The sequence below is a fragment of the Candidatus Chloroploca asiatica genome (assembly GCF_002532075.1).
In the GTDB taxonomy this organism is placed as follows: Bacteria; Chloroflexota; Chloroflexia; order Chloroflexales; family Chloroflexaceae; genus Chloroploca; species Chloroploca asiatica.
Genome location: NZ_LYXE01000063.1, coordinates 1 through 115,343, shown reverse-complemented (window position 1 = coordinate 115,343; position 115,343 = coordinate 1). Strand labels below are relative to the sequence as shown.

86 protein-coding genes, 1 rRNA gene and 1 pseudogene (1 of these 88 running past the window's edge) are annotated in these 115,343 nt (G+C 57.2%); 44 read left to right on the top strand and 44 right to left on the bottom strand.

The genetic code is table 11. From position 1 onward, the window contains the following. The 9 genes from malQ to A9Q02_RS06210 form a co-directional block, all read right to left on the bottom strand. On the bottom strand, positions 1–1,470 hold the 5' portion of the coding sequence (malQ, locus tag A9Q02_RS06250; RefSeq protein WP_097651487.1) for a 4-alpha-glucanotransferase. The gene continues 120 nt to the left of window position 1, outside the view; 1,470 of the gene's 1,590 nt are visible here — the first part of the coding sequence; its start codon is at positions 1,468–1,470; its stop codon lies beyond the left edge, outside the window. A gap of 138 nt (positions 1,471–1,608) precedes the next feature. Further along, positions 1,609–2,760: a carbohydrate ABC transporter permease gene (locus A9Q02_RS24835; protein ID WP_245860408.1), complete on the bottom strand. Its 1,152-nt coding sequence runs from the start codon at positions 2,758–2,760 to the stop codon at positions 1,609–1,611. Next, positions 2,761–3,894: a carbohydrate ABC transporter permease gene (locus A9Q02_RS06240; RefSeq protein ID WP_216361458.1), complete on the bottom strand. Its 1,134-nt coding sequence runs from the start codon at positions 3,892–3,894 to the stop codon at positions 2,761–2,763. 112 nt (positions 3,895–4,006) lie between these two features. After that, positions 4,007–5,500, bottom strand: coding sequence for an ABC transporter substrate-binding protein (locus A9Q02_RS06235; protein ID WP_216361457.1), 1,494 nt, complete (start codon positions 5,498–5,500; stop codon positions 4,007–4,009). Between the two features lie 206 nt (positions 5,501–5,706). Beyond that, positions 5,707–6,720 carry a LacI family DNA-binding transcriptional regulator gene (locus tag A9Q02_RS06230; RefSeq protein WP_097651486.1) on the bottom strand — a complete coding sequence of 338 codons (1,014 nt, stop codon included), beginning with the start codon at positions 6,718–6,720 and terminating at the stop codon, positions 5,707–5,709. A gap of 161 nt (positions 6,721–6,881) precedes the next feature. Beyond that, positions 6,882–8,192, bottom strand: coding sequence for a hemolysin family protein (locus A9Q02_RS06225; RefSeq protein WP_097651485.1), 1,311 nt, complete (start codon positions 8,190–8,192; stop codon positions 6,882–6,884). An 87-nt stretch (positions 8,193–8,279) separates the two neighbouring features. Further along, the gene (tpiA, locus tag A9Q02_RS06220) at positions 8,280–9,032 is read right to left on the bottom strand and encodes a triose-phosphate isomerase (RefSeq protein WP_097651484.1); all 753 of its coding nucleotides are present in this window, start codon (positions 9,030–9,032) and stop codon (positions 8,280–8,282) included. A 47-nt stretch (positions 9,033–9,079) separates the two neighbouring features. Next, positions 9,080–9,712, bottom strand: coding sequence for a zinc metalloprotease (locus tag A9Q02_RS06215; RefSeq protein ID WP_245860407.1), 633 nt, complete (start codon positions 9,710–9,712; stop codon positions 9,080–9,082). Positions 9,713–9,839: 127 nt separating this feature from the next. Beyond that, positions 9,840–11,720 carry an LpqB family beta-propeller domain-containing protein gene (locus A9Q02_RS06210; protein WP_097651483.1) on the bottom strand — a complete coding sequence of 627 codons (1,881 nt, stop codon included), beginning with the start codon at positions 11,718–11,720 and terminating at the stop codon, positions 9,840–9,842. Positions 11,721–12,074: 354 nt separating this feature from the next. Here A9Q02_RS06210 and A9Q02_RS06205 point away from each other — a divergent pair, with 354 nt between their 5' ends. Next, on the top strand, positions 12,075–13,166 hold the full coding sequence (locus A9Q02_RS06205; protein ID WP_097651482.1) for an AI-2E family transporter: 1,092 nt from the start codon (positions 12,075–12,077) through the stop codon (positions 13,164–13,166). Positions 13,167–13,178: 12 nt separating this feature from the next. Here A9Q02_RS06205 and A9Q02_RS06200 read toward each other — a convergent pair whose 3' ends face one another. Continuing rightward, positions 13,179–14,834, bottom strand: a complete 1,656-nt coding sequence (locus A9Q02_RS06200) for a peptide ABC transporter substrate-binding protein (RefSeq protein ID WP_097651481.1) — start codon at positions 14,832–14,834, stop codon at positions 13,179–13,181. Between the two features lie 4 nt (positions 14,835–14,838). Next, on the bottom strand, positions 14,839–15,054 hold the full coding sequence (gene secG / locus A9Q02_RS06195; protein WP_097651480.1) for a preprotein translocase subunit SecG: 216 nt from the start codon (positions 15,052–15,054) through the stop codon (positions 14,839–14,841). 121 nt (positions 15,055–15,175) lie between these two features. Between secG and A9Q02_RS06190 the strand changes: the two genes are divergently transcribed. Next, the gene (locus A9Q02_RS06190) at positions 15,176–16,333 is read left to right on the top strand and encodes an NAD(P)/FAD-dependent oxidoreductase (RefSeq protein WP_097651479.1); all 1,158 of its coding nucleotides are present in this window, start codon (positions 15,176–15,178) and stop codon (positions 16,331–16,333) included. Between the two features lie 300 nt (positions 16,334–16,633). Further along, positions 16,634–18,823 carry a spermidine synthase gene (locus tag A9Q02_RS06185; RefSeq protein ID WP_097651478.1) on the top strand — a complete coding sequence of 730 codons (2,190 nt, stop codon included), beginning with the start codon at positions 16,634–16,636 and terminating at the stop codon, positions 18,821–18,823. On the opposite strand, the gene A9Q02_RS06180 is transcribed toward A9Q02_RS06185, so the two are convergent. Continuing rightward, positions 18,813–20,795 (bottom strand): sensor histidine kinase, encoded by a 1,983-nt coding sequence (locus A9Q02_RS06180; RefSeq protein ID WP_097651477.1) that lies wholly within the window; start codon positions 20,793–20,795, stop codon positions 18,813–18,815. The genes A9Q02_RS06185 and A9Q02_RS06180 overlap by 11 nt on opposite strands. A 216-nt stretch (positions 20,796–21,011) precedes the next feature. Here A9Q02_RS06180 and A9Q02_RS06175 point away from each other — a divergent pair, with 216 nt between their 5' ends. The 4 genes from A9Q02_RS06175 to A9Q02_RS06160 all read left to right on the top strand — a co-directional run bounded on the left by A9Q02_RS06175 (position 21,012) and on the right by A9Q02_RS06160 (position 26,608). Beyond that, positions 21,012–21,404: a CBS domain-containing protein gene (locus tag A9Q02_RS06175; protein ID WP_172450714.1), complete on the top strand. Its 393-nt coding sequence runs from the start codon at positions 21,012–21,014 to the stop codon at positions 21,402–21,404. Positions 21,405–21,613: 209 nt separating this feature from the next. Then, positions 21,614–22,666, top strand: a complete 1,053-nt coding sequence (ruvB, locus tag A9Q02_RS06170) for a Holliday junction branch migration DNA helicase RuvB (RefSeq protein ID WP_097651475.1) — start codon at positions 21,614–21,616, stop codon at positions 22,664–22,666. Between the two features lie 51 nt (positions 22,667–22,717). Next, positions 22,718–23,548, top strand: a complete 831-nt coding sequence (locus A9Q02_RS06165; RefSeq protein WP_097651474.1) for an ABC transporter substrate-binding protein — start codon at positions 22,718–22,720, stop codon at positions 23,546–23,548. 78 nt (positions 23,549–23,626) lie between these two features. Then, positions 23,627–26,608 carry a hypothetical protein gene (locus A9Q02_RS06160; protein ID WP_097651473.1) on the top strand — a complete coding sequence of 994 codons (2,982 nt, stop codon included), beginning with the start codon at positions 23,627–23,629 and terminating at the stop codon, positions 26,606–26,608. Positions 26,609–26,612: 4 nt separating this feature from the next. On the opposite strand, the gene rraA is transcribed toward A9Q02_RS06160, so the two are convergent. From rraA to A9Q02_RS06145, 3 genes are all read right to left on the bottom strand, one after another. After that, the gene (gene rraA, locus A9Q02_RS06155; protein WP_097651472.1) at positions 26,613–27,086 is read right to left on the bottom strand and encodes a ribonuclease E activity regulator RraA; all 474 of its coding nucleotides are present in this window, start codon (positions 27,084–27,086) and stop codon (positions 26,613–26,615) included. 23 nt (positions 27,087–27,109) lie between these two features. Beyond that, positions 27,110–27,964, bottom strand: a complete 855-nt coding sequence (locus A9Q02_RS06150; protein WP_216361456.1) for an AAC(3) family N-acetyltransferase — start codon at positions 27,962–27,964, stop codon at positions 27,110–27,112. A gap of 149 nt (positions 27,965–28,113) precedes the next feature. After that, positions 28,114–29,538, bottom strand: coding sequence for an amidase (locus A9Q02_RS06145; protein WP_097651471.1), 1,425 nt, complete (start codon positions 29,536–29,538; stop codon positions 28,114–28,116). A gap of 76 nt (positions 29,539–29,614) precedes the next feature. On the opposite strand from A9Q02_RS06145, the gene A9Q02_RS06140 reads away from it, so the two are divergent. Then, positions 29,615–30,586 carry an SCP2 sterol-binding domain-containing protein gene (locus A9Q02_RS06140; protein ID WP_097651470.1) on the top strand — a complete coding sequence of 324 codons (972 nt, stop codon included), beginning with the start codon at positions 29,615–29,617 and terminating at the stop codon, positions 30,584–30,586. A gap of 14 nt (positions 30,587–30,600) precedes the next feature. Here A9Q02_RS06140 and A9Q02_RS06135 read toward each other — a convergent pair whose 3' ends face one another. The 3 genes from A9Q02_RS06135 to A9Q02_RS06125 all read right to left on the bottom strand — a co-directional run bounded on the left by A9Q02_RS06135 (position 30,601) and on the right by A9Q02_RS06125 (position 33,047). Beyond that, positions 30,601–31,125, bottom strand: a complete 525-nt coding sequence (locus tag A9Q02_RS06135) for a hypothetical protein (protein ID WP_097651469.1) — start codon at positions 31,123–31,125, stop codon at positions 30,601–30,603. 128 nt (positions 31,126–31,253) lie between these two features. Further along, complete coding sequence (locus A9Q02_RS06130; protein WP_097651468.1) at positions 31,254–32,213, bottom strand: glycosyltransferase family 2 protein; 960 nt, start codon at positions 32,211–32,213, stop codon at positions 31,254–31,256. A 135-nt stretch (positions 32,214–32,348) separates the two neighbouring features. After that, positions 32,349–33,047, bottom strand: a complete 699-nt coding sequence (locus A9Q02_RS06125; RefSeq protein WP_097651467.1) for a ComF family protein — start codon at positions 33,045–33,047, stop codon at positions 32,349–32,351. A gap of 114 nt (positions 33,048–33,161) precedes the next feature. Between A9Q02_RS06125 and A9Q02_RS06120 the strand changes: the two genes are divergently transcribed. From A9Q02_RS06120 to A9Q02_RS06105, 4 genes are all read left to right on the top strand, one after another. Then, the gene (locus tag A9Q02_RS06120) at positions 33,162–34,835 is read left to right on the top strand and encodes a methylmalonyl-CoA mutase family protein (RefSeq protein ID WP_097651466.1); all 1,674 of its coding nucleotides are present in this window, start codon (positions 33,162–33,164) and stop codon (positions 34,833–34,835) included. A 156-nt stretch (positions 34,836–34,991) separates the two neighbouring features. Beyond that, positions 34,992–37,472, top strand: coding sequence for an ATP-dependent Clp protease ATP-binding subunit (locus A9Q02_RS06115; protein ID WP_097651465.1), 2,481 nt, complete (start codon positions 34,992–34,994; stop codon positions 37,470–37,472). Positions 37,473–37,689: 217 nt separating this feature from the next. Continuing rightward, positions 37,690–38,724 carry a GAF domain-containing protein gene (locus A9Q02_RS06110; protein ID WP_097651464.1) on the top strand — a complete coding sequence of 345 codons (1,035 nt, stop codon included), beginning with the start codon at positions 37,690–37,692 and terminating at the stop codon, positions 38,722–38,724. Between the two features lie 74 nt (positions 38,725–38,798). Beyond that, positions 38,799–41,030: a right-handed parallel beta-helix repeat-containing protein gene (locus A9Q02_RS06105; protein WP_141508745.1), complete on the top strand. Its 2,232-nt coding sequence runs from the start codon at positions 38,799–38,801 to the stop codon at positions 41,028–41,030. Between the two features lie 83 nt (positions 41,031–41,113). Here A9Q02_RS06105 and A9Q02_RS06100 read toward each other — a convergent pair whose 3' ends face one another. Continuing rightward, the gene (locus tag A9Q02_RS06100) at positions 41,114–42,457 is read right to left on the bottom strand and encodes an aminotransferase family protein (protein ID WP_245860405.1); all 1,344 of its coding nucleotides are present in this window, start codon (positions 42,455–42,457) and stop codon (positions 41,114–41,116) included. Positions 42,458–42,775: 318 nt separating this feature from the next. Here A9Q02_RS06100 and A9Q02_RS06095 point away from each other — a divergent pair, with 318 nt between their 5' ends. The 4 genes from A9Q02_RS06095 to A9Q02_RS06080 all read left to right on the top strand — a co-directional run bounded on the left by A9Q02_RS06095 (position 42,776) and on the right by A9Q02_RS06080 (position 45,613). Next, positions 42,776–43,474, top strand: a complete 699-nt coding sequence (locus tag A9Q02_RS06095) for a 3-keto-alpha-glucoside-1,2-lyase-like domain-containing protein (RefSeq protein WP_172450712.1) — start codon at positions 42,776–42,778, stop codon at positions 43,472–43,474. A gap of 24 nt (positions 43,475–43,498) precedes the next feature. Further along, complete coding sequence (locus A9Q02_RS06090; RefSeq protein ID WP_097651461.1) at positions 43,499–43,936, top strand: carboxypeptidase-like regulatory domain-containing protein; 438 nt, start codon at positions 43,499–43,501, stop codon at positions 43,934–43,936. Between the two features lie 22 nt (positions 43,937–43,958). Continuing rightward, on the top strand, positions 43,959–44,714 hold the full coding sequence (locus A9Q02_RS06085; RefSeq protein WP_097651460.1) for a hypothetical protein: 756 nt from the start codon (positions 43,959–43,961) through the stop codon (positions 44,712–44,714). A 158-nt stretch (positions 44,715–44,872) separates the two neighbouring features. Further along, positions 44,873–45,613, top strand: coding sequence for a 3-keto-alpha-glucoside-1,2-lyase-like domain-containing protein (locus A9Q02_RS06080; protein WP_097651459.1), 741 nt, complete (start codon positions 44,873–44,875; stop codon positions 45,611–45,613). A gap of 166 nt (positions 45,614–45,779) precedes the next feature. On the opposite strand, the gene A9Q02_RS06075 is transcribed toward A9Q02_RS06080, so the two are convergent. The 14 genes from A9Q02_RS06075 to A9Q02_RS06010 all read right to left on the bottom strand — a co-directional run bounded on the left by A9Q02_RS06075 (position 45,780) and on the right by A9Q02_RS06010 (position 70,649). Further along, the gene (locus tag A9Q02_RS06075; protein ID WP_172450709.1) at positions 45,780–46,517 is read right to left on the bottom strand and encodes a sulfite exporter TauE/SafE family protein; all 738 of its coding nucleotides are present in this window, start codon (positions 46,515–46,517) and stop codon (positions 45,780–45,782) included. Between the two features lie 131 nt (positions 46,518–46,648). Next, on the bottom strand, positions 46,649–48,760 hold the full coding sequence (fusA, locus tag A9Q02_RS06070) for an elongation factor G (protein ID WP_097651457.1): 2,112 nt from the start codon (positions 48,758–48,760) through the stop codon (positions 46,649–46,651). Positions 48,761–48,987: 227 nt separating this feature from the next. Next, a complete protein-coding gene (locus A9Q02_RS06065) occupies positions 48,988–49,470 on the bottom strand; it encodes a peptidylprolyl isomerase (protein ID WP_216361455.1) in 483 nt (160 codons plus the stop codon). A 160-nt stretch (positions 49,471–49,630) separates the two neighbouring features. Further along, entirely contained in the window at positions 49,631–50,545 is a 915-nt protein-coding gene (locus tag A9Q02_RS06060; RefSeq protein WP_097651456.1) for a phosphoribulokinase, read from the bottom strand. Between the two features lie 240 nt (positions 50,546–50,785). Next, entirely contained in the window at positions 50,786–51,604 is an 819-nt protein-coding gene (locus A9Q02_RS06055; RefSeq protein ID WP_097651455.1) for a sugar phosphate isomerase/epimerase family protein, read from the bottom strand. 21 nt (positions 51,605–51,625) lie between these two features. Next, positions 51,626–52,258, bottom strand: a complete 633-nt coding sequence (locus A9Q02_RS06050) for a 2Fe-2S iron-sulfur cluster-binding protein (protein WP_097651454.1) — start codon at positions 52,256–52,258, stop codon at positions 51,626–51,628. A gap of 146 nt (positions 52,259–52,404) precedes the next feature. After that, positions 52,405–61,305, bottom strand: a complete 8,901-nt coding sequence (locus tag A9Q02_RS06045) for a carboxypeptidase regulatory-like domain-containing protein (RefSeq protein ID WP_097651453.1) — start codon at positions 61,303–61,305, stop codon at positions 52,405–52,407. Between the two features lie 300 nt (positions 61,306–61,605). Next, positions 61,606–62,454 (bottom strand): SirB1 family protein, encoded by an 849-nt coding sequence (locus A9Q02_RS06040; RefSeq protein ID WP_097651452.1) that lies wholly within the window; start codon positions 62,452–62,454, stop codon positions 61,606–61,608. Between the two features lie 30 nt (positions 62,455–62,484). Continuing rightward, positions 62,485–63,468 carry a glucokinase gene (gene glk / locus A9Q02_RS06035; RefSeq protein ID WP_097651451.1) on the bottom strand — a complete coding sequence of 328 codons (984 nt, stop codon included), beginning with the start codon at positions 63,466–63,468 and terminating at the stop codon, positions 62,485–62,487. A gap of 48 nt (positions 63,469–63,516) precedes the next feature. Next, a complete protein-coding gene (gene rpe / locus A9Q02_RS06030; protein ID WP_097651450.1) occupies positions 63,517–64,188 on the bottom strand; it encodes a ribulose-phosphate 3-epimerase in 672 nt (223 codons plus the stop codon). Continuing rightward, the gene (gene rpiA / locus A9Q02_RS06025; RefSeq protein WP_097651449.1) at positions 64,189–64,944 is read right to left on the bottom strand and encodes a ribose-5-phosphate isomerase RpiA; all 756 of its coding nucleotides are present in this window, start codon (positions 64,942–64,944) and stop codon (positions 64,189–64,191) included. Between the two features lie 147 nt (positions 64,945–65,091). Further along, the gene (locus A9Q02_RS06020) at positions 65,092–68,193 is read right to left on the bottom strand and encodes a transglycosylase domain-containing protein (protein WP_097651448.1); all 3,102 of its coding nucleotides are present in this window, start codon (positions 68,191–68,193) and stop codon (positions 65,092–65,094) included. A gap of 160 nt (positions 68,194–68,353) precedes the next feature. Then, the gene (locus A9Q02_RS06015) at positions 68,354–69,580 is read right to left on the bottom strand and encodes a YeeE/YedE family protein (RefSeq protein ID WP_097651447.1); all 1,227 of its coding nucleotides are present in this window, start codon (positions 69,578–69,580) and stop codon (positions 68,354–68,356) included. 61 nt (positions 69,581–69,641) lie between these two features. After that, positions 69,642–70,649 carry a sulfurtransferase gene (locus A9Q02_RS06010; protein WP_216361454.1) on the bottom strand — a complete coding sequence of 336 codons (1,008 nt, stop codon included), beginning with the start codon at positions 70,647–70,649 and terminating at the stop codon, positions 69,642–69,644. Positions 70,650–70,898: 249 nt separating this feature from the next. Here A9Q02_RS06010 and A9Q02_RS06005 point away from each other — a divergent pair, with 249 nt between their 5' ends. The 4 genes from A9Q02_RS06005 to A9Q02_RS05990 all read left to right on the top strand — a co-directional run bounded on the left by A9Q02_RS06005 (position 70,899) and on the right by A9Q02_RS05990 (position 74,804). Next, complete coding sequence (locus A9Q02_RS06005; protein WP_097651446.1) at positions 70,899–71,264, top strand: response regulator; 366 nt, start codon at positions 70,899–70,901, stop codon at positions 71,262–71,264. A 48-nt stretch (positions 71,265–71,312) separates the two neighbouring features. After that, a complete protein-coding gene (locus tag A9Q02_RS06000) occupies positions 71,313–73,514 on the top strand; it encodes a GAF domain-containing protein (RefSeq protein ID WP_172450706.1) in 2,202 nt (733 codons plus the stop codon). An 11-nt stretch (positions 73,515–73,525) separates the two neighbouring features. Further along, complete coding sequence (locus tag A9Q02_RS05995) at positions 73,526–74,158, top strand: response regulator (protein ID WP_216361453.1); 633 nt, start codon at positions 73,526–73,528, stop codon at positions 74,156–74,158. 223 nt (positions 74,159–74,381) lie between these two features. Then, the gene (locus A9Q02_RS05990; RefSeq protein ID WP_172450702.1) at positions 74,382–74,804 is read left to right on the top strand and encodes a universal stress protein; all 423 of its coding nucleotides are present in this window, start codon (positions 74,382–74,384) and stop codon (positions 74,802–74,804) included. Between the two features lie 101 nt (positions 74,805–74,905). Here A9Q02_RS05990 and A9Q02_RS05985 read toward each other — a convergent pair whose 3' ends face one another. Next, positions 74,906–76,090: a YbfB/YjiJ family MFS transporter gene (locus A9Q02_RS05985; RefSeq protein ID WP_172450699.1), complete on the bottom strand. Its 1,185-nt coding sequence runs from the start codon at positions 76,088–76,090 to the stop codon at positions 74,906–74,908. A gap of 229 nt (positions 76,091–76,319) precedes the next feature. On the opposite strand from A9Q02_RS05985, the gene A9Q02_RS05980 reads away from it, so the two are divergent. The 7 genes from A9Q02_RS05980 (at position 76,320) to A9Q02_RS05955 (ending at position 83,440) form a co-directional block, all read left to right on the top strand. Next, entirely contained in the window at positions 76,320–78,530 is a 2,211-nt protein-coding gene (locus tag A9Q02_RS05980) for a DUF5107 domain-containing protein (protein WP_097651442.1), read from the top strand. Then, positions 78,530–79,468: a formimidoylglutamase gene (locus A9Q02_RS05975; protein ID WP_097651441.1), complete on the top strand. Its 939-nt coding sequence runs from the start codon at positions 78,530–78,532 to the stop codon at positions 79,466–79,468. The genes A9Q02_RS05980 and A9Q02_RS05975 overlap by 1 nt, the downstream gene beginning before the upstream one ends. 876 nt (positions 79,469–80,344) lie before the next feature. Beyond that, positions 80,345–80,545 (top strand): AlbA family DNA-binding domain-containing protein, encoded by a 201-nt coding sequence (locus A9Q02_RS05970; RefSeq protein WP_097651440.1) that lies wholly within the window; start codon positions 80,345–80,347, stop codon positions 80,543–80,545. After that, on the top strand, positions 80,526–80,696 hold the full coding sequence (locus A9Q02_RS23605; RefSeq protein WP_172450696.1) for a hypothetical protein: 171 nt from the start codon (positions 80,526–80,528) through the stop codon (positions 80,694–80,696). Before A9Q02_RS05970 ends, A9Q02_RS23605 begins: the two co-directional genes overlap by 20 nt. 74 nt (positions 80,697–80,770) lie before the next feature. Continuing rightward, a complete protein-coding gene (gene hutU, locus A9Q02_RS05965) occupies positions 80,771–82,420 on the top strand; it encodes a urocanate hydratase (protein ID WP_097651439.1) in 1,650 nt (549 codons plus the stop codon). A gap of 9 nt (positions 82,421–82,429) precedes the next feature. Next, positions 82,430–83,047, top strand: a complete 618-nt coding sequence (locus A9Q02_RS05960; RefSeq protein WP_097651438.1) for a hypothetical protein — start codon at positions 82,430–82,432, stop codon at positions 83,045–83,047. A 105-nt stretch (positions 83,048–83,152) separates the two neighbouring features. Then, positions 83,153–83,440 (top strand): hypothetical protein, encoded by a 288-nt coding sequence (locus A9Q02_RS05955; RefSeq protein WP_097651437.1) that lies wholly within the window; start codon positions 83,153–83,155, stop codon positions 83,438–83,440. 316 nt (positions 83,441–83,756) lie between these two features. On the opposite strand, the gene A9Q02_RS05950 is transcribed toward A9Q02_RS05955, so the two are convergent. Genes A9Q02_RS05950 through A9Q02_RS05935 form a run of 4 tightly spaced genes read right to left on the bottom strand, consistent with a single transcriptional unit; the run spans position 83,757 to position 87,216 of the window. Then, positions 83,757–84,416, bottom strand: coding sequence for a YIP1 family protein (locus A9Q02_RS05950; RefSeq protein WP_097651436.1), 660 nt, complete (start codon positions 84,414–84,416; stop codon positions 83,757–83,759). 15 nt (positions 84,417–84,431) lie between these two features. Beyond that, positions 84,432–85,499, bottom strand: a complete 1,068-nt coding sequence (locus tag A9Q02_RS05945; RefSeq protein WP_097651435.1) for a hypothetical protein — start codon at positions 85,497–85,499, stop codon at positions 84,432–84,434. Further along, positions 85,496–86,185, bottom strand: coding sequence for a hypothetical protein (locus A9Q02_RS05940; protein ID WP_097651434.1), 690 nt, complete (start codon positions 86,183–86,185; stop codon positions 85,496–85,498). The genes A9Q02_RS05945 and A9Q02_RS05940 overlap by 4 nt, the downstream gene beginning before the upstream one ends. A gap of 23 nt (positions 86,186–86,208) precedes the next feature. Continuing rightward, positions 86,209–87,216, bottom strand: a complete 1,008-nt coding sequence (locus A9Q02_RS05935; protein WP_097651433.1) for an alpha/beta hydrolase — start codon at positions 87,214–87,216, stop codon at positions 86,209–86,211. Positions 87,217–87,434: 218 nt separating this feature from the next. On the opposite strand from A9Q02_RS05935, the gene A9Q02_RS05930 reads away from it, so the two are divergent. Beyond that, on the top strand, positions 87,435–88,052 hold the full coding sequence (locus A9Q02_RS05930) for a Uma2 family endonuclease (RefSeq protein WP_097651432.1): 618 nt from the start codon (positions 87,435–87,437) through the stop codon (positions 88,050–88,052). 169 nt (positions 88,053–88,221) lie between these two features. Next, positions 88,222–89,520, top strand: a complete 1,299-nt coding sequence (gene hutI, locus A9Q02_RS05925; RefSeq protein WP_097651431.1) for an imidazolonepropionase — start codon at positions 88,222–88,224, stop codon at positions 89,518–89,520. Between the two features lie 89 nt (positions 89,521–89,609). Here hutI and A9Q02_RS05920 read toward each other — a convergent pair whose 3' ends face one another. After that, positions 89,610–94,574, bottom strand: a complete 4,965-nt coding sequence (locus A9Q02_RS05920) for a PAS domain S-box protein (protein ID WP_172450693.1) — start codon at positions 94,572–94,574, stop codon at positions 89,610–89,612. Between the two features lie 259 nt (positions 94,575–94,833). Between A9Q02_RS05920 and hutH the strand changes: the two genes are divergently transcribed. Then, a complete protein-coding gene (hutH, locus tag A9Q02_RS05915; RefSeq protein WP_097651429.1) occupies positions 94,834–96,387 on the top strand; it encodes a histidine ammonia-lyase in 1,554 nt (517 codons plus the stop codon). A gap of 62 nt (positions 96,388–96,449) precedes the next feature. Here the strand turns inward: hutH and A9Q02_RS05910 are convergent, their stop codons facing one another. The 5 genes from A9Q02_RS05910 to A9Q02_RS05890 form a co-directional block, all read right to left on the bottom strand. Further along, positions 96,450–97,118, bottom strand: a complete 669-nt coding sequence (locus A9Q02_RS05910) for an NAD(P)H-dependent oxidoreductase (protein WP_097651428.1) — start codon at positions 97,116–97,118, stop codon at positions 96,450–96,452. Between the two features lie 204 nt (positions 97,119–97,322). Beyond that, on the bottom strand, positions 97,323–98,294 hold the full coding sequence (locus A9Q02_RS05905; protein ID WP_245860403.1) for a hypothetical protein: 972 nt from the start codon (positions 98,292–98,294) through the stop codon (positions 97,323–97,325). After that, positions 98,291–99,250: an FAD:protein FMN transferase gene (locus A9Q02_RS05900; RefSeq protein WP_097651427.1), complete on the bottom strand. Its 960-nt coding sequence runs from the start codon at positions 99,248–99,250 to the stop codon at positions 98,291–98,293. The genes A9Q02_RS05905 and A9Q02_RS05900 overlap by 4 nt, the downstream gene beginning before the upstream one ends. Before the next feature lie 58 nt (positions 99,251–99,308). Next, positions 99,309–99,647 (bottom strand): hypothetical protein, encoded by a 339-nt coding sequence (locus tag A9Q02_RS05895; RefSeq protein ID WP_097651426.1) that lies wholly within the window; start codon positions 99,645–99,647, stop codon positions 99,309–99,311. Between the two features lie 5 nt (positions 99,648–99,652). Continuing rightward, on the bottom strand, positions 99,653–100,387 hold the full coding sequence (locus A9Q02_RS05890; protein ID WP_097651425.1) for a PepSY domain-containing protein: 735 nt from the start codon (positions 100,385–100,387) through the stop codon (positions 99,653–99,655). 273 nt (positions 100,388–100,660) lie between these two features. Here A9Q02_RS05890 and A9Q02_RS05885 point away from each other — a divergent pair, with 273 nt between their 5' ends. The 14 genes and pseudogenes from A9Q02_RS05885 to A9Q02_RS05810 all read left to right on the top strand — a co-directional run. Continuing rightward, the gene (locus tag A9Q02_RS05885; protein ID WP_097651424.1) at positions 100,661–101,344 is read left to right on the top strand and encodes a response regulator transcription factor; all 684 of its coding nucleotides are present in this window, start codon (positions 100,661–100,663) and stop codon (positions 101,342–101,344) included. Further along, positions 101,337–102,896, top strand: a complete 1,560-nt coding sequence (locus tag A9Q02_RS05880) for an ATP-binding protein (RefSeq protein ID WP_245860394.1) — start codon at positions 101,337–101,339, stop codon at positions 102,894–102,896. The genes A9Q02_RS05885 and A9Q02_RS05880 overlap by 8 nt, the downstream gene beginning before the upstream one ends. A 317-nt stretch (positions 102,897–103,213) precedes the next feature. Continuing rightward, positions 103,214–104,719, top strand: a complete 1,506-nt coding sequence (locus A9Q02_RS05875; RefSeq protein ID WP_097651423.1) for a hypothetical protein — start codon at positions 103,214–103,216, stop codon at positions 104,717–104,719. A 148-nt stretch (positions 104,720–104,867) separates the two neighbouring features. Further along, complete coding sequence (gene acnA / locus A9Q02_RS05870) at positions 104,868–107,594, top strand: aconitate hydratase AcnA (RefSeq protein ID WP_097651422.1); 2,727 nt, start codon at positions 104,868–104,870, stop codon at positions 107,592–107,594. A 288-nt stretch (positions 107,595–107,882) separates the two neighbouring features. Continuing rightward, entirely contained in the window at positions 107,883–108,395 is a 513-nt protein-coding gene (locus tag A9Q02_RS05865; protein WP_097651421.1) for a 2-amino-4-hydroxy-6-hydroxymethyldihydropteridine diphosphokinase, read from the top strand. Positions 108,396–108,498: 103 nt separating this feature from the next. After that, the gene (locus A9Q02_RS05860; protein WP_097651420.1) at positions 108,499–109,272 is read left to right on the top strand and encodes an SDR family oxidoreductase; all 774 of its coding nucleotides are present in this window, start codon (positions 108,499–108,501) and stop codon (positions 109,270–109,272) included. Further along, positions 109,269–110,672, top strand: a complete 1,404-nt coding sequence (locus tag A9Q02_RS05855; protein ID WP_097651419.1) for a glycosyltransferase family 4 protein — start codon at positions 109,269–109,271, stop codon at positions 110,670–110,672. The genes A9Q02_RS05860 and A9Q02_RS05855 overlap by 4 nt, the downstream gene beginning before the upstream one ends. Before the next feature lie 10 nt (positions 110,673–110,682). Then, a complete protein-coding gene (locus A9Q02_RS05850; protein WP_172450690.1) occupies positions 110,683–111,390 on the top strand; it encodes a glycosyltransferase family 2 protein in 708 nt (235 codons plus the stop codon). Between the two features lie 254 nt (positions 111,391–111,644). Continuing rightward, entirely contained in the window at positions 111,645–112,004 is a 360-nt protein-coding gene (locus A9Q02_RS05840) for a hypothetical protein (protein WP_097651416.1), read from the top strand. Positions 112,005–112,295: 291 nt separating this feature from the next. Continuing rightward, positions 112,296–112,652 carry a nucleotidyltransferase domain-containing protein gene (locus A9Q02_RS05835; protein WP_216361452.1) on the top strand — a complete coding sequence of 119 codons (357 nt, stop codon included), beginning with the start codon at positions 112,296–112,298 and terminating at the stop codon, positions 112,650–112,652. 43 nt (positions 112,653–112,695) lie between these two features. Then, positions 112,696–113,373 (top strand): annotated as a pseudogene (locus A9Q02_RS25325) (IS91 family transposase); the annotation flags it as partial. Positions 113,374–113,727: 354 nt separating this feature from the next. Continuing rightward, positions 113,728–114,141, top strand: coding sequence for a dihydrofolate reductase family protein (locus tag A9Q02_RS05820; RefSeq protein ID WP_172450687.1), 414 nt, complete (start codon positions 113,728–113,730; stop codon positions 114,139–114,141). A 40-nt stretch (positions 114,142–114,181) separates the two neighbouring features. Continuing rightward, positions 114,182–114,784, top strand: a complete 603-nt coding sequence (locus tag A9Q02_RS05815; RefSeq protein WP_097651412.1) for a Uma2 family endonuclease — start codon at positions 114,182–114,184, stop codon at positions 114,782–114,784. Positions 114,785–115,268: 484 nt separating this feature from the next. After that, positions 115,269–115,343: ribosomal RNA gene (locus A9Q02_RS05810) — 16S ribosomal RNA — on the top strand; the annotation flags it as partial.

Below are 115,343 nucleotides of genomic sequence, written 5' to 3'. Positions count from 1 at the left end.
ATGGAGGCCGTGGGCCAGGCCAGCGTTGAGCACATCGTCACGGAAGCGCCAGCCCCAGTTGCCCCCAAGGCGTCCAGGTGTATTGATCCGCGCCTTGGCATCGAGGCGAAGTACATCTTGCAAGGGCACGACCGCCATATCAGCGACTGACATCATCGCCAGGCGCAAGAAATCCCAGGCGATATCGCTGCCACTACGACCAAGATAGCCACGAATAACTTCACGTTCTTCTTCGGTCAAATCTTCAAACCAGCCAACCGTGGTATTGTTATCATGGGTACCGCTATAGATCACGCAGTTAGGCACGTGATGGTGGGGCAGATAGATATTTGACGAACCGCCACCAAAGGCAAACTGCAGCACCTTCATCCCGGGCAGGTCAAACTGATCACGCAGCGCAATCACATCAGGGGTAATCAGGCCCAGATCCTCGGCGATAATCGGCAACGCACCGAACTCCTCTTCGAGGCGTTTGAAAAGGGCGGCCCCTGGCCCCTTGACCCAGCGCCCATTGATCGCGGTCTCTTCACCAGCCGGTACTTCCCAGTAAGCGGCAAAGCCACGGAAATGGTCGAGGCGCAGAATGTCCATCTGCATAAACGCCGCCCGCAAGCGCTTGATCCACCAGGCATAACCGTCCTGGGCCATACGTTGCCAATTATAGAGGGGATTACCCCAGAGTTGCCCGGTTGTGCTGAAGTAATCGGGTGGAACGCCCGCAACCACGGTTGGCTTGCCTTCTGGATCGAGGAAAAAGAGCTCAGGATTGGCCCAGACATCAGCGCTATCATAAGCCACGAAGATCGGAGCATCACCAATAATACGGATCTGATGCTCGTTGGCATAGGCCTTGAGGGGCAGCCACTGCTGGAAAAAGAGGAACTGGAAAAACTGTTGCAGCGTGAAGGCCTCGGCATACTGGGTACGCGCCTCGGCCAGCGCTTTGGGATCACGTGTACGCAACTCGGGTTCCCACTCGTGCCATGAACGACCGTCGTGAACCTCTTTCAGGGTCATAAAGAGGGCGTAGTCATCAAGCCAAGCGTGCTGGTCACGACAAAACTGCGTAAAAGCAGCTGCCATGTCTGGTGCCCCGCCCTCATGGAGGCGCTCGTAACAATGGCGTAACAAAGGCAACTTGAAAGCCAGCACCTCGCCATAATGAACCTGGTCAGCGTTCAAATCATAGCGACGTGAGGCCTCTACGACCTCGTCATAGCTGAGCAACCCGCGCTGGATCAATTGATCGAGGCTAATCAACACCGGATTGCCTGCAAACGCCGAAAAGCACTGATACGGTGAGTCACCATAGCCGGTCGGGCCGAGGGGCAGAATCTGCCAGAGACTCTGCCCGGCGGCGGCAAGGAAATCAACAAACTGATAGGCGGTTGGCCCAAGATCACCAACCCCCCATGGACTCGGCAAAGCCGTTGGATGAAGTAAAAGACCACTGCTTCGTGGAAAATGCATGCAAAACCTCACAGGTACGTTTGGATACCGAGCGGTATTGTAGCATGAAAAACGCACCTTTTGCCTCAGGCCCAAGCAATCCCCCGGGCACAGAAAAGAGACCAGCAAAGCTGGTCTCTTTCGTCTGAGCCAAACAAATTACCCTTTGACTGAGCCAGCGAGCAGACCGCGCACAAAGTAGCGCTGCAGCGAGAAGAAGACGATGAGCGGGATCAGCATCGAAATAAAAGCTCCTGCCGTGAGCACGTGCCAATCCTGGCCTCGTGAACCGACCATGTCGGCCAGTCGCATCGTGAGCACCTGGACATTCGGCTGGCTACCGATAAAGACCAGGGCAATCAGGTAGTCATTCCAGACCCAGAGGAACTGGAAGATGGCGAATGAGGCGAGGGCGGGCACCGAAAGGGGTAGAATCAAACGGGTAAAGATCGTAAAATGGGAAGCCCCGTCAATGAAGGCTGACTCAAGGATATCGCGGGGCAACTGACTGATATAGTTATAGAGCAGATAGGTTGCCAGGGGCAACCCAAAGCCGGTGTGGGCCAACCAGACCGCCATATAGGTTCCATTGAGATCAAGGCTCACAAAATCGCGCAAAATTGGGATCAACGCCACCTGGAGCGGTACGACCAGGAGGGCGACGACAATCGTAAAGAGCAGAAAACGCCCTGGGAAGCGCATCCAGGCAAACCCATAGGCAGCGAAGGCGGCAATGAGGATCGGGATGACCGTTGCGGGAACAACGACCGCGATATTATTGATCAAGACACCCCAGAGATCTTCACCCGATTCAACGACTTCATTGCCATTTGCGTCGATATACGTAAACTCACGCCCACCAGTCACGGCACGATAATTATCCATCGTGAAGTTGGCATTGATTGTCCAGTTCTGTTCCTGGATCGCCAGGGTCCGGGCGCGTCGATTTTCCCAAGTGACAAATTCCCCACCTGGAACAACCACCCCTGCATTGAGTTGTTCAGACGTATAGGTTCCTCCACCTAATTCGGCAGGCAACGTAATCGGTGCCCGCAGATCAGTATCAAGAGGTAACTGCACTGTCTCAACCGTCTCGAAGGCCCGGTGGGGCAGCACTGTCCACCAACCCGTGGTACGGATATCATCACGGGGGCGGAACGAGGAGATGAACAACCCGACGGTTGGAATTGTCCAGAGCAAACAGATCAAGCCAAGGATGGTATTGACAATAATCTTGCCGATCAATTGCTGGCGCTTCTGGCTCATGGCGCGGCGCGAGACTTTGACAGGTTTTGCAGTAACAGCAGTCATTTAGAAAACCTCCTGCTTTCTGATCTGGCGCAGATTGTAGACCATCACCGGAATGACCGCGATGAGCAAGACAATCGCAACAGCCGAGCCATAGCCAAAGTTACGGTTCGAGAAATACTGTCGGTAGAACTCAACCGCAATCACATTGGTGCCGTACTGCCCCCCTGTCATCACGATAACAATATCAAAAATCTTGAGGGTGACAATCAGAATCGTCGTCGTTACGGTGACAACCGTGCCCTGAATCGCCGGGAGCATAATGCGCCAGAAGATCTGGATCTCGTTGGCCCCATCAACCCGAGCGGCTTCAAGTACATCTTCGGGGATCCCCTTGATTGCTGCCGAGAAGATCACCATCGCGAACCCGGTCTGCATCCAGATAAGAATGATCACGAGGAAAAAGTTATTTTGAGGTTGTAAGAGTGTTGTCCAGGCTTGCGGTGGAAAGCCCATGTCGGTGACAAGCGCATTGAGCAAGCCAATCTGTGGTTGTCCAGGTGGTGAGTAGTAGTAGATAAAACGCCAGATCACGCCAGCACCGACAAATGAAATTGCCATGGGCATAAAGATCAGCGATTTAGCCAGGGTCTCAAAACTACTGCGATCGGCGAGTACCGCGATAATCAAGCCTGCGACGACACAACCAGCGGTACCAAAGATCATCCAGAAGAAGATATTGTTCCGAAAGGCCGTCTGCATTGAGCGTTCGGTAAAGACCGCAAGATAGTTGTCGATACCGACAAAGTTGGTTGAACTGGCGTCCAGGAAACTCAGATAGAAGGTACGGATGGTGGGAAAGAAGAGTGCCCATCCAAGAAACAGGATCGCCGGGCCAACAAAGACGTAGGGAAGCAAGATTCGTCGCACATTGCCGGGCATCTGTTCGACGATCATGTTCAGCGTATAAAAGGTACCGGCGGCACCACCAACACCCCAGATGATGGCTATCGCTGCGGTCAGTAGTTTTGGCAGCGTGTCACCGCGCTGTGCATCGCGCAGAAAGACAAAGCCTCCCCAGATGAAGAGGACGAGCAGGGCGAACAGGCCGAGCGCGATCACAAGCCGCCCAGGATTGAAATCCTCGCTGGACGGTGACGTAGCGCGTCCCGGTGTCATCTCAGTTGTACCTTGCATGAGCGACGCTCCATTGCGTTACATGTGAAGGGCTGCCGCCCTCCAATCTCCTGCCGAGAGGCTGAACCTCAGCGTGGATGGCAGGTACTAACCTGCCATCCACGGTAACCTCTTAACGCGGCCAGGCCGCATCAATTTCGCGCATGGCGGTGTCGAGATCGACGGTGCCAGCAACGAAGTCGGTCATGCCGGTCCAGAACGAGCCAGCCCCAACCTGACCAGGCATCAGGTCAGAGGCATCGAAGCGCAGACTGGTCGCATTGAGGATGATTTCACCCACGCCACGCTCGATGTCGTTGGCGTACCAGCTCAGGTCAGAGTCATTGTGGGGCGAAATCGCGCCACCGCTCTGGAGCCAGTTCTGCAGCGAGGCCCCACTTGAGAAGTAGGACATCACGGCCCGTACTTCGGGGCGGTCGTTGAACATCGCCATCAGGTCACCAGCTACCAGCACGGGATCGCCATAAGCAGGATCAATGCTGGGCAGGTAGAAGAAGTCGAAGTCAACGCCAGCCTCAGCCGTGCTCGGGAAGAAACTGGTGATGAAGTTGCCCTGCTTGTGCAGCCAGCATCCCGGAGGGGTCTGGAACATGGGCAGCGGGGAATCGCCGAAGCCGGTGGTCACGATGGCCGCACGACCACCATAGACATACTCGTCGTTGAACCAGATCTCGGCCATCTTCTCGGCGGCAGCTTTGACCTCAGGCGAACTGAAGGTCAAGTCACCGGTCACCCAGCGATCATAGTTCTCGAGCGAGGTGGTGCGCAGCATGATCTCTTCCATCCAGTCGGTGGCGGGCCAACCGGTGGCCGTGCCTGACTCGATGCCAACACACCAGGCCGGATCGCCATCAGCCGCGATCTCGTCGGTTAGCGCCAGCAATTCGTCCCAGGTGGTCGGAATGGTGTAGTCGGCAGCCTCAAATTGGGCTCTTGGATACCAGACCAGGCTCTTGCCATTCACACGCTGCCAGATCCCAGCGGTAATCGGCCCGCTGGGGCTCTCCATCGTTGCCATATCAAGCCAGCTCTGGTTGTAGTTCTGGCTCAACCAGTCAGCACTGACAAACTGACCAACGTCAATGACCTTGCCGTCACGGACAAAGTTGGCAAGCAGGCCAGGCTGCGGGAAGTCGGCGATATCAGGTGGGTTGCCACCGTCAACGCGGATCGAGATGCTGGTCTCGAACTCTTTCGAGCCTTCGTACTGAATGTCAATCCCGGTCAGTTCTTCAAACTCGCGGATTGCATTGTTGAAGTTGACCGCGTCCTGATCGGTGAAGGGGCCGGTCATGGTGACCGATGTGCCACTGTATTCGCCAGCAAATGCAGCAACGAGTTCTTCGCTGATTTCGGCAGCGCGATCGGCAAGCGCGGCGGTTGCTGATCCACTCGGAGCGGGCGCTTCAGTTGGGGCGGGCTCAGCTACCTCTTCAGTCGGGGCGGGCGCAGCTACCTCTTCAGTCGGCGCTGGTTGCGCTACTTCTTCGGTCGGAGCGGGTTCGGCCGGTGGGACAGTTGGCGTAACAGCTTGTCCACCGCCACAGGCAGCGATCATTGCCGTGAACAGTGCGATGAGCACAAAAAGCGAGAATTTGCGAAGCATAGATTCCTTCCTTCATTGGTACGGATGGCATACATTGCCATGACAGAGCATGCGTGATCGGTGCAACTGGTGATCGAAACCACCTCCTTTCTGAAACATCGCGTATCGTGACGTCGACTGCCCGCCGCCCATACGTTACTCAGGGTGAGGGATGTTTGGCTTGCTGATGCGTCATACGAACAGCATTTTGTTGTTACACAACGTCTTCATCTAGCGATGCGTCGCGTGGTACCACGCGCAATTAATTCAATGGGTAGATATTCGCGTTCAAGCTTGGTCGCCGGGTTCGCTATCCGTTTCAGCAGTAACTCGACCCCGCGTTCGCCACTCTCGAAGAGTAACTGACGAATTGTCGTCAACCCCAGATACTCGGCCACATCAATATCATCAAAGCCGATGACGGAAAGCTGATCAGGTACCGCAAGATTGAGATCCCGCGCTGCTTCGAGCACCCCCATAGCCTGGGTATCACTAGCGGCAAAAAGAGCCGTGGGTGGTTCAGGAAGTTCCAGCAAGTCACGGGCAAGCACGCGCGCCTCATAACGCCCGTGCAAGCCGTGGCGTTGATATTCGTCACGAGGGGGAATGCCTGCGGCTACCAGGGCTTGCTGATAACCCTCCAGTCGATGACGGCTACTGGTAAAGTTAAAACTCATTTCATCAGCAATCAGATCCCCGATAAAACCAATGCGCCGATGGCCCAGGGCAATCAGGTATTCGGTAGCCAGCGCTCCCCCGGCTACATCATCAATGGTCACCCCTGGTAAACTATCGGCATAGGCGTCGATCAAGACTACTGGGAGGCGCGTTTCCTGGAGGGCAAGAACCTCATCGGGTTGGGGGGCAAGCGAGATAATCAACAATCCATCGGCACGCTGGCTGCGTGGCACATCACGCAGGCAGTTATCACGGCGCGCTCGCGTCTCGACATTGAACACAACCAGGGCATAGCCACCGCTTGCCAGGGCTGCCTCGATCCCACGTAAGCGCTCAACGACCGAAGGGCGCGTAAAAAAGGGGGCAATGGTTGCAACCGTTAGGGTTTTGCCAAGGGAGAAGCTACGCGCAATCTGGCTGGGGTTATAGCGCAATTCAGCGATCACATCAAGCACACGCTGGCGGGTTGCCTGGCTTACGAGTGGGCTATTGTTGATCACTCGTGAAACTGTACCAAGCCCAACCCCAGCAACTCGTGCAACATCGCGAATAGTGGCAGCCATGACACCCCCGGTCAATCGTGTCGTCAATGACAGAATGAACCAGTTCTATAATTGGAACTGGTTCCAGTATAGCACGCTTCTTGTGACTGTCAAGCGTTGTTACAGGGCTTACTTGTGGCTGGCGCACAGGTTCATTGCGGGAAATATAGCGCAGACAAGGGTTAGGCCTCGCCTTGGGATTCCTGGCTGATCAAGACTTTGTCAATGCGTAAGCCATCCATGTCAACCACTTCGAAGCGCCATACGTCCCATGTGACATAATTGCCCGTCTTTGGCAACTGGCCGAGCAGGGCGATCACAAGGCCCGCCAGTGTGTCGTAGCGAAACGTCGCTTCGCCAGGCAGTTCTTCGACATCGAGCAAGCTCTTGACTTCATCAATCGCCAGCCCGCCATCAACCAGCCACGAGCCATCTTCACGGCGGACGATCGGTTCCTCTGAAGCTTCATCGAATTCATCATCGATTTCGCCAACGATCTCTTCGAGGACATCTTCGAGGGTCACGACGCCTTCAATGCCGCCCAGTTCACTCACGACGACCGCCATATGGCGGCGATTTTTGCGAAAGGTTGCGAGCAAGATCGAGGCCAGACTATTTTCCGAGACGTAGAGAGGTGGGGCGATGACTTCACGTACCTGTGATGCTTCGCCCTTCCGACGATAGAGCATCAGCAGATCACGGACATGCACGAGACCAACGACCTGATCAGGTGTTTCTTCATACACGGGAAAGCGTGAGTAGCCACTTTCGAGCAACTCATCCAGGACGTCACCGAGCAGCGCATCGGCCTCGACCATTTCGACATCGCGTCGCGGGGTCATAATGTGACGTACTTCGCAGTCACTAAACTTGAAGATGCTCTCGATAAAGAGTTGTTCTTGCAATGCAACTTCGCCGTCCTCAGCACCTTCACGCACCAACGCTTTGATATCTTCCTCGGTGACTCGTTCTTCGGGGGCATTGCGGAGCCCAAAGATCATGAGGATAATACGTGCGATCAGATTGATGCCACCCACGACAGGTGCACTGACCCGCGCAAAGAAGGCAATTGGGCGTGCCATCAACAGCGCATAGCGCTCGGTCTTGATCTCGGCTAGCCGCTGTGGGATCAACTCCCCAAAAATGAGTGTCAAGAGCAGCGCACTTGCGACGACAAGCCCAGTCGCTACCAGCGGGATGCTTGTTTCATCAAGTGATGACCAGGTGTAGACCAGGGGCAGCGCGAGGGTTGCGATCGTGGTGGCACTGAACGCACCGATGAGGATCCCCACGGTTGCGATGCCCACCCGTACAGCTGGGAGAAACTGTTCGGGTTCATCTTGCAACTTCAAGACAAGGTTGGCTGCCTCATCGCCATCTTCGTCGAGTTCCTCAAGTCGAGCCCGACTTGCCGAGAAAATCGCCCATTCTGCACCGACCAGGAGCCCGCGAGCAAGAATGAAACCAACTAACAATGCGACCTCAACGGTCATACCACCTTCCCCTCCGGGGGAACGTTTGGAGAGACACCTGTCTCTCCAAACACAGTCGGATACGGTTCACGTACCCGATTCAGGGCGCTACTGATACTTCACAATCCGCAGAAAACTGCTTGCGGTCAACGATGCCCCACCAACGAGGGCTCCATCAATATCAGCCTGGGACATCAACACATCAATATTATCAGGCTTGACGCTTCCGCCGTACTGAATGCGTACGCCACTGGCGGTCTCACCGCCAAACTGATCCGCGAGCATCGCCCGAATCGCAGCATGCATTGCCTGGGCATCCTCGGGGGTTGCGGTATCACCGGTGCCAATCGCCCAGACGGGCTCATAGGCGACGATGCATTTTGCCATTTCAGTTGGCGTGAGCCCCCCCAGGCTGCCCTGAATTTGGCTACCGACCACAGCTTCGGCCTGCCCGGCGTCACGTTCGGTTTTGGTCTCACCGACACACACAATAGGCGTCAACCCGGCGGTCAGCGCAGCCCGCAGTTTGCGATTCACGCTTGCATCAGTTTCGCCAAAATACTGACGGCGCTCGCTATGCCCCAAGATGACATACTGACACCCCACGTCAACCAGCATGCCAGGTGCAATTTCGCCGGTATAGGCTCCCTGCGTTTCATGATAGACATTTTGTCCGCCAAGGCCAAGGCGGGTACCTACGAGCAACGGACGCAGAGCGTAGAGCGTCGTAAAGGGCGGACAGATCACCACCTCACGACCCTCCAGGCTACTTACCTCGGCCAGCAGAGCTTTGACCAGTTCTACGGCCTCGCCCACCGTCTTGAACATCTTCCAGTTACCAGCAATGATCGGAGTACGCATACTAATCCTTTGTCCACTTGCCGACGACAGCCCAGTGCTGTCGATCGTTAGACTCGAATCCCGAAGGTTAAGAGCAGGGCTATCCCGACGGTTACCGCAAAGACGCGCCAATCCCAGGCGAGAACTTTGGCCCCATCAAAGGGACCGGCAGGAATCATATTGAAGAGCCCGAGCCAGGCATTAATGCGATAGCCAATACGAGCGAGATCAAGGAGGCGCACGCCAAAGATTGCATCACCCGGGGCAACAACCATGCTCATCAGCAGGAACCCAACGGCAAGCACGAGGTTGGTCACCGGCCCTGCCAGCGCAATCAAGCCGCCCTGCCGAGGCGTCAAATAGCCGCGATGCCAGACGGCCCCAGGGGCAGCAATGAAGATGCCGAGAAAAGCAATCCCTATCGAGATCAAGAGCCATCCATTATGTGCAACAAAGTGGGCCTCGGCTCCAAAATTGCGGGCCACTACGCGATGGGCGAGTTCGTGCAGCAAAAAGCCAATGCCACAGGTGAGCGCTGCGATCGCCAGAAAATAGAAAAAGCGACTATTGAAGATTTGCCCCTGCAAAATATAAATTGCAAAGGCCAGCGAGGTGCCAGCCCAGGCTTTGAGCAATTCAAGGTTGTCATTGCGCCCGTACATGCTCATTTCATCGGGCGGCCCGGCAAATATATCACGCACACGTTACTCCTGGATTGCTAAGAACGTGTTTGCATTGTAGCATATTGTGTGTAGAATGTGCTTCTTCCTACGCCAAAACGCCAGCATAGCTGGCGTTTTGGCGTAGGAAGAAGCGCGTCTATTGAGGTTATTGCGCCCAGAGCGGCCAGCGATTCTGTGCCCCATTCGCGGTGAGGCGGGTCAGGTTCTGGCCGTCGACGCCGATGGTGTAGATTTCATAGTTGCCGGTGCGGTCACTTGCAAAGGCCAAGGTGCGGCTATCGGCCGACCATGTTGGTGCTTCGTTGTTGCCTGGCTCGGCAAAGATCCGTGTGCGTCCCGTCGCAAGTTCATAGAGCGCCAGTTGCCAACGACCTTCTTGCTTGATCGAATAGGCCAGGGTGCGACCATCAGGTGCAAGCCGGACATACCGGTTGTCGGTGCCATTGTCGGTGAGCCGTCGAGCGTTCACGAACCGGGCATAAATATAATCCTGCGCATCGTGCCCATAACTGAGTTCAGCTTGATAGAGGTTAAAGCTCCCGTCACAGTTGGCTGTCCAGTAGATCCGTCGTCCATCAGGTGACCACGAAGGTGATTCGTTGACACATCCATCACTGGTCAATTGCACTGGATTATTGCCAGTGATGGATGCGATCATCAACTCTTGACTGCCATTGCCCATCCGATCCGAGACAAAGACCAGCTTGGTTCCATCGGGTGACGCAGCAGCGTTATAGTCGTTCGCTGTGTTGTTGGGCAAATACCCTGGGAAGGGGCCGGGCTCGGGCCAGCCTTTGCCATCACTGTAACTGAGCCGTTTGACCCGGGCATTCCAGGCACGGTCGCCGTCATAGACCGTCACGATATCGAATTCATAGAGTTGACGGAACCCAGTGCCGGCACGCCGCGAGTCACCAAGCAGGCTTTGCTGGCCAGGATCCCAGCTGCGGCGCCACGAGAAGGCCACCGTTTCATGGTCGTTAAAGGTGATCCGCTGGCTTTGCCCATTGCCGTCGTAACGATAGACTTCCCAATGGCTACCGGTGTCAACATTCGAGGCATACACCAAGATCTCACGTGGTTCGGGCGAGACCCAGGGCGTGCCAAGGTGGGGATAGCGCCACTGGAAGTAGTGCTGCCCAACATTGCCCATTTCGACTTTGTACCCAGCCGGGTTCGAGGGGACGTAGGTCAACACGCGGCGCTCGAAGAGTTGCACCAGGACATCCTGTTCAGCATTGCCAATGCGGGCACGTGTCCAGTAGGCATCGGTGATCGGCAAGCCCATCGCAAAGAGCCAGTCGACCACGGGGCCGCGTACGATGCGACCATCAATGACGATCGGTCCTTGCTGGCCCATAAAATCCCAGAAGATCCGGGGGATGTTGTGGCCGGTGACGCTGTTGTACTGCACGATCTCGGTTTCGGGAAGGGCCAGGTCGGGGCGTTGCCCCAGGTTGCCCGCTCGGTCAATGGTCAGGCTGATCCGTTCACCAATTCGCTGGGGGTCACGATAGCCATTGTCAATGGTCGCGACGCCGGCAAAAGAGCCATAGCCTGGCGAGGTAGGGTTGGCGTTGCGCGGATTGCCCGCAACGGGGACATCACTTGGCCCACGCATATCAACATCATACGGGTCATCGCCACGCTGCAACCGACCACTGACCAGTTCTTTGACCAGCAGGCCATTGGTCACACCCTGGGCTTGGCCACCAAAATCACTGGGGTTGTTCAGTTCCATCCGGGCTTTGTCAAAATACTGCACGGTTCTGAGGCCGTTTGTGCCCTGGCGATAGAATTCGGCATAGTCGAACCAGGGTCCTGGCCCCCAATACCACGTTCGCCCTGACCGTACCGCTTCGCTGTCAGTTCGTGTCCAAACCTGCTCGAACCGTGGATCGGCGAAGCGCGTCCGCCCACCGTCGAACGGCGCTGCCCAGGCTGGCACAACGGTAAAGAGCAACACAACAATCAAAGGAGCCGTCAGCAGGGCCATCATACGCTGCGTCAATCGTCTCGTATTCATGGTCTCCTCCTTGTAGCTACATGCGCACAAGTTGCGCTTGCGATCTTGCGATGGGAACACCCATCGCATCCTCACCCGAACATCTTCTTGTGTGTCCTACACAAGAACAGGGTTTGGGGCCTGTGTCGCCTCCGAGTCTCCCCGTAGGTGCTTATCCAGGCGTCTCATCTCTAGTATAGTGAGAAACCTGCGTAAACTGAATGAAGGTTGGTTTTACAAGGGCTTGTACAGACCTGAACATGCGCTGAAGAATGTATCAGGTTCTAGCTAGACATGGGAGCAATGGTATAATGCCCATGAACTTCATTTCCCATTGGCGTAAACCGTATAAGCGCATAGCTCAAGGATCAGGGTATGGCTTTCAAACTGGATATACGTACCTGGTTTGCCTTTGTTGCATTGGGTCCAGCCATCTATGTCGCAATTCAGATCCTGCCCATTTTTCGGAATCTCCTGACCCTTATGATTGTTGCGGCTCTGTTGACGCTCTTGATCAGCCCTGTTGCTGATCGGCTTGAGCGTCGTGGCTTCTCACGAGGGTTTACGGCGGGTGCGACACTTGGTGGGGTGATTGCCATTCTTGCGGCCCTGGTGCTGATGTTGCTGCCCATCCTGTTTGAGAGTCTGCGCCTTCTTTCGGGGGCGTTGACCCGGCTGGCCAATGATCTGCCGGCCCAGCTGGAAACCACCTTTGGCCTCTCTGAGTTTGGGGCCTTTGGCGAACGCCTGGTTGGTGATGCTGCGGCAGCGATTCAGTGGGGGCTTGGGCAGATTGGCGGTACGGTGGGGCAGGTGGGCGCGGTGGGCTTTGCCCTTTTTGTGCTCTTTGTCGTTGTTTTTACGCTGGTCAGCAGCAAAAGCAGTGCCGTCTGGGTCATGCGGCTCTTTTTGCCCGTACGGTATCATCAGCGGACGACCCAACTGACGCATGCAGTCAGTCATGGGCTATCACGCTGGTTTGTGGCCCAGTTGGCGATTTGTGGGTACTACACGATCGCCTATACGATTACGAATCTGATTCTTGGGGTGCCCTATGGGGTGCAGATCGCAGTAGTGAGCGGCTTGCTCGAGTTTATCCCCTATCTGGGGGGCATTGTTGGGATGGTTCTCGGTGCGCTTGCGGCGGCAACGGTCAGTCCAACGCTCGCGGTGCTGACCTTGATCGTGAATGTGATCATCGGAGCCATCGCGGTCTATGTTGTGGCTCCATATGCCTTCTCGAAAGCAGTGGAAGTTCCGGTCGCTTTGATTTTGCTGGGCCTCTTTATTGGCGGTCAGATCGGTGGTTTTTTTGCGGCCTTGCTAACCGTACCAATCATCACGGCTGCTATGGTCATTTTGCGCGAACTGCGCCCCGATCTTCGCCCGAAATCCTCCCCAACTCAGCCATCGTCCGATGTGCCCGTTATACCGGTGGGCCAACCGCGTGATGTGCCAGGTAATTAAGCGGCTATGTGCCTAACGTAGATCGCCCTGGATTTCACGGTAGCTGTCGGTATACCACCGGATCACGGTACGATAACGATCTTCGGTGCCAAAGAGTTGGCGACTGACGGCACTATCAGGGTCGTCAAGCCCTGAGCCGCCTAACTGAGTCTCAGTGGTAAAACGATAGAGGGGTTGATAAAGCGTAATGGCAGGAACAAGCTCGATCCAGCGTTGCTGAAACGTGACATAATCGGCAATGCGAGCGGCTAGCTCCTGCTCGGTGCGTGCTCGCCGCAGGAGAATATCAATCTCGCGGTTTTCGAGCCCAGTCACATTCAGTTCACTGCTCGAATGCCAGAGCAGATAGGGATCGGGATCAGGCCCAAGCCGTGCCCAGCTATGGAGCGCAAGCGTGAAATCGCCTGTGCGCAGTCGCCGTTGGAGGGTTGCGCTCTCTAGTTCAACCACTTCAATCGTCAACCCTAGTTCGGCCCATTGACGTGCTATCTCATTGGCGGCCGCAATTCGGCGTGGTTCGCTGTCCACCAGCAGACTCGCCGTCACAGGAACGTCATTATCCGTCAGCAAGCCCTGGTCATTGAGCGCATACCCAAGGTCGCTGAGCATAGTTGCCGTGCGTGCAGGATCGGCGTCATACCAGGTGAGCTCGGGGGCGGCCGCCCATGATCCGTTCAAGATGGGTGTATCGAGCCGCACAACACTGCTGTTGAGGGCCTCTTCAATCAGGAGATCTTTGTCGAGGCCATGGGCAAGCGCTTGCCGAAAGCCGATATCATTAAAGGGGTAGGTACGAAGATTAAAGCTGAGTACCGTATAATCATCAAGCGGAACGACGTTACTGCGGAGGTTGCTTGCAGACGTAACGCCTGGCTGCCCAAGGGCCGTCCGTTCGCCGTACGCAGTCACCGTACCGCGCGATAGCGCTGCCTGGGCTGCGGCAGGGGCGGCAAGAAAGCGCAGTTCAATCCGGTCGAGGTAGGGGCGCCCGTTCGCATAGGCCTCATTTGCTTCGAGCAAGGCGTGCTCTTCATTGAGCTCGATCAGCCGATACGGCCCGCTACCGACGAGTTGTTCAGCAAAAGCCGAACTGGCCCACTGGTCAGGCGGTAGGCCAAAGAGCAAGTGGGCTGGGAGGATCGGCACGCGCGCAAAACTCAAAAACGAGGCGAACGGTTCAACAAGGGTAACCCGCACCGTATAATCGTCAAGGCGATCCACGAGTAAGGAACGCCACGCCTCGGCCACCCCTGGTTCACCTGGCTCTTCGAGGATCTGCAGGGTACGCAGGGTGAAGACGACATCATCAGCGGTGACTGGCTGCCCATCGTGCCAGGTGGCATTGCGCTGGAGCCTGAAGAGATAGGTTGTTCCCGTGGCATCAAGCTCATAGGACGCGAGGCCTGGTTCGAGCAGTCCATCGGCCCCAATCCGTACCAGAGTATCAAAAATCAGCGCAATGAGGTCACGTCCTACGGGATCAGTCAGCGGGTTGTTGAGCAGTGGAATGGGCAGTTGTGGGCTGCCTACTACTGCCTCGATATGCGCCCCCCCCTCGAGTGGGCTTGCCACCGAGGTGGTCGTGAGGGCAAGCCGCCCGAGTAGGCCCGTCACAAGCAGAATGCTCAGGGTCGCAATAACGAGTTGCCAGCGAATGCGACGCGCCATAGCTTTAGAAGATCGGTAGGCTGGTGAGCAGCGCGAGCATCAAAAAGACGACGCTCAACACAATCGTAGCCTGATGCATGGTCTTCTCTAGCCCGCGACGGGTGCGATAGATCGAACTCGTATCGCGATTTGCCATCCCAAGCGAGCGTGCCTGCAACACCACCAGCGTAATAAGCACGATGCTGACGATAATCATGGAAAAATAGAGCGCAAGCTCCACGTTTCTTTTCTCCATACTAGACGATGAACCAAACTTTTCTTAGTATACCACATGCACCGTGTATAATATTTCAGCGGGTGTGTCCTGCTTATGTGTCCTGGGAAAGGCGGGGTGTGACACTATGGCAAGAGGTGCGCAGGTTGTGATCATCGGCGCCGGCGTGATCGGGTCGAGCATTGCCTATCATCTGGCAATACGGGGCTGTACTGATGTGTTGATCCTGGAGAAGGAGGAAGCAGAAATTAGTGGCAGTACGGCCCGTTCGGCGGCGGGGGTGCGACATCAGTTTTCGAATACGACCAATATTTTGCTCTCGCGCCATAGTATTGAGAAGTTGCGCGTTTTTGATGAGGAGGTGGGCGGCCATGCCGAGTTACATCAGGTGGGGTATCTCTTCCTTGTCAATGATCCGGTTACCTGGCAAGAGTATCAACGCAATGTTGCCCTGCAGCGTGAGCTTGGTGTCCGCGTTGAAATTCTGACTCCCGATGAGGCAGCCCGGTTTGTGCCACGGATGCGCACTGACGATCTGCTCGGGGCGACGTTTGGCCCTGATGATGGTTATTGCGATCCATACGGAATCGCCCTCGGCTACTTACGGGCGGCCCAGCGTCTGGGGGTACGTTTGCAGCGTGCGACTCAGGTGACTGGTTTCGACTGTGTCGAGGGGCGCGTCGTTGGTGTACAGACGACGCAAGGCCCGATTGCCTGCGATATGGTCGTCAATGCGGCCGGCCCCTGGGCCGGTGAAGTAGCTGCACTCGCCGGCCTCGATGTACCGGTGCGTCCCTATCGGCGCAATATCTATATGACGACGCCCTTCCCGCAGATTCCTGGGCCTATTCCACTGATCATTGACGTTGGCTCTGGTTTCTATATGCGCCACGAGGGTGCCGGGATCTTGATGGGCAAATCGAATCTCGAAGAGCCGAGTAGCTTTAATCAGACCGTTGATTGGGACTGGCTTGATCATGTGCTCGAAGTCGGTCTCGCTCGTTTCCCTGTGCTTGAAGAGGCTGGCCTGGCTGAAAGCCAGTGCTGGGCGGGCCTCTATGAAATTACGCCTGACCATAATCCGATCCTTGGCTATCATCCCGATCTGCAAGGCTATCTTGATGCCAGTGGCTTTAGCGGGCATGGTATTATGCATGCGCCGGCTACCGGGATGCTGATTGCTGAGGAAATTCTTGATGGGCGAGCTCAGACGATCAACATTGATGAGTTGCGGATCAGTCGTTTTCGCGATGGCGCGGCACGGATTGAACGCAATGTGATTTGACGTTGTTCTCAGGCTGCATGGGGGCACAGCCCCCATGCAGCCTGACTGTTCGGGTGCCAGCATATGGGGTTACGCCATCGCCATGTTTGGCGCAGGATGGCCCAGAACTGGGTTCCCGCGTGCGCGGGAACGACACGGTGGGCCGTACCCATGTCATGCCCGCAGAAGCGGGCATCCAGCGGATGGTCGCGGTTGTCCAGGCCGTGCCGTGGGTGGACGTGGGGGTGAAATCCTTTGGGGCTGCAGGCATCCCAAACCCCCAGCCGGAAGCGTACGTTCGGCTAGTGAGGAGTAGCCTCGATGCGCGTGGTCTATACTATTACGATTTTTGTTAGCGCGCTGCTGCTGTTTCTGCTTCAGCCGATGTTCGCCCGGATGATATTACCTCTGCTTGGCGGTACGCCAGCCGTCTGGAATACCGCGATGGTCTTTTATCAGAGCATGCTGCTCGTCGGCTATGCCTATGCGCATCTGACGATCCGTTGGCTCGGGGCACGCCGTCAGGCAATGGTGCATCTGGTGGTGATGGTGTTGCCTCTGGTGACGCTGCCGATTGCTGTTCCTGCGGGTTGGTTGCCGCCCACCGAGGCAAATCCGGCGTTCTGGGTGCTGGCGCTGCTGGCGGCTGCGGTTGGCTTACCCTATTTTGTTGTGTCGACGAGCAGTCCCCTCTTGCAGGCCTGGTTTGCCACCGCTGGCCCGCGGGTGGGCAGTCCTTATACGCTCTATGCTGCCAGCAACCTCGGCAGTATGCTGGCTTTGCTCAGTTACCCCGTGCTGCTTGAGCCATATGTACGCCTTGATCAACAGAGTTTGCTCTGGTCGATTGGGTATGGCGTGCTCGTCTTGCTCGCCCTCGCCTGTGCGCTGGTGCTCTGGCGATTACCGGTTGTGGTGCCCCCATCGGGTGATCTTGCTGCGCCCTCGGTTGAGCAAGGGCCAACCTGGCGGCAACGTGGCCGTTGGGTCTTGCTCGCGAGTGTGCCTTCGAGTCTGCTTTTGAGTCTGACGACCTATGTGACGACTGATCTGGCGGCAATTCCATTGCTCTGGGTCTGGCCGTTAGCGCTCTACCTCTTGACCTTTACGTTGGTGTTTGCCGCTCGCCCACCGCTTCCACACTGGCTGATGGTGCGGGCGATGCCGATTCTTGTGTTGCCCCTTTTTGTGACGATTGTGGCACAGGCGACGCAGCCCTTTGGTCTCTTGCTGGCGCTGCATCTCGGGGTCTTTTTTGTGGTTGCGATGGTCTGTCATGGTGAACTGGCTGCGGATCGCCCTGCTCCGCGGTACCTGACTGAATTTTATCTCCTGATGTCGGTTGGTGGGGCGCTTGGTGGCATCTTCAATGCGCTCATCGCGCCGACGATTTTTGTGACGATTCTGGAATACCCGCTGGCGCTGATCCTGGCGGCCCTGTTGTTGCCCGTGATGACGGATGAGGCTACTACGTCGATGATTCCGCGCCAGCAACGTCTCAACGATGTCGCGATGCCGCTTGGTCTTGGTCTGCTTACGTCCGTCTTGATCATCGCTGGTCAGCGGTTTGGCATCGTTGGTTCAACCGGGTTGATGGTAATGCTTGGTATTCCCGCGTTGATTGGTTTCAGTTTCTCACGGCGTCCCCTCCGCTTTGGACTTGGGTTGCTTGCTCTGCTTGTGGCTGGTGCGCTCTTCAATCCTGGCAACGGCGACCAGATCTATGCCCAACGTACCTTCTTTGGGGTTCACCGGGTGTTGTTAGAGCCAGGGGGGGGCTACCATGTGCTCGTGCATGGCAATACCAAACATGGGTTGCAGAGTCTCGATCCAGCACGTCAGGCTGAGCCATTGAGCTACTATACAACGAGTGGCCCACTTGGGCAGATTTTTGCGGAACGGCAGGATCGGTCTGATCTGCGGGTGGGCGGGGTAGGTATGGGAACCGCCTCGATGGCCTGTTATGCGCGGCCCGGGCAGACCTGGACTTTTTACGAGATCGATCCGGAAGTGATTGCCATTGCCCGTGACACCGATCTTTTCACCTTTCTTAGCACATGTTTGCCCGATGCTCTGATTGTCCCTGGTGACGCTCGGCTCTCGCTCCAGCAGACCGATCGCATTTATGATCTGCTGGTACTTGATGCCTATTCATCTGATGCGATTCCGATCCATTTGATCACCCGTGAAGCCCTGCAGCTCTACCGTGACCGGCTTGCCGACGATGGCTTGCTGGCTTTTCATATTTCCAATCGCTTTTTTGATCTTGAACCGGTACTGGCCAAGCTTGCTGACGACGCAGGGATGATCGCGATGATTCGCCACGATCTGACGGTGACGCCCGAACAGTATGCATCAGGACACTGGCCGTCGAGTTGGGCCGTGCTCGCCGCCTCCGAGGCTGACCTTGGTCGCCTGCGTGATGATCCGCGCTGGCGACGTGCGGTTGCTTCGCCGCAGACCCCCCTCTGGACCGACGATTTTGCCAGTGTACTCAGTGTCATGAAGTAGGTTTGCAGCGTTGATACGGCAGCATAACGGTAAAACAACTGCCCTGACCAAACATACTCTCTACCGTGACGGTGCCACCATGCAATTCTGCCAGACGGCGTACGAGGGTAAGCCCGAGGCCGGTGCCATCGTGTTGCCGCCTCAGTCCGCCATCGAGTTGGGTAAAGGGTTGGAAGAGGCGTTGCATATCCTCAGGCTGGATGCCCATACCAGTATCACGCACGGCAAAATAAAAGCCGGTCTGGTCAGCGGAGACACCAGCTTTGAGGGTGACTTGGCCACCGCTGGGTGTGAATTTCACCGCATTCGAGAGCAGGTTGACCAGAACCTGTTTGAGGCGCTTGGGGTCAGCGGCCAGTTGAATTTTGCCATCCTCTTCACGTACCTCAATGTGCAACGTCAGTTGCTTCTTGCGGGCCGTCTCTTTGACAAACTGCATGCTTGCCTGGCACAATTCGATGACCGGGAAAGGGCTGATCTGCAAATCGAGGCGCCCGGCCTCAACCTTTGAGAGATCGAGGATATCATTGATCAACGTGAGCAGATGCTTGCCACTGACTTCAATATGATGGATCGCCTCTTGCTGGCGTTCATTGAGCGACCCTCGTAGCCCTTCGAGCATGCTCTCGCTCAGGGCCAGGATCGCGTTCAACGGCGTGCGCAATTCGTGACTCATCGTGGCGAGAAACTCATCTTTGGTACGCAGAGCGCGCGCCATTTCGGCGTTGGCGAGCAATTGAGCCTGCTCGGCCTTTTTGCGCTCAGTATTATCGAAAATCGTTGTCCGGCTCATCACAAAATTACCGGCCTCATCTGGAATCGCAATGGCACTCACAAGCACGGGAAACGTGGTTCCATCTTTACGGAGCAAATCGAATTCGAGATCTTTGATCCAGCCCTGAGCTTTCAAGATCGGAAAGGACTGTTGGAAGGTGGGTACGCTGTGTGGGGCGATGATTTTGCTCATATGCTGCCCAAGCAGTTCTTCGTGGGTATAGCCGAGCCATGCCAGTTCCGTCTGATTGACCATCAAAATATTGCCCTCGGCATCAAGGGAATGGTAGCCATTCGGGGCGCGATCATAGAGATCTTGCACCTCGGCGGTGCGCTTGCGTACCAGTGCTTCGAGGTTTTGATTCAGATTGCGCAGCTCTTCCTCGCTTGCGCGTAGTGCGAACTCGGCCACTTTGCGTTCGGTAATATTCTCAAAAGTGGCGTATACCTGATAGGCGGTGCTGTTGCCTGGTTTGAAGAGCGGGATGGCATTGATCCTGATCCAGTTGGTTTTGTCGATGAGGGGATTATAGATCCCCATCACGATATTGTAGACGGGTTGGCCGGTACGTAAGGCAATGCTGACCGGATGCGTCTCACCCGGAAAGGGCGTACCATTTTCATAGATCGCCTTCCAGCGCGGATCACGTGGGGTTCTTCCGCGTAGTTGGTCGAGGGTCAGGCCAAGGATGCGCTGTGCGGCTGGATTCGCGTCAATAATGTAGCCATCGGGGTGGAGGTAGACAACTCCTTGCACCATTGTCTCGAAGAGCAGGCGATGACGTTCTTCACTCTCACGTAAAGAGAGTTCCGACTGCTTCCGTGCGGTGATATCAACAAGCTGTAAAATCAGGAAGCGCTCATGCTTCAAGACCAGGTACTCGCCAGAGATCAGGGCATGACATTGCCCGCCCCCCTTTTGGCGTAGCACGGCCTCAAACCCATCAATTTTCCCCTGTGCATCGAGGTGATCCATGAGGCGCTGGCGCTGGTCTGGTTCCTCCCAGAGGTCGAGTTCCATCGCAGTTCGCCCAAGTGCCTCTTCGCGGGTATACCCAATGATTTTCATCCAGGCAGCATTCACTTCGACAATCACGCTATCCTGGATGCGGGTGATGACAATGCCAATTGGACTATGATAAAATATGGCTGCAAAGCGGGTCGTGGCATCAGCGTCATACTCTTGTTGCTCATTCATAGTCTATGCTTTTCTCTTCTTTGCCTGGATAGTTGCTTAATGATAACACTACCTTAATGCTTCTTATCACCGAAATGGCCAATACCGGTCTACGATATTTAGTAGACCTGGAGTAATCATGTAGATATGCAAACAAGAGGCGGAGACTTCGCGTTTGATTCTGTTCGGATGGTGATATCTGTAGCGTTGTGCCCGCTGCCAGAAAGGAACGAGACCATGCTGGTCCGCGATCGTATGAGTGCCCATCCCGTTACGATTGAGCCCGAGTCGAGCGCATTGTCAGCGCTTGGCATTATGCAGTACCATCACCTTCGCCATTTGCCCGTTGTCGACCCGACCGGTCGTTTGGTCGGCATCCTGGCCGAGCGTGACCTGCTGCTTGCGGCATCACGTCATCTGCACGCCGGAATGGAAGTCTCAGAAGTGATGTCACGCGACGTTGTTGTTGTCCGTCCCGAGACACCGCTGGCCGAGGCTGCTTTGTTGATGGCCAATCATCACTTTGGAAGTTTGCCCGTAACTGATGCTGAGCAAACCATTGTGGGTATTGTAACCGAGAGTGATATTTTCCGGGCCTTCGCTGATCTTGATGCTCGCGTCAAAGCATAGCTCTGTTGGGAAACAACAAGATGGGGTAAATGAGTCGTTGCGAGTACCAATTCGTTTGGCGCTTCGCAATGTCTTGCTTGCCCTATCTTTTTGCGTTACGGTGCCTTCAAGTGTTATTGGGATGAGCGCCCGCTGATGGTAGAGATTGTGGTATGCTAAGACTCTCCTGGCGATGATAGTCGTCAACAGCAGATCGCAGCGAGGTTCGGATGGAGCAGCAAGATCGACTCGTTAGCCCCAGGTCTGATGGGGACGATCCGCAGGTTGAAAAGAGTCTGCGCCCGCGCAGTCTGGCCGAATTTATTGGTCAGGAGAAGGTTGTTGCGCAACTGCGTATTGCGATTATGGCGGCGCGTGCGCGTGGCGAGCCCCTGGATCACACTCTCTTTTATGGGCCTCCTGGCCTTGGTAAAACGTCGCTCTCGAATGTGATTGCGCACGAGATGGGGGTCAAGATCAAGGTGACGAGTGGCCCGGCCATCGAACGGGCCGGTGATCTCGCTGCGTTGCTCACCAATCTCCAGAAAAATGATATCCTCTTCATTGATGAGGTACACCGCCTTAATCGGGTTGTTGAAGAGGTACTCTATCCGGCGATGGAGGATTTTGCCCTCGATCTGATCGTCGGTAAAGGGCCAAGTGCGCGTAGTTTGCGCCTCAAATTGCCTCGTTTCACCGTGATTGGGGCCACGACGCGACTTGCCTTGCTGACTTCGCCGCTCCGCGATCGTTTTGTTGCGCCCCATCGCCTTGAGTTTTATACCGATACGGCGATGTGCGAGATCGTCGTTCGTTCGGCGCGCATTCTTGAGGTTCCGATCACGGCTGAGGCTGCGCTGGAAGTGGGCCGTCGGGCTCGTGGTACGCCCCGTATTGCCAATCGTCTGTTGCGTCGCTTGCGCGACTATGCCCAGGTTGTCGCCGAGGGGCAGATCGATCTTGAGGTGGCACGAGCGGCCCTTGCTCAGCTTGAAGTCGATGATCTTGGCCTTGATGAAAATGATCGCCGCTTGCTGCGGGCGATTATTGAACTCTTCAATGGTGGTCCCGTCGGGCTCTCGACGCTCGCCGCTGCCCTTGCCGAAGAGGTTGATGCCATTGAGGATGTCTACGAGCCTTTTTTGCTTCAGCTTGGTTTCCTCCAGCGCACTCCCCGTGGCCGCATTGCGACGCGCCGTGCCTTTGAGCACCTCGGTTTGCCGTTCCCCGAGAAGACGCTTTCGTCGCCTGATGACAATGATTTGCAGCCCCGCCTCTGGTAAAAGCCCCCTGCCTGAGGCTTCGCACCAGAGGCCAGCAGCGATGAGGATGCGATGATACGAGCGGGCGTTGTTCGTCATTGGATGGTTGATCTCTTGGCCCTGGCGGTGTTGTGTGGGTATGGCGGGCTCGTCTGGCTTGTTGCTGGGGGCGCACAGGGAACGGCGTCGGTTGCGCTTGACCCTGTGATGGCGGCAGCCCGGGAACGTGGCACGCTTCGCATTGCCGTAGATGTCGGGGTGTTACCCTTTGCTGATCAGCAGGGCGAGCGTCTGGTCGGCTACGATATTGAACTGGTCGAGATCGTTGCTGCGCGGATGGGGCTTGCCACCGAGTTTGTGCCAACCGGCTTTGATGGCCTCTATGATACGCTGACAAGTGGTCGCGCTGATCTGGTTGCTTCGGCGCTTGTCTATGCCCCTGAACAGGGTTTTCGCGCACGCTTTTCTTCCTTCTATTTTGACGCCGGGCAGATGCTCCTTGTCCCTGAGGCGGGGCCAGTGCGCAAGCGACGCGATCTTGCCGGGCGCACCGTGGGGGTTGCGCTGGGAAGCGATGCTGATGCCTTGGCCCGAGGCCTGGTGCGCGATGGGCTCACGATGCACCTTGTTTCAGCGTATGACGAGCCAGCCGATGCAGTCGCAGCGTTGCAGGCAGGCTATCTTGAGGCCGTGATGGTTGATCATATGACGGCGCTTGCGGCCATCCATGCGCATCCAGAGCTTCGCATTGCCGAAGCATTGAGCTTTGAGCCTCTGGTGCTGGCGATGCCGCGCTCGGCGTTTCAGCTTGAAGCCGATATCAACCGCATCCTCGCCGACCTCCGCCGGGAAGGTATTTTGATGACCCTTGAGCAACGCTGGTTTGGCTCGGATCGTCCGTAGGGGCGCGGGTGCTGCGCCCCTGCGTTGCTGCTCTGTGCTACAATAGAAAAAGGGGATCTATAGGCATAGTGTAGATGCATGGATAGCAATTCGCAATCAGGTGGTCGACATGGTGGGGGCGATCTTGTTACCGCCCTGCAACAGATTGCCCGCCAACGCACGCGCAACGAGTCGCCGTTGCTTGCCGTGCAAACCTTTGCGAAACGTGCAGGGGTGCGCATTTCCCACTTGCCGATTCACCAGCATCTGGAACAGGCCTGGATCCGTGTTGTTGGTGAACCGTTTCATCAGCATCAGGCGCTGGCGCTCGCGTCCTTGCGTCGTGGTGAACCGTTGGCTCTTATGGGCGGCGCTTCTGCCGAGCAAACGCTCTCGCTGCTGCTGACCGAGTATGTGCGTGACACTTCCCCTTCGACTGCGCTGGTGCTGGTTCCCGATGATCTAAGCGCAACCCATTATGCTGCCGATCTCGTCCGGTTGACCGCAGCGTTACCCGAGCCGTTGCGTGTGGGTATCGCCGCCGGAGCCGGTGTGCGCAACGCGATGGCGGCTCAGGTGATCGTGGCGACGCCTGCAATGCTGCATCAGCGCCTCTTGCGTCACCATGATCGCGCCTGGATGGCCTTCTGGTCGCGGTTACGCACGGTGGTTTTACTCAGCGCTCATGCCTATACCGGTGTTGCTGCTGCCCACCTTGAGGCTCTGTTGCTCCGTGTGCGCCGTTTGAGCCCTGCAGGTTCTAACCTCCAGTATATGGCCACGATGGCGCCTGTTACCGGGGCAGAAGAGGCGCTCGCTACGATGAGTCGGGTCGCCTGGCGTGTTATTTCCGCCCACGATACCCTCTCACCAGAGGTGACGCTCGCGGTCTGGCGCACGGGTGCCGAACGGATGCGCGATCTCGTGGCGCTCACCCTTGGGCTCGCTCGTACTGGAACTTCGCTTCATGTGACCTGCCCTGCGTTTGAATTGGCGCTTGTGCAGTCTGTTGTTGGTCAGGATGAACCAGCGGTGAGTATCGGCTTGCATGCTGTGCCTGCCGAGGTGCAGATCTTTCCTAGTCTGAGTGGTGTTGCTGCCTCACTCCGTGCAGCGCTGGATCGCACGCGGCTGATTGTCTTGATGCTCGGTGATGATCCTGCGGAACATATGCTCGTACGGATGGCAATGCAGAATCAGTTTCCCTTGCTCGATGGTCAGCCTCCTGTATGGATTGTTGCCCCTGGCAATAGCTATATCGAAGCCCAGCATCTGTTGTGTGCCGCCAGCGAGCAGCCGTTGCATGCCGCTGAAGTGGCGGAAGAGTGGCAGTCAATGCCTATGGTGCAGCGTTTGCAACAGCAGGGTCGGCTCCGTATATTGCCAGGCTCTGCCCAGATGTGGCAACCTGCTGCTGGGCCGCAAGATCCCTATGCTGCCTTCACTGTGCAGAGCGTTGAGGGTGAAGTCGCCCATCTTGTGAGCTCCCAGGGTACGGATCTCGGTTCGGTCACGATGGCGCTGTTTGACCGCTGGGGTGCGGTCAATGCGGTCTTGCCCCCCTTTGGCCGTGGCTATCGTGTGCTCGAGCGCGATGAAGTGAACCTTGTGCTGACGCTGAGTACGGCCTACGAGTCGCGCCGTACGATGCCGCTGCGCCGGTGTAGTGTGCATGTGCGCGAGCGCCGTGAACAGCGTGTGATCCGGGGCCTCGATATCGCCTGGGGGCGGGTGACTGTTGATGAGGAGATCTATGCCCTACGCGAAGCCAATGCCAGCAATGTGATCACACAGGTGCCGTTGGCCGAGCCAATTATGGGGAAGTGGACCGCCCCGGCGCTCTGGATTGATCTGGTAAATGGGATCAAGGCCGAGGGTCAGGTGATGGGTTGGTCGCTCGTGCTGGCGCTGCCGCTTGCTACCCTTGCTTCGATCTACGATCTTGTGCCTGCATATGATGAAGAAGCCCGCAGGCTCTATTTTGTTGATACCGAAGCAGGTGGCAATGGGGTCGCTTACTGGCTCTATCAGGCGCTTGAAACGCTCTTGCCGCTTGCCTATGATATTGTGAATCAGCGTGGCCTTGATCCGCTCTTCGAGCCGGTGGCTCGTGCCGATAAGGATTGGTTGCTTGCCTTGCTTGCCGGTGGTCAGGCAGTTGCGCTGCCCCAGCCACGTTCTGGCGTGCGTCCTCAGTCGGTGCCCCCGTTCCCTGCTCAGTCTTCGCCCCCTGCCCGTTCGCCGCATCGTCCAGCCGCGATCCCCCCGACCGATGTGCGGCGCACTGCCGCCTCATCCGTGCCCCCCCCGGGTGGCGGGGCGTCCGGCGAGTCGCTCGCGCCGGTGCATGAGGAGTTGACCGGGCCGTCGGGTGGCGGGGCGTCCGGCGAGTCGCCCGCGCCGGTGCATGAGGAGTTGACCGGGCCGTCGGGGGGCGTAAGTGAGCCGGGTAGCGAAGCGTCGGTTCTCATCTCGCCGCAAACACCTGCTGACGAACCGGATCGGGCACGTGAGTCGCCGCCGCCGTCCCGGACACGTTCATCAGGCAAAGCCCGGACCTCGCCGCCTTCATCCTCCTCGCCAGCACGTAAACAGCCGAAGTCAGATGCGAATGCGGCTACGCCAGAAGGAGAAGGCACGGCCCCGCGTATGCCACGCAGTCGCCGTGCCCAGGCTGATGCACCTTCTAAAGCGGCTCCTCCAGCGAGTCCGCCTACGCGACCTGCGCCACCACAAGAACCGCCTGTGCCACCACCGCCCAAACCATTGTCTGAACCACCACCTGTTATGCCTGACGCGGCCGCGATGGTGGAACGGCTACGGCGTATGCGTCAGCAACAGGAAGCTCAGAAGCAGAAGCAGACAACACCATCTCTGCCATCTTCGTCGAGCTTCGAGCCAATTGAACCGCGGTTTCTCCCTGGTGACCAGGTGCTCTGCAATCCTTATGGGGAAGGCGAGGTTCTTGCCAGCCGGATCGAGGATAATCGTGAAATCCTTGTTGTCGCCTTTCCCATCTATGGACATCTCACGATTGATGCCATCGTGAGTGCGGTACGGCTTGTTCAGGCACGCAGCTAACGTGTCATAACTTATAATCGCTGACAATGACCCCATCGGCATCAGCATAGAGATACGCCCCTGGCTTGAGGGTAAGACCGGCGAGGTGCAGCGTTCCGCTGCGGGTACCCTGACCTCGTTTGATACTGCGTCGTGGATGTGGAGCGAGAGCCAGGATGCCCAGGGGCATATGTGCAAGGTCTTTGGTATCACGGACACAACCGTGAATCACCACACCGACCCATCCATTTTTTATACCCAGGGCCGCTAACTGGTCACCGAGCAACGCACAACGTAGCGACCCGCCGCCATCAACAACGAGCACATGCCCTTCGCCGGGTTCTTCGAGGATCGTCCGCACCAGCGCATTATCTTCAAAGACCTGCAGCGTTTCGATTGGCCCGCTAAAGACGGTTACGCCACCAAAATGACGCCACATTGGTTCACCGACCTGCACCTCGGGATTGGTGTCGGAAAGATCAGTCGTCTTGAACGTCATTGACTCCTCCTTACTTCTATATTCTATTGCGCCTCTGCGTTAAAACCGTCTCTCTCGTCAATCCGCAACCGTTCCATCCAGGCTACCGCATAATCAACGAGAGGCCGCTGTGGTACCAGGATACCCGTCCCTACTCCCACGGCACCGCGCCGTTCGAGGCCAGTCGCTTGGGCAAAATCAGCCCCGATCTGGGCAAAATCGTGGTCATTCCAATCAAGATCAGTCCAGGTCACCCATTGTCGTTGCCCATCCACCAGAATGGGCGCACCGGTTATGATCTTTTGTTTCTGCGGAAAATTAGCGCGGTACTCGGCCAGATGGAGCGACGTATTGTTGGCGTGGCCGACACCGAGCAGCAACACAAATCCAGCGCACTCGTACAGGCGCGCTAAGGGCGAGCCTTCGCCGAGATTGACCTGATACGTATGATCGGCCACAATCCACTCGGCGTGGCGACCCCATGCAGCGAAAGAGACCTGAGGATGCTGACTCCGTACGACGCCTGGTTGGCGACGAAAGGTTTCGGCGATCGTCCCCATCCGACGTGACGGAGTGAGCGCCGGATCATAGGCGGGCATATGGTCACGGATCACCGGCCACCAGGGTTCGGGGACGGGTGGAGCCACCCAGGCCGCAGGATCGGAAAGATCGGCGCTATGGGTTGGCATCACCAGGGTGCCCGTGTTGCCCAGAACCTCTTCGAGGGCCAGGATGACCGCAACCGGTCCCCCACAGACCCACCCCAAGCGACTCAAACTTGCATGCACCAGCACGGTCATACCGGCTTGCAGGCCGAGTCTACGCAGATCGTCACAGAGTCTTGCAACTGTAACCGGCATACCAACTGACTGACGTATTGCTTCTTCCTCGCGCATCATGTGTGTGCTATCCTGGTTATTGGTCTGCCAACGAAGTTTCCCGCCTAGTTAGGCCAATTCCTGTTGACAATGCTGGATGTACGTTGCTGGGCATCCTACACGGTGATGAGGAGCGGCGCAAGCCAAAGGCCACCATATCCGTAACGGGCTTAGACCATGGCTGGTTGGTGACGATAGTAGCCAGTTGCCTGTTCAAATGCATACCCGAGCCGGAGCAGGAGGCGTTCATCGCGGGGCCGCCCAACAATTTGCAGGCCTACAGGCAAGCCAGTGGAAGTAAAGCCACCGGGGACTGCCAGGGCGGGTTGCCCGGTCACGCTGATCCAGTAGCACGAGCGCATCCACTCGATATAGTTTTGCATTGGCACCCCATTGATCTCAGTCACATAGGGTTGTTCGATCGGAAATGGCGGCACCTGGCTCACTGGCAAGACCATCGCATCATAGCGGTTGAAGAAAGCCCGCATATGGGCGAGCAATTGACTATGCTTGCGCAGGGCTTGACCGATCGCTGGCCCCCGCAACTGCTGACCAGCCTCGATATTCCAGATCACCGTGTCCTTCATCTGGGCACGATGCTCTTCAAGCAAGTTTCCCAGGCTCAACTCAAAGTGCATGGCACGGAGAGTGAGAAAGATCTCATCGGCATCGCTCAGGTCAGGATGCGCATCTTCAACCAAACATCCGAGGCTTTCGAAGATCGGTCGTTGGGCTGCAAAGACCGTGGCGACCTCGTGATCCACCGGTAACCCACCGAGATCCGGTGCCCATGCAATGCGCAGACCGTGAAGATCGCTTGCCAGCGGTTCGCGGAAGGATGCACCGGGTTCATCGAGCGACAGCGGTGCCCGTGGATCTGGCCCTGCGATCGCCGAGAGCATCAGGGCGACATCGCTGACGGTGCGTGCCATCGGTCCAACCACCGACAGTGGCATATACGGAGCGAGGTCAGGCCACACGGGGACTCGTCCTGGGGTTGTACGAAACCCGACAATATTGCAAAAACTCGCCGGATTGCGCAGACTCCCACCCATATCTGAGCCATCGGCCAGGGGTAACATTCTGCAAGCTAAGGCGACGGCAGACCCTCCACTGCTCCCGCCACATGTTTTATCCAGATCATAGGGGTTGCGCGTGACGCCAAAGACGGCATTGAACGTCTGGGAACCAGCCCCAAACTCGGGGGTATTCGTTTTGCCAACCGTAATCGCACCGGCCCGCTTCAGGCGATCAACAATCAAGGCATCAAAAGCCGGGACATAATCGGCAAAGATGGGGGACCCGTAGGTTGTGCGTAGCCCTCGCGTTTCTGTCAGATCCTTGTGCGCCACAGGGAGTCCGTACAATGGTGCCTCTTTTAACGAGGGTGCTGTCCCGTGAGCGAGGGCTTCATCGTACGAGCGGGCAATGGTCAATGCACGTTCAGGGATACATGTCACGAGCGCATTGACCTGAGCATTCAGCCGATCAATGCGCTCGATGTGCGCTTGCATGACCTCAGTGCAACTCAGACGTCGTGCGCGTATATGTGTCGCGAGTTCGGCTGCCGTCATCAAGCAGAGTTCTTCTGACATAGAGTCTTCCTACAGTGTTATACTACCCAGGTTATAGTATACAATCTGTAGAGACAGACGAAACACGATAGAACCTATGCCCAAGCCAGAACAAAATGTCCTTGCATCAGCCGCAACACCAGAGGTACCAGAGCCAGAACTTACCCCCGAGCAAATTGAAGCAGCGGCTGCCTTGGCCCGCCTAGAAGATCGGAGCGGTGCCTTTACCTCGGTGACGCTCGCCGCTGATCTGCTCGAGTTACGTGATATTTATCATGGAACTTTCGAGCGTACCCGTGACGAGGATTGGCTACGGCGTTTGGGACGAAACGCAGAGGGTTGGACACGTCGTGAAGCCTTGGCATATGTCGAAGCGATGACGCATACGTATCATTTGGCGATCCTCGCGACCCTTGGTGGTGCCCCGTTGATTATTCCAGGTCTCAACCACCTTGATGAATTGCCAACCTTTGCCCGCCAACAGATCGAGGTGCGGGCTGAGGCTACCGAAGCGGAACTGATCGGTTCACTTGAGACAGCCTTCAGCGAGATTGCACGTATTGTTGGTCAACTTGGCCCTGAAGAGTTAGGGCGCACGCAAGCTGTGCCGTGGATGACGTCAGTTCCGACGGTAGCTGAACTTGCTGGGGCTGTGCTGGCAAATGCGGGCGTACTCTATGGGTTGCATCTGGCGTTGGCCCGCTCACGTCCAATCTGGCTCTATTTTTCACCTGGCATGATGCGCCGCCAGTTGACGCGGCTGATCCATCTGATGGGACTGAGCTACCGCATCAAGCAGGGGGGCGAGCTGTATGCTACGATTGGGCTCAATATTGCTGGTCAGGGTGGTGGAAGCTGGTTCGTCCGTATCAGTCCCGAAGGTGGTATGGGTAAAATTGGGATCGTACGTACGACTGATGTGACGCTGGAGATCGCGAGTGCTGATCTCTTTTGCCGCCTCGTGTTGGGCCAAGCTTCGCCGTGGCAGCATTGGTTGCGCCGTACATTGCGGATCAAAGGCAACCTGCGCCTGGCTCGCAGGTTGCCGACTTTGCTTATCCCTGGATGAGTCATGTCTGTGGGCTAACGTTCGCCCTGTTGTTGGAGCAGGTGTTGACGCTCTTCAGCGGTGAGCAGCGTGAAGCTCTGTTCACGGTTGACATAGACCATCTCTTCATTCTTGATCCGTACAATCAAATCATTGGCACCGTCACCGTTGATGTCTGCCAGGCGCATGGTGACTGGTGTTAGGTCTTCGCCTGCTCCGAATAGGTATGGCCCGGGCATGGTGCGTACCTGATTAACGTCCCCACCAGGAATTTCAATAATCATGACCTGCCGATCAAGATTTAGGGCAATCAAGTGGGTGGGTGCCCCAGTCTCCTCGGGCCGTCCAACATGTGCGGTCAGATGATAGGTGCGTGGACGCCCATACTGGATGTCGTCTATGGCAATGCGTACCCGGCTGACGATGCTGCTCAGCAAGACATAACTGGCAAGCAGAACGAGAATGCCTGTAATCAGATAGGCAAGATTGCCCGCATACCCGTTGGGCATGCTGAGCGGCCAACGCCGCTCAGCGCGTAATTCACGACTCTGGACAGCCATCGTAGACCCCTCCTCCAGGAATTGACACGGCACCATAACGGTCGTGTTTGGCTTTTGCGCTCTTCTGTGCTAAAGTATAGCAGAGGGAGGGGGTTGCGTCAAGAACGAATTTTCTGATTTCACGAAATCTATTGAGGACGAAAGGTGCAAGTTCTGCGATCAACCGGGGTCTTCAACCCTTTAAGAAAGCCTTGTGCAAACGCGATGGTGCGATTCAAGACCGGGGGCCGTTGGAAGCGTCTGAGTGAACTCAGGGTTGGCCCAATGATGACGCGCCACAGTTCGCATCCGCAGACGAGCAGCATCGCGGGGTGCCCACATTTCAACAGCTTGGCATAGATCGCGGCCATGCCAAAGATATAACGCTTCATCAGGGTGCGCCCATCGGCATGATTCCGAAAGCCGTAATGCTCAACTGCGATATCCTTTGTGCGATAGATGGTGAAGCCACGCAGGATCGAGCGCAGCGCTGCATCGGTCTCCCATGCACTTCGAAACATCGAGCCTGATCCGAGGTGTTTATCAATGCCGCCGATCGCCAGCATCATCGAACGCCGCATTGCGACGCCCGCTCCGATGCCCGTATTGCCGCCTCCTGCCGCGCACCAATCACGAATGCTGCTGATCGTGCGATTATGATCGGCAATGCTGACTGTAATCCAGCCAAGCGTGCTATCGTGGGGGGCAGCGACAACATCGCAAAAGACCATGGCGGCTTTGGGATGCGCCTCAAGCGCTTGCACCATCTCGTGAACCCAGGTGGGCGAGACGACGCAGTCGTCATCGGTCATCACGAGGTATTCGCCACGCGCTGCATTGACCCCAATGTTCCGCGCCAGGCCAACCCCTACCCCTGCGGTGCGGACATAGCGCAGGCGCGAGTCGTGACTCAGGGGCTGCATAATGTGTTCCGAGGCATCACTGTCACTCTGATCAATGACCAATAATTCGAAGTTGGTGTGGGTGCTGGCTAGAACCGACTCGGTTGCACGGAGGAGATCCGCGGCCCGGTTTCGTGTGCAGATAACGACCGAGACTTGGGTCACTGGATCGATTGTTGGAGTGGATGAGGAAGATTGTGTGAGCATGGCATGGTTCCAGTCTCGTGCCACACCATTGTGGTGAGTCACGTCATAGTGGACGTGGGGCTACGTCCCGGCTTCCGTGTGCCGTTAGCTCAATTATACGGTATCGTGCAACCATGACGTTACTGCTCACATGATTTATGCTTGCCTACGCCGTCGCTGGGCAAAATGCCGTCGGACTGCCGATCCACTCGAGCCACGTACGAGCGAACGTGCCAGCGCAATCGCATGAACCTCCTTTGCTCCGGCGGCTAGCAATGCTTCGGCGCATGCCGAGAGGGTGGCCCCGGTGGTAACAACATCATCAATCAGGATGACGCGGGCCGGTGGTCGACCCGGGCCATGCCAGAAGAAGGCTCCGGCGACATTGCCCTGACGTGCTTCGCGATTCAGACGGGCCTGATGCCCTGTGTCACGTTCGCGTTCGAGCCCCCGGTTGCAGACTCGTATGCCCCAGCATAAGCCGAGACTGTTGGCGAGTTCTTCGGCCTGGTTGAAGCCACGCTCGTTCAGGCGATCAGGGTGCAGAGGAACCGGGATCAGGGCGTCAGCCGCAGGTGGGGTGAGCGTGGTCGCTAAGGCCTCGGCCAGTACGCCACCCATCCGCCGTCGTCCGCGGTATTTCAGGCAGTGAATTGCCCGACGTGCGGGTTCGTCGTAGATCCAGCCGACCTGGATGCTCACGAGATCGGTTGGTACCGCCATCGTTGGGTACGCCTGCAAGGTTGCGCGACAGTTGCCACACAGTAAGGTGCCCCTCTGTCGGCACACCGCACAATGATCGGGGAAAAAGAGGGCGAAAAGATGTTGATAGATCTGCTTGAGCCACTGTTTCATACTCTTTGTACCGCCTGGATCGCAAAAAAGATGCGCGACTCAGCCGCAGGCCGATTGGACGTGTTACAATAAGAAAAAGCATCTTGGCCTGGCTCTAGTCTGGAGGATCAACGCATGGTAGAGGAAAAAGAAGCAGTGCAAGCAGCACAGGCGCGCTGGGAACAAGAGACACTCTGGCCGACGCTCGAGCGTACGCCCGAGCGAGATGTGCGGTTTATGACGACGAGTAGTGCGCCCATCGAGCGCCTCTATACGCCACTCGATCTGCAGGATAATGACTATCTGCGTGAGCTTGCCCATCCTGGTGAGTATCCCTATACACGCGGGGTGCATCCCACCGGATATCGTGGCAAGGTCTGGACGATGCGCATGTTCGCCGGCTTTGGTACGGCCGAAGAGACGAATGCGCGTTTCAAGTATTTGCTCAGCCAGGGCCAGACCGGGTTGTCGATCGCGTTTGATATGCCGACCCTCTATGGACGCGATACCGATCATCCGCTGGTAGAGGGTGAGTTTGGCAAGTGTGGGGTGGCGATCTCGTCACTCGCCGATATGGAACTGCTGCTCGATGGTTTGCCCCTCGATCAGGTCTCGACCTCGATGACGATCAATTCGCCCGCCGCAATGATCTGGGCAATGTATCTTGTCGTGGCCGAGCAGCGCGGCATTCCATGGTCGAGGCTCCGTGGGACGACCCAGAATGATATCCTCAAAGAGTATATCGCTCAGAATGAGTATATCTTTCCGCCTGAACCTAGTATGCGGCTGGTGGTGGATACCATTGAGTTTGGGAGCACGTATGTCCCGCAGTGGAATCCGGTCAGTGTGAGTGGGTATCACATCCGTGAGGCCGGCAGTACGTCGGTGCAAGAACTTGCTTTTACGCTGGCTGATGGACGGGCTTATGTCGAGGCCTGCCTTGAGCGTGGGCTCGATATTGATGATTTTGCGCCCCGGATTTCTTTCTTCTTCAATGCCCATAATGACTTTTTTGAAGAGATCGCTAAGTATCGCGCCGCCCGCCGGATCTGGGCGCGGTTGATGCGTGAGACCTATGGGGCCAAAAAAGAACGCTCCTGGTGGCTCCGTTTCCATACGCAGACCGCCGGTTGCTCGTTGACGGCGCAGCAGCCTGAGGTCAATATCGTTCGCACGGCGATCCAGGCCCTCGCTGCTGTCCTCGGTGGTACCCAGAGCCTGCATACGAATTCGATGGATGAAGCCCTGGCGTTGCCCAGCGAGAAGGCCGTGACGATTGCCTTGCGTACCCAGCAGGTCATTGCCGCCGAGAGTGGCGTGACCAATACGGTTGATCCGCTCGGGGGAAGCTATTTTGTTGAGGCGCTGACCGACCGGATGGAACGCGAGACAAATGAGTATTTCAAGGCGATCTATGCTCAGGGTGGCGTGATTGCCGCTATTCGCAATGGCTATTTCCAGCAGGCTATTGCCGATGCGGCCTACCGCTATCAGCAAGAAATTGACGATGGTGAGCGTGAGGTGATCGCGGTCAATGCGCATACTGTCAAAGCGCCGATCGAGGTGCCGATCCTCGAAATGGATCCCGAAGGTGAGCGCAAGCACCTTGAACGCCTCAATCGCGTGCGCCGTGAGCGTGATCAGGCGCTGGTTGCCCAACGCCTTGCCGAGCTACGGGCTGCTGCTGAAGGCACCGACAATACTATGCCGGCCATCCTCAATTGTGTGCGTGCCTACTGCACCGTCGGCGAGATGTGCGATGTGCTCCGCGAGACCTTCGGCGTCTACCAGGAGACGCTCGTTGTCTAGGGTTTGCTCCGCTGGTTGCCCAGGTTCGTTATGCTGGCCTGGGCAACCGCGTAGTAGAGATTTATAAGAACCCCACTCCCCAACCCTCCAATCCAAGAGCCTCTGTGCTACAATAGAAATGTCCGTTCATAAAAGAAGATAGATGAGGAAAATCCTATGCGATTAGAGCGCTTCACCGAAAAGGCGCAAGATGCATTTCAGACTGCTCAGGAAATCATGCAAGAGCAGCACCATACTCAGCTAGATGTCGAACACGTTTTTTTGGCGATGTTGCGCCAGAAGGATGGCCTTGCTCAACGTACTATGGTGCGTTTGCAGGTTGAGCCTGAGGTCATTTCACAGCGTGTTGAGCGTGAACTTGAGAAATCCCCCAAGGTTTATGGTCAATATGGTTTTGATAATCGCGTCTATGTTACCCCGCGAACCCAGCGCTTGGTGAAGCGTGCCGAAGAAGAGGCCGCTCGCCTTGGTGATAAGTATGTCGGCATTGATCATTTGCTGATTGCGCTCAGTGGTGAACGTGAAGGTGCGTCGGCGCGGATTCTGAATAGTTTTAATATCGATCAGGAACGGATCTATCAGGCGCTGATGGAGATCCGAGGTTCCCAGCGTTCCGATGATCCTACCGCCGAGAGTCGCTATGAGGTGCTGGAGAAGTACAGTACGGATCTTACCCAGATGGCGCGCGAAGGTAAACTCGATCCGGTCATTGGCCGTGAGTCAGAGATTATCCGCGTGATCCGCATTCTTTCGCGGCGCACCAAGAATAATCCTGTCCTGGTCGGCGAAACCGGGGTTGGCAAGACGGCTATTGCCGAAGGTCTGGCGCAACGCCTTGTCAGTGGTGATGTTCCGCCAACCCTGCGCGATCGCAAGCTCCTCGCGCTTGATCTCGCCGGGATGGTAGCTGGCTCGAAGTTCCGTGGTGAGTTCGAAGAGCGTCTCAAGGCGGTGATGGAAGAGGTGCGGAGTGCGCAAGGCAAAGTGCTGCTCTTTATTGATGAATTGCATACCGTCGTTGGTGCTGGTGCCGCCGCCGGTAGCATTGATGCCAGCAATATGCTCAAGCCAGCCCTGAGCCGCGGTGAGATCCAGGTGGTCGGGGCGACGACGATTGATGAGTATCGCAAGCATATCGAAAAAGAAGCCGCCCTCGAGCGCCGCTTCAGTCCCGTTTTTGTTGAAGAACCGGATCTCGAAACGACCTTGTTGATGCTGCGTGGTTTGCGCAAGCGCTATGAAGATCATCATCAGTTGACGATTAGCGATGATGCGCTCAATGCGGCTGTTCATCTCTCTAGTCGCTATATCAATGATCGCTTTTTGCCCGATAAGGCGATTGATTTGATTGATGAAGCTAGTGCCAAGTTGCGCATTGATATCTTTGCGATGCCTACTCCGCTGAAGGAGAAAGAAGCTGAGTTGCACCGCTTGCAACAGGAAGAGGAGGAGTCTGGCGCACGGCGTGAGTATGAAAAGGCTGCGTTGCTGCGTGCGCAATTCCTCGCCTTGCAGAATGAGTTTGATCAAGAGCGCGACGCCTGGCTCAAGTCGGCGAACCTTGATGAAGTTGTTGATGATGAGGATGTTGCGCAGATTGTTTCGAGTTGGACAGGGGTGCCCGTCAGTCGGATGCTCGAAACCGAACGCGAAAAGCTTGTCCATATGGAGGAACGCCTCCACGAGCGTGTGATTGGTCAGCACGAAGCAATTGTTGCGCTCTCTGATGCGATCCGTCGTGCCCGCAGTGGCTTGCGTGATCATCGTCGCCCGATCGGTAGTTTTATCTTTGTCGGCCCAACTGGTGTCGGCAAGACTGAGCTCGCCAAGGCGCTCGCTGAGTTTCTGTTTGATAGCGATGATGCGCTGACTCGGGTTGATATGAGTGAGTTCCAAGAGCGCCATACGGTCAGTCGGTTGATCGGAGCCCCTCCTGGTTATGTTGGCTATGATGAGGGTGGGCAGTTGACCGAGAGCATCAGGCGGCGTCCGTATCAGGTGGTGCTCTTTGATGAGATTGAGAAGGCGCACCCCGATGTCTTCAATGCTTTGCTCCAGGTGCTTGATGATGGCCGCCTTACCGATGGGCAGGGGCGTACGGTTGACTTCCGCAATACCGTCATTATCATGACGAGCAACGCTGGCACCGAGCATCTGCAGGGTGGTAGCATCGGTTTTTCGGCGGGAAGTCGGTCGTCGAAAACAGTTGATCTGAACGAGGCCCGCAAGAAGGTTTTTGATGCGATGCGCCAGACCTTCCGGCCCGAGTTCCTCAATCGTATTGATGACACGATCCTCTTCCATCCGTTGACGATGGAGGATCTGACCTGTATCGTTGATCTCCAGATTGCCGAACTCGTTGAGCGTCTCCGCGAACAGAAGATTGCTTTGAGTCTTACCAACGCTGCCAAGGAATTTCTGGTCGTCGAGGGCTTTAATCCGGTCTATGGTGCTCGTCCGTTGCGCCGGACGATTCAGCGCCTCGTTGAGACTCCCATCTCGCGTGAGTTGCTGCGTGGCATCTTCAAGGAAGGTGACGCGATTGAGGTTGACCTTGAACATGGGCAACTCGTCTTCCATCGCGGCGACGTGCTCACGATCGAGACGACACGCTCGACGGAACCGATGGGTGCGTGACCCGTGAGGGTGCGTATGTAGAAACGGCCAGCTTAGCTGGCCGTTTCTACATACGCACCTTCACGCTTTTTTATGGATTACAAATTTGTCATAAAACAACAAGGCATTTTGCGGTACAATTATCGTTATAAATCACTTGACGCATATCTTCTACGTTTTGTTATGGCAATGAAGCCTCAGTGAGGTATATGTGCATACGGTTCCTACCACCAGGCCTATGTCAAAGCGCAAGAGTCGTACGATCCGTCTGCAACAAGCCCTTGAAGGCTATGGGCTTTTCCTCGCCGCAGCCCGTGATCTTGATCCTCTGCCCAGACTCCACGATCTCGCATGCGATTGGATGTATGCGGAAGAAGTTGTGATCCATATCCCCGCTGGCTTGGCTCCCCTCCATTGCAACGATAACAACAAAATATGTGGTTCGATTCAGATCGGAAGACAGGTTGTTGGTGCGATTGAAGTCTATCGTTCACATCCGTTTGATGAGGATGATCGCGCCTTACTTGCCACGCTTGGCAAGATGATTGGCGCTGCGCTTGAACACCATTCATTGCAAAGCCAGATCGCATCGCACGCGCTTGAAGCTCGGGCGTATAGTGATACGCTTGATCGTTTGCTCGATTTTGGCCGTCAGGTCGTGCGTGGGGCGGCAACTCCTCTTGAGTTGGCAAGCCTTATTGTTGCCCAGATCCCTGTCATGGTCAGTGGCGAACGTGCTTCCCTCTTGTTGTTACCTGATGAAACGGGCGATGAACCGATCCTGGTGCTGAGTGATGGTACCCTGACGACAACCGAACGTGCGGTTCAGGTGAGCGAGCAGGGTCTTGTTGCTATGGTGCTCCGCGATTGTTTGCCGATCATTATTGATGAGACTGATACTGACCGCCGCTGGCTCAGTCTGCCTATGCAGCAAACCAATACGCCGACCCGTTGTGCGATGGCGGTTCCGTTGCTCTGGGGAAGTTACGTCGTTGGTGTGCTGACGGTGACAACTTCGCAGAGTCGCCTCTTTAGTCCGACCCACCTTAATCTCCTCGAACTTGTGGCATGTCATGTCTCACTTGCGGTTCACGCGGCGCTTCTCGATGCGCGCATCGCCGCGAACGCTGCAACGATGGGGGCCATGGCAACCTATCTCGAAACGGCTCTGCGGGCTATCCAGGCTGGTGATGTGACCGCCCTGGCAACGGTTGTTGCCGTCGCCGAACGGTTGCGCCACGAACAGCAGAGTCTGCTCGCCAAAGCTTCGTGACCCCTGGCTTTGTCGCTGTGTTGTAATTTCTGTTCCCCAGCTGATACTTGCAGAACGGTGCCCATTGTCCTATCATGACAATGATCCGCTTTAACGCGGTCATGTTGATGAAGGGACGTTGGACACCGATGCAAAGCGCGCTCAGCGGACAGCCGCTTCTCCTTAGCCTTGCCTTTGTTGTAATCATTCTTGTAGTGGTTGCCGTCGTTTTTGTTGTCCTCCGCTTGCGTAGACCATCAGTTGAAGCTATCGATCCTACGACCCTTGATGCGAGTACTACGCTTGAGGATACGCTTGATTTTGACGCGCTGGTTGCTCAGGATCAGCCGGATTTTGAGGCGGATGGTTACCCTTCCCTCGCTTTTGATGCTGACGGTGACGAGTATCCTTCGATTGCGCCCGACGAAGAACCAGAGGGTTGGCGTGAGCGCTTCGCTCGTTTGCCGCTTACATCCAGGCTGCTCTTGATTCTGGCCCCCCTCTTGATGCTGCTTGGGCTCTTTGGACTATTGCTCCTGTTGCCGACGGCTGACGAACCCGAGCTTATTATTGTCGAGCCGACGCCCATTCCGGTGACGTTGCTCGTGCAGAGTGCTTCGGTTGCGCGGGCCGATCCCTTGACCGTGACGATTGCTGGCGCAAGTATCGGTTTGCCTGATGGTACCGTTGTTCGCGCCGAGATGTTTGAAGATGACTTTCCTTTTTCCTGGTTTGATACTGAGTTGGCCACCGCACGGGTGCGGAATAATCGCCTCGAGTTTCAGATTCCACGGGCCGCTGATGCGCCCCAGCCAGTTGAAACGCGTCAGTATACGGTCAGGCTCTTTGGCCCTGATGATGAGGTGGCGAGTGTTCCGGCGGAACTGATTGTTCCATCAATTGCTGGGATTGCCGATAGCTTCTTTGATCGTCCGGTCGCGCAGGTTCCGACGCCAACGCCAACCGCGACGCCAACCGCGACGCCGTTCCCTGAACCCGAGCTAGGGGTGCCGACTGAGGATCCGGTGCCTGGAGGCCCGGCAACGGCTACGCCTACGGTTGATGGGCCGATTGGTGAAGGTACCCCGCCGCCAATGCCAACGCTGGCCTTGACGACGGTGCCGCCTACCGCGGTTCCTCAGCCTATTCAACCAACCCTGGTGCGACCAACAGCACTTCCTCCACCGACGGCATTGCCGCAACCAACGCCAACCGATGATCCGTCGGTCGTTGCTCCAACCACGCCGCCGCTCCCGCCTGTTGATCCGGTACCACCCCCGACGGCGACGCCAGCGCCACGACCAACCCTACCGCCGCCACCGACGGTGCCGCCACCGCCGCCTGCGGATGTGCTCAGTGGCGATATCCGCTGGTCCCGCGATCAGGGCCCACTCCGCATTGAACGTGATGTCCAAATTGCTCCCGGTAGTGAGTTGATCATCGAGCCGGGGGTTGAGGTGCAGCTTGCTCCTGGAGTCGCGATCTTTGTGGATGGTGGCCGGTTGCTTGCCCTTGGGCAGCCTGATCAGCCTGTCCGTTTCGTTAGCGCAACTGGTGAGCGCTGGAACGGGATTTTTGTGCGCCCCAATAGCTTTGTCGTGCTGGAACATGCCGAGGTGCGTGGGGCCGGGCTTGGTGGCACCCTCCTGGCGAGTGAGCGTAGCGAGTTGATCGTGCGTTCGACCCGCTTTACCGATAATGGCGGGGCGATTTTGCTCAACGATACACGCCTCGAGATGCGTGATAGCGAAGTGACTGGCAATGATATGCCGTTTGGCCCCGCGTTGGAGGCGACGTATGGGCGTGGCAATTTCATCACGCTCACCAATAATCGCTTTGGCGGCAATCGGTTAAGCGAGGGTGCGCCGCAAGTACGGATCAGCAACCGCAGCACCTTTGAGACCCTGAATCTGACCGTTGAAGGCAATTTGATCCGTGGGGGCGCACCTAATCTGCAACTCACTACGAATGGGCCGTTGCAGGGAACAGTCGGTTGCAATGCGCTGGTTGGCGATGCGCAGGGCTTTGGTCTTCGTACCCAGACGCCTCAGGTCAATCCCAATGGGGTGCCGCCGATGGCCTTGCGGATCGAAAACAACCTGATTGACGAGCATCTCCCGCCGATTATTCCGGTCTATCTGCGGTATGGCCTGGGTCGTGGTGCGACGAGCGAGATTCTGCTTGACATGCGCAACAACTGGTGGGGAGAAGCCTCGGGCCCCTATGAGCCAGAAACCAATCCATTGGGCCGCGGCGACTCGGTAGGCAACAATATCATCTATGCCCCGTGGCTCACAGCCCCACCCTCTTGCCTACCGCCTCAATAAACGGCACTACGGTGGTTTGTGTGAGCGAAAACGGCCAGTGAAACTGGCCGTTTTCACTCACACAAGGGAAATTCTTGTTGTCGCTACTGGCAGACAGCGGTGATCGACTCGCCGATAATCGTCACCATGCGATCAATGGTTTCAACGGGTGTTACCAGTGGTGGCGCAATGCAGATCGTATCGCCAACGACACGGGTAAAGAGCCCGCGGCTCGTCATCTCTTTCTGCACACGCCCGCCAACGTTCTCGGCTGGCGGGAAGGGGGCTTTGGTTGCCTTATCAGCGACCAGTTCAACGGCGGCCATCATGCCTTTGCCGCGCACATTGCCGACACCTGCGAGCGTGCCGAGTTCGTTGAGGGCGTTGTTCATATGCGCTCCGACCTCGGCGGCGCGGGCAACCAGGCCTTCACGTTCAATCAGGTCAAGATTCGCGAGGGCGACTGCGCATGATGTGGGGTGGCCCGAATAGGTAAAGGCGTGCATCCAGCGCTTCTCACCCGGCACCGTCTCGATCACATCACGGATGGTATCATTGACCCCGATGCCGCCGAGGGGGACATAGCCCGAGGTAATGCCTTTGGCAAACTGGATAATATCCGGCTCGATGCCGTAGTCTTCTAGGCCAAACCAGCGCCCCGTGCGGCCAAAGCCAGTAATCACCTCATCGGCGATCAGCAGCACCTCGTACGTATCGCAGATCTCACGGATGCGCTGGAAATAGTCGTCCTGGGGCACAATGACGCCGCCGGCACCCTGAATCGGCTCGGCAATGAACCCGGCGACTGTCTCGGGGCCTTCGCGCAGAAGCGCCGCTTCGAGCAGATTCGCCGCAGCGATACCGTCACTCACCTCGGGGTTTGGATTGACAAACCGATAGGGATAGGGCGAGTCGATATGAACAAACCCGGGGACACGCGGCTCGAACATCGGCCAGTAGGCCGGTAACCCGGTGGCGCTCATTGCGGCCATTGTGACGCCGTGGTAGCCCTTGATCCGTGAAATGAACTTGACCTTGTCGGGCTTGCCGACGGCCTTCCAATAGAAACGGGCCGTCTTGAAGCTACTCTCGGTGCTTTCGGCCCCGCCACTCGTAAAGAAGAAGGTGTTGATCGAGGGGTACATCAACTCGGCCAACTTCTCGCCCAGTTTGATCGTCGGCAGATTGGAACTACCAACATACGACGAATAGTAGGCGAGTTGCTGCATCTGCTCGTACGCAGCGCGGGCCAATTCCTCACGCCCGTGGCCCACATTGACGTTCCACAAGCCACTGAGCCCGTCAATAAATTCTTGCCCGTGCATATCTGTGACGATGGCCCCCTGGCCCCGTACCCAGAGTTTCATTGCCTGGTGCGCACTGGGATGGTAGAGCGGGTGCAAGACGTGGGCGTGATCACTCTCAATCAGGTCATGATCGATCAACACAACTCCTCCTTGCCAACAATAAGCGATTCCGCCCGATCGGCGAAACCGCTGCGCTGCGTGTATTCTGACAGATGTAGGCTTGATTCTACTCGATATCAGGATGCTCTGCAAGGTGAACGCCTGTGGTTCCAAGGCTTGAGGAACGGCGCCGCTGGGGCGCGGATGTGGCGAGGCGTGCGTTGGCGTGATGGGTGGTGGTTGCGCCACCACCCATCACGCCATAGCGGAGTGGTAATAACCCCGTTCGAGGCGTTTGATATAATTAAGATAAGCACACAACTAGGATTGCATTCTGTTACCGGAGCTTAGGATATGGCTATGCGACTTTCATCTTCACAATCAGGCCAATCGCTCGTTGAAATCGGGGCACTGCTTGCGCTGGTCTCGCTGACCGCAATCCTTGGTCTCAGCATACTTGGCAAGAACATCGAGACCGTCTTTTGCCAAGTTGCCTCGACGCTGGGCGGTGACGACGTTTGCGAAGCCGGCCCGCTCTTTCATGACTCCTTCGATAACCTCGATGCCTGGTACAAAGAGTATGGCAATTGGCAACTCAAGGATGGGCAGCTCTGCATCAAGGATGGTGGGCGGATCTTTCGTCCTGTTGAACCCAATGATTATCGGATCCGCGTTGACCAGTCGATGCTTGTCAATGGGCCTGGCCATGGGGTCTTTTTCCGGGCGACTAATTTTGATACGAAAACGAAAGTCAATGGCTATACGTTTCAGTATGATAAAGGTTTGAATCAATTTGTGATGCGCAAGTGGACGGATGGAAGTGAAGCTGGGCCTTTTGCTCGTGTTAATGTGCCGGCGAATTATGATTGGTATAACACGAACCGCCAAATCGAACTCGAGGTGAAAGGCAATACCTTTACGGCCTATATTGATGGAGTTCAAGTGCTAACGGGAAGTGATACTAGTGCAACGCCATATACGACTGGTGGTGTTGGCTTTCGTACCTGGTATGGTAGCGAAGCCTGTTTCGACAATCTGAGTGTTAGCGCACTTCCATAGGCTATGAAAAGAAGAGACAAAGCTATGACGTTCCAGGACTCATTCAAGGATCTTGTGCCAGGATCCACCCCACCACCGCCGCCGCCACGCTGGCAAAAGCCCGTGCGGATCGCACTGATTGTGTTGAGCATCACCACCGGGTTGTTGCTTGTCATCCGTCTGGTGCAGATGATGGATGTTGTGCCGTCGGTTGCCGGTACAGGCAGTGGCACGGTGGCCGGCCAGGTGGTTGATCAGGCCGGACGCCCTCAACCTGCCGAAGTGATTATTCAGAAGACCGATCTGATTGTGCAGACAGCCCCCGATGGTCGCTTCCAGATTGCTGGCGTCCCGACAGGTGCCCAGGTACTTGTCGTCGCCCGTGACGGGGTTGCGGTTGAGTATCCGATCAATGTCCGCAATGGTCAGACCATCAATGTCGGGACAGTCAAGTCCGAAACAACGACTCAACCTGTGCGTTAGCTTTGGTCAAGGGAGACCAACGATGCATACAACAACTCAGGACAAAAGAGCAGGACAGTCAATCGTCGAAATCAGTCTCCTCCTGGCGCTTGTCTCCATCACCGCCCTGGTGGGCTTGAACCTGGTGGGGGTCAATCTCAATGCCGTCTTGTGCCGGATTGCCACGGGCCTGGATGCCGGTGCGAACTGTGCGCCGATCATTGCATCAGCCGAACCACCCGCCGCACCACCGGCGTCGGGTGGACCCATCAAGATGGAGGATTTTTGCCAGGGCCGAGACGCCAAAAGTGATCAACGCTTTCAGTCAGTGGGGGCTAACGATTACACGATCTCCTTTAAGCAAACGATCGACACCAAGAGTCAGGGTGCCGGAGCAAGCGCTGGTAGTGGTCACAATGTCTTTTTTCGCGCTACAGATACCGGCTCAGGTAAGTCAAACGGCGTCGGTTCGCTCAATGGTTATTCGCTGCGTTACACTCCATCTAAGACAATTGGCCAGACTACTACACCAGCATCGCTTGCGATCGTGAAATGGACGGGCGGCAATATGGTTACGCCTGATCTGAGAACGGTGCCGATCCCGAAAGGTTACGGTGCTAGCAACAACGTTGAGCTTACTGTCAGCGGCGATACCTTTCGTGTCATGATTGATGGCACAGAGGTTATGCAAGTGAAGGACGCAACATATGCGACAGGGGGCATCGGCTTTCATTCGCCTACCCCGACAGGTTCCACCCAGACCTGCTTTAACAATGTTTTGATCCAGCCGCTCGATTGAGTAGTCTGTAACGTAAGTTTTTTGATACCAAGCGGGAGCTTCGATAGGCTCAGCCTCCGTCCGTTCGCAACGCCCATTGTCCGCCGTTGGCTGAGCTTGTCGAAGCCAATACCGAGAGCAGAAAACTTTTGTTACGAACTACTAATTGGAGCATTCCTATGCATCAGCAGCCTCTCCATCGCCGTTCAGGGCAATCGCTCGTGGAAATTGGAGCTCTGCTTGCCCTGGTTTCACTCACCGCGATCCTCGGGTTGAGCATGATCGGCGTGAACCTTCGCACCGTTATGTGCCAGATTGCCAATGGTCTGGGTGCCGATGAGCAGTGCGAAGAGCTCAGCAATCTGCTCTTTCGTGATTCCTTTGATAATCTCAATGCGTGGCCGACAAAATATGGCAACTGGAACGTAGAAGGTGGCAAACTCTGCGGAGGCCCTGGTGCCGGGTCGATCTATCGTCCAGTCGAAGCCGACAATTACCGCATCAAAGTTGATCAGAGTATGCTCGTTTCGGGGGATGGCTACGGGGTCTTTTTCCGTGCAAGCAATTTTGACGTGCCAGGTACTTCAGGTAGTGCTAGATTTGTCGGGCAACTTAATGGTTACTCGTTTCAGTACGATCCGGGGTATGCGAAGGGGGAATTCATTATTCGCAAATGGACGAATGGCACTGAAGCTTCACCAATTAAACGAGTCCAAGCACCACCAGACTATCTCTGGCGTGGTGCAGACCGCCAGATTGAGCTTGAAGTGGTTGGGGATACTTTTGCTGTTTCTATTGATGGCGAGGAGATCTTACGAGTCACGGATCAAAATCCCTATATGAGTGGCGGCATGGGTTTTCGCACTTGGGCGAATTCCAAGGCCTGTTTTGATGATCTGGGGGTCGAGGCTTTGCCATAAGACCAATTTCGGCTGAAGGTACCGGATTGTGTACGTGTTCACATTTGGGGTAAGACAAAGCCTGGGAGCGAGGGCGTCTCGCCCTCGAAGGCATTCCGAGGGCGAGACGCCCTCGCTCCCAGGACAAGTGTGAACCCTTACCGGATTGTCATACTGAGCGCAGCGATCATGCTGTCAAGATCGTCATGACCCCGGCAAGGAACGCGAGGCTCATCGCGAGATAGCGGAACCGCGCGGCTGGTAGTTTGCCGCCCAGTTGTGTGCCCAGGTGGTTGGCGACCAGGGCGACACTGAGCCACAGCAGACCCAGCGGCAGCACACTTACGCCTGGCAACCTCCCCTGCGTCGCCAAAAGGAACAGGGTTGCCGTATTCGTCAGCACAAAAAAAAGCGCCAGTTCGCCCTGAAAGCGACGTGGTGCTGTCTGTTCGCGGGCGAGCAGCAGCACGGCCGGGATGCCATTCAATGACGTCGTAGCGCCGAGGAACCCCCCGAGCACCCCGGCAAGGGCTGGTGCGCCCGGCACAAGGCGTGCTGGTGGTCGTCGTGAAGCTTGCCAGATCAGCGCCGTTGCGATGATCACCACAACCCCTGTGACCAGTTTGATGGTTGATGAAGCAACTAACCCCAGGGTCACCAAGCCAAGCCCGATCCCCGGCACACTCGCACCAGCCATGATCAACACCCGTTGATAGCGAATATGCTCGCGGAGATGATACGCGACGGCAATGCGCGTGAGCAGCGCAATGCTCAAGTTGAGGGGCACCAGCAGGGCTAGGGGAAAGCCCAGGACGAGCAAAAAAGGCATACTGACTAGGGCGAACCCAAACCCACTGATCCCCCCGAGAAGGGCTGCCCCAAAGACCACGAGCAAAGCGAGGAGTGAAACGCCAACGTCAACCACACATTTACCCTTCTCACTGCGTGAGAGTGGCGAAGCAACCATCACGTGTAAGGGCCATTATCCGCTCATTTGTATCTGAACGGGACAAAAAAGCCGGCGTCGCCGGCTTTTTTGTCCCGTTCAGACCAGGGTTAATGAGTGTTATTGGCTTCGGCTTCTTTCTTATGGGCCGCAATCACAGTCTCAACCAGATGGGCCGGCACTTCTTCATAGGCGGCAAACGCGATCGCAAAGCGCCCACGAGCCTGGGTCATCGCCCGCAGATCCGTCGCATAGCGTTGAATCTCGGCCAGCGGTGCCTGCGCCGAAATCGCCGTCTTGCCGGTACCGGTTGGCAACATGCCCATCACCCGCCCGCGGCGCGTACTCATATCGCTCATAATATCACCGGCGAACTGATCAGGAACCACAATCTCCATCGTGTAGATCGGCTCCATAATCACCACACCCGCCTTATGCGCGGCGAGCTTGAAGGCCTCTTTGCCGGCTGACTTAAACGCAATTTCCTTCGAGTCAACCGGATGCTCTTTGCCATCAAAGACCTCAACGCGCACATCACTGATCGGGCTCCCCGAGAGCAAGCCTTCGGCCATTGCTTCACGGATACCCTTCTCGATGGCGGGCATAAAGCCACGCGAGATCACGCCCCCGACGACCGCATTAATAAACTCGAGGCCATCTTCACGGTTAGGATCTGGCTCAAGTGGTTCAACCCTGAGGGTGACATCGGCAAACTGCCCAGCGCCGCCGGTCTGCTTCTTGTGGCGATACTGCGCTTCCGCTTTGCCCCGGATTGCTTCGCGGTAAGGAATGCGGGGCAAATCAACGTCAATACTGACATCGAACTTGCGTTTCATCCGCTCGCCCACAAACTGGAGGTGGCTCTCACTGAGGCCAGCGAGCAACGTTTCGCCAGTCTGCATATCGCGTGACGTCTGAAGGCTCGGGTCTTCTTCAATCATCCGTCCGAGGGCCGTTCCGAGCTTATCGAGATCCGCGCGGCTATGCGGTTTGACGGTCGCAATGAACGCCGGGGCGGGGAAACTGATCGGATCGAGTTGTACCGGGCTCGCGGCGGCACAGAGCGTATCATTGGTCATCGTTTCGGCGAGCTTGGTCAGCACCCCGATATCACCTGCGCCGACACGTTCCAGATCACGCTGCTCTTTGCCAAAGACACTATAGACGTGGTTGATCCGTTCTTCTTTGCGGGTGCGACTATTCAGCAGGCTACTATTAGCGTGCACTTCACCCGAAAAGACGCGGAAGAGACTCACCTTGCCATAGGTATCCGAGACCGTCTTGAAAACCAGCGCACTGGCCTGCTCATCATCAGCGGCCCGCAGGGTAAGCGGCTCACCGGTATTGAGATCGGTCGCACTGACCGACTTGCGTGCAGCTGAGGGAATCGAGTCGACAATTGCATTGAGCAGTTGTTGGATTCCGGCAACTTCGAGGGCCGAGCCACAGAAGACGGGGACAATCGAGCCATCGGAAATGCCAGCCCGCAGACCGACCAGCAACTCATCACGGGTCAGCGCATCTTCGCCGCCCTCCAGATAGCGCTCGATCAGATCGTCATTGGTGGCGGCAATCTTATCAATCAACGCCGTACGCCATTCGTGCATCACCTCATTGAGTTCGGCAGGGACATCATTCTCGATGAATCCGCCATCGTGGTCAGGTGAGACAAGCCAGGCGCGCTGCTGACGAAGGGAAATAATGCCCTTAAAATCCTTGCCAGACCCAATCGGGATCTGCATAGGGATCACCGCCGCATCAAGCACCTCGCGGGCGTGCTCAACGGTGCGATAGAAATTTGCGTTCTCGCGATCCAGTTTATTGACAAAGAGGATCCGCGGCACCTTATGCTGAACGGCCATTTCCCAGACGAGTTCTGTGCCAACCTCAACGCCGGCCGAGGCATCCAGCACAAGCACTGCACCATCAAGGATGCGCATCGCCGCTGCCACATCAGCCACAAAATCGGCAGAGCCGGGCGTATCAATCAGATTAATCTTATCATCGTGCCATTCAAGAGGAAGGACAGAGAGGGAAACAGACATCCCGCGGCGGTGCTCATCGGGGTCGTAGTCGCTCACCGTCGACCCGTCCTCGACGCGCCCCATACGCGGGATAGCGTGGGCGGTCAGTAGCATTGCCTCGGCCAGCGTTGTCTTGCCGCTGCCGAGGTGACCAAATATGCCGATGTTGTGAATCCTTTCGGGGCCATACGCTCGCATCACAGTCCTCCTTGACCTATCCGACGTGCCGCCCGAGGGGTTGGGCGGTGAAAAAAGAAGAGGTTCATTAAGGACATATTATAGAATGTTAAAGGGCCGCGTCAAGGAATGACTTCGTAACACAGCTTTTGCGTCATAAATGCACACACGATTCAGTGCACCCACAAAGAGCCTGCCAGTTTTACTGGCAGGCTCTTTGTGCATACGCTGGTTGATGGTCAGGGTCGCTATGGTTGTACGGTGACTTTGACGATCTTGTCGCCCTGGCGGATCGTATCAACGACCTCTAGCCCGGCGGTGACTTTCCCAAAGACTGTATGCTTGCCATTGAGGTGGGGCTGGGGCGCGTGCGTAATAAAAAACTGGCTCCCGTTCGTATTAGGGCCGGCATTGGCCATCGAGATGACCCCGCGCTCGTGTTTGAGCGGATTGCCATAGAGCTCATCTTTGAAACGATAGCCTGGGCCGCCGGTGCCGGTACCGGTAGGATCGCCGCCCTGGATCATAAAATTGGCAATGACGCGATGAAAGATCACCCCATCATAAAAACCCTCAGAGGCCAAAAACACAAAGTTATTGACCGTGGCCGGGGCATGCTGCGGATACAGCTCTAACTCCATGGTTCCCGCGGTGGTCTCCATGGTCACGGCATAGTTCTTGGTCGGATCGATCTGCATCGTGGGCGGATTGCTCCACTTCTTGACACTCATATGTATTCCTTTCACCTGGACATGCATCGATGCTTCAAGCACACTTGAAACTTACCAAGGGATTATAGCATAGAGCTTCCTGGGGGCCGTAGGCCCCCAGGAAGCTTGGAGGGCTGTTGCAACGTCCGCTTTCGGCGGTGGGGTGTGAGCGGCGAAGCTGCTATGATTGTTGCAGGGTTTCGGCTTTGAGCAGCAGTTGATAGGCGATCAGCAATTGAACGAGACCGAGCACATGGCTTTGCCGGCAATCGGTGCCATCGAGGTAAGTGCCGATCTGCTCGGGGCGCAGATGGCTGAGGCCGGGCAAATGTTCCCAGATCACATCTTCAACGGCTTCGGCCTGCAGCGTACTGAGGCGTCCATCAATTTCAAGAATTTCGGTTAGCCGCCCATCATCGCGGCCGACGCGCAAGCGCATCACCGGCGGATCGCCCTGTGACGCAATGACCTCACTGAGATCGGGATAACTGAGCGTAGGGCGTAAAATGAGGCGCACACTCAACTGTTCGGCACCAGGTTCAGCGGGAAAAAAGCGCACGATAAGATCAGCCCAGCCGCGCTGGGGCTGAATAAATTCAATCGCATCACCCCGTCGCCGGGCCATCTCTTCACGCACCTGTTCAGGCGTATAGCCGCGGCGCACCGAGTCACGGCGGATCTTCCACCGCTCACGCAAATCTTCAGGTGGATCAAGAAAGACCCGCATATGGCAAGGCTCACGCAGGCGAGGGGTTGCCAGGGCGAGCAACCCTTCGGTCATCACGAAGGGGGCGGCTTCAAGGCGCTGGCGTGCATCAAAATCACCCGTCTTGTGGTTATAGACTGGCTTGATAATCGACCTACCCATCGACAACTGGAACAGGTGGTCTTCCATCATCTCAAGATAGTTGCAATCAGGATGCAATGGTGTCAGCCCAAAGCATTCGCGTTCGGCGCGATTGTACCGATGATAGTCATCAAGCCGCAGCGTAACAACCTGGCTCGGGCCAAGGATGGTGGCAACACCGGTGGTCAGGGTTGTTTTGCCCGCTGCACTGTCGCCCACGACTGCCAGAATGACCGGCGGTTGTTCCATAGTCTATGGCACCACAGACACACAGCGCGATACAGCCGAAGAGTGCTTCATCACAGCATCGCACTGGACTGAAGCTCTATCGTTCTGTTGGTGACCATGCTCGTGGCATGATCCATCGCTCTGGTGAACAGGCAGGGATTTCATAGTCTCAGTATACGGTCAAACATCCCTCAGAGCGACGGCAGGGGTGACAGTTTTAACCTACCCGACTGGGTAGGGAACGAAGAAATCCACCTAGGCTTAGCGGAGTTGGACAGCGTGAGCGTAGTCAAGCACAAAGCGTCTGGCTGCCGCGGCCTGATCCAGGGGCGTATGACTGATGAACATCGGGACACTCAACTCGCTGGCCTGGATAGCCTGGACAAAAGCGCGATAATCAAGGACTCCGTGGCCTGGGGGGGCATCTTCGAACGCGCCGTGCTTCAGGCGCATATCGCGAAACTGGATCATCCCGACATAGGGGGTCAACGCCCTGACGCCTAGCGGGATCAGTTCGGCTTGATGATCCCAGTTCTCAGGGGGGAGCATGCCGGGCGGATCGAGCATCACGCGGACATAGGGCGAATTGATTTCGGCGCAGAAGCGCGCCACTTCGTTGGGATGGCTGAGCACATGGGTATAGTAGGGATCAAGCACGAGAATCGCCTCGGCATCATCAAGCACGGGAAAGAGATCCTCCACGCTTTGCTGCAACGCTTGCCACCCGAGCTCGCCGTGGTTATCGGGGTGCTCATCAAACAGCCCCGGCCCAAAACTACCACTCCAACTCACAATTCGTCGCGCATCAAGCAAGGGCAAGAGGTCAATCAGATCCAAGAGTTGCTCAAACGTACTGCCCATGGGGGCCTCATCAGGGCGCAGGGGGTTCGCATACCCCGAAATGGCATCAACCGAGAGCCCATGGTGGGCACAGGCGCGTCCAAGGCGACGGGCCAGCGAGCGGTCACAACCTTCGGGGAAATGGGCGTGCAACGCACCAAAGCCCCTGGAGGCGATCATATCAGCCACACGACTTAGATCGTCTCCAGGGTGAATCTCAAGCCTGATACCAAGCTGCATACGCGTATCTTACTGGTCTTACTATGAAAGACGTTTTACTTCTGCTTCGGCACGACGAACGTCACGGGCTGCATTGTCTAGGGCCGCTTCGGCGCGTCCCTGTCCGGGAACCCTGGGTGCGGCGGCACTTCCGGTGAGCATCATACTGCCCACGCGGAAGGTGTCATCAACCCACTGGGCAACATCATCAGATGGATTCGTAAAACGTACTGGCCCGGCATGGCGTACGGCATTGATCAAGTTAAAGGGATAGCGCGAGAGCTGATCAACCCACAGCTTAAGCACATTATCGACCAGGGGATTGAGCTGATCGACCCATTGCTCATTGGCGGGGGGTTGCACCACATGCACCGCCTGACGACGCAATTCTTCGGCCTTGCTCAGGATCTCGATGGGTCCCTGGCCGCGGATTGAAGCTTGGCACGCCAGACGATGGCCTTCAGCGAGGCGTCGTTCGGGCATCCAGGCCAGTTCCACTGCGGTAGGCGGGTTCAACTGATCGGCCCCGGCAAGCACGCGACACTGGCAGGTCTGGCAAACGCCATTACCGCCACAGACAAACCCGATATGGGCGGCATTGCGTCGTGCGACACTCACAAGGCGTTCACCAGGTTTCGCTTCCATCTCCACATCATTGATAATCACTTTGGGCATAGGATCTACTCCCTTCGCAATCTGCTTCGCCTGGGTCTGATTATACCACGTTGCCCCTTAGGGACAATAGGCTGAGGGCACGAGCCTTGGCAACACCACCTGGGTTGCGGCAGGAGGGTGCCCCTCCTGCCGCAACCCAGGCATCTTTACCGTCGTACGAGCGGTAACAAGACCCGGAAGGCATCCCCTTGAGGTTCCAACGTCTGCTCGATTGGATCGACTGGTGTGCCAACCGTGACCGTAAGGGGGTCAGTGACACTTGACCGCAAGCCGCTGCCAAGGGGTGGGACAAATTCCACACGATAGGTGCCACTGTTGAGGCCAGGCGAGGTGGTGAACTCACCATTTGCATTCGTGGTGGCCCCTGCAACAGTGGCCCCGGCGTCGTTCAGGACATTGACCTGCACATCGGCCACGCCAACCTGAGCCAGACTGGCCGGACTGGCCCGCAATGCACGACCAGTGAATTGCACGCCCCGCACAAGGGCCGCATTGATATTCTCGACCGTGCTCAGACCGACGGTAACGACATCGGCAGTGGCGAGGTCAGGCTTGTTATCGTAGTAGATCGGCAGATAGGCGCTGGTTGTTGCTTGTGGTTCAAAGAAGACGCGGTAGGCGCCACTGCTTAATGCTGGCGTTGTATAGGTACCAGTGGCCGTGGTTGTGGTGCTGACGACTTCGGTGCCACTGGCATCGAAGATCCGTACGTGTACACCTGCTAGCCCCGCACCACCGCTGGCAGCCGTGACGCGCCCGGCGATCTGGCCCCCGCTCGCGAGGCTCGCGTTGATGTTGGAGGTGGTCTGGGAGGCGATGACCGTGACGGGATCGGCGCTCGCGAGATCGGGTTTGTTGTTGTAATACTCGGGGAAGTACCCGCTTGAAGCACCGGCAGGCTCGAAGAAGACGCGGTACGTCCCTGGACGCAAGTTGGTGATTGTATAGGTGCCAGTGGCATCAGTGGTTGCCGTTGCCCCAGCTTGGTTGCCGTCGGCATCGAAGGCCTGCACCTGGACATCCGGTAGCCCTGCCCCACCACTGGTGGCCGTAACGCGCCCGGTGATCTGACCCCCGCTTGCGAGGCTGGCATTGATGTTGGGGGTGGTCTGTGCGGCGGTGACGGTGACGGGATCGGCGCTCGCGAGGTCGGGCTTGTTATCGTAATACTCCGCAAAGTATTGGCTTGAAACACCGACGGGTTGGAAGAAGATGTAATACGTTCCCGTGGGGAGCCCCGTCATCGTATAAACACCAGTGATATCGGTCATTGCCATTGAGCCTACCTGCTCGCCAGCGCTATTGAAGGCACGTACCTGAACACTTGGTAGGCCTGCGCCATTGCTTGCATCGGTCACCTGCCCAGCGATCTGCCCGGCCATCTGGAGGCTGGCGTCAATGTTGGCAGTTGGATCTGGTGCAGTCACACTGACGGGATCGGCACTGGCTTGATCTGGTTTGCCATTGTAATACTCAGCCAGATACCCACTGGAACTACCAAACGGTTCAAAGAAGACCTTATAGCTTCCTGTTGGCAAGCCAACGATGGTATAGTCGCCGGTTGCGTTGGTACGCGCCGTTGAGCCAACCGGATTGCCATTGCCATCCATTGCCGTCACCTGGACAGAGCTCAGGCCATCACCACTGGTTGCATCGGTGACGCGCCCACTGATCTGCCCGCCTGTTTGCAAATCGGCATTGATGCCGCGTGTCGCAACCCCAGCGGTCGTCGCTACGGGATCGGCCGTTTCACGGGTCGTTTTGCCGTTATAGAACTCACCAATAAACGTATTCGCCGGGAAGTTGCTATTGGTAGTAGAAAACTCAACGTGATAGTTGCCAGCAGGTAAGGCAAAGCTTGCATAGTACCCCCTGGAACTGGTGGATGCAATGTCAACCAGTTTCGCCGACGTGTCGCTGAGCCGCGGGGCCGGGTCAGCAATGGTCCAGATGAGCACATCGACCCCGCGCAACGGGCAGCCATTGCCCAGTACCTGCCCACGAATGGTGCCGCCAATCACCATCTGGGCATTGATCGACGGCGTTACGGCACCGAGGGTGACGGCAACCGGATCGCCTTCCGCCAGATCGGCCTGGTTATTGTAGACCTGACCAACATAGGTGCGATTGCCCGAGAAGCGTACCTTGTAGTTGCCAGCCGGCACGCCTGGGGTCAGGTACGTTCCGTCATTACCGGTGAAGGTAGAGGCCACGAAATTATCGTCGCTTGTCCAGACTTGCACACCGATGTCGTTCAGAGGCTGACTGTCTGGGCCGGTGATCGTACCAGCGATCTGTCCACCGCGGGTCAGGGTGGCATTGATATTCTCGGTTGTGGCCCCAGAATTGACGGTGACTGGATCGGCGTTTGCCTCGATCACTTTATCGTTGTACCATTTGGCTAGATATGCCTGGAGGTCTAGCGTGTCTGCGCGGAACCGTACATTATAGGCCCCGGGGGGCAAATTAGGCACGGTATAGTTGCCCTCGGCATCTGTACGCACCTGGTTCAGGAAGCTGCCGTCTGTGGCGATATAGACCTGAACGGCAATATTCTCGAGCGGGACGCCTCCTTCGCCTGTGACCGTGCCACTGATCTGCCCATACGGAACGTAGGTGAGCTCAGCATTGACATTTTCGCTTATTGCTCCATTGGTGACTGCAACCGGATCGGCTGCCTGTTCAGTGGCTTGATTGTTATACCATTCGGGCACGTATTCGGTGATAAAGGTGTTGGGTGTGAAGTAAACCTTATATGTACCGGTAGGTAAGCCGATGGTCGTGTATGTCCCATCAGCAGCAGTGAAAGTCTGGGTGAGATATGTTCCGTCTTCACTGTTGTAAATGCGAACGTTTATGTTGATAAGTGGTATGCCAGCTTGGCCGGTAACCGTTCCATTAATCTGCCCACCCCGCGTCAACTGGGCATTGATGCCAGGTGTGACCGTATTCGCAGTGACATTGACCGGATCGGCGGTCTCCTGGGTTGCTTTGTTATTGTACCAAGTGCCGAGATGGGCTCGGGTGGTCGCATTGTTGGAACTGCTGGGGAAGAACCGGACACCATAGCTCCCTGCTGCCAGCCCACTACTCGTATAGGTGCCATCCTCGTTGGTCTGGGTTCCACTGATAAAGTTACCACTCTCGTCATAGAAAGAGACATTAACCAGATTGAGTGGCACTCCGCCTGATCCAGTGACGGTACCGCTGATCTGCCCACCTCGGGTCAACTGGGCATTGCGATTGGCACTGACCCCACCAGCAGCAACTGGGATAGGATCAGCGGTCTCTAACGATGCTTTATCGTTGTAATACTCGGGTAGATACTCGCGTGTACGTCTGTTTACCGTAGTGGTTGGATTGAAGTAGGTACGGTAGCTGCCTGCTGGTAGCACAGGGGTCAAATAATCCCCATTGTTGTTGGTCGTCGTTGACGCCACAAAAGCATTGCAGTCATCGTAGATGCTCACGTTAACGCCCATCAGGCCGACGCCATCATTGCCGGTCACGCGCCCAGTGATGCGCCCGCCCTGTTGCAGGGCAGCATTGATATTGCCCGTGACGGCGGGCGCTGTGACTGAGACGAGATCGGCGATCTCACGGTCGGGTTGATCGTTATACCATTCACCAAGGTAGGTGCCGGTTGAGCCAAATTGGATCAGATATGCTCCGGTTGCCAACCCGGTGAGCGTATAGGTTCCGGTTGCATCGGTGCGGGCTGAAGCCACTGATGAGAAGGAGTCCAGGCCTGGATAGGCCGCGACCAGCACATTCTCGAGGGCGGCACCCTGAGCCAGGCTCGGGCTGGCTTCACCGGCTGTGACCTGACCAGTAATCTGCGCCCCCCGTGCGAGGGCGGCATTGATTGGGGTGATGCCAGGTGCCGTCAACGTGATCACCGTGGCATTGAACAGGCTTGTCTGATTAGCGTGGAACTCGCCGAGATAGCTGCGGGTGGTCGCATTGTTGGCAAATTGGGTCTGGAATTCGACCCGATAGGCACCACTCGCAAGTGCGGTTGTGGTGTAATTGCCACTGCTATTGGTTGTGGTATCGGCAATGACGGTGTTGGTAGGATCGTAGACCAAGACGCGAACGCCGGTAAGTGGATCACTGGTGTCCTCAGCGGTAACCTGCCCCGTCAGTTGTGCTCCACGCTCCAGTTCGGCGTTGATGGTTGTGTCGTCTTGTGCATTGAGCGTGATCGGGGTAGCCGTCGCTGCGCTGTTCTGGTTGTTGTAGAACTCGCCCAGATAGGCGCGGGTGGTTGCGTTATTCGAGGTACGGGTTCTGAACTCAAGTTGATAGGTGCCAGTCACCAGGGTGGTGAAGGTATAGTACCCGCTGGGTGTCGTATTAACAGATCTGCTGAAGGCACTATTGGTATCGTAGAGGCGCACCAATACGTCGGGCAAGCCTTCGCCCGTATCAGCAGCCGTGACGCGCCCACTTAGCTGAGCACCACGTACCAGCGCTGCATTGACGGTTGTTGTGGTTGGCGCGGTCACGCTAATGGCGGTGGCTTCCTCGAGCGTGGCCTTGTTGTCATAGAATTGCCGCAGGTAGCTGCGTACCGTGTTGTCGAAGGAATCCTGCGGTCGTAGCTCCAGGCGATAGGTTCCGGTAAAGAGCCCGGTAAAGGTATAGTAGCCGCTATTGGTCGTCCTGATATAGTCAATGCTATTGCCATTCGCATTGTAGAGCTGAACGCCTACGTCAGGCAGACCATTCCCGGTATCGGCCCCGGTGATGCGCCCACTTAGTTGACCACCACGTGCCAGGACTGCGTTGACAGTTGTTGTGGTTGGCGCGGTCACACTAATGGTGGTGGCTTCCTCGAGTGTGGCCTTGTTGTCATAGAACGCACGCGCATAGAGTCGGGTTGTTGCCTGCCCAAACCACTGCGTGTCGAACTCGAGGCGATAGGTGCCTGTGACCAAACCGGTGAAGGTATAGTAGCCTGTCGCCGTTGAGGTAAATGTATTGATCTCACTCCCGCCGGTGTTGTAGAGGCGTACGCGCACGCTCTGTAACCCGTTCCCGGTATCGGCTGCGGTGATGCGTCCGCTCAGTTCACCCCCACGGGCGAGGGTTGCGTTGATCGTGGTTGCGGCAGGTGCCGTAAGTGTAACTGGCGTTGCCTCCTCGAGCGTCAATTTGTTCGCATGGAATTCACCCGCATAAAGCCGGGTTGTTGCGTTAAAGGACTGGCTTGGATCAAAGCCGATGCGGTAGGTGCCACTCATCAAGCCAGTGATGGTGTAGTTTCCGGTGGCCGTGGTCTCGCCAAAAGCGACCTCAGTTCCGGTCTCATCATAGACAAAGACCGTAACATCCTCTAAGCCAGTGCCGTTATCTGCTGCGGTTACGCGCCCCGTAAGTTGCGCCCCACGTTCGAGCGAGGCATTGATGCTCGTCGTATCAGGCGCAACCACACTGACCCCGGTGGCTGCTACAAGATTAGGTTGATTATTGTGGAACTCTGGCACATACAACTGGGCCGTCGCGTCAGCCGAGCCGCGTGGATCAAACTCGACCCAGTAGGCATTATCACTCAAGCCGGGCACGGTATATTGACCAGTCGCATCTGTCTCAACTGTTGTGACGACGTTGTCGCTCGCATCATAGACACGTACAGCCACCTCGGCCAAGCCATCACTGCTATCCGCAGCAGTGACGCGCCCGCTAATCTGCCCGCCACGTGCCAGCGGTATATTTACGGTCGTGAATTCGCCAACCGTCAGATTGATCCCCGTTGCAAGCTCAATAAAGCGCTGGTTGTTATAGAACTGCCCAAGATAGGTGCGCGTGGTTGCATTCGCTGCATTGCGGGTGATCAATTCTACCCGATAGACACCTGTCGTCAGTGTGGTGACGGTGTAGTTGCCAGTTGCACTGGTAGGGACAGTGGCAATCGTGTTGCCATTCGCATTGACAAGTCTGACGGTAACATCCTCCAACCCAGCGCCAGTATCAGCCGCCGTGACCCGGCCACGTAGTTCGGCCCCACGTTGCAGCACCGCATCAATTGTCGTTAGGTCAGGTGCGGTGATATTGATCCCGGTTGCCGTATCCAGACTTGTTCGATCGTTATAGAACTCGCCCAGATAGAGGCGGGTCGTGGCATTGTTGGCAAACTGGGCACTGAATTCAAGCCGATACACTCCGGTTGCCAGCGTCGTGATCGTATACTGCCCTGTCGCATCGGTTGCGGTTGTTGCTACCGGATTGCCGCTGGCATTGGAGAGGCGCACGGTGACATTCGACAAACCGTTACCAGTATCCGAGGCGGTGACGCGCCCGGTGATCTGCCCGCCGAGTTGCAGCACCGCATTCGCGGTGACGATGGCGGGTGGCTCAAGAGGAATCGGCGTGGCGGCGCTGAGACTCGCCTGGTCATCGTAGAATTCCCCGAGATAGAGCGAGTTGAAAGGCGGGCTGAAGCGCAGGTGATACGTTTCGCTGACGAGTCTGGTGAACGTATAGTAGCCAGTAGCATTCGTATTCTGGCTGGTAACAAATTGCCCGCTCCTATTGTAGAGTTGTACGCTGACATTCGACAAACCGTCCCCGGTATCCGAGGCGGTCACGCGCCCGCTGATCTGCCCACCACGTTGGAGCACCGCATTGGCGGTGATGATGGCGGGTGGTGTTAGCGGGATCGGCGTGGCGGTGTTGAGACTCGCCTGGTCATCGTAGTATTCCCCAAGATAGAGCGAGTTGAAGGGCGGAATGAATTGCAGGCGATAGGTGTCTGAGACCAGGGTGGTGAAGGTGTAGTAGCCGGTGCTGTCGGTAGTTCTGCTGGTACTCTGCCCGTTGGCATTGGAGAGGCGCACGGTGATCCCAGCGAGGCCGTCCCCGGTATCCGAGGCGGTCACGCGCCCGCTGATCTGCCCACCACGTTGGAGCACCGCATTGGCGGTGATGATGGCGGGTGGTGTTAGCGGGATCGGCGTGGCGGTGTTGAGACTCGCCTGGTCATCGTAGTATTCCCCAAGATAGAGCGAGTTGAAGGGCGGAATGAATTGCAGGCGATAGGTGTCTGAGACCAGGGTGGTGAAGGTGTAGTAGCCGGTGCTGCCCGTAAATGCGGTATCAATGGACTGCCCGCTGCTGGCATTGTAGAGTTGCACCCGCACATTCGCGAGGCCTTGGCCAGTATCTGAGGTGGTGACGCGCCCGTTAATTTCACCTCCACGAACGAGTTCGGCATTGGCAGTCACCACGGCAGATGGCGCCACCTGAATGCCAGTCGCATTCGCAAGGCTATTCTGGTCATCGTAGAATTCGCCTAAGTAGAGTCGGGTGGTTGCATTGAAAGAGTCCTGGGGGCGGAATTCGAGCCGGTAAGTGTCGGTCACCAGACCAGTAAAAGTATAGTAGCCGGTTGATGTAGCTCGGTAAAAACTGATACGGGTATCACTACTGGAATTAAAGAGGGAGACCACTACCCCATTTGACCCGATCCCTGTATCCTCAGCGGTCACGCGCCCACTCAGTTGCCCACCTTTGATCAACGCGATATTGACAATGCTGGGGGCAGCGAGCGTTGCACTGATCTCAGTTGCTTCTTCAAGGCTCGGCTTGTTCTCATAGAAGCCGCCCAGGTAGAGACGAACATCACTCAGAAAGGAATCTTGCGGACGCACTTCGAGGCGATACGTGCCGGTCATCAATCCAGTAAAGGTGTAATCACCCTGGCCGGTTGTGGTGGCACTACGAATTTGCGTACCACTGGCATTATAGAGGCGTACCCCAACACTCTGGAGGCCATTGCCGGTGTCGGCGGCGGTGACGCGCCCTCTCAGTTCCGTTCCCCGTACTAACGACGCATTGGCGGTACGGTTTATGGCAGCCCCAACCTCAATTGGTGTGGCTTCTTCAAGGCTCGCTGCATTATTGTAGAATTCGTCCAGGTAAACGTTAATGTTGCTGTTAGAAGAGGTACGTGGCTCGAAGCTTACGCGATAGGTGTTTGTCACCAGACCGGTAAAGGTGTAGTAGCCGGTAAGACCGGTGAACGTAGTGGCAATGCTATTGCCTGCGGCGTTGTAGAGCCTGACAGGAACACTACCCAGCCCTTCACTCGTATCCTCAGCAATCACGCGCCCGCTGATTTGCCCGCCACGCACCAGCGCGGCGTTGATCGTTGTGGTGAGTGAGTCGGTGAGAGTAATCGGATCTGCGTTACCCAGGCTTGTTTGATTGGCATAAAATTCGCCTAGGTATAAATCTGTGATGGGATGACTAAAAAAAGAAGTCACAAATTCAAGACGATATACACCGGCGAACATATTGGTGATGGTGTAATAACCGGTAGCATTCGTCGAGCTACCAGTTACAAAAAATCCATTTGCATTCCAGACTCGTACCGAGACACCCGGCAATCCATCACCGGTATCCTCTGCCGTGACGCGCCCAACGAGGCTGGCCGTCTGTTGGGGGGTGATTGGTGCCTGTTCAATGGCCGAAGCATCTGGTGCAGGTGGGGTTTGAGCCGGCGGGTCTGATTCTGGAGGCGTCTGGGGTGCCGGGTCGTCGCTCACTGGAGGCGTCTGGGGTGCCGGGTCGTCGCTCACTGGTGGGCTTTGTGCGTCTTCTGCTTGCGCATCGGGTGGAGGTAGTGGACGTGCAGCCGTCAGTTGCACTGGGGTCACATCGCCCGCTTTGACATGCAGCACGGGCGTTGAGAGCAGTTCAACCGGCTGTTCACCCGCAAAGAGCCGTAGATCATACAGGCCAGTTGCGAGCCCTGTGAGGCTGAACTGGCCTAGATCCCCGGTCTGTGCTGTGGCGACAAGTTCACCCTCGCGCCATACTTGTAAGGTCAACCCTTCGGCGAAACCGCCTTCAGCGTAGAGTATCTGACCACGCACATACTCAACGAGAGGCTCGGTGCCCGGTTCTTCGGCGCTTTGCCTGGGTGGGTCTGCGGATTGAGCCGCAACGGGTTGGCTTGGCACAGAGAGAGAAGAGAGGAGGAGACTGACGAGGAGAAGCCCGACGAGGAACTTGAAGAACGCACGCACAGAAACCGTTGACATAACACCATTCCCCTTGCTTTGGGTGCAGGGTCGGCATAGAACATCACCCGGTTACGAGCATCATCGGATGACGGGCATGCATCCTTGCACGGTATGGCTGACGTTGAACTGCGCTCTATGGATATAGTGAAGTGGGAAGCAGGTTGCTACTTCATATTATACATACGCTTTCTTTAATGTAAAGTAGATAAACAAGTTAAATTTTAGTTAAAAATAATGTGTTTTTTGCATCACAAGAAACTGGGGTTGTGTCACCCTGCGCCGAGCGCAGGGTGACACAACCCCAGGAGCCGCACCAAATTAGTTGCGCTTGACGAGTTGGGAGATGACTTCGCGGGCGATGCGTTTGATCTCGCTGATGTCGTTAGCGGCGGGGTTGCGCTGGACATAGGCTTCGAGATCGGTGATTGCAGCGTGCAACTGACCGGTGCGGAGGCGCAGTAACCCGCGATCGCGGAGTTCACCGGGGTCACTGGCATCGAGCAGCAAGAGGCGTTCAACGGCGGTCAGGGCCCGCCGACTATCGCCGCGGGCCAGATGGGTCTGCTTGAGATTGCGCAGAATGCGGGCGAGGATCGCCCCGCGCCCGGGTGGAGCCATAATGATCGCTGACAGTTCATCACCGACGGCGCCGTAAAAGGTGGCAATTTGGCGCTCGCAATCGGCCATACTCCAACTCGAACCACCACTGAACGGATCAACAAAGTGATCGCCGGCAGGATCACGAAAGCGTACCATAAAATGGCCTGGCAACGCCAGACCATCCACTGGCAGGCCGAGCCGCCAGCCTGTTTCAAGGTAAATCAGGGCGAGCATGATCGGTAACCCAGTTCGCCGCTCAATGACCTTATCGAGGTAACTATGGGCCGGATCAGGATGCCGATAACACGAGGGATCACCATAAAAGCCGAGCGTGTCAAAGAGATAGGTGTTGAGTGCGGCAATCTGTTCGGTCGCCTTGCTGGTTGCGTTGACCATAGGGGTAAGCGTCGTGGCAAAGGTATCGAAGTGGGTGAGCCACGGTTCACGGTCAACCCCACCCTGATCTTCCCATGCCAATGCCAGCGCCGCTGCTGCCAGGGGCACCTCGGGGTCGGCGTGCTTGATGCAACTGAGAAAGCGCTGTCGCGCCGGGGCTAGGTGATCCATGGCGAGGATTGTACCATATGCGTTGCCTGATCAATCCATCAAGGCATACGCCGCAGCGCCATAGAGGGCCGTTTTGGAGTTGAGGATGACATGCACCGGGATGCGTTCCATCAGTTTACGGAAGCGGCCTTTGTTCCGCATCGCATTGAGGAAACGTTCGCCGCGAAGCTGTGGCAACAGACGTGGTGGAATGCCGCCGCCAAGATAGATCCCGCCCGTTGCGAGAACTTTTAGCGCCAGGTTGCCGGCCTCACTGCCCAGAATACCAAGAAAACAATCGAGAGTTGCCGCACACACCGGGCAAGGACCGGTAGGATTCAGTGCGCCACTCACAATAACCGGAGTTGGATCATCGGCGGTTGCCAGTTGACTCGCGACACTTGGTGTCTCCTGGCGAAAGACACGGTCACGGAAATAGGCATAAATATTGGGAATGCCCATCCCGGAACAGACCCGTTCGTAGCTCACGTGGCGATGTTCTTCCAGGAGATACTTGAGCAAATCGGCTTCGGTTGGTGTTGTAGGGGCAAAGGAAGAATGCCCACCCTCTGACGGATGAGCCCGGTAACGCCCATTATCCCAGGTTAAAAACGCCTCACCGAGCCCAGTGCCGGGGGCAATCACCCCCATGGCCCCTTGGTCTACGGTTTCACCAGGATTGAGGGTAGCGACATCACCTTGTTCCAGATACGGAACCGCTTGTGCAATTGCCTTCAAGTCATTGATCAGGGTCACCGGGATCTGCCCAAGTTCTTCTTGGAGGCGTTCTTCTTCCACGACCCACGAGAGATTTGTTATGGTGGCACGTCCATCAACAACGGGGCCGGCGACGCCAAAGCAGGCCGACTGAATAGTGCCTGGATGATCAGCCAGGAAGGCCCGCACAATTGCTTCAAGGCTTACATAACGCCCGCTGGGAAAGGTAACTTCCACGAGCGGAGCATGAGGGCCTTCTTCGACCGAAAAGAGCGCACAAATTGTCTTTGTTCCACCAATATCACCGGCAAGGATCATAAGGTGACTCCTGGGGCCTGTGGCCCATACGGATGAGAAGGTCAGAAGTTACCCTGAAGCCAGTGCTGTGCGCAACATTGTGAGGGCTTCGGTCACCGTCTGGTTTGGCTGATAGAGGGCTGAACCCACAACGGCAAGGTCAGCCCCGGCACGCTGGACGTCAGCAATGGTCTGAGCATTGACCCCTCCATCGACCTGAATCAAGAGGTCTGAGCGAGACTGTTGGGTTCTCCAGGCATCGAGTTGGGCAACCTTGGCGAGGCAGTTATGAATGAGACGTTGGCCACCGAAACCCGGATTGACCGTCATTATCAGGGCAAGGTCGAGATCTGGCAACAATGCTTCGAGGGTGCCGAGGGGTGTGCCTGGATTGAGGGCAACCCCGGCCTTGGCCCCCAATTCATGGATGGTCTGCACGGCTCGATGGGTATGGGGGGTTGCTTCGGCGTGGATAGTAAGATAGTCACAGCCTGCCGCTACAAAATCAGCCAGATAACGTTCTGGCTCAACGATCATCAAGTGGGCATCAAGGATGGCCCCATAGTGTTGGGCAATGGGTTGGAGGGCACGGATCACGAGCGGCCCAAAACTAAGATTAGGCACAAAGCGCCCATCCATCACATCAAGATGCAGCCAGCGGATGCCAGCCTCGAACGCTGCCTCAACCTCAGCGCCCAGACGGGTAAAATCGGCTGTGAGCAGTGACGGTGCCAGTTGCATTTAGCGTGCAACACTCATCTGGCGAACCCCCGATGTTCCGGCGATAATCAGATCAGTGGCAAGGCCGAGAAACAGCCCGTGCTCAACAATACCTGCCCGTTGCTCAAGGTGGCGTGCGAGCACTTCAGGGTCATGGATACTTCCAAACGTGCAGTCAAGAATGTAGTTATTTTGATCGGTTAGATACGGCCCACCATCGACCCGCCGTCGCAGGCATACCGTTGCGCCAAGTTGTTCGAGAAAGCGAGCCTGACTCTTCCAGCCAAAGGTAATGACTTCAACTGGCAGGGCAAAGAGCGTCCCAAGCTGTGGCGAGAGTTTACCCTCGTCCACAACAATCACTTCGCGCAGGCTTGCCTGTGCAACCATTTTCTCGCGCAGCAACGCACCACCCCCACCCTTGATTAAGTTGAGTTGCGAATCAACTTCATCAGCCCCATCAATCGTGAGATCGACCACAGGCTGTTCATCAAGATCGCTCAGGGGAATACCGAGGCGACTAGCTTCGGCGGCTACGGCCTTGGAACATGGGATCCCAATGATATTGTGTAGCTCACCATCCGCAAGTAACGCCCCGATCTTGCGGATCGCGTGGATTGCGGTTGAGCCAACGCCGAGCCCAACCACCATCCCTGGGGAGATCAGCTTGACGGCCCTCTCAGCTGCCAGACGCTTGAGTTGATCGCGCGAGTGAGCATGCTCGTTTGCTCTTTCCACCGCTTCATCTACCAACGGGTCTTGTACTGCCGGTGCCATGACCTTGCCTTTGTTGTTGTTTGAGGCATCGAGTGTTTGCGGGTGCAATCTCAGTTGAACATTATAGCAGATCTATGCCTTTGCGCCGTTTCGCTCGGGTGTGGCGCGTGCTTCGGCCTTACGGGGCACGGCGGCGCCGTGCCTCTACTATGGTTCCGTTGGGGGCGGAGGCGGTTCCGTTGGGGGCGGAGGCGGTTCCGTTGGGGGCGGAGGCGGTTCCGCTGGGGGCGGGGGTGGTTCCGTTGGGGGCGGAGGCGGTTCCGTTGGGGGCGGGGATGGTTCCGCTGGGGGCGGGGGTGGTTCTGGTTGTGGCTCAGGATCTGGTGCGCGGATGCCCAGGATAATAGCTGAACCGGGCACGATCCAATCACCGGGTGCGGGGATCGTGCTGACGACTGCATAAGGCACGAACTGGTCATAGAGATCGCCAATATAGGTGCGATCCTGATAGTCAACAAAGATGACGCTTGCTGGAATACCCAGGCTTGCCAGAGTGCTTTTGGCCTGATTTTCGCCCAGACGGAGCAGATCGGGCATCAAGATCGCGCCTTCGACGGGCGGTTGCGGTACAGGTGCCTCGAACATCTCGGCACTGCATGCGGGTAGCGCCTCGACAGCCTGTTTGGTGATGCCTGTGCTCCCACCTTCCCACTCATACCGAACGCGCATGCTTGGGTCGGGTGGAGGGGTATTCCAAATGATAAGCTCACGCCGCAACATGGCAGGGTAGTTCAGGTCATCGGAGGGGCGACAGAAGGCCGCTGCGTCGAGCGAGTTTGTGGCCTCGGGATTCGTCGTATCCAGTTCCGCTGGAGCCGTGATCAGCAATTGACCATCACTTGACCAGTCTTGTTCCGTGGGAACTTGTACCAGCGTGATTCGTTCGAAGGCATCACACGGGATCGTCAAGGTTTCCAGGCTTTGATTGGCAGGCAGTGGTTGACTTGAATCACTCCCCGTTGGGGTATTGCGCCGTGCTTCCAGGATATCAGTCAGCATTTGCCGCGTGAAGAGTTCTTCGCGGTAGCCCCCATAAGGACCCGGAAGTTCACAAATGGAGCGCGACAGGACACCATTGGCGGGCAAGGTAAAGCTCGTCGGGATGACGCTATTCGGATAGGGTGCGGCAAAGAGCGCCCGATAACGGGGTTGCTCTTCGATCCAGTCGAACAATTCCTCCATCACATTGCGCCAGATGATACCACCGCCGGTGAGGCTTTCCACCCGTTCGGTCGGCTCATTATTATTGTTGCCTGTCCAGACCCCGACCGTGACAAAGGGCGTATAGCCTGCCGCCCATGCGTCGCGCCAGTCGTTGGTTGTTCCGGTCTTGACTGCAGCGGGGAGCGAAAGCTTGAGCGGACTGTTGAGCCCCCAGACGGCCTGGCGTGCTCGGTCATCACTCATCATATCCGAGATGATCGCCACCAGATTGGGGTCGATGACCTCGGTTCCACGATTAGGCAAGAACTCTTCGAGCACATTGCCCGCACTATCGGTAATGCGCAGGACCGAGACGGGTTCGTAGTAGCGTCCGCCACTGGCGAGGGTATTGTAGGCGGTCGTCAGTTCAAGCGGTGTCACCTCGCCGCCACCCAGGGTTAGCGAGAGACCGTAGAAATCTTCGCCGCGTTTGAGGCCCTGTTTGATACCCACGCGATCGAGCAGATCGAGGGTTTGTTGAATACCGGCAAAGCGAAGGGCTTTGACCGCGGGAATATTGAGTGAATTGGCGAGCGCGGTGCGCATGCGTACCGGGCCATTAAAGCGCCCGTTATAGTTCAAAGGAGTATACCAGGCGCCCGCCCCGCTCGACGACGACGGAAAATCAGTTGGTACATCCCAGATCACTGTTTCGGGATGCATCCCCTGTTCCATCGCGGCCAGATAAGTAAAGGGCTTGAGGGCCGAACCTGGTTGGCGCTCGCGGGTCGCCACATTGACCTGTCCATCGATCACATTGCCTGTTTCACCGACGGTTGTTGTGGCGATAACCGCATCGTAGTCAATACTCCCGACCATTGCCAGCACCTGGCCGGTGTTGGGTTGCATCACGACCACTGACGCATTATGAATATTGCGTTCACGCAGATCGGTGATGCGTTCAGCCGCCTTTTGCTGGGCCATTTGCTGCAGATCGAGGTCAAGGGTTGTCGTAATGCGCAACCCACCATTGAAGAGGGCCTGTTGTCCATAGCGCTCTTGCACAAGATCACGCACATAGAAGACAAAATGAGGTGCATTGAGGGGCACTTCCTGGGGGGCAAAGCGCAAGGGTTCGGCTATCGCCGTGCGCGCTTCGGCTTCAGTAACATACTCGTCCTCGACCATCCGGCGAAGCACAGCCACCTGACGCCAGCGTGGCGGACTAAGGCTTTCGGGCAAACGATAGTCAGCACTGAGCCAGTTTTCACCGAGGATGACCCCGGGCAGATACCCACCTTCGGTATCACGTTCGAGGTGATTGACTGGGTTATAGACGGTGGGTAACTGAGGCAATCCAGCGAGCAGAGAGGCTTGATTGAGGTTAAGATCGCGGGCTTGTACGCCAAAAAAGCTCTCGCTCGCAGCCTCAATGCCATAGGCGAGGTTGCCATAGAAGTTCTCGTTCAGATAGAGCTCAAGCACTTCTTCTTTGGTGAAGAGCTGATCAAGCTCTTGAGCAAGAATGATCTCTTTCATTTTGCGCTCATACCGCCGTTCAGGGGCGCGCTCTTCGGCGGTCAACACACTATTTTTGATCACCTGCTGACTGATCGTCGAGGCCCCACCGGTCTCTTCACCGGCCTGGAGGCTGGAAATGAGGGTGCGAATAATACCGCCTAGGTCAACCCCGGGATTGGTAAAGAAGGTCTTGTCTTCAATCGCGACGGTTGCACTGATGAGCAGAGGTGAAACCTCGTCAATCGCGACATTGGTGCGGCGTCCGGCATCAAAAAACTCGTAGAGCACTTCGCCATTGCGATCGAAGATCCGTGAGGTCTGAAAGAGTTCGCGTTCGGCGAGGGCATCAAGGCGGGGCATAAGCGTCGCCGCCGTGCTCGCATAGGCACTATAGGCTAATGAGCCAACGAGCAGAGATACGCCAATGATGCTCAGGAAGATGAACGCGACAAGGTTGCCTGCAATATGGGGAAGATACGATGGCTGTTTGGGGGAACGTCGCCCTCGCATCAACCCCGGATAAGCCGGACGACGAGGGACAGTCCGCCCACTATAGGTTCGTCGAAAGGAACGATCTCGCTGCATATGTTGTTATACTCAACAGACCACCTGGATCGGCGCACGACAAACGGCGCTTGACTCTCACCAGGCGCTCCGTCACGCTATCAGGCGATTTCCATCAGTCTAGTATAACACTTGCGACGTGAGTGAAATCTTATGGCTAGCTGATAGTCGTGTCATGAATTCAAACCAGACGGTGCAAGCTGCTGCGGATGCCGAGCCAGACTCCAGCAAGCATTGTCAGGCCAAAGAGCCATCCCGAGACGGCAAACGCCGAGATGCCCGAAAGCAGGGTGCCGACGGTGCAGCCGAGAGCAACCATTGCTCCCCATCCTTGCAAGATGCCACCAACCAGGGCGCTGCCGGCCCCGCGCACGGTGAGCCGGTCGGGTTGAAACCGGTCGGCAAGCAAGGCGGCGGTGAGTGAGCCGAGCACCAGGCCGGAGATGAGTAGGCCATTGGCGGTAATGGTCTGCACGACCTGGGTGGCACAGCCTGCCAGTCGATCCAGCCCAAAGAGCGTTGTTGGGAGCAGCCCGACCTGATCCATGCCTGTTCGCGCAAGGCTGCCGAGTTGCGATGTTACCCCAAGTGGTTCAATGCGCATGTAGGCGACGGTGCCCAGCAGACCCACCAGGGCACCTGTGACGAGGGCATGCCAGCGCTGGTGGAAGAGGGCCGCCCACACACCCGCCAGATCAAGCCGTTGCGCCGGGCGGGGCGGCAACTCGGGGAGGTTTCGGAGCAACAAGAAGGCGAGGCCTCCCAGAAGAACGAGTTGGAGGAACAGCGCCCCCCCGTACCCAAGCCGAGCGGGCAACCAGAGCACGGGTGCCTCGGCAATAGTCGTGAGATAGAGCTGATTCCAGCTCAGGAAGCCTAGCCCGAAGCCGGCAAGCACACCGAGCAACGCCACAGGCGCCCGCGTTGAACCCTCACCGAGCCGATAGAGGTGACCGCTGACACACGCCCCCGACAGGGCCATGCCAAGCCCAAAGGCCAGGCCACCAGCTGCGAGAACCCAGCTAACCGGGCCAATATGGGCCTCGGGAGGTAGGCGTCCACTGAAGGGATTGGGCAGAAAGATCCCGAAGACAAGCGCATAACCGATTGAACCGGCGGACAGGGCGGCAAGGATCGCATACACCGGACCACTGTTGCGAAACTCAATCCAGTCGCGCAAGATGCAAAAATAGCAAAAACGGCCCCGCTGAAAGACAAAGCCCAGACTTGCCCCGAGCAGCAACGAAAGCGCTGCCGTTGCGCCGCGTCCAGGGGTGGCGTGGAGCCAGTAGGCGGTGCTCGTCAACCCGATGAGCAGCGCAACGGCGAGACCGATCCGCAAGGCGGTGATACGGGTGAACCGCGCGAGCGGTTGGTGATCAGCCCGTGTTGAAGGAAGCTCAGTCATAGATCGCGCTTACCTGGGTAGAGCACCAGGGCCAGCCATGCTGACCCTGGTTGCCCGGCGATTATTGGGCGCCCCACACAGTGCCACTCGGATTGGCAATCGGAACCCCAATCGTATTGCCCCACTCGGTCCACGAGCCATCATAGACGGCAACCTCGTAGCCGAGGATCTGGCTCAAGACAAACCAGGTGTGGCTGGCGCGCTCACCAATCCGGCAATAGGTGATAATCGGCTGGCTGCCATCAATGCCCAGCCCAGCATAGAGGCTCTGCAACTCATCAACCGACTTGAAGGTACCATCTTCATTGAGGGCTTGCTTCCAAGGGATATTGATCGCACCTGGAATATGGCCTGCCCGGATTGCCAACTCTTGAAAGCCCTCGGGGGCAAAGATCTTGCCTGAGAACTCATCAGCCGACCGGATGTCGATCAGTGAGGCGGTTGTTGCGCCCTCAACAACCGCTAAAACATCAGGCAATCTGGCGCGCAGACTCTCGCGGTGGGCAACGGTGAAATCGCCAGCCGCAACACTCGGGACGGTTACGGCCAACTCACGGCCCTCGGCCTCCCACTTGGCGCGGCTGCCATCAAGCAGGCGCACATCACTGGCCCCGTACTGCAGAAAGATCCATGCCCCCCAGGCGGCAAACCAGTTGCTATTATCGCCATAGAGGACAACCGTCGTATCCTGGTTAATGCCGGCAGCGCGAGCCAGTTGCTCGAAGCGGTCAGGCGCAACAATGTCCCGATTGACCGTATCGACAAAATCAGTGTGCCAGACAAAGTTCACTGCCCCTGGAATATGGCCCCGCTCGTAGAGTCCCGGAACAACACTGACCTCGATCACCCGCACCTGGGGATTATCCAGGTTTGCCGCCAGCCACTCGGTGCTCACCAGGGCCTGCTCGGGGCCGCGTACGCCCAGTTCGGTACCTTGGGCAAGTACAGGCGCAGCAACAGGGGCTGCCGCAGGCGTCTGGGCAGCCGAGCATCCGGCCAACACAAGCACCAGGGTCACAAGAACAACGAGCATCAGACCATTGCCACGTGAAACGACAGGCGTATGCATCACAGATCACTCCTTGTAAGGTAGCGCTACGGCTGAGCAACGCATCATGCGCCGCTTTCAAAGTGAAAGTATATTAATATGATCAACTTAATCAACAAAAGGGAAATAACTCTTTATTGCAGATGGGTAAAATTACCCTAGTCGACTGACTAGTCTTGCTCCCCGCCTTTGGTCTAACGCACACGCCCTGCATCTGCCTGATGCGCACGATAAGCGTTGGGCGTATGCTACAGGCATGAGGTGGAGCCTATGAATGCCCTCCCAATGCGCCAAATTCTCCTCGCCGACGACCAGGCCAGTGTCCGTGATGCGTTGCGGCTACGTCTTGAGCAAGAACCCAACTTTGCGATTGTGGGCGAAGCAGTCGATGCCACTGGTTTGCTGCTGCTGGTTGCCGAGTGCGCTGCCGAGCTTGTGCTGCTCGATTGGGAACTGCCCGGTCTTCCCGCGATCCATCTTGTCCGGCTGTTGCACGATGAGCAGCCGGGCCTCAAAATTATTGCGATGAGTAGTCGCCCCGAGGCCCATCAGCCAGCTTTGCAGGCTGGGGCTACGGCCTTTCTCAGCAAAGGTGCCCCTCCAGAAGATCTGCTCAAGACTTTGGCCTCATTGTGAGGGTGAATTCCCATTGATCTTCTGTCTCAGGACATGTACCATAGGGGCATGAGTGAGCAGCAGCACATGCTTGAAATCTTCTTCGATCAGATGCCGATGGGCATTGCGCTTCTCGATTGCGACCTGCGCCTGCGCCGGTTCAATCCGACGCTGATCGAATTTGTCCGCCGCTACAGTTCCTTGCCAACGGAACAGGTTAGGCAGGGAACGTCGTTTCTCGATTTGCTGCCGGGCAATGAAGCTTCAGCCCGCGCCATCTTTTTGCGTGCCCTCGCGGGCGAGACCGTCTATCAAGAGGCCTTCCCGTTGACCATCAATGGCCGCGTCTCGTACTGGGACTCGGTCTCGGCTCCGCTCTACCATGAGGCAACGCTTGTTGGGATTGTGCATGTCACGACGAGTGTGACCGAGCGTGTGCTGGCTGAGCACGAGTTGCAGAAGACCCTGGATCGCCTGCGGCATCATGTGACTTTCGAACAGATTATCACAACGCTCTCGAATAGTTTTATCAATAGGCCGCCTGATCAGATTGATCATGGCATTCGACAGGCTCTCCAGACTATTGGCACCTTTACGCAGGCTGATCGCGCCTATATCTTTTTGTACAGTGATGATGCAACGTCGCTCTCGTGCATCCAGGAGTGGTGTGCCGAGGGCATCGAAGCGCAGATCCACCGTTTGCAGGGCCTGTCTACTGCGGACCTTGCCTGGTCAAACCAGCAACTCTTGCAACGTCAGATCCTGCATATTCCCTGGGTTGATCAACTTCCACCTGAGGCAGCCGTTGAACAGCGTGAATTCACCAGCCAGGGGATCAAGTCGTTGCTCGCGGTGCCGATGACCTATCAAGAACGGGTCGTTGGTCTGTTGGGCTTTGATGCAGTACGTCACGAAAAGACCTGGGCCGAGCTTGATATCTCGGTGCTCCATGTTGTTGGCGAGATGCTGATCAACGCGCTCGAGCACAAACGCTCACGGGCGGCTCTCTACGAGGCGAATCGCCTGCTCGAGCAGCGGGTAGCCGAACGCACCTATGAGCTTGAGCAACGCAATCAGGAACTCGAGCGGAGGCGGCAGGTAGCCGAAGGGTTGCGCGAGATCTTGGTGCGGCTGAATGCCGAGCATGCCCTACCGCAATTGCTGGATGCGATTGTTGCGCAGGCCGATCAGTTGCTTGCCAGCGATGCCGTTGCGCTCTATCTGTTGCACGAAGAGCAGCAGACGTTGACGATCCAAGCGTTGCGTGGTGACTTGCCCCCGGAAGTGCGGCAGGTTACATTGCCATCAGGGGTCGGCACGATTGGTCGTGTGGTGGCCTCGCGGCAGATAATGATTGTGCCTGATGTGCGTCAGTTGAATATCCGTACGGTTGAACAGGCACAGGCCGAGTCGCTTGCCGCGATCGAAAGTGTTCTGGTTGATCCTGCGCGTCTTGAGGCGTTGAAAGCTGCGCTGTATCGCTTTCGTGCGGTGCTCGCCTTGCCTCTGGTTGCCCAGGATGTTGCCTATGGCGGGTTGGCCTTTTACTACTGTGAGCCACGTACTTTTACCGACGAAGAGATCAATCTGGCCTCACTCTTTGCTGACCAGGCGGCCCTAGCGTTGCAGAATGCGCGTCTGCGTGATAAAGCCGAACAGATAGCCGTCATGGCCGAACGGAATCGGCTTGCCCGCGAATTGCATGATGCCGTAACCCAGACTCTCTTTTCGGCCAGCCTGATTGCCGATGTGCTGCCCCGGATCTGGGAGCGTGACCCTGTTGTTGGCGAGGCCAAACTGGCTGAATTGCGCGAATTGACGCGCGGCGCACTCGCCGAAATGCGCACCCTCTTGCTCGAATTGCGTCCAGCGACACTGACCGAGAGCAACCTTGATGAACTGCTGCACCAACTTGCCGCAGCCTTCGTCGGACGGTCGCGCTTGCAGATAACCGTTGAAGTTGAAGGTGAAGCAGAGCAGCGACTGCCGCCCGAGATCCAGGTGGCGCTCTACCGTATTGCCCAAGAAGCGCTCAATAATGTGGTTAAACACGCCAGTGCCTCGCATGTTGTTCTGACGCTCACCTTTACGCCTGGGCATGTGGTGCTCACGGTGCAAGACGATGGCCGTGGGTTTGATGCGACCACCGTGAGGAGCCATTCGCTTGGCCTTGGCATTATGCGCGAACGTGCCGCCAAAATTGGGGCGAGGCTCGAGATGACGAGTCGCATCGGTATGGGAACCAGGATCGCCGTTGACGTTCTTACCTGATGGAGGAGCCTATGGAACCAATTCGTGTCATGATCGTTGACGACCATGCGGTTGTCCGCAGTGGCCTCGCCGCTTTTCTGCTCGCCTATAGCGACCTCGAACTGGTCGCCGAGGCTGATAGTGGTCATACCGCGCTTGCGTTGTGCGAGGAGCAGATGCCTGACGTCATCTTGATGGATCTGGTGATGCCTGAGATGGATGGAGCCGCCACCACGCGAGCGATCAAAGCGCGTTATCCCCAGATTCAGGTGGTGGCCCTGACCAGCTTTCGCGAGGATGAACTGGTGCAAGGAGCGTTGCAGGCTGGGGCTATCGGCTACCTGCTCAAAAATATCAGTGCCAATCAACTTGCTGATGCCATTCGCGCCGCACATGCTGGGCGCCCAACGCTTGACCCTGAAGCAACACGGGTGCTTATGGAAGCAGCGCGCAAACCCGCCGAAATCCACTTTGACCTGACGCCCCGCGAACAAGAAGTTCTGGCGTTGGTAACCCATGGCGCGAACAATGGCGAAATTGCCGCCAAATTACGGATCAGCCAGTCAACCGTCAAATATCATGTGAGCAGCATTCTGGCGAAACTTGGAGCCAGCAGCCGCACCGAAGCTGCCATGCTTGCCGTTCAGCACCGGCTTGTGCCGTAAGCGTCTGGATCTGCGTGGCGATCCGCATAGTGCGGTGGGTGAGTATCCGTTTTGGGGGGACGGCATGTTCTTGCATGGGTCTAGACTCTCTTGTAAGCCTGTGCTATCATAGATAATTACAGATTGTGTGTCCCTGTGTGCCACCCCTCCTTGCGCCCTGTTTCTGCCTCCGCAACCACGTTTGTCTCCCATCAACGACTTGATGATACAAAGGAGTCTCATCATGTTCAAGAAGATTCTGCTTGCGACTGACGGTTCGGCCCCTTCCGAGCGTGCGACCGATATTGCGGCCTCACTCGCCTTGCGCTATCATGCCGAAGTTCTGGTCTTGCATGCGTTGACTCGAATCCCTGATTCGCTTGGTGAGCCGAATTATAGTCGGACGCTCAGCCATATGCTTGAGCACGCCCGTTCACTTGTTGCCAATGTCGAGAGCCGCCTCCGCGAGCTTGGGATTGCCTATGTTGACACCGATGTCATCGAGGGCGGTGCCGCCGATGTCATCCTCGATGTGGTGCATACCCGTAATCCTGATTTGCTTGTCATTGGTGCGCGCGGCCTGAGCCAGTGGAAGGGTTTGATGCTTGGGAGTGTGAGCATGGCGGTTACCCATCGTGCGCCTTGCCCGGTGATGGTTGTGAAGTAGGGGCGAGCTTTTGGGTGCCTGCGGCACCCAGGGGTTTTCTTGCGCCGAAACAAGCCAGCGTCGCTAGCTTGTTTCGGCGCAAGAAGCTCCATAGTGGGGCGTCAACGCTTGATCAAGGCGACTAGCGTCGCCAGCCCGAGGGCGCCAGCCGAGAGCATCATGCCGTAGGCAAGGCCACCCGGTAGGTCGGCAATCAGACCGGTGAGCACTGGACCGATCAGTTGACCCAGCGCAAAGAGGGCGACGGCGTGGCCGGTGACGAGCGCCCAGCGTTCAGGTGGTAGCCGTCGTCGGATTTCACTCGTCACCGCAGTCACAATCGAGAGAAATGAGCCGCCAAAGAGCAGCGCTGATAAGGCGTAGCTCCAGGTTTGCGGTGCAAGCAGCGGCAGCAGTGCAGCCAGGGTGAGCATTGACATAATGATTGCCTGGCCGTGGCGCGGTCCAAGCTTGCCGATCACCGGTACCCAGAGCGCCCCTCCCGCGATGGCAGCGAGACCCAGGCCACCCCAGAACCACTGCACGAGTGCGGGGGCGGCTCCTTGGGCCTGCATAAAGGCGATAATAAAGGTCATGTAGCCAATATAGCCGATGCCATAGATGAAAAAGGAGAGCATGAGCGGCCAGATAGATCCGTAGTCGCTCGCGACCGGGCGTGCCCGTCCAGGAGCCATGCCACTCGCCCGGGCATGGGCTTCGGCGGTGCGCAAAAATGGTTCCATCAAGACCAGGGCAAGCAGCCCGATAAGCCCCATCCCAAGCCAGATGGTGCGCCATCCGTCCTGTTGCAGGCTTGCGAGCAGCGGTGGTACCGCTAGCCCTGAAATGGCAATGCCAATTCCTGGCCCACTGTAGTAGAGGCCAAGTGGTGGGCGTCCTCCTGTGCCACTGCGGTTCATCACCACGGTGGCCCCGCCGACATAGATGAGGCCGCCCCCGATCCCAGTCAGAATGCGTAGCGCTAGGAGGGCGGGAAAGAGACTGAGCAACCCGGTCAGCAACAGGCTAAGGCTGGTGAGAACGAGGGCAATGCGCACTGTGAGCGGTGCGCCCCAACGGGCGACGGCGAGCCCGACGAGCATCGTACCTGCAAGGTAGCCGATGGCGTTGGCGCTGCCAATCAACCCTGCCTGGGCATAGCTCCAGTTGAGATCGGTGCGCATTGGCTCAAGCAAGAGTGCATACGCAAAGCGACCAAACCCGAGGGCAACGGCCCCTCCCAGGCTCAAAACAAGTGCGGCAACGATGATCTGGCGATCGCTGGTAGAAGATGAATTGGTTTGCATCAGTCTATTATACGGGTGATTGAGGAGGCCTACGGCCTCCTCAATCACCCGTATAAGGTTGATCGGCGTGCAGGAGGATTTGCTTATATAATGATACAACTGCTGTGACGTAGTGGAGACGCACATGGCGCTCGAAACATCCAGGTTGCCGGCAAGATTTCAACGCATAGGCCACATTGCCTTGCTGCTGTTGTTGATGGCACAGTTTGTTGTGCCAAAAGAGTAAACTATGAAAACAAATCGGATTTCACTTGCGCAACGTGCTTCTCTGGTCAGTCTGCTGCTGCTGTGTGCGCTGCTGCTTGCGCTGCTTCCCCCGGTTGCCCAGGCACAAACGGTTGCGCCCGATGGGTTTGCTGATCCGGCTTTTCGCCAGATCTGGACGCGGGCTGATGCGCTGGTGGCCGCCGGTAGCGCGGGCCGTTCGTGGGTCTGGGGTGAGTTGCCCGGTTCGCGTCGCTATGAGCGTTTCGACCAGGCTCCCGGCGGGGTGCGCCTCGTGCAGTATGTTGATAAGGCGCGTATGGAGATCAATGATCCTGCCGGTGATCGCACTTCGCCATGGTTTGTGACCGGCGGGTTGCTGGTGGTCGAGATGATTGTTGGGCGTTTGCAGGTGGGCGCGACGACGTTTGTGAATCGCGAGGCGGCGGCCATTCCGGTCGCCGGCGATCCTGTAGGCAATCCTGACGCTCCGACGTATGCGATGCTCGCTCCGCTGGCGGCGCTTGATGGGGGTAATCGGGTGCCCTCACGTGTCGGCCAGCGCGTCAGTGCGACCTTTGGGCCAGCCGGGATGGGTGAGAATCCCGCGTTTGCGCGCCCCGAGACGACGATTGTGCGTTATGAGCCGGTGACGGGGCGCAATGTGCCGATGGTGTTTCAGCAGTTTATGGAGCAGCGCGGGCCGGTGTTGGTCAATGGCCGGGTGGTGCGCGAGCAGGTTGTTGATCCGCTCTTTGTCTTTGGCTACCCGATTACCGAGCCGTACTGGGCGACGGTGACGGTTGCCGGGCAACAAGTGCCGGTGCTCTTCCAGGCGTTTGAACGCCGTCTCTTGACCTATAATCCGGCTAATCCTGATCCCTGGAAGGTTGAGATGGGCAATGTGGGCCAGCATTATCTGGGCTGGCGTCACGGCCACACGTTGCACTATGCGCGCCCGGTGCCCGCCGAGCCCCTGGCGGTACGCGAGACGACGCTGACGATCCCGACCTACGATCTCGCCCCGGCTCTGCGCCCGACCCAACCCGGTGATGCGATCTATCCGTATGACCGCCTTGAACCAGCCCTGGTTGGCCCGCCGCAGCCCCGTGAGTACCGTGCGCTTGTGGTCGAGAACCGCTTCCTCACGCTCACCTTTCTCCCCGAACTCGGTGGACGCCTGGTGCAGGCCGTTGATCGCACTACCGGACGCCGGATCTTCTACCAGAATCAGGTGATCAAGCCGAGTCCGTTTGGACAGCGTGGCTGGTGGCTTGGCGTGGGCGGCCTCGAGTGGGCCGTGCCAACCGAGGAGCATGGCTATCTGGAGAATCTTCCGTGGGCGATGCAGGTGATCCGTGAGGGCGACCGGGTCGACGTGATCGCGACGACGACCGAGCGCCAACGTGGGTTTGAGGTGCTGGGTACGGTGACGCTCCGTGCCGACGAGGCGCGTTTTGCGGTGCGCCTTGAGGCCCGTAACCCGACGACGACGGCGCAACCGCTGCAGATGTGGACCAATGCGATCCTGAGCCCTGCTGGTGATAATCAGGTTGGGCCGGGGATGCGTTTTATCGTGCCTACCGATGAACTGATTGTCCATGCGACGTTCGATCAGGCGTTGCCTGCCCCACGCCAGCGTTTTCCGTGGCCTTACCAGGCTGGCCGCGATCTGCGCAACCCCACCAATTGGACGGGCTATATTGGTGCGTTTACGCCGACGCCGGTGTCTTTTATCGGGGCCTATGATGTCGAGGCCGAGTATGGGGCAGTGGTGAGTCATGGGGAAGGCACGGTTGGCGGCAAGATCTTTGGCTTTGGGCCGAGTGTCGAGCCAGGACTGTATACGGATGATGGCAGCGCCTATGTCGAAGTATGGAGCGGCGCGCAACCGACCTTTTGGGACGACCCGCTGCTTGCGCCGGGGGCATCCCGTGCGATCGCGACCACTTGGCAACCAGTCTGGCAGATGGGACTGCCGGCCACGGCATCACCCGAAGGCACGGTTGGTCTAGAGCGACGCGACGATGGTGGTCTGACGGTGACGCTGGCGACGCCGCAACGCCTTGCCAATGCAACTGTTGTCGTCAGCCTCGATGAGCGCGAAGTCTTCCGCAGTGCGCCCATTGAATTGCGCCCTGATCTGCCCTTCGTGATTGAGTTGCCCCCAGGTTCGACTGGGGTAGTGGGCGTTGCCGCTGCGGGACGCTTCTGGCAGGCGCGGGAGGTGCCCTGATGCCAAAGCTTGATCTGGAACGGCTGGTACCTGTTGCTGGGGAGCTCTTTTTCTCCCGTAACGACACGAACGATGTGCGTCTGGGCGACGTGGTGCAACGGGGGATCGCGGCGTATGCCGATGCGTCGGTGGTGATCCTCGGGTTTCCCGAGGATGAAGGGGTGCGCCGCAACGGCGGACGCCCGGGCGCAGCCGATGCACCTGCGGCGATCCGGCGCTGCCTCTATCGCATGGGCAGCGCCGGGCTCACCGAGCTTGCGCTGGTTGACCTGGGCGATACTCCGCCAGCGCCAACGCTTGAAGAGCGGCACGACCTGCATATGGCGGTGGTAGCGCAGATCATCGCCGACGGTAAACGGCTGCTTGTGCTTGGCGGCGGCAACGATGTGGCCTATCCCGACTATGCCGGATTAACGGCGGCAGCCGGGCCGGCGTTGGCGTTCAACCTTGACGCGCACTACGATGTACGGGCCGACACCCCGCGCAACAGCGGCACACCCTATCGCCAGTTGATCGGCGAAGGCCGCCTCGCGCCGACCAACTATCACGTCATTGGTGCCCAGCCCTTTGCCAATTCACCCGTCTACACCGCCTTTCTGGAGAAGTGTGGCGCCCAGGTCACGACCTTGCAAATGGCGCGCTCCAGGGGTGTCACCGCGACCGTCGAACACATCACCACGGAGAGTAGCGCAACCACGATCTTCTGGGGCTTTGACATGGATGTCGTCAACGCCGCCGAAGCCCCCGGTGTCAGTGCGCCCAACCCACTTGGCATGCGCGGCGACGAATTCTGCGCCCTCGCCGAACTCGCCGGACGCGACCGGCGCACCCGCCTGATCGAACTGAGCGAAGTCTGCCCGCCGTACGACCTTGACCTGCGCACCTGCCGCCTAGCCGCCGCCATGCTCTGGTATGCGTTGCAGGGCTTTGCCGGATGATTTGACGCAAAGGCGCAAAGGCGCAAAGGGTTACGTAGTGCCGACTTCAGTCGGCTGAGCCGGAAGCCGACTGAAACGCTTGGTGTGAGTTCTCGTACACGGTTTTGCATCAGGATGCGGTACACGCGTAGCCTCCGCATCGCAATCGGGCGACATATGCATTTTTCGGCGGCGTCCCAGTGCGGCAAAAACGATCTCACACCAAGCGTTGAAGTCGGCACTACCGTCGAGTGCAACGCTGATCCGGCCCTTCTGAAACCATGCCTAAGGCCAATACTTTTCAAATAAGCTCACGCGAAGACGCGAAGACGCGAAGGGTTACGCTCACCTACGCAAAAACCTTTGCGCCTTTGCGTCAAAATAGCCGCCTTATTTGCAAGGTATTGTGCCTAAGGCATGTGTCAAACGAGCTTGACAGTTCGCAGCGAAGGTAGCACCGGCTTCCAGCCGGTCAGGAAGACCCACTGGCTGGAAGCCGGTGCTACCAAACGGTCAAACTGGAAGGCCCGATTCTGAAACTATGCGTAATCTGCGGACGATCAGGAGGACTTTGCAAGATACTGCTGGCAAACTCCCCATGAGCGCCTTGCTCTCACAGAGCCAGTATCCCGCTACAGGGCGAACGCGCATTTTTGCGGAGGTTGGCTGTGGCGGCTTCGCCCGCTGGCTGAGGACGTACACAACGCGATTTTTCGACATCCGACGAGCCAAAAAGCGTAGCGCGGCGCTGAGTCGAGGTTTGCCAGCAGTATCTTTGCAACAGCCCTATACGTAGACGGCATGGGTTGGCACGCTTCGCTAAGGCGTGGTACCATGTGCTCGTCCTATTTCCTATTTCCTACTCTTTGCTCATGCGATCACCTTGAGGTGTCAAAAATGGCGCATTATTCTGATCAGGAACTCATCATGATGCTTACTGATCTCGAGTCTGATCTTGTTGAGCGCAAAGAAACGCTTCGTGGTGACGCTCCGACAACGGTGCGACAGGCTATTTGTGCGTTTGCCAATGACTTACCTGGTTATGGCCGTGCAGGAGTCATCTTTATTGGTGCCAGAGATGATGGAACCACTGCTTGATACTCAACCAATGATGTCAGCGACGCTTGCCGATCTCGATCAGCGCTTGTTTGAACAGCGCTATCTGCCGTCCGCTTTTGCACCAGACGTGCTGGAAGCAAATGAGCGTACATTAGCGCAACGGCTCGCTGCTACGAAAATTATTCCCTAAACTTGAGTTCAAGCTTCAGGCGACGTTTGTGACGGCTCTGATGCGAGTTGGATCATGATGAAAGAGGGACAACGATGACCCGAATGATGCGCGCACCGCGTGGGCTTGCCTTGAGTTGTAAGAACTGGCAGATCGAGGCTGTCTATCGGATGTTGCAGAATAATCTTGACCCCGAGGTGGCCTTTGATCCCGATAATCTGATTGTGTATGGTGGTCGGGGGCGGGCTGCGCGTAATTGGGCAAGCCTTGAGGCGATTCTGGCGACGTTGCGCCGCCTTGAGCCCGATGAGACGTTGCTGGTGCAATCGGGCAAACCGGTCGTTGTCTTTCGCACCCACACTGATGCGCCACGGGTGCTGATTGCCAATTCTAATCTGGTGCCGGCCTGGGCGACCCAGGCGAATTTCGAGCGCTGGGAGCAGGCCGGGCTGACGATGTATGGTCAGATGACCGCCGGGAGCTGGATTTACATCGGGACGCAGGGCATTTTGCAGGGTACCTACGAGACCTTTGGCGCGTTGGCGCTGGCGCAGGGCTGGCCGAGTCTGCGGGGCAAGCTGGTGATCACGGCTGGCCTTGGCGAGATGGGCGGCGCACAGGCTCAGGCCGTCACCTTCAATGAAGGCGTCGCGCTGCTGGTTGACGTTGATCCGTGGCGCATCGAACGCCGCCTGGCACTCCGCCAGCTTGATCGCGCCACCGACAATCTCGAAGAGGCGATGACCTGGGTGGAAGAGGCCCGCGCTCAGGGGTTGCCCTTGTCGGTGGGCCTGATCGCCAATGCCGCCGAAGCGCTGCCCGAGCTCCTGGCCTGTGGCGTCACGCCCGACATTGCGACTGATCAGACGAGTGCGCACGATGTTCGTTACGGCTATATTCCGGCTGGGTTGAGTCTGGAGGAGGCCGCCACTCTGCGCGATGCTGATCCGGTTGAGTATGACCGGCGGGCGATGGACTCGATGGCACGCCATGTTGAGACGCTGCTTGCGTGGCGCGATCAGGGCGTGATTGTCTTTGACTATGGCAACAATCTGCGTCAGCGCGCCTTTGACGCCGGGGTCGCCGAGGCCTTCAGTTACCCCGGTTTTGTGCCAGCCTACATCCGCCCGCTCTTCTGCGAAGGCAAAGGCCCCTTCCGTTGGGTGGCGCTCTCGGGCGACCCCGAAGACATCTACGTTACTGACCAGGCGATCATGGAACTCTTCCCCGAGAACGACCACCTGCGGCGCTGGCTCACCCTGGCCCGCGAGCACGTCGCGTTTCAGGGGTTGCCGGCGCGGATCTGCTGGCTCGGCTACGGCGAACGGGCGCGGGCGGGCTTGCGCTTCAACGAACTCGTTGCTAGCGGTGCCGTCAAAGCGCCCATCGTCATCGGGCGCGACCATCTTGATGCCGGCTCGGTCGCCAGCCCCAACCGCGAGACCGAAGCGATGCGTGATGGCTCCGACGCCATCGCCGACTGGCCGCTGCTCAACCTGATGATCAACGCCGTTGGCGGCGCAACCTGGGTCAGCCTGCACCACGGTGGCGGCGTTGGCATTGGCTACAGCATCCACGCCGGCCAGGTCATTGTCGCCGACGGCACCCCCGAAGCGGCGCGCCGCCTTGAACGCGTGCTCACCAGCGACCCGGGGATGGGCGTCGTCCGCCACGCCGACGCCGGCTACGACGAAGCGATCGCCTTTGCGCGAACGCATGGCCTTGATATGCCAATGTTGCCATAGGGATACGCCATGCTGACGGACAAACAGCTTGAGGCACGCCGTAATCTGCAGCGCTGGTTGCCCTGGATGGGCCTGATCCTGCTGGTCGTCGGCCTCTACGTCTCGGCTTTTCTGATCCCCGATCTGGTGGAGACAGCCGCAGGGCCGCAACAACTCACGCTGGACGAAGCGGCGAACGTCGCAAGCGCCACGCGAACGTATGCCCGGATTGAAGAAGGGGCGTGGGATTGCGAAACCCTGCAGCAAGTCCAGGGGCTTTCCGCTACCTCGATCCGCTACGGCTTTGGCCCCTTGAATGAACGGGAAGAGACCAAATACACCGAAGTCTTTTTCACCGACAACGCACGCGACGTCGTCGTCTTTGTTACCTTATCGGGCGACGTGCAATGCGACGATCTGACTCGCCAATGGCCGACAGGCTACCTGTATATGATGAATGACGGAACCCGGCAGGCGCTGACGAACGAGGCCCGGCTGGCGCGCTATTTCACCACCGACACCTTCCTCGAGTTTTGTGGCTACTGTGGACGCCAGAACTCACTCATCGGGGCAGGCTTTGGCGTAGTCTTCACGGTTGCAGGCATGGCGATGCTGTTCGTCTGGTGGCGGTGGCGTCAGCAGGGATGATCTGGGGGCTCTCAGGTAGCGAGGTTTTGCGGGATGGCGTCCCAATGCGCTTTTTCCCCACCCCCCCGGCTTTTGGGGGTAGGTTTTTCATATGACGTGCGGGTCATGACCATTTCTGCTACGATTGTGGGCACAAACACCGATCGTGGAGAGATGCCAGCCGAAGGCGACGAGGCAACCGACCTCGGCGATCGGACGGATCTGCACGCCTTGTTGGGAATCACGCCGACCGGACGCCCCCGCTGCCTCCGGCGCTTTCGCCCGGGGTGGATCGTCCTCCTGGGGCGGGCATTGAACCACCCCGCCGCGCTCGCCGTGTCACCCCGAGCGGAGCGAGGGGTCTTGCCGATCCGTGCAGCTTCCTTACTGCGCCTACGGCTCCGTTCGGAATGACCGCGAAGGTGTTGCGATCCGACCATCCATGAGGTTTGTTGCTTAGACAAGGTTTCAGAAAGAGCCTTTGAGTATGGCAGTTGTAGTGCCGACTTTAGTCGGCCTCAGCCGACTAAAGTCGGCACTACTACGTAGGGCGCAAACTGTCAAGTGCCTACGAACCTTGTCTTAGGAGCGTAGCGAAGCATCGCAGGCCATGTGGTACTCAGGGTGACAAGGTGCCATACGTAACGATGCTTTTGCTACTACGTCGGGATGAAGCAGCTCCTGCTCATGATGACGGTGCCGCTTTGAGCTTGCGCCAGGGGCGGGTGCTTCACCCCTGCTGGCTAATCACGAGAAAGGCTAGGGCAAATAGGCCGCAGAAAAACATAAAAAACAACGTCGTTGGCACGAGAACAACAACCAGCGCCCGCATCGGCGGCAGATTCAGCCCTGCCTGCACGCTCAGAAAGGTCAGGTAAAAGCCGTAAAAAGAGACAAAGACAACCACCGGCGCGGTGAGACACGAGAACAGGCTGATCGAGAAGACGTTGAGCGTGGCTGACACGACTGAAATCGGCACCCAGAAAAGAGCGACATCATATGCCAGTTCGCCATACGTGCCGCTCCCACCTAGCGCCTTGCCAAGCAGAAAAACAATCGTTAAATAGGTCATAAAACCGATCAGCGTCCCCAACGCATTGGACAAAATAGGGGTATGCGTTTCGGCGGGAAACATAAACTCGGCGATCGGCAGATCCTGACCGATCGCCTGGCCAAAATTCGTGAACTCAGCGGCGATCGCGTCTAGTTGCGCATCCATAAAAGGGCGGTGCAGATAAAATGATGCGATCCCCAGCAAGGCCGTCAACAGTGCGCCTAGCGACACATAGGCCAGCGCCCAGCGCAAACTATTGCGCTCGTGAGCCTCGAAGGTGGTCACTGACGGGCGCAGCAGAATGGCAATGCTGCTGCGGAGCATGGTCATGAGCATCGTGTTACCTTCATCTCATTGTTCTACCGAGGGCGAACGCGAGCCGACCCGAAACTCTTCAATCAATGTTGTTGCAAGCTCAATCGTATAGTCCAGATAGCTCTGCCCATCGGGCAAAAAACTCTGATCATCGAAATAGCTTGCCGAGCCAGAGTGGGTCATCGGGCCAGTAGAGAAGCGGCGCAATTTTCCTGAGGCAACAGCCTTATTCCAGCGTGAGTTGCGGGCAATCGGCCAGCGACGCGGAAACAGGTAATCGCCGAGGCGCTGCACACTGTCCAGGTCCCCCTCCAGATGGATAATCTGGTCGGCGAGCGCAATGCTGTAGCTATCAGACATCACACCGCCCATCGAGATCACCTGCAATGGGGCTTGAATCGCTGGCTTGAGGTACTGGGCTGAGCCTAAGACGACTTGGCCGCCGCCACTGTAGCCATACAAGGTAACAGGACGCCCATCACCTGGTTGATAGCCCGCCTCGAGCAAGGATTGCATAATCGTGCTGGCAGTGCCATAGTTGAAGACCGGGCCATAGCGTTGGTCAGCCGAAACCGCTACATGCAGCAGATTGCGAAAGTTGATCAGCCCGCCAAGCGAACGCATCCGTGTACTGCCCGCACGAGCCTGCTGAATAGAATCCCAGAACCGCCCGAAGCGACTCTCTTCAGTGAGGCCAACATTGTTCACTGAAAAAGCAAAAATATTATGGATCACATGCGTATGCGGCAACGCCTCTTTCAGCCGATTGACGAAGTCCCATTCTAAATCGCCCAGGTATTCGCCCGAGACATCGCCGATCCCCGAGAGATAGACCAGGAAGTGTTCTGGCTTCGTGGCAGTATCGCTAGGTTGTGGCCGCGCATGCACCGATGGGCGGGCTGGTTTGGGTTGGGGGGCGAGGTGTTCCTCGCGAATCCGTGCCGACTCAGCGCCTCCGGCCCACCAACCCAAGATGCTTAACGGCACCATCAACCCTGCAAGCAGGACGACGAAGATCATCAGACTGACCAGAAATAGGAGCTCTAGGCCAAAGATCTGGATGAAGTTGATCATCAACTGCAAGGTATAGACAAACAAGGTCACGATGCTTCCTCCGCAGACGTGCTGGTCTGGTCACTGAGGCCTAGTGGCATTGGCGGCACAATATCGCGCAGTTGATAGTGGACATCCCGTCCTGAAATGACGCGCAGCAACCAGCGACTCAGCGCCGTTGTTGGCCTGGTGGTAAGCCAGCGCAACAATTGCAAAATCACCCACCCGCCAACCACCATGATTGCCGCTTCCCCCAGCGGCACATCCAGGCCAATGCTGATGCTGAAAATCGCCAGGATCAGGCTGATGACCTGAAGCAAGATCAACAGGCCTGGGCCAAGGTAGGGAACGAAGGCAAGGAAGGCAAAGAGCAGCGGCAGATAGGCGAGCCCCACGGCTTGAATGGCATACGAAAGTGGCTGCGGATTGTCGAAGAACAGCGCACTCATCTCGCGAATGGTAAACGCCCAGATGACGGCCCCAAAGACAAACAGGATGCTGGTGATCAGCAGGTTCAGAAAGAAGGGACGTCGCCCGATGCGATTGAGAAACAGCATCACCGCACGTGTTCCATACGCCTCGGAGAGCCCGGCCAGGAAAAAGATGCCAAAGGCAACATGCAAACCCACATACGAGTGGATCAGTTCGAGCAGGCTGCCATTGAGATGTTCAAGCTGGAACAACAAGGTCCAGAGCGACAGGAAGGCTTGAAAGAGTGGTCTTAGATCAAATGGCATAATGGTACACCTGAAACATGCCTTTATGCTTCAAGATACTGTGTCAAAAGCGGATAGACATAATCTATACGTGCTGTTGGCTGATGCGGGTCAATCATATCGTGGGCCAGGTTATCATCGGCACTGAAGGAAAATGGAATCACCCGCTGATGAGCGTCTGCTTGCCAGTTCCGGGTCAGTTGATCGATCAACTGACGATTAACGACTGTATCGGCATCATTCGTCACGACGATTACCTCGCCTGAAGCGGGCGGGCGTCGACGCGACTCGCGCAAAACGTATTCGCCTACGAGCATCATCACCCCAAAGCTCCGCAAGGCTTTGCGGATATAGTTATACTCGGGTTTACGGGCTGCTTCTTCCGGCTTGTCGTCAACCATAATATTGGGTATGCGCAAGAGGGTGTTGCGGATCACCGCTTGGCGAAGCAGGGGCAACGTACTAATGCCCAGGAACGGGGCGATCATCATCGTCCGTGCAACCTCAGACCGTTCTTGTGCGATCCATGCGGCCACCGTGCCCCCCGCCGAGAGCCCCAGCACGATGACACGCTTGCCCAGGCCGCAAGCAATGTCTACCACCTCGTCGCCAAAGGCCACCAGTTCGGCTGGCTGCAAACGCCCAAGTTCTGCCGTACGCCGATCGGCCATGCCATTCCGTGGCAGCCGAGGAATCAGCACCGTATGACCACGTTGGTGCAATTGTTCGCCAAACACGTTGAATTGCACGGGGCAACTGGTCATGCCATGCAACAGCACAACCACTGACTCAGTTGGGGCACCGTGATCAAGCAAGCGCGAACCGCACTGCGCATTGACCTCTGGCCCATCTAGCGCAGCCAGGGCCACAAAGCGTTCGCAGGCCTCGGCGTAGCTGGTGCTGGGCCTGCCACGTGTACGCAAATGCCCTGTGCGTGGTGGCATTGCCAAGACTGCCGCTGTACCAAACAGGACGGCTAGACTGATGGTGCGCGGGGTAAGCATACGTGCAAACAAGCCTGATCTTTGCTCAGGGTTTGGGTGTTTCATCATATGTGTACTTCTTGTTGCTGAACTCTGTCGAGCAAGTATAGCATGGTGTTGTGTCAAAATCGTGTCAGTTTTTGTTTCTTAGGAGCGCAGCAAAGGGGCTTCGTCTATGGAACGCGAAGCCGGCCTTCGCCATCCCCACCAGAATAGGTGCGTTGCGTGCAGGTGGGTTGATTCGGTATACTGTGTGCAGATACTCGCCTCACGCCGAGGGTAGCGCTATGACGACTGATGCGTCCACAAGTGACCTGCGCATAGTTCGTGCCGTTGATGGGCTCGATCTTGCCCTGGAACCTCTCCAGGGTTTGTGGAGTGTCGAGCAATACTTCAAGCTGACGAACCAGACCAATCACCTCATCGAGTTTACGGATGGCGTTATCGAGGTGCTTCCGATGCCGACACGCGATCATCAAATTATCCTTGCCTTCCTGTATGAATTGCTGGTACTGCTGCTCCGTCCACAAGGAGGCAAAGTGCTCTTCGCACCACTCCGGGTTCAGCTGCGTCCGGGCAAGTTTCGTGAACCAGATCTGGTGGTTCTGCTTGATGCCCAGGATCCCCGCAATCAGAATGACGCTTGGCTTGGCGCTGATCTGGTGATCGAAATCGTCAGCCCTGACCGTCCGACTCGTGATACCGACGAAAAGCCGCTCGATTATGCCGAGGCGGGCTTCCTCGAATACTGGATTGTCAATCCGCTCACCGCTACCATCATCGTGCTGGTTCTTGATGACGCGGCTTACGTCACCTACGGCGTCTTCGCACGGGGCGAGCGTGCTCGCTCGAAGCTTATTGATGATTTCAGTGTGTCTGTCGATGAGGTATTTGATGCAACATAGGGCTGGGATGGTTGCCAGCGAAGCACCGACTTTTGAGAGGCTGTCTGAAAAGGGTGTCAGTATCGTTCGCCACCACGTGATGCACCCTTGGAGTGCCGGCTTTAGCCGGCTAAAGCCGGCACTCCGAAGCAAACCGTCACCTTTTCAGACAGCCTTTGAGGAACGCTAGATGCAAGCCATTGATCTCTTGATTCATCGTGCCGCTCAGTTGATCACATGTGCGTCGCCCGCTGGCCCGAAACGCGGCGCTGCGTTGCGTGAGCTTGGTCTGCTCGCCGATGGCGCGGTGGCAGTGCAGGGCTCAACCATCGTGGCGGTTGGCCCTTCGGAAGATCTGCGCCGTGCCTATGCTGCCGTCACTGAAATTGATGCCCACGGCAAGGTCGTGTGCCCCGGGTTTGTTGATCCACATACGCATGTGGTGTATGCGGGTCATCGGCTGGACGAATTTGAATTGCGGATCGGCGGGGCAACCTATCAGGAGATCATGGCCGCCGGGGGCGGGATCGCCAGTACCGCCCGGGCCACTGCTGCTGCCTCGGTTGACCAGCTTGTTGCCGCGACGCGGCCTCGCCTCGACCAGATGCTGCGCCTGGGCACTACCACCGCCGAGGCCAAGACGGGCTATGGCCTAACGACCACTGCCGAGTTGCGTCAGCTTGAGGCAACCGCACTACTTGATCAGAGCCACCCGCTTGATCTGGTACCGACCTTTCTTGGGGCGCATGCGGTGCCCGCCGACTATGCAGGGCGTACCGAGGCCTATCTCGATCTGGTGATCAACGAAATGTTGCCCGCCGCCGTGGCGTGGTATCGCCAGTCCCACTTTGCCGTAGCAGAGGTGCCACTCTTTGTTGACGTCTTCTGCGAACAGGGTGCGTTTGATGTAGCTCAATCACGACGGATGCTCGCAGCCGCAGCGGCCCTGGGTCTGCCGCTCAAAGCCCATGTTGACGAGTTCACTGAACTGGGTGGGCTAGCAATGGCGCTTGCGATGGGCTGCGTCTCGGTGGATCATCTTGATGTGACGGGGGCGGCAGGCATCGCCCAGCTTGCCGCTAGCCCGGCCATTGGCGTCTTGATTCCGGCGGTGACGCTCAACCTCGGCGGCACCCACTATGCCGCAGCGCGCGCAATGATCGACGCCGGGGCCGCCATTGCGCTGACCACCGACATCAACCCCGGTTCGGCCCCGTGCCCCTCGTTGCCGCTCGTCATGGCGCTCGCCTGCCGCTACCAGCGCCTGCTACCGGGTGAAGCACTCAACGCCTGCACCATTAACGCCGCCCACGCGCTTGGCCTCGGCGCACGCATCGGCTCCATCGAAGTGGGCAAACAGGCCGACTTGCTGCTGCTCGATATCGACGACTACCGCTACCTGGCCTACGAATTTGGCGGCAATCCGGTTGATCAGGTGATCAAAAAGGGCGTCATCTACAGCCATCCGGGACAAGAGCGCACGCAATAGTCTGTGAATTAAGTTTTCCGACCTTCCTGGGAGCGAGGGCGTCTCGCCCTCGCTCCCAGGAAGGTCGGAAAACTTTGTTGGCAAACTATTCAATCAGTTGTGTTCAACAAGAGTTTGATCATCTCGCCGAGTTGCTTCAGTTTAATCGGCTTGCTGATGTAGTCGGTGGCGCCGGCTTCAAGGCAGCGCTCGCGGTCGCCGGTCATTGTCAGGGCTGTGATCGCAATGATGGGCACGGTGACAAAACGCGCATCCGCCCGCAACCGGCGGGTGGCTTCCAGCCCATCCATCACTGGCATTTGAATGTCCATTAGGATCAGGTCGGGCACATGCTCCTGGGCGCCTTCGATGGCTTGTTGTCCATTGGCTGCCGTGATGATGACATAGCCAAGGCTTTCCAAATAATCGCTAATGATCATAATGTTCATTTCCATATCTTCTGCCAGAAGAATCTTGCCCAGCGATTGAGCTTGGTTCTGTTCAGAAGACTGCCCAGATGCCAGACGTTCCAATGATCTCGTATCTGTTTTTGGTGTTCTTTTTTCGAGGTCATTGTGCCAGGGCAAGCACACGGTAAACGTGCTTCCCGCGCCGACATCACTTGCCACTTTGACACTGCCGCCATGCAGTTCAACTAACTCCATGACGAGCGCCAGACCCAGGCCCGTGCCTTCATGCCCACGCGTCAGGCTGCTATCCACCTGGGTAAAGGGGGTAAACAGGCGCTTCAGATCTTCTGGGTCAATCCCGATACCGGTATCGATCACCGTAAAGTCAAGCGTCTGGTGTTCCACATCGCCCCTGACCTGAAGGGTGACCTGCCCCTTGGACGGCGTGAACTTGACCGCATTGCTCAACAGGTTGATCAAGATCTGCTTGAGACGACGCACATCGGCGCGCACTATCACAACCTGCGGATCTAGATCGAACTCGACCTTGATGCCTTTCTTCATGGCCGGTTCCTTAATGAAGACCAGGCTTGTTTCACAGATATCCGCCACCGCAATCTGCTCAATGTGAATCGCTAGCTTGCCGGCTTCGATCTTGGACAGGTCGAGGATGTCATTGATCAGGCTGAGCAAATGCCGTCCGCTCGACTCGATGACCGCGACCATTTTACGTTGGCGTTCGTTCAGCGGCCCGCGGATCTCTTCCAGCAAGATCTCAGCCATGCCCAGAATGCCATTCAGGGGCGTACGCAGTTCGTGGCTCATGTTGGCAAGGAACTCGTTTTTTGCGCGTGAGGCCTTTTGCAAAGCGGCATTGGCCGTGCTCAACTGGTCGCGGCTGAAGCGTAGGGCGTCTTCTGCATGTTTGCGTTCGGTATGATCAAAGATTGTGGATCGGCTCTGGAGGTAATTGCCGTATGCATCAAGGATTGCCACCGAGTTGAGCAGCGCAGGGAATGTGGAGCCATCCTTGCGCTTCATTTCACACTCGATATTCAACATCTCTCCACGTTTCTTCAGTTCGGCAAAGGCCTCCTTGAAGACCGCGGTGCTCGTTCTGGTAACAAAGCTCTCGAATGAAGCCCCCAGGACTTCTTCGCGCACATAGCCAAGCCAGGTCAGCGCCGTCTGATTGATTGCGACAACGTGACCATCGGCATTCAAAGAGTAGTAGCCGGTTGGGGCATGCTCATACAGATCCCGCACCTCGGTGGTGCGTTGCTTCACGCGTTCCTCCAACTCTTCGGAAAGCAGGCGATATTTCTCTTCGCTGGTGCGCAATTCGTCTTCCACCCGCTTGCGCATAATGATATCAAAGACCGTCTCGGCAAGACGTTGCAGGATACCCAGATCCTCTTCAGTATAATGCTCTGGCTTATTGCCCACGCCCATGGCAGCCACCACAAGATTGTTCCGTGTGATCGGCAGAGAGAGCATCCGGCTGATGGGGGCATGACCTTCTGGCATGCCTTTTTGATGTATGAGGGAAGGGAAATCATTATAGATATGCGGTTCGCCGCTGCGGATGGTATCTGCCCATATGCCCGCCTGATCCACCGGGTAATGTTGCCCCTGGCCTTCAGCGGTGCAGACATGCAATAAGGTATTCGTCGACCATGCCTGCAAGTTGATCGTATTCTGGTCGTCATCAACAAAGTGGAAAAAACCGATCGTACTGTCGGTTAACGCCTCGGCTTCATCCAGCATCGTGCGCATCAGATCGTCCATCTTGTTTGTCGCATACGATGCATTAGTTAGCCGTAAGATCGCCTGGGTATACAATTCCTCGCGTTTTTGCCTGGTAATATCGAGGTGGGTTCCAAACATCCGGACGGGATTGCCCTGCTCATCCCACTCCATCACCTTGCCCTGATCCATGACCCACACCCATGAACCGTTCTTGTGTTTCATGCGGACTTCGCACGCATAAAATTCGGTCTCGCCTGAAAAATGCTGCTGCAACAGATCAGTAGATCGCTTCAGATCATCGGGATGGCACAGATCATCCCAGATTTTGATGTTGATTGGTTCGAGTTCATGCAGGGCATAGCCTACAATCTCGGCCCAGCGTTCATTGAAGATGGTCGCACCAGTCTGCACATTCCAATCCCACATCCCGGCTTTGCTCCCTTTGAGCGCCATTTCCAACCGTGTCCGGCTTTCGCTCAGAGTCTGCTCAGTTTTCTTCCTTTCGGTTATATCCTGGATGATTGCCATCATGCGGAGGGGCATGCCATGTTCGTCATAGGTCATTTTCCCCATCTGGTGCACCCAGCGAATGCTTCCGTCGCTGGTGCGAATACCGAATTCATATTCGATGTCAGTCTGCTGTTGCATGGCAAGCATATCCAGACGCTCAACCCGTTCCTGTTCACCGGGGAGCATCATCTGCGCAACAGTGTCTTGCGTTATGCCTGTCCCACGCGGCAATTCGAAAATATCGTACAGCTCGTCTGAGCAGATCAGCGTCTGATCGCGGCCGTTCCATTCCATATGCCCAATGCGACCAATGCGCTGCGCCTCGGTCAGCAAGGCCTGGCTCTTGGTGAGCGCCTCCTCAGCTGCCTTGCGTTCATGGATATCCCGGAAATTGATAATGATCGCCTCAACATTTGGCTGGGCCAGCAGATTGCTGAACGTACTTTCGATCCAGCGCCATTCCCCATTCTTCTTCTGGAACCGGTATTGAATCGTTGGTACATACGTGGGGTTCCGGAGCAGTTCAGCGAGTTTTTCAAGCACCATGTCCCTATCGTCGGGATGAGTGAGCTCAAACGGGTTCAAGCCAAGTACCTCATCACTGCCAAAACCCATGATCCACTCGGTAGACGGGCTAGCATACTTGAGACTGCCATCCACATTCATCAACACAATGCCATCCGGCGCGTTCTCGATCAGGGCGCGGTAGCGTTGTTCGGCGAGCCGCAATTTGTCCTCGGCCTGCTTCCGTTCGGTAATATCTTCAAAGGTCGTGAACACCTGGTAGGGCTTCTCGCCGCCAGTGAAAAAGCGCGGCACGGCATTGATATTGATCCAGCGGTAAGACTCTAGTTGGGGATTGTAGACCCCCATGACCACATTATGCACGGGTTTGCCGGTATGCAAAGAGACCATCGCGGGATGCTCTTCCCCTGAAAAGGCCGACCCATCCTCCTGGATAGCATGCCAGTGTGGGTCGATGGACTTGCGACCCTGCATTTGATCCAGAGTCAGGCCCAGAATTCGTTCGGCAGACGGATTGGCGTGGATGATCTGCCCATCCGCTTGCTGAAAAACAACCCCCTGAGCCATATGGTGAAAGAGCAGGTGGTAGCGCTCATCGCTTTCGCGGCGCGCTTCTTCTACCCGTTTGCGTTCGGTGATATCCTGGATCAGCCCTGAAATTGCGAGCGGATTTCCTTCTTGATCATATTCAAACTTTGCGTAATTTGTAACCCAGCGCAAATCGCCTGAGGCCGTGAACATGCGATATTCAATTTTGGGGATGCTCTTTTGCGTCAATGACTCTTGCAGCGCATTGGCCGCTCTATCTCGATCCTCTGGATGAAAATACTCGATGATCGTGCTGAAATCCTCTTCAGATTGCTCCGTCCCAATGATCTGCGCCGCCTCAGGCGACCAAGACATACGGCGGCCAGGAACGTCATAACGCCAGGTGCCCATGTGTGCGGCAAAAAGGGTTTGCTGCAACTGGGCGTGGCGACGTTCCAGATCCGCCTGGGTTTGCTGATGAATAAGCACATTCGCAATCTCTGCAGCGATCGTCTCCAGAATATGATGTGTTTGTTCTGGAATAAAAACTTGGACATGTGAAGCAATATTTAAACAACCCAGAACCTGCCCGCGATGTTGAATCGGAATAACCGCCAAAGAGCGCAGGCCCTCAGCCTGGTAATAACTCCGGGTATGCAGTTCAGCTTCTGTGAAAGAGATCATGGTGCCACGAAGCATAAGCTGAGAACCCGAGCTGTCTTCGCCAAAATGTGCAACGGCCCGCACAAAGTCGTCGCTCAACCCTTGATGATAGACAAGCTCAAAGGCCCGGTTGTTTGCATTGAAAAGATACAGCCCGCCACAATCTAAGCCTGACACAACAATCGCGGCCTGAAGGCAAGCTGCCCATGCGTCTGCAGCTGGCAACTCCTGTGCGATCAACTGGGCCAGATCCCGCTGCGCGGCAGTCAATTTTTCGGCTTGTTTGCGTTCGGTGATATCAATGCCAACCGATAAAAATCTTGTTGTTTTATCATGTTCATCCTGAATAGGCGTATCGATCCAATGATATTCCCGTACCCTTCCATCCTCTACCGTAACGGGATGTTCATAGCTCACTGTGCGTGGGTTGGCCGTCACTTCGGCATAGAATGCCGCCGTGGAAGCGCGCGCATCTTCTGGCAAGAAGTTGATCCACTTTTGCCCCCGCGCCTCGCCCTGAACACCAAAGATCTTTTTGTATTTTCCATTGGCAAAGGTCAAAGTTGTATCTGGCATCCAGAAACATAAACTGACATCCAATGCTTCAATCACTGTTTCCAGTTCCACTACCTGTGCGCGTGCCCGTGCTAATTCACTTTCAAGCTCAGATTGGGTCATTGTTGTGGACATAGGACCCTCCCATCCGTTTGTGGGCAACATTGCTATGGTTCAGTTGATGTGCAAGGTCATTATAATTATACCATCCTCGTGATAGATCCCACTGTCTCCTTATCACAACTGGAAGATACGTCTGTGATATGATACGACTGGGCTTGACTCACCTCAAAGACCTATTCCCAAAAGAGGGGTGTCAGGCGTAGCAGCGCCAAGCCCAACTGGTGCTTCGTCCGCAGGTGTGCCTGGTTATCTGAACTGGAGGTTGCACAATATGCAGATCAATGGCGAAGCTTTGACCATCGAACAGGTCTTGACTGTGGCGCATAGTCAACCCGGTGCGCCTGCGGTTGCGTTGAGCCCCGAGGCGACGACGAAGGTGGCGCGGGCGGCGTGGGCGGTTGAGCAGTTGCTCGAACGCGGTGAGATCGCGTATGGCATTACAACGGGCTTTGGGGCGTTCAAAGACCGGCTGATCCCGCCCGATCAGGTCGTGCAGTTGCAACACAATATCGTGATGAGCCACGCGGTTGGCGTTGGTCCGCTCCTTGATACGCCCACGGTAAGGGCGATGATGCTGATCCGGGCGAATACGCTTGCCCGTGGGCATTCGGGTATTCGCCCTGCGACGCTCGAATTGTTGCTGGCGATGCTCAACGCCGGCATTCATCCGCTTATTCCCAGCAAAGGCTCGCTCGGTGCCAGTGGCGATCTCGCCCCACTCGCGCATATGGCGCTGCCGCTGATTGGCCTGGGTGAGGCCGAGCATCGCGGGGAACGCCTGCCCGGGGCCGAGGCGTTGCGCCGCGCTGGTCTTGAACCATGCCAACTCGCCGCCAAAGAGGGCCTGGCCCTGACGAATGGCACGACGGGTATGTGTGCCCTGGGTGCGCTTGAGACCTACCGCGCTGAATTGCTGAGCCAGACCGCCGATATTGCCGGCTGCCTGAGCCTCGAAGCCCTGAATGGGACGGTGCTTGCTTTCGATGAACGCATTCACGCGCTGCGGCCGTTCCCGCGCCAGCAAGAATGCGCCGCCTACCTGCGTGCGCTGCTTGACGGCAGCGAATTGACCCGGGGCCACGACCCGCGCAATGTGCAGGATGCCTATACCCTGCGCTGCATTCCGCAGGTACACGGGGCCGCCCGTGATGCGATCGCTTATGCCCGCTGGGTCTTTGCGATCGAACTCAATGCCGTCACCGATAACCCGCTCATCTTTATTGACGAGACAGATCAGTCTATCACCGTTCTGTCAGGGGGCAACTTTCACGGCGAGCCGCTCGCGATTGCGTTCGACTACCTCGGTCTCGCTGTCGCTGAACTGGGCAATATCGCCGAACGACGCATCATGCGCCTCACCGACGAAGCCTCGAATATCCAGACGCTGCCGGCGTTCCTCACCAACGAAGGCGGGCTGAATTCGGGTTTTATGCTGGTGCAATACACTGCGGCGGCGCTGGCGACGGAAAACAAAATTCTAGCCCATCCCGCCAGTGTTGATACCATTCCCTCGTCGGCCAACGTCGAAGATCATGTCAGCATGGGCATGACCGCCGGCCTCAAAACCCGCACGATCCTCGACAATGTTGCGCAGATCCTGGCAATCGAGTTGCTCGCGGCGGCGCAGGGTCTCGATTTTCGCCGCCAGATCGTCGGCCCCCAGGCTCGCCTCGGGCGCGGCACCAGGGCTGCGTATGAACTCATCCGCCAACACGTGCCCTTTATCGAACGCGATACCGTGATGTACCCGCATATCGAGGCGGTGCGTCGCCTGGTCGCCGACGGGTCAATCGTCGCCGCTGTCACCGCAGCGATGCAGCGATAGAAGACGGAGCGAGCAGTGCGGCAAAGCCGCACTGCTCGCTCCTGTCGTCTTTGGGCAACAGACTAGTACGTTTCCCATGCAAGCGGCGTCTCCTGATCAAGCCGACCCAGGCGCTGCGCAAAGCGATCCAGTTCCGCCTGACGCTGCGCGTCGCTCATCCGTACCGGCCCATAGACAACCTGCGGGGCAAGCACATCAAAGCCGACAAATTGCAACATGCCATGCTGGATCGGCTTGAGGATCGTGTGGATATCCCCGTGAAAGCCATGTTTCACATAGGCTTGCGCGGGGCCACCGGTGGTCAATGAGAGCAAGGCACGTTTGCCGCGAAACGCGCCTCCTTCGTACATACGGCGGCCCCCATAGATACGCCCCATCGCAAAGACGCGATCAACCCAACCCTTCATGGTCGCCGGCAACCCAAACCACCAGAGCGGGAATTGCCAGATCATCAGGTCGCACCACTCAAGTTTTGCCATCTCCTCGTCGAGATCAGTCGCAAAGCCTTGATGCTCTGAGGCATAGATCTCCTCGGTCTGAAGTTTGAGAAAAGCCGGATCGCGCACCGTCCTAAAATTCTTCCGACTAGACACAGGGTCAAACGCCATTGCATACAGATCCGACGTTTTGACTTCAGCTCCAAGCCGGGTCAGGGTTGCCTGGGCTGTCACAAACATGGCATGGTTGAAACTCTGGGGCTCGGGATGCCAGTAGACGAGAAATGCTTTCACGTCGGTTACCTTTCACGAAGCACCGCCAGACGCCAACACCGGTCAACGTTTTAGACACAATACTTTGCAAAGAAGGCGGTTGTTTTGACGCAAAGGCGCAAAGGCGCAAAGTTTTTTGCGTAGGTGTGATCGCCCTTTGCGACTTCGCGTGAGCTTATTTGCAAGGTGTTGATTTTAGACATGGTTCAATGGTTGTGAAAGGTATCATAACACAGGCGTAGCCTGTTTGCTTTTTTCTGGTCTCTTTGCCTGACGGCTCACCAATACGCGGTAGACTGTCAAGAAGAGGATCGTGCCACCACTCAACCAGTAAAAACCGCTGATCATCCCGTTGCTGCTGTCGCTTCCACTCCAGATACCATGAATGAGTGCAAAGATAAAAACAAGAAAACTCAAGAAATGAATCAGCCTCCACATAGCTCTACCGATGCGATCTTTGACATAAAAGCTGAGCCCAACCAGCGCCAGGCCATAGAGGGCCAGTTGCCCCAGGCCCACCCAGAAGGGCGCGAAGCCCTGATAGCCAAAGGGTAGTAGCAGTTGCCACAGGCTCGCCTGGATATAGGTATCCCCAAGCAGAATCAGCCCATGAAAGATGGCAAAAGCCAGGCCCAGCAGACTCGTATGCTGGTGCAGATCGAAGGCGACTGGCCCGCCCGGCCAGAGCCGCGCCAGCCGGTTGGTCATCAGCAGACCAAAGACCATCGAGAGCCAGAGCAGGGCATAGGCGACCATGGCGCTGCTACGCGCTAGGTACCAGTAGGCCTTGGGCTCGGCCCCTAGCAGCGAAGCGCTGAGCCCCGGCAGCCATGTCGGCAACACAACGACAGCGGCAAAGGCCCCCAGAATAGCGCCAAGCAATAGCCCGATCAACGCCTGGGGCGACATCGCCGGGGGCAGATCAGCGAAATCCGGATCGGGGGTTGGTGCCCGCCGCGGTGTTTGTGTGGTCGCAACCGGGGTGCGCGTGGCTCGCGGCGGAACTGGCTTGGTCGTCTTGATCGGCGCCGGCCTGGTCGCAACAGGTGAACCTGCGCCTTGCGCTGCTACCGGGGTGGGCGTCTGGTCGTCTAGTGGCTTGGACGCCGCAGGCACGGCTGTCTCGGAGGTGTCCGTTGCAACGATCTGGGTTGTCTTCGCTGCTGTTGCTGGTGCCGTCGATTCGGGCGTTGTCATGATGCACTCTCTTTCCAACAGACGGCAGTCCAGGTTGTCGTCTGAATAGGTTGATTCTCTTCAAGTACCAGCAAGGCGGCCAGTTCTGGCTGTGCTTCAAGCCATGCCAGCCCTGCTTCACTCCCAAGGATCAGCGCCGCCTTTGCCGCTGCTTCTGCTTTCTCCAGGGTTGGGGCGGCCACCGTCACGCTCAGCAGGTCACTCGTGGCGGGCTTGCCTGTGCGTGGATCAATGATATGGTGGAGCAAATCCGCCCCCTTGCGCCAGCGCCGATAATCGCGCCCCGACGTGGCCAGGCCACCCTTTGTCAGCAACACCAGCGCTAGTTCATGGTCTGGTTGACGGGGATCGGCCACGGCAATAGGCCAGGGCGAGCCGTCGCGACGGGGGCCACTGACGGCAATGTCGCCCCCGGCATCAACCAGGGTCGCCCCATAATCCGCCAGACGCCTCACCGCCTGGGTGGCAGCCCATCCCTTGGCAAAGCCTCCCAGGTCGAGCAGCATGCCTGCCGGCAATGCCACGGCGCGTGTCGTCGGGTTGCGCTCGATCAAGCGCCAAAAAGCTATGTTCTGCGCTGATAGTTGGTCTTTTTGCGGCCAACCATTAGCGCCTGGGGATGGACGTTCAACCGACAAGCTGGCAAAGTCCCGGTCATAGCCAGCCTCAACCAGGTGGGCAAGCAAGGTAGGTGCTACCAGGCCATTGGTTGCCTGCGCCGCCTCAAGCGCGCCATCCAGCACCTCCCAGAGCACAGGACTGACCGTGACCCACCCCCTACCTGCCCGCTGATTGAGTTGCATTAATTCGCTCGCAACCTGAAAGCGACTCAGCGCATCTTCCCAGGTGGCAAACCAAGCAGGAACCTGACGCAGCGCCTGTTCGGCAGCTGGATCAGCGCTCTCAACCAGCACCAAGATGGTCGATCCCATGGCCCGGAATGTTAGCTGAACCATCACAACGCCCTTTGCGCCTTTGCGTCAAATCATTAGAAAACTTCGTTCCCAGACCACCTTAACGCGACGACTGTGTCGTGGTGACGGGCGCCGGCCGGGCCGGGGCCACTACGACTTCGCGGAGGGCCGGTGCCGGTGCGACAACCACGGGTTGCGTGCCTGGCACCTGCACGGCGGCGGGCGTAGTGCCAATGGCTTGCAGCGTCGGAATGGGTGGCGGGTTGAGCAACCACGCGGGTGGCGCACTCACGACTGCTGCCACGGGCGCGGCAACCATTTCTGGGGTGGCCTGGCTACTCAAGGTGGCCCAGCCACCAAGTGTTGCCGCCAGGGCTGCCGCACTGATCATCAGTTTCACCCCTTGCGTACGTTGCCCCTGTGCTTTCGGCTTCTTCATCGTGATCAGTCCTCCTCTGACTGGCGCTCACCCTTGATCTTGGCATAGATCACCTGGCCGGTGGTGGCATCGACATAGATTTCGCTCTCATCAGCGAACTTGACTTCATAGACGAGCACGCCTCGTTCGTTTTCAAGCTCGGTCTTGCGCACTGTCCCTCCTCCGGCATAGAGCAGTGCCGCCTGTGCCGCCTCTTCGGCGGTGATTTGCCCACCCGACGCAGTACGAGGCGTGGTGCTATCAGCAAGTACTGCCGCGCTCTGCGCATCAACATAGAGCGTCCCTTGATCAAGCACAACTTCATAGGCGGCAACACCCTGATAGCTCACCACCTCAGGGGTACGGATCAGCGTCGCCCCTGGAACGCGCTCGAGCGCGAGTTGCTGCGCTTGCTCTGGCGTGACGGCGTAGGTGACGGGTGCCGCTGCGGGTGCCGTTGTCACGGCCTGATCGGCGGCAGGAACGGTCTGTTGGGCCATCTCGGCTAGTTGCTGATTCGCTTGTTCCAGGCGACTATTTGCCTCGGTCAGTGCCTGCTGGTACGCAGCCTCACGCTCACGGATCAGGGCTTCAACCGTTGGATCAAGCGTGCCCTCAGTGGCTTGTGCAGGTGCGCTAGCCGTTGTTGCCGTTGGCACGACAGCCGTCCCGCTACTCAAACGATTTGCCAACCCACCCACCAGCACCAGCACAAACGCGGTCAAACCTGCTGCAATTATCAACATCGTACGCTGAGTCATTTTACACATGCCCTTCTTTTTTATAGAGCCTGCGGCCCTCAGGAATTTCGCTTGTGCTGGTGAAAACGGCTAGCTTCGCTGGCCGTTTTCACCAGCACAAGCATGGATTTGTAGGGCGTTAGCCCTACTCCCAACCCTGCGCCGCAAGGCCATTCATATCTCATAAGGTAAGCATACCCTTGCAACCTGAAGAGATGCTTAAAGTGATGGGGCAATCTTCCAAGGTTTTTCCAAGCTTTGTGCGGTATGATGCAGGTGAGATGAGGAGGAACTATGCGTGTGCTGGTGATTGAGGATGATCAGCGTCTCGCCCGTTTGGTGGCGCGAGTTTTGCGTGAGGAACATTATCAGGTTGATCAGGCTCACGATGGTGAAGCCGGGCTCGATCTGTTGTTGCGGGGCACCTATGATGTGGCGATTATTGATTGGATGCTCCCAGGGCGTGACGGGCCTGCCCTTTGTCGTGCGGCACGCGCAGCGCGCCTGGCGACGGCGTTGCTCTTGTTGACCGCCCGGGGCCAGGTTGAAGATAAGGTCGCTGGCTTCGACAGCGGGGCCGATGATTATCTGGTCAAGCCGTTTGCCTTTGAAGAGTTGCTGGTGCGCGTGCGGGCGCTCAGTCGCCGTTTTCACCCAGTGGCACCGTCGCTTGATGAACTGCGCAATGGTGAGCTTGTACTCGATCTCCGCAATCATACGGCCCGGCGTGGGCTGCGCTCGCTTGACCTGACCCCCACCGAGTGGAATCTGCTCGAATATTTGCTGCGCAATGCCGGGCAGACGCTCGCCAAACAGCAGATCCTCGATTATGTCTGGTCGTACGAGCAGGATGTGCAACCACAGATGGTTGAGGTCTATATCTCGTATCTGCGGCGCAAGCTGAATGCTGCCGGCGAGCCCGATCCGATTGTGACGGTGCGTGGCGTTGGTTATCGGCTGGAGGTTGACCGTGTTTAAGGGCTTACGCCTACGTTTGACCATGCTCTATATGCTGATGGCCCTGCTGCTGGTGGGGCTTGTTGGGAGTGGGGCTTACCTCGTGGTTGCACGCTATTTTCAGGGCATCACTGATCTTGCCCTGCAACACAAAATGGCCCACGAGTTTCATGCCCTGGCTGCCCCCCTTCCGCCTGATCTCGTTCCGGCTGACCGCGACTGGTCAATTGTCCGTGGCGAACTCGGCCTGCTCCCCGATCTTCGCCCCGATCCCGCTGATCGTCCCATCACGGCGGAGGATGCCGCTCGCCTTGCCAGGGCATCGTATCAGCAGAGCGAGGTGCGCCGGGTGAAAGCGGAGACCGAGCGCGGGCGGACGGTCTTTGAGGTGGAGTTTGTCGATGGCACCGAGTTGATGGTGATGAGCGACGGGACGATCAGGGACAACGATCGTGACAATGAGTCGCGTCTGGTGCCTCTTCCTACCGCGCCGACCACGAGTGCCGATGCCTTTGCGTCGGTTGCTTATGATGCCGAACTTGCGGCGATCTTTGTGCTGCCCCTTGATGCGAGTGGGCGCGTGCTCTTTGATCCCAATCCATATATGGTGCCAATTGCGCCGCAACGCGAGGCGCTTGAGCAAGCGCTTGTGAGTGGCAGCGATGTCCGCACTGTCCAAACGGCTGATGGGCGCGAGGTGCGTCTGTTGACCTATCGGCTGACGCGCACCGATGGCCCGGTCGCCCTGCAACTAGGGCGCGTGCTCAGTGATCAGGCGCGGGTACTCAATCAATTGATGGTCAGTTTGCTGAGCCTGGCCTTGCTGAGTGTGGTTGGCATCGGTTTTGCTAGTTGGTGGCTTGCCGGGCGTGCGCTCCAGCCTGCCCAAGAGGCGTGGCAACGTCAACAGCACTTCATCGCCAGCGCCAGCCACGAATTGCGCACCCCGCTGACCCTCATTCGGGCCAGCACCGAAGTGGCTTTGCGTGGCACGCCAGCGGATGATCAAGACCAGCGCGAACTGCTCGGCGATGTGCTCACCGAGAGCGACCATATGGCGCGGCTCGTTGACGATCTCCTGGTACTCTCGCGGCTCGACAGCGGCAAGCTTCCGCTCAACATCGCCCCCGTTGATCTGCCGCCACTGCTCGGCGAGATCCAGCGCCAGATTGCACGTCTTGGCAGCGAACGTGGCCTTGCCGTCCAAGCAGGTTCAGTCCAGGGGCGCGTCAACGCCGATCCTGATCGCCTGCATCAAGTCTTGCTCATCCTGCTCGACAATGCGTTGCGTCACACCCCCGCTGGTGGAACCATCACGCTTGCCGCCGAACCACAGGGCAGCAGCATCTGCGTAACGGTCCGCGATACCGGCAACGGCATCGCCCCGGCTGATCTCCCGCACATCTTTGAGCGCTTCTACCGCGCCGACCAATCCCGCGGGCGCGCCGAAGGTAACGCCGGCCTGGGCCTCGCTATTGCCAAAGCCCTGATCGAAGCAATGGGTGGCAGCATTGGTGCCACCAGCGCCCTCGGCCAAGGCACCGAAGTGTGGGTGCGGCTCCCGAAGGTGTGAGCTCACCCGTGATATGGACGCTCACCTACGGCGACGACAGAAGATGCAACCGCCCGGGAAGTTAGCACAAATTGCACGTACTACAAAAACCGCGTATGATACCAAAGGCCTGGTAGCAGCTATAATCTCAACACGTTGATGCTTTTATGAAGCTAAATCTGACATTACGCGAACGTTATGGTGTTTTGGGAATTGCCATCATAGCTTGTTTCGGTTTGTTCTATGGCTGGCAAATTTTCTGGTTTCTTACTGACGACGCATATATTTCTTTTCGTTACGTTGGCAATAGTCTTCTTGGTTACGGATATGTATGGAATATGCCGCCGTTTTTGCCTGTAGAAGGCTATACAAGCTTTCTCTGGGTTGTGCTCCTTGATCTTATCTGGCGTCTTACAGGCGTTGCTCCCCCCGAGTCGGCGAATCTTCTTTCCCTTAGTTTTTCGTTGCTGACCCTGTTGCTGACTGCTCTGCTGCTACTGCGCGTAACAGCAGAGCAACTACGCCCCTGGCGGCTTCTTCTGCTCGTGCTCGGTCTGCTCATCGTCTTGAGCAATCGTACCTTTCTTGCCTGGACGAGCTCGGGGCTTGAGACGGCACTCTTTAACTTCCTGGTCTTGCTCTGGGTCACCGTTGCCCTCTGGCCTGCGACCAGCAAGAGCACGATCCGATGGGCGTTCGCCCTCTGTTTTGTCGCTGCGTTGAGTGCCTTGACTCGGCCTGATGGCATGTTATTGGCGGCATCCAGTGTTGTTCTGGTCGTTCTGCACATGCTGACGAATGGGTGGGCCGGTGGACAACGATGGAACTTTGTCGTCGGGCTGATCCCGTTGCTCATTATCCCGATCCATTTGCTCTGGCGTTTTGCTACCTACGGGGCCTGGTTGCCCAACACCTACTTTGCGAAGAGTGCAACGAACATTGACCGTATGGAAAGCGGCCCGCGTTATCTGCTCACCTTTGTGATGGAGTATAGCCTCTGGATCTGGTTCGCACTAGCCGGTCTGTTTCTGGGCATAACCCTTATCCGCCGACCGTGGCTACGCATCAACGTGAATGGTCTTACGAGCATCATTGTCATCACTACTCTGATTGTACATATGAGCTATTACACCTTTCTGATTGGTGGTGACCATTTTGAGTTTCGCGTCTACAGCCAGATCATACCGCTCATTGCGGTGAGTTTCATCTGGATGCTGGGACGAATCTCCATTCCCCCTGCCCTTGCAAGTGCTATGCTCATCCTCTTCTTGGTATGTTCATGGCCTATCCAATGGATCCATTGGGCGGCAAGCCAGCAGTATACGACGCGTGAAGAGACCGGCTTCTTGAAAGTGTCCGTCGTTGATGCAGTGACCGATCGTTATCCAGGTCTCCCCGCGTGGCTGATGGCATACCTGCAACGTTATGACGACAATCAGTTCTGGCTGATTGATCATGCCATTGGCATGCGCCATCAGGAGCATAAAGTCCTTCAGCGTTTTCTGACAGCAAATATCCCTCCTCGCGATACCCCACCCTTTGCGACTGGCGAGGGACATATGGTGACCGTAGCATCATCAGTCGGTGTGCTTGCCTGGTCATTGCCGTGGGCAAATGTGATCGATGCGCTTGGGTTGAATGATTACGTGATTGCCCGTAATCCCGATTTGAACACCAGTGGCTTTCTGGCTCACGAACGCCAGCCGCCGCCAGGATATCTTGCCTGTTTTGCCCCAGAATTGGGCGATGGAACAAGTCGTTATGCGTTCATTGCTGCCGAACGCATTCAAATCTGTGAGCAAACGTATCGCGCTAACATTGGTCGTGTTGGGATGGTGAAGTAGCCCCGCAATGCGGGGCTACTTCACCATCCCCAGGAGCGTCACTAGAGGGCTACACCCCCAGATAAGCAGTGCGTGCTATAATCAAGGCGATCAGAAGGTGCATATTGGCCGCCACAGTCGGCAGGCCGGTGAGCCAGAGGAGACCGTGATGAAAAACAGTTTTGCTGCTCGTGCGACCCTCAAGGTTGGTGAACGTGAGTATGAGATCTATCGCCTGGATGCCCTCGCTCAGCAGGGCGTGAATTTGAAGCGGTTACCCTATTCCTTGCGTATTTTGCTTGAAAATCTGCTGCGTACTGAAAATGGCCGTTCCGTCACGGCTGATGATATCCGCGCCCTGGCCGCGTGGCAGCCGCAGGCCGAGCCTGACCGGGAAGTTGCGTTTACCCCGGCGCGCGTCATCCTCCAGGATTTCACCGGTGTGCCATGTGTCGTTGATCTGGCGGCGATGCGCGATGCAATGGCTGAGATGGGCGGCGATCCGAGCCTGATCAATCCACTTCAGCCAGTTGAACTCGTGATTGACCACTCGGTTCAGGTTGATGCCTTTGGCTCTGAGGCGGCCCTGCTGATCAATAAAGATCTTGAGTTTGAGCGGAATAAAGAACGCTATGCGTTTCTGCGTTGGGGCCAGACGGCCTTCCAGAATTTCAAAGTGGTGCCCCCCGGCAATGGCATTGTGCATCAGGTCAACCTGGAATATCTGGCCCGCGTTGTCTTTACGAGTGATGAGAATCCACGGGCGACCGGCCCGGTACAGGCGTATCCCGATACGCTCGTCGGCACCGATAGCCACACGACGATGATCAATGGGCTCGGCGTGCTCGGCTGGGGCGTCGGTGGCATTGAAGCCGAGGCGGCCATGCTTGGGCAGCCGGTCTCAATGCTGATTCCACAGGTGGTTGGCTTCCGTCTGACCGGCAAGTTGAGCGAGGGTGCCACAGCGACTGACCTGGTGTTGACGGTCACGGAGATGTTGCGCAAGCATGGTGTTGTCGGTAAGTTTGTTGAGTTTTTCGGCCCCGGTCTCGCTGAATTGCCGCTGGCCGACCGTGCGACGATCGCGAATATGGCTCCCGAATATGGCGCCACCTGCGGCATCTTCCCGGTTGATGCCGAAACCCTGCGTTACCTGCGCTTCTCGGGCCGCTCGGAAGAGCGCGTCGCCCTTGTCGAAGCCTATATGAAAGCGCAGGGCCTCTTCCACGATGCCTCGACGCCCGCTGCCGAGTATACCTCGCTGCTTGAGCTTGACCTCGCAACGGTAGAGCCGTCGGTCGCCGGGCCGAAACGTCCTCAGGATCGCGTCCGCTTGAGTGGCGTCAATGAGAGCTTTCATCAGGCGGTCAAGACGATGATCGGCGGCAATGGCAACAATGGCGATTTTGCCGCCAGTGGCGTGCCGCTGCCCTATACCGATGCTGAGCACAAGCTTCACCATGGCTCGGTGGTGATTGCAGCCATTACCAGTTGTACCAACACCTCAAACCCGTCGGTGATGGTTGCCGCCGGCTTGGTCGCCAAAAAAGCGGTCGAGCGTGGGCTGAATACCAAGCCCTGGGTCAAGCCATCGCTGGCCCCTGGTTCGAAGGTTGTGACCGAATACCTCAATAAAGCCGGCCTGACCCCCTATCTTGATGCGATCCGTTTCAATACCGTTGGCTATGGCTGTACCACTTGTATCGGCAACTCGGGGCCGCTGCCCGAAGAGGTCAGCGCGGCGATTGAGCAGGGCAGCCTGGTGGTGGCCTCGGTACTGTCGGGCAATCGCAACTTTGAAGGGCGCGTGCAGAGCGAGGTCAAGGCCAATTATCTGATGAGCCCGCCGCTTGTCGTCGCCTATGCGCTCGCCGGGCGGATTGATATGGATCTGACCAGCGAATCACTGGGCACTGACAACGAGGGCAAGCCGGTCTTTCTGCGCGATATCTGGCCGACGCAGGCCGAGGTTGAAGGGACAATTGCCCAGGCGATCGAGTCGGATATGTATCGCTCAAGCTATGCGAGCGTCTTTGTCGGCGACGATCTGTGGGAAAACATCGCCATTCCGACAGGCGATCGGTTTGAGTGGGAAGCCACGAGCACCTATGTCCGTCGTCCTCCCTACTTCGACGGGATGAGCAAAGCGGCCCCGACCGAGGTACAGCCAATCGCCGGTGCCCGCGTGCTGGCCGTGCTTGGCGACAGCATCACGACTGACCATATCTCACCGGCAGGCAGCATCAAAGTCAACTCACCTACCGGGAAATACCTGATCGAGCATGGCGTTACCACCAGCGAGTTTAACAGTTACGGCTCGCGGCGCGGCAACGACGAAGTCATGGTACGCGGCACCTTTGCCAACATTCGGCTACGCAACCAACTCGCTCCCGGCACCGAAGGCGGCTTTGCCCCCTACCTGCCCACCGGCGAAGTGATGCCGCTCTACGACGCGGCGATGCGCTACAAAGCCGACGGCACACCCCTGATGATCCTCGCCGGCAAAGAGTACGGCTCGGGCTCATCGCGTGATTGGGCCGCCAAAGGGCCCTATCTGCAGGGCATCAAAGCGGTGATTGCCGAAAGCTACGAACGCATCCACCGTTCGAATCTGGTCGGCATGGGCGTCCTACCGCTGCAATTCCTGCCGGGCGAGCATGCCGCGAGCCTGGGACTGACAGGCACCGAAACGTTCACCGTCATCGGGCTACCCGAAGCCATTGCAAACAGCTTTGCCAATGGGCGCGAACTGACGGTCGAGGCAACCCGCGAAGATGGCAGTGTGTTGACCTTCAAAGCGCTTGCCCGCATCGACACCCCACAAGAGATCCAGTACTACATCCACGGCGGCATTTTGCAGTACGTCCTGCGGCAACTGCTCAACGAAGCAGCGTAGGATGAATGCGCGTGGGCACGGCATTGCCGTGCCCACGCTCCCAGCGCAAGCGCGCTTCTTGGCGGCTGCGTCCGCCAAACCCCAACCGGAGGCTTACGCGTATGCCCTGACGCCACACCCACCAGTAGGGTTAGATAGTGTCCGCAGATTACGCAGATTACGCAGATGCGGAAGCTATAATCTGCGTAATCTGCGTAATCTGCGGACGATCGAAATGACTTTGCAACCGCCATGCCAAGTCAGAAACCTTCGTTGACAGACCACTGATTTTTCTCGTATACTACATGTATGCGCTACTTTCTTGGCCTTGGCAGTAATATTGCGCCGCACGTGCATCTGCCACGGATGGTGCAAGCGCTACTCGAACTCGCCCCAACGCTGCACCTGGGCCGCGTCATCGAAACAGCACCGGTCGGGGTCATCGGCGGTCCGTTCCTGAATACGGTTGCATGCATTGATCTGGATCTGTCAACCCTTCAACTAAAGCAGATCTGTAATGCGCTCGAAACCGCCTGCGGGCGCGATCGTGGCGCACCGGGCAGCAAAACGAAGAGCCGTACCGCTGACCTCGACCCGCTCTTTGGTCTGGCAGTTGGTGCGCTGGAGGTTCCCGCCGATCTGTTGCCGCATGAGTCGTATACGCGCCCGATGCTGCTCGAACTGATCGCCGCCATTGGGATGCATACCGATGCCGAACAACCTGACCTGGCACCGGGCGTGAGCTTACCCTTCCACGATCTGATGATCGGGGCCGCGCCGCTGACCATCGTGCGCGAGGGATCGCGTTATCACAAGGCGTAACAGAGCCTCCACAGTGCGCTCTGCCGAGCAATGCTCGTTCATCCGTCGTCGTCTTTGGTCTTTCATCTGGCGCATCAAGCGCGTAACAATATGAGGAAATCTCGTGTCTACTGAGCCATCATCCCGCCCCGCCGCCCTCGTCACCGGTGGCGCAATTCGCCTTGGCCGTGCGATTGCGCTGGCGCTCGCCGGCGCCGGCTACGATATTGTGGTGCACTACGGACGCTCGTCCGAGGCCGCCGAAGCCACCGCCACCGAGATCCGCGCGCTGGGGGTGCAGTGCCACCTGGCCCCGCTCGATCTCGCCGATGTCACGGCGATCCCGGATTACATGGCAGCCGTACACGCGGCGATGCCGAATCTGCGCGTCCTAGTCAACAGCGCCTCGGCCTACACCCAGGCGACGATAGCCAACACCACCGCTGCGATCTTCGATCAGCAGTTCCAGGTGAACCTGCGTGCGCCGTTCTTTCTGACCCAGGCCTTTGCCGCGCAGGTAGAGCAGGGCAGCGTGATCAACATCATCGACAACAAGCTCGCTTTCAACCAGTACGAATATGCCGCCTACCTGCTGGCGAAGAAAACACTGGTCGAGTTCACGCGGATGGCTGCCCTGGAGTTCGCCCCGCGCATCACGGTGAACGGCGTGGCCCCCGGCGTGGTGCTGCCCGCCGGCACACGCAGTCCCGAGTATGTCGCGTGGCGCATCCAGGGCATCCCGTTGCACCGCCAGGGCACCACCGACGACATCACCGGTGCCATTCTGTACCTGCTCGGCAGCCGCTTCATCACCGGCCAGGTGCTGACGGTTGACGGCGGCGAAGGCCTGACCAATATCGGCCAGAACGCCGCGCAGTTCGACCAGGACAAAGTATGAAGATCGTCGGTTTTTCGATCAACCCGCTCTTCCCCGACCGAGTGATCGGCGGCTCGGCCAAGCATCAGCGTACGGTGCTGACGCATCTGGGCGAACTTGGACATGATGTGACAGTGCTCTGCACGCGCCACCCCGAGGCGCACCCGTTCCGCTGGCACGAGAACGTGGAAGTACTGCCCGTGCTGCCCTTCAAGCAACCCTTCCCCGAACCGTACGCCGTGCCGGCCTACCAGATCGCCGAGATCATTCAGGCCGTCGGCGATCGCCTCGCCACCGCCGACCGCTTCTATATGCACGACGGCGAGTTGCTCGTGCCGTTCCTCTATCGCAATGTGCCGACGGTGATCTCGCTGCGCGACAACGTCTATCCCGAGACGATCCTGGGCAGCTTCTTGTTCAGCGCCGATACGCTGATCGCCATCGCCGAGTATTCGCGCCAGGTGTACCTGCACACCGCCGGGCGTTTCCTGCCTGAACTGCCGCAGCGGGCCATCACGATCAACAACGGAATTGACTTTGGCCAGTTCCGCCCCGGCCCGCCTTCACGAGCGATCTGCGACCTGGTTGGGATCGATCCTGAGCAACATTTCGTCGTGTTGCACCCGCACCGCCCCGAGCCAACCAAGGGCCTGCGCCAAACCATCGCCGTCGCCGATGCGTTGGTACACCAGTACGGCTGCACGTCGTTGCGCGTCCTGGTGCCGCGCTGGTATGACGAGAAGATCGCCCCCGATGTACGCGCTTTCTACCAGGAGGCGCTGGAGACGATTGCGACGCGCGACTTGAGTAAGCACTTCATCTTCCACGAGTGGATCCCGCAAAGCCTGATGCCCGACTACTACCGGCTCGGCGATGTGACGCTTGTGCTGGGCTCGTTTGTCGAGGCCTTCGGCAATGTGGCCTACGAGTCGCTCGCCTGCGGCACCCCGGCGATTGTTGCGCGGGTGGCGACCCATCGCTCACTCTTGCCGGACAACCTGATTGCCAAGGTACACTACGACGACAACGCCGCCGCTGCCGCGCTCGCTGCGACGATCTGGCGCGAGGGGACGCGTACATCAGCCGAGACCATGGCCTATCTGCACGCCAACTTTGCGATCGCGCAGCAGTTGCAGGCATATGCTCGGGCCATCCTGAATGCGCAAAAAGTACCGGCTGCGCCGACGCGGGTTGTGCCGCTGGGCGCGCAGACGAGCTATGTACTGGCCCCATGGTGCTACACGTGGGGCGACGGGATGGTGTTTCACGATTTTGCGGCCCGCCACGAGCGCGAGCCGCTGCTGAGCGACCTGATCGCTGCCCACCCCGGCGGATTCACTCCGGCGCAGGCCGGTGCCGCCAGCGCCGATGCAGCGACGGTGGATCGCTGGTATCGGGCGGGGTATGTCGTGCCGAAGTAGGAAAACCCGTATGCATCCTAGCTTGATCGCCATCACCACGTTCAACCAGCTTGAATACACTCGGCAGATGCTAGAGTCGATCCGTGCGTTGCCGACGAAGCCGTTCGATCTGTTGCTGGTGGATGATGCCAGCAGCGACGATACCGTGGCGTTCGTCCGCGAATGGGGGGTGCAGCACATCATCGCTAAAGAGGTGCCCGGCGGTGTGACGGATTCGTGGAACAAGGCCTATGCCTATTTCAAGGCCGGCGCATGGCAAAATCTGTTCCTCGCCAACAACGACGTCCTGCTGGCGCCGCTCGCGATCGAGCTTATGGCTGATCTGCTCGCGCAACGGCCGCAAAGTATCGTCGGCCCGGTGTGCAACCCCGAGGGCGCACCGTACAACCAGGAACAGTGGATCACGAATTATACGCCCGAATCGCCTGCGGTCATCGAGTTACCAGAGGGGCTCAACGTGAACGGCTTCTTCTTCGGCGTGCAACGCAGCGTGATCGCCTACGAGCTCGCGCCCGAGATCCTGTTCAACCCACAAAACCTGAACTACCACAACGAAGAAGAGCTCGCCGGCCGGCTCTACCCGCACGGCTTTCGCAGCCTGATCGCCACGCGGGCCGTGCTCTTCCATTACAAGAACCGCTCGTTCCAGATCGCCGATCGCAGCACGCAAGACAACCTGAACGACTACGCGGCGTTTTTGCAGCATCGGGGGGCGTAGTGAGACGGAACCACCATCCCGCGTGGTCACAGCCAGGGCGTCGACCGTCGACCTGCTCAGCGCCTCTGCCACCGCGACCGGGGATGTGGCGGCTTCGCGCCACATGATATCCGGCCTATTCGTACACCGGAAGATTATGAAGCGGCGCTCTCAGAAGTTGAAGCGCTTTTTTCGGCGAAGCCTGGGACTCCAGAGGGTGAGCTCCATGCCTATCAAGGGCATTTTGGTCTTTTTAAGGTGATTGGAGGTATACCATGGCGCGTTTTGAATGTGAACGTGATCAATTAGTGTTCCGTTTTTCGCTGTGGGAGCAGCTTGGGGGCTTGCGTTCCGGCGCAGTAGCTAACCTCAACGAGATTAGGTTTGTTGAGGTGGTTGACGATCCGTGGACGATCCTTGAAGGTATGCGGGTGGGCACAGGTTTTCCTTGGGTGATTGTTTTGGGCACGATGCTTAGGCGCGGTGGAAATGACGTTGTCGCGGTGTACCAAAAGCTGCCCGCCGTCGTGATCACCTTGCAGCCCGGTGCGCGGTATCAACGCTTTATCGCCACTGTGCCAGATCCAGAATCCGTTGTAGCAACGATTCGGGCCGCCTTGCACCAGCGCACATAAGGCAGCCTCCCGCGCCGTTTTTGCGACGAGCTATAGCCTGACTCCCAAGCATACAGCCGCCCCCCGCTCACAGGTTGCGCCTGCGGGCGGGGGCGGCTCCTACAACGAGCCCTGCGGGGGCCAGAACAACTACGCCGTTCATCGTGCGCCCGGCGAGCGAGCGACTGCGGGCATGTGGGTGCGCCAGCGCCGCGACCTCGCGTGCCACGGCGAGATGGAACCGCAACGCGCTTTGTGGAGAGAATATACTATAGCTCTGCTATAATTGACAGCATGAACATTCAAGAGCATGTGAAGTACTGGCTTGATTCAGCGAAGAACGATATGGGAGCTGCTGACATCCCAAATCACATTCGACAAATAATTTCACACTACCTGACTTCGCTCAAAGAGCATGGGTTCGAAATTCAGGAGGCAATCTTGTTTGGTAGTTATGCCAGCGGCCAGGCAAATCAATGGAGCGACATTGATTTAGCTTTGGTTTCTCATGAATTCGAGGGCGTTCGTTTCATGGACAAGAACAAAATTCGCAAGATCACGATTGCTGTCAGCACCGATTTGGAGGTCTTGCCGTTCAATCCTAGAGATTTCACGCCGAGCAACCCACTGGTAAAAGAGATCTTGGACACTGGCATACGAGTTGTATGAGGAACGCCATGCCGGGAACGCCGCATCTTCATAGCTTTGCGCCGATCAGCGCTACCACCCCCACATCCACTACCTCGTTCGGGGCGGTGGGCTAGCCGCTGATGGGCGCACCTGGCAGACCGCCAAAGCCGACTTCCTCGTCCACGTCAAACCGCTGGCCATCCTCTTTCGCGCCAAGCTCCAGGCAGTGCTGCGCCAGACGGAGCTGTGGCGTAGCATCCCCGCTGCGGTCTGGCAACCGAACTGGGTGGTCGACTGCCGCCCGGTCGGAAGTGGACGAACGGCGCTGAAGTATGTGGCCCCGTACGTCTTCCGGGTGGCGCTGAGCAACAACAGCATCCTGGGCATGGCCGATGGCGAGGTGACGTTTCGCTCCCAGGATGGGGCGACACGCCAGACTCGCATCAGCACGCTGCCGGCGGAGGTGTTCATGGAGCGATTTCTCCAGCACATCCTGCCCAAAGGCTTCGTCAAGGTTCGGTAGTACGGGCTGTTCCGAGTGGGGGCGCGCCAGGCGCTGACGCGGCTGCGCGCCCAGTTGATCCTCCAACAGCGGAAGCTTGAGCTCCTGCCCCCAGACGACGAACGCCCCGAGCCCGACCAGCACCAGGAGCTGCGCTGCCCCACCTGCGGTCAGGCGTTGCGGCTGGAGTGGGTGCTACCCCGGCAGCGGGCACCACCAGGACCGGAGCCCGTCGCGTCCTGCGAGCAGCGTCGCTGAGGTCGTCAGCGCATGACCTTGCATGCGGACGCTGGCTTTGGGTTGCCCGAGGGAGCGACTATCCTGGCGTGGCGACCCGCTGGTCGAGCGCTGGGTAGATGGACGCTCCCGGGCTGAGCCGGACACAGGCCTCCGCCTGACCGAAATGCTGGGCATTCGCCGCACGGGCACGCACGCGATGGCGCTTCGCGGGCACACACCCCTGGCCCAGACCCCCACCGGAAATCCCATATGATTCTCCTCCGTTGGGCGCTTCGGCTTCGCTCAACAAGGATGATGTGGCGGCTTCGCGCCACATGAATCCTTAGTTCGTTCGGCTGCAGGAGGACGCATATAGGACGAATGATCGTGTCGATGAACTTGTCGCTGGACGGCTGTATAGAGGCGCAAGGGCAAGACGACGGAAGCTGGCTTCGCATCGACGAGGAAGTTCACCGCGTCTTCAATGAGCTTGCCGCTGGTGCCGACGCGTTCCTGTATGGGCGCAAGGTCTACGAGGTGATGATCCCGTATTGGCCAGACGCCGCTGAAGACGCCGCGAAACCCGCATATGAGCGCGAGTACGGACGGCTGTGGACGGATACGCCGAAAGTGGTCGTCTCAACTTCGTTGAAGGAACCCGGCTGGAAAACACGCGTGGTGTCGTCCGATGTATTTGAGGAGCTAGAGCGCCTGAAGCGGAAGAACCGGCATCGAGAACGCCCCTACCGAGGACACGTTGCGTTTGGCATCCCTTGCCGAACGCCTCTATTTCATGGTATGATATGAAGCAGCAGAACGTGCGTTTCACCTCGATATGGAGGCGTCTATGACCGCGCAACCAAAGCATTATGCCACAAGCGATGAGTATTTAGCATTCGAGCGCACGAACGACGAAAAACATGAGTACCTCGCAGGGATGATCTATGCGATGTCTGGTGCAAGTGCGCGCCACAACCGTATTGCGGGGAGTACCTATGCAACACTGTATGCGCAACTACGCCAGCGTCAATGCACGGTATATCCAAGTGATATGCGGGTAAAAGTCATTCAGACCGGGCTCTATACGTACCCCGATATTACTATTGTTTGCGGTAACGAACAGTTTGAAGACAAGAAAGAAGACACCCTCCTTAATCCGACCGTTATTATCGAAGTATTGTCGCCATCAACAGAGAAATATGATCGCGGAAAGAAATTTCAGCATTACCGTGCAATTCTTTCACTGCGTGAGTATATCTTAATCGCACAGGAAACCTATCACATTGAGCGATTTGCACGGCAAAGTGACAATACATGGGTCTTATCAGAGGCAACCAACCGAGAAGACACTATTGAGGTTACTACTGTTCAGTGTGTCCTCCATCTTGAAGAGGTCTATGAGAAGGTAACATTTTCATCAACCGAAGAAGAGGAAGGCGAAACAGCGTAAGGGCGTATACCATAATAATAAGCATAGCAAAAATGAGTATACATTTATAAGTTGGGGCCAGTGCCGCTCCATACGCCCACCAGCGGCGCAGCTGACAGCGATACGTTTGGCCCTCAGTGAAAAGCCACGACAAGCATAGGATCCGCAGATGACGCAGATGACGCAGATGCGGACGCATGATCAGGATGACTTTGCTCAAGCCCTGACAAGCCCACAACATGTGGCTTGACAAGCCCGCAAAGATAGCGTATAATCCCAAAGCGGTCGAGAAATGAGGCGTCTCACTCCAACAGGAGGCAGACAAGACAACATCAGTTCTAACAGGTCTGGACAACATAGCGTCCTTACCAACTCTGGGGTCACAGTTAAGTGACGCTAGATTTTTTATTGCTGATGGCTCGCCGCCAACTGTACCTTGACAATCGAGTGTGGTTCTGTGCGTGCTTATTCACGGTTTGTATCGTGAGATACAAACCTTCATGATTCAACGCAGAGTTTGATCCTGGCTCAGGACGAACGCTGGCGGCGTGCCTAATGCATGCAAGTCGCACGCAGGGTG

Coding starts and splice junctions, on each gene's coding strand:
- A9Q02_RS06090 (WP_097651461.1), top strand. CDS start 43,499: ATGACGTTCCAGGACTCATTCAAGGATCTTGTGCCAGGATCCACCCCA.
- A9Q02_RS06130 (WP_097651468.1), bottom strand. CDS start 32,213: ATGCTCACACAATCTTCCTCATCCACTCCAACAATCGATCCAGTGACC.
- rraA (WP_097651472.1), bottom strand. CDS start 27,086: ATGACGTTCAAGACGACTGATCTTTCCGACACCAATCCCGAGGTGCAG.
- acnA (WP_097651422.1), top strand. CDS start 104,868: ATGAAAAACAGTTTTGCTGCTCGTGCGACCCTCAAGGTTGGTGAACGT.
- A9Q02_RS06145 (WP_097651471.1), bottom strand. CDS start 29,538: ATGTCAGAAGAACTCTGCTTGATGACGGCAGCCGAACTCGCGACACAT.
- A9Q02_RS06020 (WP_097651448.1), bottom strand. CDS start 68,193: ATGCAGCGAGATCGTTCCTTTCGACGAACCTATAGTGGGCGGACTGTC.
- A9Q02_RS06210 (WP_097651483.1), bottom strand. CDS start 11,720: ATGAATACGAGACGATTGACGCAGCGTATGATGGCCCTGCTGACGGCT.
- A9Q02_RS06140 (WP_097651470.1), top strand. CDS start 29,615: ATGCCCAAGCCAGAACAAAATGTCCTTGCATCAGCCGCAACACCAGAG.
- A9Q02_RS06120 (WP_097651466.1), top strand. CDS start 33,162: ATGGTAGAGGAAAAAGAAGCAGTGCAAGCAGCACAGGCGCGCTGGGAA.
- A9Q02_RS23605 (WP_172450696.1), top strand. CDS start 80,526: ATGATGGAACCACTGCTTGATACTCAACCAATGATGTCAGCGACGCTT.
- ruvB (WP_097651475.1), top strand. CDS start 21,614: ATGGAGCAGCAAGATCGACTCGTTAGCCCCAGGTCTGATGGGGACGAT.
- A9Q02_RS05995 (WP_216361453.1), top strand. CDS start 73,526: ATGGAACCAATTCGTGTCATGATCGTTGACGACCATGCGGTTGTCCGC.
- tpiA (WP_097651484.1), bottom strand. CDS start 9,032: ATGCGTACTCCGATCATTGCTGGTAACTGGAAGATGTTCAAGACGGTG.
- A9Q02_RS06105 (WP_141508745.1), top strand. CDS start 38,799: ATGACAATGATCCGCTTTAACGCGGTCATGTTGATGAAGGGACGTTGG.
- A9Q02_RS06095 (WP_172450712.1), top strand. CDS start 42,776: ATGCGACTTTCATCTTCACAATCAGGCCAATCGCTCGTTGAAATCGGG.
- A9Q02_RS06065 (WP_216361455.1), bottom strand. CDS start 49,470: ATGAGTGTCAAGAAGTGGAGCAATCCGCCCACGATGCAGATCGATCCG.
- A9Q02_RS06085 (WP_097651460.1), top strand. CDS start 43,959: ATGCATACAACAACTCAGGACAAAAGAGCAGGACAGTCAATCGTCGAA.
- A9Q02_RS05940 (WP_097651434.1), bottom strand. CDS start 86,185: ATGCCATTTGATCTAAGACCACTCTTTCAAGCCTTCCTGTCGCTCTGG.
- A9Q02_RS06200 (WP_097651481.1), bottom strand. CDS start 14,834: ATGGCGCGTCGCATTCGCTGGCAACTCGTTATTGCGACCCTGAGCATT.
- A9Q02_RS06225 (WP_097651485.1), bottom strand. CDS start 8,192: ATGACCGTTGAGGTCGCATTGTTAGTTGGTTTCATTCTTGCTCGCGGG.
- A9Q02_RS05890 (WP_097651425.1), bottom strand. CDS start 100,387: ATGACTCAGCGTACGATGTTGATAATTGCAGCAGGTTTGACCGCGTTT.
- hutU (WP_097651439.1), top strand. CDS start 80,771: ATGACCCGAATGATGCGCGCACCGCGTGGGCTTGCCTTGAGTTGTAAG.
- A9Q02_RS06125 (WP_097651467.1), bottom strand. CDS start 33,047: ATGAAACAGTGGCTCAAGCAGATCTATCAACATCTTTTCGCCCTCTTT.
- A9Q02_RS06115 (WP_097651465.1), top strand. CDS start 34,992: ATGCGATTAGAGCGCTTCACCGAAAAGGCGCAAGATGCATTTCAGACT.
- A9Q02_RS05930 (WP_097651432.1), top strand. CDS start 87,435: ATGACGACTGATGCGTCCACAAGTGACCTGCGCATAGTTCGTGCCGTT.
- A9Q02_RS05960 (WP_097651438.1), top strand. CDS start 82,430: ATGCTGACGGACAAACAGCTTGAGGCACGCCGTAATCTGCAGCGCTGG.
- A9Q02_RS06235 (WP_216361457.1), bottom strand. CDS start 5,500: ATGCTTCGCAAATTCTCGCTTTTTGTGCTCATCGCACTGTTCACGGCA.
- A9Q02_RS06010 (WP_216361454.1), bottom strand. CDS start 70,649: ATGCATACGCCTGTCGTTTCACGTGGCAATGGTCTGATGCTCGTTGTT.
- A9Q02_RS06040 (WP_097651452.1), bottom strand. CDS start 62,454: ATGGATCACCTAGCCCCGGCGCGACAGCGCTTTCTCAGTTGCATCAAG.
- A9Q02_RS06000 (WP_172450706.1), top strand. CDS start 71,313: ATGAGTGAGCAGCAGCACATGCTTGAAATCTTCTTCGATCAGATGCCG.
- A9Q02_RS06055 (WP_097651455.1), bottom strand. CDS start 51,604: ATGCAGCTTGGTATCAGGCTTGAGATTCACCCTGGAGACGATCTAAGT.
- A9Q02_RS05950 (WP_097651436.1), bottom strand. CDS start 84,416: ATGCTCATGACCATGCTCCGCAGCAGCATTGCCATTCTGCTGCGCCCG.
- A9Q02_RS06015 (WP_097651447.1), bottom strand. CDS start 69,580: ATGACTGAGCTTCCTTCAACACGGGCTGATCACCAACCGCTCGCGCGG.
- A9Q02_RS05990 (WP_172450702.1), top strand. CDS start 74,382: ATGTTCAAGAAGATTCTGCTTGCGACTGACGGTTCGGCCCCTTCCGAG.
- A9Q02_RS06185 (WP_097651478.1), top strand. CDS start 16,634: ATGCGCGTGGTCTATACTATTACGATTTTTGTTAGCGCGCTGCTGCTG.
- A9Q02_RS06050 (WP_097651454.1), bottom strand. CDS start 52,258: ATGCCCAAAGTGATTATCAATGATGTGGAGATGGAAGCGAAACCTGGT.
- A9Q02_RS05935 (WP_097651433.1), bottom strand. CDS start 87,216: ATGATGAAACACCCAAACCCTGAGCAAAGATCAGGCTTGTTTGCACGT.
- A9Q02_RS06230 (WP_097651486.1), bottom strand. CDS start 6,720: ATGGCTGCCACTATTCGCGATGTTGCACGAGTTGCTGGGGTTGGGCTT.
- hutI (WP_097651431.1), top strand. CDS start 88,222: ATGCAAGCCATTGATCTCTTGATTCATCGTGCCGCTCAGTTGATCACA.
- A9Q02_RS05840 (WP_097651416.1), top strand. CDS start 111,645: ATGGCGCGTTTTGAATGTGAACGTGATCAATTAGTGTTCCGTTTTTCG.
- A9Q02_RS05920 (WP_172450693.1), bottom strand. CDS start 94,574: ATGTCCACAACAATGACCCAATCTGAGCTTGAAAGTGAATTAGCACGG.
- A9Q02_RS06160 (WP_097651473.1), top strand. CDS start 23,627: ATGGATAGCAATTCGCAATCAGGTGGTCGACATGGTGGGGGCGATCTT.
- A9Q02_RS05865 (WP_097651421.1), top strand. CDS start 107,883: ATGCGCTACTTTCTTGGCCTTGGCAGTAATATTGCGCCGCACGTGCAT.
- A9Q02_RS05975 (WP_097651441.1), top strand. CDS start 78,530: ATGCCAAAGCTTGATCTGGAACGGCTGGTACCTGTTGCTGGGGAGCTC.
- A9Q02_RS06240 (WP_216361458.1), bottom strand. CDS start 3,894: ATGCAAGGTACAACTGAGATGACACCGGGACGCGCTACGTCACCGTCC.
- fusA (WP_097651457.1), bottom strand. CDS start 48,760: ATGCGAGCGTATGGCCCCGAAAGGATTCACAACATCGGCATATTTGGT.
- A9Q02_RS06110 (WP_097651464.1), top strand. CDS start 37,690: ATGTCAAAGCGCAAGAGTCGTACGATCCGTCTGCAACAAGCCCTTGAA.
- A9Q02_RS05855 (WP_097651419.1), top strand. CDS start 109,269: ATGAAGATCGTCGGTTTTTCGATCAACCCGCTCTTCCCCGACCGAGTG.
- A9Q02_RS05820 (WP_172450687.1), top strand. CDS start 113,728: ATGAACTTGTCGCTGGACGGCTGTATAGAGGCGCAAGGGCAAGACGAC.
- A9Q02_RS06180 (WP_097651477.1), bottom strand. CDS start 20,795: ATGAATGAGCAACAAGAGTATGACGCTGATGCCACGACCCGCTTTGCA.
- A9Q02_RS05955 (WP_097651437.1), top strand. CDS start 83,153: ATGACCATTTCTGCTACGATTGTGGGCACAAACACCGATCGTGGAGAG.
- hutH (WP_097651429.1), top strand. CDS start 94,834: ATGCAGATCAATGGCGAAGCTTTGACCATCGAACAGGTCTTGACTGTG.
- A9Q02_RS05895 (WP_097651426.1), bottom strand. CDS start 99,647: ATGAAGAAGCCGAAAGCACAGGGGCAACGTACGCAAGGGGTGAAACTG.
- A9Q02_RS05970 (WP_097651440.1), top strand. CDS start 80,345: ATGGCGCATTATTCTGATCAGGAACTCATCATGATGCTTACTGATCTC.
- A9Q02_RS06060 (WP_097651456.1), bottom strand. CDS start 50,545: ATGGAACAACCGCCGGTCATTCTGGCAGTCGTGGGCGACAGTGCAGCG.
- A9Q02_RS06175 (WP_172450714.1), top strand. CDS start 21,012: ATGCTGGTCCGCGATCGTATGAGTGCCCATCCCGTTACGATTGAGCCC.
- A9Q02_RS06080 (WP_097651459.1), top strand. CDS start 44,873: ATGCATCAGCAGCCTCTCCATCGCCGTTCAGGGCAATCGCTCGTGGAA.
- A9Q02_RS06135 (WP_097651469.1), bottom strand. CDS start 31,125: ATGGCTGTCCAGAGTCGTGAATTACGCGCTGAGCGGCGTTGGCCGCTC.
- glk (WP_097651451.1), bottom strand. CDS start 63,468: ATGATCCTTGCCGGTGATATTGGTGGAACAAAGACAATTTGTGCGCTC.
- A9Q02_RS05875 (WP_097651423.1), top strand. CDS start 103,214: ATGCCGCCGTTTTTGCCTGTAGAAGGCTATACAAGCTTTCTCTGGGTT.
- A9Q02_RS06005 (WP_097651446.1), top strand. CDS start 70,899: ATGAATGCCCTCCCAATGCGCCAAATTCTCCTCGCCGACGACCAGGCC.
- A9Q02_RS05905 (WP_245860403.1), bottom strand. CDS start 98,294: ATGACAACGCCCGAATCGACGGCACCAGCAACAGCAGCGAAGACAACC.
- A9Q02_RS06045 (WP_097651453.1), bottom strand. CDS start 61,305: ATGTCAACGGTTTCTGTGCGTGCGTTCTTCAAGTTCCTCGTCGGGCTT.
- A9Q02_RS05980 (WP_097651442.1), top strand. CDS start 76,320: ATGAAAACAAATCGGATTTCACTTGCGCAACGTGCTTCTCTGGTCAGT.
- A9Q02_RS05850 (WP_172450690.1), top strand. CDS start 110,683: ATGCATCCTAGCTTGATCGCCATCACCACGTTCAACCAGCTTGAATAC.
- A9Q02_RS05900 (WP_097651427.1), bottom strand. CDS start 99,250: ATGGTTCAGCTAACATTCCGGGCCATGGGATCGACCATCTTGGTGCTG.
- A9Q02_RS06190 (WP_097651479.1), top strand. CDS start 15,176: ATGGCAAGAGGTGCGCAGGTTGTGATCATCGGCGCCGGCGTGATCGGG.
- A9Q02_RS06205 (WP_097651482.1), top strand. CDS start 12,075: ATGGCTTTCAAACTGGATATACGTACCTGGTTTGCCTTTGTTGCATTG.
- A9Q02_RS06165 (WP_097651474.1), top strand. CDS start 22,718: ATGATACGAGCGGGCGTTGTTCGTCATTGGATGGTTGATCTCTTGGCC.
- rpiA (WP_097651449.1), bottom strand. CDS start 64,944: ATGGCACCGGCAGTACAAGACCCGTTGGTAGATGAAGCGGTGGAAAGA.
- A9Q02_RS05815 (WP_097651412.1), top strand. CDS start 114,182: ATGACCGCGCAACCAAAGCATTATGCCACAAGCGATGAGTATTTAGCA.
- A9Q02_RS05885 (WP_097651424.1), top strand. CDS start 100,661: ATGCGTGTGCTGGTGATTGAGGATGATCAGCGTCTCGCCCGTTTGGTG.
- A9Q02_RS06150 (WP_216361456.1), bottom strand. CDS start 27,964: ATGATGCGCGAGGAAGAAGCAATACGTCAGTCAGTTGGTATGCCGGTT.
- rpe (WP_097651450.1), bottom strand. CDS start 64,188: ATGCAACTGGCACCGTCACTGCTCACAGCCGATTTTACCCGTCTGGGC.
- A9Q02_RS05985 (WP_172450699.1), bottom strand. CDS start 76,090: ATGCAAACCAATTCATCTTCTACCAGCGATCGCCAGATCATCGTTGCC.
- A9Q02_RS24835 (WP_245860408.1), bottom strand. CDS start 2,760: ATGACTGCTGTTACTGCAAAACCTGTCAAAGTCTCGCGCCGCGCCATG.